Below are 112,985 nucleotides of genomic sequence, written 5' to 3'. Positions count from 1 at the left end.
AAACAAGGACCGGGACAAGCACGAGGCCAGGCACAGGCACAGGCACAGAGCCAGAGCCAGGGACGGGGGCGGGGTGCGGACTGGGCGACGCCCGGCGGGCTCATCTCAGGACGCACACTGCCCGGGCTGCTCCTGGCCACCGGACAGCTTCTGCCCGTCACCGACATCCACCGCCTCGCCCAGACCTCCGGCCTCACCCGCCTGGTCATGGACGCCGACGGCTGCGTCCTCGACGTCGGACGCACCGCCCGCCGCGCCACCCGACGACAACGCCGCGCCATCCTCACCCGCTACACCCACTGCATGGTCGACCACTGCCCCATGCCCGCCCACCTCTGCCAGATCGACCACATCACCAACTGGTCCGACGGCGGCACCACCGACCTGGACAACCTCGGACCCACCTGCCAGTTCCACAACCGCGACCGCTACCGCAACCCCACCCACTACCAACTCCACCGCACCGGCAAAAACCGCTGGGGCTTCACCTACCTCGGTCCGCGGCCACAAGGGCGATGACCTTTCCCTCGGCTCCCCCGCCATGAGCACGACGGCCACCACGAAGGTCGCTGTGGCATGTCCGCTTCAGGGTGCCTCCGAAGCTGGGGGCGGACTGGGTGAGACAGAGCCGGGGGCCAAGCGGAACCGGGGGCGAAGCAAAGTGGACTGGGTGAAGCAGATCCACCTGGGCTCCAAGGAAGGGGGATCCAGACGCACTGCACGGCGTGAACCAGGCCGAATCGAAGGGGCCATGGGCAGCCCTCCGGGCCACTGGCCTCCGGACCGAAGGGTCGACAGGCCTCCGGGCCGAAGGGTCGACAGGCCTCCGGGCCGAAGGGTCGACAGGCCTCCGGGCCGAAGGGGCCAAGGGGCCAAGGGGCCAAGGGGCCAAGGGCAGGCTCGCCGGGCCGGAGGGGCGACAGGCAGACTGGCGGACCACCCGGGCCAGCGGTTGGCGGGTTCTGCGGGCCACCCGGGCCGGCGGCTGGCGGGTTCAGCGGTCAGCGGGGCCAGCGGGTCGCCGGGCCTCTGGGTCGTCCGGGGCTGCGGTCGGCGGTCAGTGGGGCGGCGAGAGTGTCGCGTCCACGGGCCCTCGGCCGTCAGGAGGGGACACGTTCGACGAGGAGCTCCCGAAGGCTCTGGATCTCCTGACGGAGGGCCGCCACCTCACTCAGCACGTCCTGCTCGTCGTGGTGTCCTTTACGGCTTTCTTCACGGCTCTCCTCCTCCATCGCGCTGACGACTACGGCGATGAAGAGGTTCAGCACCACGAACGTGCAGATGAGCACAAACACCACGAAGTACAGCCAGGCCGACGAATGCGTATCCATGAGGGGTCGTGCGATGTCGGACCAGGCGTCACCGGTCATCACCTGGAACAGCGAGAAGAGGGACTTCGACAGGTCGCCGAAGTACTCGGGCGAGGCGGTGCCGTAGAGCTTGGTGCCCATGACGGCGGCCACATAGAGCACGAGCCCGAGGAGGAGCACGATCGACGCCATCCCCGGTACGGCGTTGAGCAGCGCCGAGACGACCCGCCGCAGGGACGGTACGACGGAGATCAGCCGGAGCGTTCGCAACACGCGCAGAGCACGGAGCACCGACAGGCCGCTCGCCGTCGGCAGGAAGGAGATGGCGATGATGAGCGTGTCGAAAACGTTCCAGGGATCGAGCAGGAAGCGCAGCCGGTACACGTACGCCTTGGCCAGCAGCTCGACCACGAAGACGTACAGCGCACAGTGATCCACGATGTGCAGCAGGTCGCCGTAACGGGCGACGGCGGACGGTGAGGTCTCGATTCCCAGCGTCGCCGCGTTGATGAGGATGACCCCGATGATCGCCTGCTGGAACCGCCGTGACTCGATGACTAGGCGGACGCGCTCACGCACACATGCTCCTGGGGGATACGACACGAGATCGCCCGAGAGCATAACGGACACGGCCGGTACGAGTGATCGACATGCCCATATGTAGCCGACCGCCTTCGGCGCGCCTCCGCCGTACGGCGCGCCGGGGCGGGCGGGGCGTTCTGAGGAGAAGCCGCCGCCGAGCTGGTCCGGCTCTCTCACCTCGCACTATGGGCTTCCCCGGCACGACGCTCCGGCCGAGGAACTCCCCCGGCACGCCGACACGAGAGTAAGCCGACACGCCCCCTATGGGATGATCAGGTCAACGCGACCCTAAGGGCCGAGCAAGCCGACACACCCCCTTAGGCGGCGATCCGGCCGACGCGGCCCCCCAAATGGGGAGATCAGGCCGACGCACCAGCTCACGGCGATCAGTCAACGCAGCGCCTGAAGGCGATCAGGCCGGCACGAACCCTTCAGGCCGGCGCGAACCCTTGAGGCGATCAGCTCGGCGGCGGAAGAGCGGTCAGGTCAACGGGAGTAATGCTCGACGACGAGCTGCTCGTCTACCGGAACCGCTATCTGCTCGCGGACGGGCTGGGAGACGAGGGCGAAGCGCAGCTCCTGGTGGTCGACCGCCAGGTATGCGGGGATCCGGTCGTCGGCGTACACGCCCTCGGAGGCCGCCACGAAGGGCTGCATCCCGCGCGATCGGGCGCGTACGCCGATCACCTGGCCGGGTTTGACCAGGTAGCTCGGAATGTCGACCTTACGGCCGTCCACGGTGATGTGCCCGTGGCTGACGTACTGCCGAGCGGCGTAGATGGACGGGGCGAGTCCCGCCCGCAGGACGAGCGACGCCAGCCGGGTCTCGAGGATGACGACCAGTTCCTCGCCGGACCGCCCGGGGCGGCGCAGCGCGAGATCCCAGTAGCGGCGGAGCTGCTTCTCGGACACGTCGTAGTACCAGCGCAGCTTCTGCTTCTCCAGGAGCCGAATGCCGTAGTCGCCCACGTTGCGACGGCTCGTCTTACGCCCATGCTCACCCGGCGGGTACGGCCGGGCCTCGAAGTACCGGACCGCCTTGCGGGTCAGCGGGACGCCCGCCCGGCGGGAAAGCCGCACCTTGGGACCTGTGTAGCGCACGTTCACCTTCCTGTGGTTAGGTAAGCCTAATTAAGGCAAGCCTAACCTTATCAAGGAGGGTCATGCACCCCGTGGAAGCTCCCCCGATCGCGGAGCGGATCCGCACGCTTGCGGCCGTGGCCGTCCCCACGCATGTGTCCGTCGCCGGCGCTCCCCTTTCCGGCGCGGCGCGCGGCGGAGTGGACGCGGCGGGCCGCCCGGTGCTGCTCGTCAAGCCCGGCGAGGACCTGTACGGCATCGCCGACGAGGTCGTGGTGACCGTCGACCTGGTGGCGATCCGCGACACGGGCGGGAGGGACCGGCCACGCGGGCTGCTGAAGGTCCAGGGATGGGCGCAGCCCGTGCCGGACGGGGAGGTGCGGGCCGCGGCGGTGGCGATCGCGGATCGGTGCCCCGATGACGATCTCCTCGCCGCCGTCGACGCGGCGGAGCAGCGCGTTCCTCCCACGCCCGCGGGCGCTCCCGAACCGCCCGCGGCACCGCCGGCTCCCGGGCCGCCGATCGCCGGACCGGCCCCGCGCCTGCTCCGCGTGGATGTGGCCCAGGTCGTCTACCTGACCGGTCAGGAGTCGGGGGTGCTCGACGCGGAGAACTACCTCGACGCGTCCCCGGACCCGTTCCTCGACCCGGCCGAGCGGATCCTCCGCCATGTCAACGAGTGGCACCGCGAGCAGCTCGCCCTCACGATCGCGCACCTGCTCGGGGAGCCGGTGAGCGCCGACGTATGGCTGTGGGAGCTGGACCGCTACGGCGCGACGGTGTGGTCGGCCCCCGATCGGCTGATCCGGCTGCCCTGGCCCTCCCCGGCGGCGAGCGCCGCCGAGATGGAGCACGCGCTGAGCTGCGTCATGTGCCCTCGCCAGGGGTGAGCCGGGGGTGTGCCAGGGGTGAACGTCCCGGGTGGCGAGCGGCATGCCCCCGCCGAGATACCGCACCGTCAGTACGCCCCCGTCGGGGAGCGCTCCCGGGGTCAGGACGCGCGGGTGTCGTCGATCGCCGCGGGTGACAGGACGTGGTCGATGACCATGAGGGCGCAGCCGGTGATGCCGGCGCCGGGGCCGAGGCGGCTGCGTTCGATGCGCAGGCTGCGGGTGGCGAGCTGGGTGGACCTCTGGTAGACGATCTCGCGAACGCCCGACACCAGGGGCTGGAACATCTCGGCGACGTCGCCGCCCAGCACGACCACGGCGGGGTTGAGCAGGTTCACCGCCGTGGCGATCACCTCACCGAGCCTGCGACCCGCCTGCCGTACGACGGCCATGGTCTCGGCGTCGCCCGCGCGGACCAGCGCGGTCACGTCGGCGAGCGAGGACACGTCGCGGCCCTTCTCGCTCAGGTCGCGCAGGATCGCGGTGCCGCTGGCCACCGAGTCGACGCAGTCGACGTTGCCGCAGCGGCAGAGCACTCCCCCGCCGTCCCTGACCGGGATGTGGCCGATCTCGCCCGCCGCGCCGAGCGCGCCGCGGAGGATGCCACCGCCGGAGATCACCCCGGCGCCGATGCGCGTGGAGACCTTGACGAAGAGCAGGTCGTCGATCTCGGAGGCGTACGCCATGCGATGCTCGCCCATGGCGATGACGTTCACGTCGTTGTCGACCAGGACCGGTACGGGGAACCTGCTCTCGATGATGGGCGGGATCATCACCCCGGTCCAGCTCGCCATGACGCGGGCGCTCTCCGTGCGCCCGGCGGCGAACTCGACGGTGGCGGGGACGCCCAGGCCGATGCCGACGATGTCGGTCCTGCCGTCGAGCAGCTTCTCCCAGGTGTCCATGACGAGGGGGAGGACCACGTCGGGCCCCTCCTCGACGTCGATCTCGACGTCTGTGCGCGCCAGCGCCTCGCCCGCCAGGTCGCATACGGCGATCTGGGTGCGCTGGGCGCCGAGCGACGCGACCGGGACCACGCCTCCGGCGGCGTTGAAGCGCAGCCGGACGGGTGGCCTGCCCCCCGTGGAGGGCCCTTCGGCGTCCTCGACGATCAGGCCGCGTTGCAACAGCTCGGCGACCCGGTGCGCCACCGCGGGACGGGACAGCCCGGTCACGCGGCCGATCTCGGCACGGGTCACCGCCTCCCCGCTCCGGACGAGCTGGAGGACTTCACCGGTAGTAGCAAGTCGTGACATCGTGCAAAAGTGAAGCACATATAGGCACCCAAGCACAACGACTTATTCATCTGGAGTTACAAAACTCGGTTGATGTAGTGCCTAACTTCCGGCTACTGTCCCACTTGTCCCCTTTAGCCCCCGCAGGAGCAGCAGCCGCAAGATGTCTGTGTCCCCCCGCAATTCCCTGTCGGCACCGGAGATCGTCGCGCCCGACGGCGGTCTCGCCCCATCGACCCCATCCGGCCCGCTCGGCGGCGCCACGACGACCGCTTCCGAGCCCGCCTCCGAGGCTGCCTCAGAGACCGCCCGTACGGCCTCCGGGACGTTCTCGGCCGTCGACGAGAGCGGCACCGGCGCGACGCCCCGGCACGCGGCCGACCTGATCGTGTTCGGCGGCACCGGCGACCTGTCCATGCGGAAGCTCATCCCCGCCCTCTACCACTGCGACCGCGACGGCCGGCTGGCCGACGAGACGCGGATCATCGCCATGTCGCGCGGCGGCCTCACCGACGCCGACTTCCGGGGCAAGGTCGACGCCGAGGCGCGCCCGGTCCCGGAGGGGGAGGACGACGAGGGCTGGCAGCGGTTCCTCCGCAGGCTGCACCACGTGTCCGTCGACGTTGGCGGCTCCGACCGCAGCGGGTGGGGCGCGCTGTCCCGGCTGCTGGCCGGCTACGAGGACCGCGACCGCGTCTTCTACCTGGCCAGCCCCCCCATGACGTTCGGGCCGTTCTGCCGGGAGGCGCACGAGGCCGGGCTGGTCACGCCGCGCTCCCGGGTCGTGCTGGAGAAGCCGCTCGGCCGTGACCTGGCCAGCGCCCAGGCGATCAATGACGAGGTCGGCGCCATCTTCGACGAGCGGCAGATCTTCCGGATCGACCACTACCTCGGCAAGGAGACGGTGCAGAACCTGCTCGTGCTCCGGTTCGCCAACGCCTTCCTGGAGCCGGTCTGGAACTCGCTCTGGATCGACCACGTCCAGATCACCGTCGCCGAGACCGTGGGAACGCCCGGCCGTCGCGGTTACTACGACCACGCGGGCGCGCTGCGCGACATGGTGCAGAACCACCTGCTCCAGCTCCTCTGCCTGGTCGCCATGGAGCCCCCGTCGCGCAACGACCGCGAGTCGATACGGGACGAGAAGGTGAAGGTGCTGCAGTCGCTGCGCCCGATCGTCGGCTCCGAGGTGGACCGCTTCACCGTGCGCGGGCAGTACGCGGCGGGCGACGACGTCCCCAGTTACCTGGACGAGCCCGCGAGCACCCCGCCGACCGAGATCTCGCGCCGGGTCGAGACGTACGCGGCGATCCGGGCCGAGGTGAAGAACTGGCGCTGGGCCGGCGTGCCGTTCTACCTGCGCACGGGCAAGCGGATGCCGAGCCGGCGGTCGGAGATCGTGGTCCAGTTCAAGGACGTCCCGCACGCGATCTTCCCGGGGGCGACGCCGAACCGGCTGGTCCTGCGGCTCCAGCCGAGCGAGGGGATCCACCTCCTGCTCATGGCCAAGGAGCCGGGCGCGGGTGAGGTCGCGCTGCGGCCGGTGCCGCTCAGCCTGAGCTTCGCCGAGACGTTCCAGAGCCGGGTGCCCGACGCGTACGAGCGGCTGCTCATGGACGTGCTGGCGGGCAACCCGACCCTGTTCATGCGGCGCGACGAGGTCGAGGCCGCCTGGCGCTGGATCGACCCGATCATCGAAACCTGGGAGGGCTCCGCGGCCCTGCCCGAGCCCTACCCCGCCGGGACGGCCGGCCCGGCGGGCGCCCGTGAACTGCTGGCCCGCAGCGGCCGGACCTGGCACGAGGAGGACTTGTGAACGCGCACGCGATCGACCCCGTCGTCTCGGCGGTCACCGACAGGATCCGGGAACGCAGCCGTGAGGGGCGCACGGCCTATCTGGAGCGGGTCGCGGCCGCGGGGCGGGAGCTGCGCGACCGCGGCCCGGCGCGCGGCCGGCTCGCCTGCGCCAACCTCGCGCACGGCTTCGCCGCCTCCGCGCCGGACGACAAGGCGGACCTGCGCGGTACGGCGAAGCCGGGCGTGGCCATCGTCACGTCGTACAACGACATGCTGTCGGCGCACCAGCCGTACGAGACGTACCCGCCGGAGCTGAAGCGAGCGGTCCGGGCGGCGGGCGGCGTGGCCCAGGTGGCGGGCGGCGTGCCCGCCATGTGCGACGGCATCACGCAGGGCCGGGCCGGCATGGAGTTGTCGCTCTACAGCCGGGACGTGATCGCCATGGCGACCGCGATCGCGCTGTCGCACGACATGTTCGACGCGTCGCTGCTGCTCGGCGTCTGCGACAAGATCGTGCCGGGGCTGCTCATCGGTGCGCTGCACTTCGGGCATCTGCCCGCGATCTTCGTGCCGGCCGGGCCGATGAGCTCGGGCCTGCCCAACAAGATCAAGGCGCGGAGCCGGCAGCAGTTCGCCGAAGGCAAGATCGACCGGCTGGAGATGCTCGACGCCGAGGCGAAGTCGTACCACTCGCCGGGCACCTGCACCTTCTACGGAACGGCGAACTCCAACCAGCTCCTCATCGAGGTGATGGGCCTCCACCTGCCCGGCGCGACGTTCGTCAACCCGCACACCGAGCTGCGGCACGCGCTGACCGAGGCGGCGGCGCGGCGCGCCGTGGAGATCAGCGCGCACGGCGACGAGTACACCCCGCTGGGCGAGGTGGTCGACGAGAAGGCGATCGTCAACGCGTGCGTCGCGCTGCTGGCGTCCGGCGGCTCGACCAACCACACGCTGCACCTGGTCGCCATGGCGGCCGCCGCCGGGATTACCCTCACCTGGGACGATCTGGCCGACCTGTCCAAGGTCGTGCCGCTGCTGACCCGGATGTACCCCAACGGCCAGGCGGACGTGAACCACTTCCAGGCCGCGGGCGGCATGGCCGTGTTCATCGGCGAGCTGCTCGACGCCGGCCTGCTCCACGGCGACGTGCTCACGGTCGCGGGGCGGGGCCTCGACCTGTACCGCTCGGCGCCCTCGCTCAAGGACGGGTCCCTGGCCTGGGAGGAGCGTACGGCCGGCAGCGGCGACCTGGAGGTGCTGCGCCCGGTCGCCGAGCCGTTCTCGCCCGACGGCGGCATCCACATCCTGGACGGCGACCTCGGCCGCGCGGTGTCCAAGGTGTCGGCGGTCAAGCCGGAGCACCTGGTCATCGAGGCGCCGGCCCGGGTGTTCGACGACCAGCTCGACCTGCTGCGCGCGTTCGAGGCGGGCGAGCTCGACGGCCAGGACTTCGTGGCGGTCGTCCGCTACCAGGGGCCGAGCGCCAACGGGATGCCGGAGCTGCACAAGCTCACGCCTCCGCTCGCGGTCCTGCTGGACCGGGGGCAGAAGGTGGCAATCGTTACCGATGGCCGCATGTCGGGCGCCTCCGGGAAGGTGCCGGCGGCGATCCACCTGTCCCCCGAGGCGGCCCACGGCGGGCCGATCGCCCTGGTCCGGGACGGCGACGTGATCCGGCTGGACTCCGCGGCGGGGACGCTGACCGTCCTGGCCGACCTGTCCGGCCGCGCTCCCGAGGGCGCGCCGCTCTCCGACGCCCAGTGGGCCGGGACCGGCCGGGAGCTGTTCCAGACGTTCCGCCGTACGGTCGGACCGGCGGAGCGGGGCGCGAGCGTGTTCGGCACGGCCCGCAGCATCATGGGAGTCGGGTCCGGACGTGCCGTCGACGCGGGGAGCCGCTGATGACGGCCCCGGCGACGCCGTGGCTGGTCGCCGACGTCGGCGGCACGAACGCGCGCTTCGGCCTGGTGACCCGGCCGGGGGGCGAGCTTGAGAGCGTCGCCGTCCTGCGCGTCGCGGAGCACCCGAGCCTGCCGGATGCCGTAGCCGCCTATCTCGATCGGCATGGGGGCGGAGTGCGGCCGGAGGCGGCGTGCCTGGCGATCGCCGGGCCGGTGCAGGACGACCGGTACGCGCTGACCAACGCGGACTGGGCGGGGTCGGTGTCCGCGCTGGGCATCCCGTACGTGGAGCTGCTCAACGACTTCGAGGCCCTGGCGATCTCGCTGCCGCACCTGGGCGCGGACGACCTGACGTCCCTCGGCGGGCCCGAGCCGACGGACGGGACGGTGCGCAAGGTGCGCGCGGTGCTGGGGCCGGGGACCGGGCTCGGGGTGGCCGGGCTGGTCCCCGCCGAGTCCGGATGGATCGCCGTGCCCGGGGAGGGCGGCCACACCGCCGTTCCGGCCATCACCGACCTGGAGATCGACATCGTGCGGGCGCTGCGCGCGGACGGCGTGCCGTACGTGGACTCCGAGCACCTGCTGTCCGGCACCGGGCTGCCCCGGCTCCATCGCGGGCTGTCGATGGTGCGCGGCGTCGCGCCGGAGGCGGTGACCGCGTCCGAGATCGTCGCGTCGGACGACCCGCTCGCGGTGGAGACCGTGGAGGTCTTCCTCGCGCTGCTCGGCGGCTTCGCCGGGAACGTGGCCCTGACCCTGGGCGCGCGCGGCGGCGTCTACCTGGGTGGCGGGGTGCTGCCGCGCATCGTCGAACGGGCCAGGGCGAGCACGTTCCGGGCGCGGTTCGAGATGACCGTGCCCGCGCTGTCCGGCTACATCTCCGGGATCGCCACGTCGCTGATCGTGGCGGAGCAGCCCGCTCTGGTCGGTGCCGCCGCCTGGCTCGCCCAGAGGGCAAGTAATGTTGAGCTGGTATGACCGAGTATCGGCGCGAATGTTACCTTCGCGCTTGGAGGAATCTATGAGTCTGCTCGATCTTGCGCCCGTCGTGCCGGTCGTCGTCGTGGACGACGCCGCGGCCGCGGTACCGCTGGCCCGCGCGCTCGTCGCGGGTGGGCTTCCGGTCATCGAGGTCACCCTGCGCACGGACGCCGCGCTCGACGCGATCCGGCGGATCGCGGACGAGGTGCCGGACGCGGTGGTCGGCGCGGGCACGGTGCGCTCGGCGGGCGACATCGCGGCGGCGGTCGCGGCCGGCTCGCGCTTCCTCGTCTCTCCCGGCACCACCCCGTCGCTCCTGGACGCCCTGGTCGACGGCGGCGTGCCGTTCCTGCCCGGCGTGGCCACCGCGTCGGAGGCCATGGCGGTCCGCGAGCGCGGCATCACGGAGATGAAGTTCTTCCCGGCCGAGGTCGCGGGCGGCGTCCCCTACCTCAAGGCGCTGTCCGGCCCACTCGCCGACGTGCGCTTCTGCCCCACCGGCGGGATCAAGCCGGCGACCGCGCCCGCCTACCTCGCGCTGCCGAACGTCGGGTGCGTCGGCGGCACCTGGCTCACCCCGGCCGACGCGCTGGCGGCCGGGGACTACGGCCATATCGAGAAGCTCGCTCTCGAGGCGTCCGCGCTGCGCTGACCGAGCGGCCCCAGAACCTCGTCAGCAGAGCCATCCTCCCTCGGCGAAGCTGACGGCCATGTTCGTGACCGAAACCCGGTGAACACGTTCATGGAAACCCGGGCTCGTGACCTCCTCACCCGTTGGTCACGAGCCCACTCTTCTGCCCGCCCTCCCCTGCCCGCTCCAGGAGCGCGGCGAGGGTGATCGGGTCCTCGTGGGTGCCGGCGGCGGTGCAGGCGTGCGCCCCGGCGAGGGCGCCGAGCCGTACGCACTCCTCCAGGGGGAGGCCGCGCAGGCGGCCGTAGAGCACGCCGGAGACGAACGCGTCGCCCGCGCCGTTGCTGTCGGCCGCGGGCCCGGGCAGCGGCTGCGCCGGGAAGTGCCGGACGCCGTCCCACTCCGCCGCGAGGACGTGGCAGCCGTCGGCGCCGTCCGTGCAGACGACGAGTGAGGCCCGCCCCCGGCTCATGATGGCCCGCATGACCGCGTCCCTGCGGTCGCCGAGCGCCGCCGCCGACATGAAGACCACGTCCGAGGCGTACGCGAAGTCCTCGTGGTGGGGGTTCGTCCCGTCCCAGTCGTGCAGGTCGGTGGAGGTGGTCACGCCGTCCGGGATGTCGGGGAAGACGTGCCGGCAGGAGCCGACGATGGAGACGTGGACGTGCCGGGCCGCGCGTACGGCGGGCAAATAGAGGTCGCGGGGCAGCCGCTCCCCCGGCGTCGCACGCGGGTCGTGCAGCGAGAGGCGGCGGCCGTCCGGCGTGACCAGCAGGACGCTGCGGATCGTGCCCGCGCGGGACGGCGCCCAGGCGAGGTCGACGCCGCGGGCGGTGAGGTGGTCGCGGACCAGCCGGCCCTGCGGGTCCGCGCCGATCAGGTCCACCAGCGTCACCCGCAGCCCGAGCGCCCGGCATCCGAGGGCGACGCCGGAGCCCGTGTTGCCGATCCGGTCGAGCACCGGCGGCACGTGGTAGGTGTCCCGGTACGGCAGGGGCAGCTCGGGCACGTAGACGGTGGTGTCCACGCCGGTGCCGCCGAGCACGACCACGTCGTGCCGGATCGTTGTCACATGACCTCCGGGGTACGCCGCGCCGTGGCGCGGGTCAGCGGTTGACCAGGGGGCCCGAGCTGGTGGAGCCGCGCACGACGAGCTCGGGCCGGAAGACGAGCTCCAGGTGCTTGGCGGGCGTGCCGCCGATCTCCTCGAGCAGGGTCTCGACGGCGGCGGAGGCCATCGCGCCGATCGGCTTGCGCACCGTGGTGAGGGGCGGGTCGGTGAACGCCATCAGCGGCGAGTCGTCGAACCCGACCACCGAGACGTCCGCCGGCACGGTCAGGCCACGCTCGCGCGCGGCGCGGATCGCGCCGAGGGCCATCAGGTCGCTCGCGCAGACGATGCCGGTGCAGCCGCGCTCGATCAGCGCGGACGCGGCGGCCTGCCCGCCCTCGACGGAGAACAGCGAGTGCTGGATCAGGTCGTCCACGTCGCCGAGCCCGAGAAGCTGCGCCATCGCCTGGCGGAACCCCTCGATCTTGCGGATCACCGGGACGAAGCGCCGCTGGCCGAGCGCGAGCCCGATGCGCTCGTGCCCGAGATCGACCAGGTGCCGGACGGCCAGGCGGGCGGCGAGCCGGTCGTCCGGCGAGATGAACGGGGCGTCGATGCCCTCGTTGTAGCCGTCCACGAGCACGATCGGCAGGCCGCGGTCGGTGAGCCGGCTGTACCGGTCCATCCGGGCGGTGGTGTCGGCGTGCAGCCCGGAGACGAACACGATGCCCGAGACGCCCCGGTCGAGCAGCATCTCGGTGAACTCGTCCTCGGGGGCGCCGCCGGGCTCCTGCGTGCACAGGATCGGGGTGTACCCGTGCTGGGTCAGGGCCTTCTCCACCGCCTGCGCGAACGCGGGGAAGATCGGGTTGCCCAACTCGGGGACCACCAGGCCGATCAGACCGTTGCTGCGCTGGCGCAGCCGCTGCGGGCGCTCGTACCCCACCAGGTCGAGCGCGGTGAGCACGGCCTGCCGGGTCGCCGAGGCGACCCCCGCCTTGCCGTTGAGCACCCGGCTCACCGTCGCTTCGCTGACACCTGCCTGAGCCGCGATGTCGGCGAGCCGCGCGTTGGTCATGGGCACAACTTTAGACATTTTCGAGGGTCCACCACGTGGTGGAGTCGGGGGCCAGCAGGACGCGTTCGCCGGAGTTCACGGGGTCGGCGCTCGCGAGGAGCGGCCCGGCCGCGCCGCGGGGACGCTCCACCTCGACCCACTCCGCGGTCATGTTCATCAGACAGGCGAAGCCGCCGCGGGTGAAGGCGAGGGTGCCGACCGGGGAGTCCAGCCAGGAGATCGCGCCGTCGCCGAGCGCCGGGTGCTCCCGCCGGATCCGCAGCGCGGACCGGTACAGGCTGAGCGTGGACGCCGTGTCCCGGAGCTGGGCCTCGACGCTCAGGCCGCGCCAGTCCGGGGGCACCGGCAGCCAGCTCTCGTAGATGCCGGGAGGGGCGAAGCCGAAGGGCGGCTCGTCGGTGGCCGTCCACGGCATGGGCACGCGGCAGCCGTCCCGGCCGCTGTCGGGGTCGCGCAGCCGCTGCGGGTCCTGGAGGTACTCCTCGGGCAGGTCGAGCACCTCGGGCAGGCCGAGCTCCTCGCCCTGGTAGAGGTAGGCCGAACCGGGCAGCGCGAGCATGAGCAGGGTGGCCGCCCGCGCCCGGCGCAGCCCGATCTCGCCCCCGCCGTACCGGGTGACGTGCCGCTTCACGTCGTGGTTGGACAGCACCCAGGTGGAGGGCGCGCCGACGAGCGTCACGGTCTCCAGCGAGACCGCGATCACCTCGCGGAACGCGGCCGCGTCCCACGGCGTGGTCAGGAAGTGGAAGTTGAACGCCTGGTGCAGCTCGTCCGGCCGGACGTAGTTGGCCAGCCGCTCCGGCGAGGGCGCCCACGCCTCGGCGACGCCGATCCGCTCCCCTTCGTAGGAGTCGAGGATCCGGCGCCAGGCGCGGTGGATCTCGTGGACGCCGTCCTGGTCGAAGAACGGGACGATGTCCGTGCCGATCAGCCGCACCTGGTCGCTGTGGCCGACGTCGGGCAGGCCGTCGGCCTTGACCATGCCGTGGGCGACGTCGACGCGGAAGCCGTCCACGCCGAGGTCGAGCCAGAAGCGGAGGATGTCGGCGAACTCGGCGTGGACCTCGGGGTGCTCCCAGTTCAGGTCGGGCTGCTCGGGGGCGAACAGGTGGAGGTACCACTGCCCGTCGGGCAGCCGGGTCCAGGCCGGGCCGCCGAAGATGGACTCCCAGTCGTTGGGCGGCAGCTCGCCGCGCGGGCCGCGTCCCTCGCGGAAAATGTAGCGCTCACGCTCGGGGCTGCCCGGTCCCGCGGCCAGCGCCTCCTGGAACCAGGCGTGCCGGTCGGAGGTGTGGTTCGGCACCACGTCCACGATCACCTTCAGACCGTGGCGGTGCGCGTCGTCGAGCAGGGCCTTGGCGTCAGCGAGCGAGCCGAAGATCGGGTCCACGTCGCGGTAGTCGGCCACGTCGTACCCGAAGTCGGCCATCGGCGAGGTGAAGAACGGCGTGAGCCAGATGGCGTCCACACCCAGCTCCGCCAGGTAGCGCAGCCGGCTGCGCACGCCGAGCAGGTCGCCGACGCCGTCGCCGTTGCCGTCCGCGAAACTGCGGACATACACCTGGTAGATCACGGCGTCGCGCCACCAGCGGGTGGCGGTGTCCGCCACGGCGGCGTCCTCGACGAGCTCGGTCATTGGGTTCCCCCGATCTTGCGAATCATGCGATCACGACTTGGTGGCACCCGCGGTGAGGCCGGTTACGAGATGCCGTTGAACGAGTAGGAAGACGGCCGCCGCGGGGATCGCGATCAGCACGGCCGAGGCGGTGAGCAGACCCCAGTCGGACCAGTGCTGCCCGACGAACTGCTGGAGGCCCACGCCGAGGGTGCGCTTCTCCTCCTGGGACATGAACACCGTGGCGTAGGCGACCTCGCCCCAGGCGGTCATGAAGGAGTAGAACGCGGTCACCGCCAGGCTCGGGCGGGCCAGCGGGAGCACTACCCGCCAAAACGTGCCAAACGGCGTCAAACCGTCCACCATTCCCGCCTGGTCGATTTCCCGCGGGATGGTGTCGAAGTAGCTCTTCATCATCCACGCGCAGAACGGCACGGCCACGGTGAGGTAGGCGATGACCAGGCCGGGGATCTGGTTGAGCAGCCCGAGCCCGGCCATGAGGTTGTACAGCGGCACGATCAGGATGGCCACGGGGAACATCTGGGTGACCAGAAGCAGCCACATAACGCCGCGGTGGCCGGGGAAGCGGAACCGGCTGATCGCGTATCCGGTGGTGGAGGCGACGAACACGCCGAGCACGGTGGTGAGCGCGGCGGCCAGCACCGAGTTGAGCAGCCAGGTCGGGAACTCGGTCTCGCCCAGCACCCGGGCGTAGTTGTCCAGGGACGGCCGGTTGAAGATCTCCAGCTCGGACGACAGCCAGCCGTCGCGGGGCTTGAGCGAGGTCAGCACCAGCCAGACCACGGGGAAGAGCGAGATCAGCGACGCCGTGATCAGCGCGCCGTGCAAAAGGATCGACGCCAGGGGGCCGCGTCCGCCGCGGGAGCGTGCCTTCGGGGTCGCCGTGACGGTGCTCACCAGACCTCCCCCTGCCGGCGCAGCGCGCGGCGGTAGACCGTGGCCAGGACGACGAGCAGGGCGAGGATGAGCACGCCCCAGGTGGCCGAGCCGGAGTAGTCGCGCACCCCGGTGAAGGCCTCGCGGAAGGCGTAGGTCACCAGGATCTCGCTGGAGTGGCCCGGCCCGCCCTTGGTGATGAGGTAGATGATCGGGAACATGTTGAACGTCCAGATCGTGCCGAGCAGCACGACGGTGCTGGACACCGAGCGCAGCCCGGGGACGGTGATGTGGCGGAAGCGCTGCCAGGGGGTGGCGCCGTCCACTTCGGCCGCCTCGTACAGCTCGGCCGGGATGGACTGCAGGCCGCCCAGCAGGGCGACCATCATGAACGGCACGCCGAGCCAGACGTTGACCGCGATGACCGCGATCTTGGCGGTGAAGGGGTCGTCGAGCCAGCCGACGGCGCCGAGGCCGGCCGCCTTGAGCATCGCGTTGATGACGCCGAAGTCGCTGTTGAACAGGTAGCGCCAGATGAAGGCGGAGACGAAGCCGGGGATGGCCCAGGGCAGGATCAGCAGCACGCGGTAGACGGAGCGGCCGCGGACCTTGCGGTGCAGCATCATCGCCAGGGCGAGGCCGATGCCGTAGTGGAGGCCGACGCAGACGGCGGTCCACACCACGGTCCAGCCGAGCCGCTCCCAGAACAGCCCGCTGGACAGGATGGACAGGTAGTTGTCCAGGCCGACGAACTTGTAGGTGGCCGGGATGACGTTGACGCCGATGGTGCGGCCGACGTTGGCCTCGGTGGCGTCGGTCAGGGACAGGTACACGCCGCGGGCCAGCGGCCAGCCGACCAGCACGCCGACGACGACGATCACCGGGGTGGTCATCGCCCAGGCATACCAGTGCCGGGTCAGGGCCAGGCGGATCCGGCCCGGCTCGGCCCCGCGCCGGGCGGGGGCGCGTCCCGCGCCCTCCGCCCGGTCCGGGCCCCCGGCCGTCTCAGGGACGGGTCCGGTCGAGGCGGCCACAGGTCAGCTCCAGTCCTTCATGATGCCGTGGTACTGCTCGTCGACCTGCTTGAGCATGTCCTCCGGCTTGGTGCCGGCGAGCAGCGCCTGGTAGCCCTCGAGGAGCGGCTGGAAGAGCTGGCCGCCCTCCGGGATCCAGGGACGGCCGACCGCGGTGTCGAGGATCGGCTTGAAGACCGCCACGTCGGGATTGGCCTGCACCTTCGGGTCCTGGAAGCTCGACGCCCGGGTGGGCAGCAGGCCGAGATCGCCGGAGACGGTGGCGAGGGAGGAGGCCGAGCTCATGAAGCGCACGAACTCGTACGACGCGTCGATGTTCTTGGAGCCGGCGTAGATCGCCAGGTTCCAGCCGCCGGTCGGCGCGCCCGCCTTGACCGATCCGGCCGGGACCGGCGCGATGCCGAGGTTGGTCTTGTCCTTGAACTCCTTGCCCTGGTAGACCTCCGACAGCGCCCACGGACCGTTGTAGATCATCGCGGCCTTGCCGTCCTTCAGCGCGGTCATCGCGTTCGCATAGCTGTCCTGAAGCGCGGGCTTGGCCGCCGCCCCCGAGGCGACCAGGTCGGTGACGTCCGCCATCGCCTTCGCGTTCTCCGGAGAGTTGACGACGATCTTCTTGTTCGGCACGTCGAGCAGGTCGCCGCCCTCGCCGTAGATGAACGGCAGCAGGAAATAGGAGTCCACGTTCAGCGCCAGGCCGTTCGCCCCGGTCTTGGCCTTGACGTCGAGGGCGACCTTCTTCAGCTCCTCGAGCGTCTTGGGCGCCTCCTCGTACCCCGCCTCCTTGAGGATCCGCTTGTTGTACAGCAACGCCAGGGTGTCGGTGACCTGCGGGACCGCGTACGTCTTGTCGTTGTACTTGGTGCTGCTCAGCGGGCCGGCCAGGTAGTCGCTCTCGTTGTCCACCGCGCGCGTGCCGTCCAGCGGCTGCAGGTAACCGAGGGACGCGAACTGCGAGGTCCACGCGACCTCGGAACGGATCACGTCAGGAGCCCCGGTGCCCGACTGCGCCGCGGTCTGGAACTGACCCTGCGCCTGGTCCGACGGGACGTTGACGTACTTGACCTTGATCTTCGGGTACGCGGCCTCGAACTCCTTGATGAGCTTCTGGAAGGTCGGGCCCTCACTGTCCGGGCGGGTGGTGTCCCACCAGGTGATCTCTCCACTGATCTGCGCGGGGTCGGCGACGGCGGACGTGGCGGGCGCCGCGTCGCCGGAGTCGCTGCTCCCGCAGGCGGACACCGCGAGAGCGAGGGCCGCGGCAGCCGCCGCGGCCGAGATGACTCGCCGCATGTTGTGCACTCCTCATGGCTCAGGGGGGAACGGCGTCACGGTGGGGAAGCCGGCACGCCGGGTGTACGCCGGAACGTAACAGCGATGTGAACGGACATGAAACCCGTTGCAGAAAGTTTCTGCAAATTCGTTACATATGCCGCTTGACCGGTGGAGTAGCGCCGATCATCCGACCTTTCGCCCCGGCGCTGTGTCTATTTGCGCTCGCTTCGCTCGCGCGGGCTCGGGGCGCCTTCAGTCGATGTCTTCCCTCGTCGCTCGGAGTCGCTCGCTCCTCGCTCCCCACTCGCTCCTCAGTCCAGACACCGCCGCGCCCCTCGCGGAGTCGCTCACGCCTCGCATACGAAGCAGTCGAACCGGAAAGCGGCACAAAGGGGACATGTGTGGCGGGAGGGAGGGGTGATACGAGCGGCGACCGAGGAAAGGTGCGCGACCGTTTCCCCGCCCCCGGGCCGCCGGAAACGACAGTTCGGCCTTTCTCTAAGTAACCGAAATCTGTCGATTCTCGGCATATACCTGGCTATTTACCGCTAATGCGGGAACAATCCGATACCAGTGGGTAACGAGGAGGTGCCGTTTTTCTCACGGACATGTATGGACACGCGTGGCCAGACACGATGTACTACCTCATCAATCACACCGATATCCGGGGTCAGGGCACCGGTGCCCGAGGAGAAGCGAGTCTCCACATGAGCGAGCGCGGCGAGCGATTCGACAAGTGTTGCCCGTGCGGATGCGTCAACGGGCGGCCGGCCGGGGTGCCGTCATGAGTGCGGTGATCCTCGACAATGTGACGAAGGTTTATCCCGGCGGTTTCCTCGCCGTCGACCGGATGAACCTGCGGGCGGAGGAAGGCGAGCTACTCGTGCTCCTCGGCCCCTCCGGGTGCGGCAAGTCCACGCTGCTGCGAATGGTCGCGGGTTTGGAGGAGATCACATCCGGCGACCTGTGGCTGGGCGGGAAGCTCGCCAACCACCTCGCGCCCCGGGACCGCGACGTGGCGATGGTCTTCCAGAACGGCGCCCTCTATCCCCACCGGACCGTCCGGGGCAACATCTCCTTCCCGCTGGAGATCGCCAAGGCCGACCCCGGCATGGCCCGGGAGCGGGTGGTCGAGCTCTCCCGCGCCCTCCACATCGACGAGACCCTCGACCGGCGGCCGGCCACGCTCTCCGGCGGCCAGCGCCAGCGGGTCGCGATGGGGCGCGCGATCGTCCGCCAGCCGTCCCTGTTCCTCATGGACGAGCCGCTGTCCAACCTGGACGCGGGCATGCGCACCGAGCTGCGCATGGAGATCTCGTCGCTGGTGCGCGCGCTCGGGGTCACCACCGTGTACGTCACGCACGACCAGGTCGAGGCGCTCACCCTGGCCGACCGGATCGCCATCATGAACCGGGGCGTGCTGCAGGACATCGGCACGCCGGCGCAGGTCTACAACGACCCGGCCACCGCGTTCACCGCCGCGTTCCTCAGCTCGCAGCAGCTCAACCTGCTCGCCGCGACGGTGCGCACCCCGCAGAACCAGTTCGTCCTGCTCGACTTCGGCCCGCACCAGATCACGATGCCATGGAGCGATCCACGCGCCTACGCGGTGTCCCAGCACACCGGCTCGCAGATCATCGTGGGCATCCGCCCGGACACCCTGACACCGGTCCCCGAGAAGACCGAGGGGCCCAGCTTCTTCGGCCGGGTCCGGACCCTGGAGTACCACGGCCACGAGTGGCTCGCGTACCTGGAGGCCGGGATCCCCTCGGTCACCGTGCCCGAGCCGCCCGACCCGCGGCACAACGCGTACGCGAACGGCGGAGGCGGCGGCCGCGCCCGGTCCATGGTGCGCCGCCTCTGGGGCGCCGGGGACGGCGAAGCCGACCACACGCCCACGCCGTCGATCGGCGGCACCCACCGCAGGGCGGACCTGATCGTACGGCTCGGCGGGCGGCCCGTCTGGCGGGCGGGCGAGCACGGCCGGGTGGCGGTGGACGTGTCCCGGCTCATGCTGTTCACCCAGGCCGGGAGCCGGATCGACCCGCCCCGGCGGTGACGCCCCGGGCCGGGTTCCCCCGGCCCGGCCGGCGCCCCCTTCGCTCTGTCCCTCGCGTCCCTTCGCTCTGTCCCTCGGGTCCTACGCCCTGACCCCGGCCCGGACGACGACCTCGACCAGCTCCATCAGCCGGGTCATCCGATCGAGCTCGACCCGGTGGAAGGCGGGCCCCTGAATCCTCGCCACCACCAGGTGCAGGATGTTCTCGCCCGGCAGGGGCGGCAGCGGCACGCTGAGCACGTGCAGCGGGCCGTCCAGGGTGACCGCCGACGACCGGATCGCGGTCAGCTCCGTCCCCCGGTCCGCCCACGCCTCCGGCCAGGACAATGTCTCCGGCGCCTGCCAGCTCCCGTGGACGAGGGCGCCGTCCGCGGCGCTCACCGCCACCGCCCAGTCGGCGCTGACCAGGTCGGGCACGGCGTCCACCAGCGTCGGCAGCGCCCGGCCCGGGTCGGCCGCGACATGGCCGAGCAGGTCGTAGTCCGGATTGGCCCCGGGCACCTCGCGGGTCCGCCAGGCGGCCTCGACCCTGGTGCCGGGGACGACGCTCACGCGCTCGCGCAGTTCCTCCGCGCTGAGCACCCCGCTCCAGGACACGGTGAAATCGTCGATCGCCCGCCCCGAGTCCCGTTCGAGCACCGTGACCTGAAGAATGTCCGCACCCATGACGCCGAAGGCCCGCGCCACCTGGCCCAGCACCCCCGGCCGGTCCGGCAGTGAAACGCGTAGCCGCAGCAGCATCCCGTTCCCTCTCTTCCGGCGCAACACTTTCTTAAACTGTGCCGGAAAGAGGTTTCGGGCGTGTTTTCGGCAGATGTCGAACATGCTGCCGACGCCCGGCTCCCGGACCGGCACCCGGAGCGGCGCGTACCGACCGGCCCGCGGGCCGGTGACACGGTCCCGCTCACAGACCGCATCTCGGTCCGGCCTTCCGGGCCGGACCGCACTGTCGGCCGGGCGTCCGCCGGGCTCCGCGGGGCGGAGTCAGGTGTTCTCCGTCAGCCACTCCGCGAGGACGGCCGCCTGGCTGTGCCCGATGTCGCGCGTCGCGGTGAGCAGGGTCAGCTCTCCCTCGCCGGCGAGGTCCCGCAGATGCTCCGCCGCCCCCCTGTGCTCGGGATCGCCCAGCTCGGCGAGATAGCGCCGCCGGAACTCCGGGAAGCGGCTCGGCTCGTGGCCGTACCACCGGCGCAGCCCGGTGGACGGCGCGACGTCCCGCAGCCACTCGTCGACGTGCGCGTCCTCCTTGCGCATCCCACGCGGCCATATGCGGTCGACCAGCACCCGTACGCCGTCCGACGGCGAGGCGTCCTCGTAGACGCGCCGGCAGTCGACCGATGGCCGCGCACTCCTCCGCGCGGCGGACGATGCGCGATGTCCGGTCCGATGTCCGATCCGATGTCCGGTCCGGTGGTTCGTCATGGTGGCGCCCCCTGGCAAGCCGAGTTCGCGCGCTCAGGTTTGTCCATTTTATCGACCTAAAGTCGGTTTTCAGTGAAATGGCGGCACGGGTACGGCGATGCCGCGGTACGGGACTCCCCCGACGGGAACCCGACCGCAAGACTTGCCGCAAGTTTCAGGGATTCCGCCACCGATCTTGCACGGTCTTGCCTCGCAGTCCAGGCGGGCGCCGGACTCCCCGGACCCCCGCCGCCGGAGCGGACGAAGGCGCCGCGCGGGCGCCTGGGGAGCTCTTGCCCTGGATGTGACACTTTGACCAGGTTTAGTCAGATCTTTCCGGTGTCACGAATCCGCCTGGAATCACGGTCAGTACCCTCAAAAAATGTCCCTCCCCTGGCTGCGCGAGCTGTCCATACACGCTCGCCTGACACTGCTCACGACCGTCGTGGCGCTGCTCGTGCTGATCCCACTCGGGATCGGCGCCGACATCGCGATACGGCGTGCCGTCAGCGCGCACCTGTGGGAGGACGCCCGGCAGATGGCTTCCAAGGTCGCCGCCGACGTGCGCGAAGGCGGGCTGGAGGACCCCATCCGCACGTCCAGCGGATCGGAGCTGATCCAGGTCGTCACGCCATCCGGGCAGATCCTCGCGTCCACCCCATCCGCGCGCGGCCTGCCCTCGCTCACCCGGACGTGGCCGCGCGCCGACGACCGGTTCGTCGAGTTCAGCACCTGCGGCCTCCCGCAGGGGAGGTGCGGAAACGGGGTCGAGCTGCGGACCGGGGCGCAGCCGAACGCCCCGGTCGTCGTCGCCGTCCGCCGCCAGCCGCTGCTCATCGCGACCCGGCTGCTCGACCTCCTCATCGCCGGCGTGGTCGCGCTGCTCACCGCGGTCATCGCCTGGGTGTCGTGGAGGGTGGCCGGGCGGGCGCTGCGCCCGGTCGAGGCCATCCGCACCCAGCTCGCCCACATCAGCGGCAGCGACCTGAGCGCGCGGGTGCTCGAACCCCCGGGCAAGGACGAGATCGCCCGGCTCGCCCGCACCGTCAACGACGCGCTGGAGCGGCTGGAGCGGTCGGTCACCCAGCAACGGCAGTTCGCCGCGGACGCCTCGCACGAGCTGCGCACCCCGATCACCGGCATCTGCGCGCAGCTCGAAAGCGCGATGCCGCACCCGGAGGATCACCCCGAGGCCATGCGGGCGGCGCTGCGCGACACCAAGCGCCTTGAGGCGATCATGAGCGACCTGCTGTTCCTCGCCCGCATCGGCACCACCGACCGCTCCATCCGGGAGAAGGTGGACCTGGGCACGCTGGTCGCGCACGAGGTCGACCGCCGCAGCTCGGGACCGGTCGCGATCGACGCGCGGATCACGCCGGGGGTGATCGTCAACGGCGTGAGCACCCACCTGTCCCGAGTGCTGGTCAATCTGCTGAACAACGCGGAGCGGCACGCCAAGAGCCTGATCACGGTGGATGTCCGCCGCGAGGGCGACGACGCCGTGCTCGCCGTCGGCAACGACGGCGAGCCGATCGCGGCGGAGGATCGCGAGCGCATCTTCGAGCGGTTCACCCGGATCGACTCGGCCCGCGGCCGGGGCCAGGGCGGCACCGGGCTCGGCCTGGCCATCGCCCGCGAGGTGATCCAGGCCCACCACGGGACGATCCGGGCGGAGGACACCGACAGCGGCGCGCTGTTCGTGGTCCGGCTGCCGGCGACCTCCGGGCCGGAGCCGCACTCCGAGCCGGAATCCGAGCCGGACTCGGACCTGCCCTCCGCCCCCGGCTCCCGCTCCTGACGCGCGAAGCACGAACCCGAAACACGAACCCGAAGCACGGCAAGTACGGAAAGTTAAGTCAGGCGCCCCTGCGCGTTCAGCTCGGGCACCCCCTGCGTGACATCCCTCTGACTAGGTTCTGGGATCACCCCCGGGGCCTCGGGGGCGTCGTCGCAGGTAGAAGGAGTGCCCCGTGCGAGTCCTGGCCGTTGTCCCCGCCCGTGGCGGTTCGGTGGGCGTACCGCTGAAGAACCTGGAGAGGGTGGGCGGCGTCCCGCTGGTGTCGCGGGCCGTCGGCGCGTGCCTGCGGGCCGCCCTCGTCGACGAGGTCGTGGTCAGCACCGACCATGAGGGGATCTCGGCGGCCGCGCGCGAGGCGGGGGCCCACCTCGTCGAGCGCCCGGCGGAGCTGAGCGGAGCCACCGCGTCCAGCGAATCGGCGGTGCTGCACGCGCTCGACGCGCTGCCCGAGGACCCGGAGGTGGTCCTCCTCGTGCAGTGCACCAGCGCGTTCATCGACCCGGACGACCTGGACGCCGCCATCGGCCGCGTCCTCGACGGCGAGGCCGACGTGGTCTTCTCCGGCATGGAGACCTACGAGTTCGTGTGGACCGGCGCGGGCGTGGGCGTCAACCACGACCCGGCCGTCCGGCCGCGGCGGCAGGACCGCGAGCCGCACTTCCGCGAGACCGGCGCCTTCTACGTCATGCGTACGGCGGGGCTGCGCGAGCACGGGCACCGCTTCTTCGGCCGGGTGGCCGTCCAGCCCGTCCCGGCCCGGCACGCCGTGGAGGTCGACTCCCCCGAGGACCTGGAGATCGTGCGGGCGCTCGCGCCGTTCGTGGACGAGCCGCTGCCGATCGACGTGGACGCCGTGGTCACCGACTTCGACGGCGTGCACACCGACGACCGCGCGTACGTCGACTCCGAGGGCCGCGAGATGGTCCTGGTCAGCAGGTCCGACGGGATGGGGGTGGCGCTGCTCAAGCGCTCCGGCGTCCGGCTGCTCGTGCTCTCGACCGAACGCAACCCCGTGGTGGCGGCCCGCGCCCGCAAGCTCGGCGTCCCGGTGCTGCAGGGGCTCAACGCCAAGCAGACCGCGCTGCGCGACTGGCTGGCGATCGAAGGCCTGGACCCCGCCCGCGTCGCGTACGTCGGCAACGACGTCAACGACCTCGGCTGCATGGCGCTGGTCGGCTGGCCGGTCGCGGTCCCCGACGCCCACCCCCGGGTCCGGGCGGCCGCCCGGGTCGTGCTCAGCCGCACCGGCGGGGCGGGAGCCGTACGGGAGCTGTGCGACCGGGTGCTCGCGGCGCGGCCCGCGGGCCCGGACGCCGCCGAGCGGATGCCGCGCCGGCTGCCCCGGCCGGAGCTGCGGGTCAAGGGCGAGCCGGTGCGGATCGGCGGAGAGCTGGTCGGCCCCGGCCTGCCGGTGTACATGATCGGCGAGATCGGCATCAACCACAACGGCGACATCGACATCGCGCGCAAGCTGATCGACGTCGCGGTCGAGGCGGGCTGCCAGGCGGTCAAGTTCCAGAAGCGGACCCCGGAGATCTGCGTGCCGCCCGAGCAGCGCGGCCAGATCAGGCAGACGCCCTGGGGGGCGATGACCTACCTCGACTACAAGATCCGGACCGAGTTCGGCCGGGACGAGTACACCGAGATCGCCCGGTACTGCGCCGCGCGCGGCATCGACTGGTTCGCCTCGCCCTGGGACGTCCCCTCCGTGGAGTTCCTGGAGGAGATGGACGTCGTCACGCACAAGGTGGCGTCCGCCAGCGTGACCGACCACGAACTGCTCCGCGCCCTCGCCGCCACCGGGAAGCCGATCATCCTCTCGACCGGTATGTCCACGATCGAGGAGATCGACCAGGCGGTGGAGATCCTCGGCACCTCGGGCCTGGTGATGATGCACGCGACCTCCACGTACCCGCTGCCGCCGGAGGAGGCCAACCTGCGCACGATCGTCACGCTCCGTGAGCGGTACGGCGTGCCGGTCGGCTACTCGGGCCACGAGCGCGGCCTGCAGATCTCCCTGGCGGCGGTCACCCTGGGCGCGGTGGCCGTCGAGCGGCACATCACCCTGGACCGCACGATGTGGGGCTCCGACCACGCCGCCTCGCTGGAGCCGAGCGGGCTGGAGCACCTGGTCCGGGACATCCGCATCATCGAGTCCGCGTTGGGAGACGGCGTCAAGCGCGTCTTCCCGGGCGAGGAGGCGCCGCGCGCCCGCCTGCGCCGGGTCGCCGCCCAGTGACGGAACCGACCGCCGGCGGGCCGGCGAGGAAGGCGGCCGGGTGCCCGAGCTCTCGGTGATCGTCGCGGTCCGTGACGGCGAGCCGTACCTGGCGGACGCGCTGACGTCGTTGACCCGCGGCCCCCTCCCGGACATGGAGGTGGTCGTGGTCGACGACGGCTCGGCGGACGCGACGGCGGCGGTGGCCGAGGACTTCCGCGCCGACCTGCCGGGGTTCCGGCTGCTGCGGCACGCCGCGCCGGCCGGGGTGGCCGCGGCGAGGAACGCCGGGCTCGCCGCCGCCTCCGGGCGCTACGTCACGTTCCTGGACGGGGACGACTGGGTGGCGCCCGGCTACCTGGCCGAGCTGACCGCCGCGATAGACGCGCTCGGGTGCGACTTCGTGCGGGTGGACCACGTCCAGGTCGAGGGCCGCAGGCGGGAGCTGCTCCGCGCGCCGGCGCGCAGGCGGGGCACCGTGCTCGACCCGCGCGAGGCCATCCTGCCGTTCGACGCCAGGACCATGGTCGACTACGCCTACGCCTGGGCCGGGATCTACCGGCGCGACCTCGGATCGCTGCTCGCCTTCCCGGAGGGCCTGCGCACGGCGGAGGACCGGCCGTGGATCTGGCGGCTGCACCGGAGGGCGCGCTCGTTCGCCGTGGTGTCCCTGGCGGGCGTCTTCTACCGGCGCGGGGTGCCCGGGTCGCTGACCGCGATCGGGGACGAGCGGCAGCTCGACTTCTTCACCGCGTACGAGACGATCCTGGACGAGGTCGAGCCCGAGTTCCTGCGCAAGGCGGCGCGCAACCTCACCGGGCTGCTCGCACACCACGTGGAGCTGATCGACCGGTTCACGCCGGAGCTGCGGACGGCGTTCGAGGAGCGGGCCGCCGTAATCCTGCGGCGCGTGCCCGAGGAGGCCCTCGCGGGCATGGATCCGGAGCGCCGCGCCCTCGTCGCGTTGCTCGCGCGCGGTCCGTCCGACGGGGACGGGGACGCGGACGCGCGGATCGACTGATCTGGGGAGAGACATGGCACGGACCACGCTGCTCTGCGCCTCGACGCCGCTCGGGGCGATGACCCTCGCGGCGGCCTGCGACGAGGGCCGTCTCGGCCCGGGCCGGCGGATCCTGCTGGTGTCGAACGACGCGGCGATCCCCGAGATCACCCCGGCGCCGGACGAGTCGCCGGAGTTCGGGCGGATCCGCGACCGGTTCGACGAGGTGGTGTCGTGGAACGCGGTCATCGCCCCGTTGCACCCCTCCGAGTGGAAGGCGCGCTCGGTGGAGACGCCGATGTTGGGCCGCCTCCTGGCGGCACGCCTGGGCGACCCGGACGAGCTGGTCGTCGAGTCGATCGCGGTGCCGCCCGCCCGCACCCTGGCCGGGCTGCTGCGGGACGTCCCGATCACGGTCTACTCGGACGGCCTGATGAGTTACGGGCCCACCCGCTTCCCCCTGCCCGGGGAGATCGCCGGGCGGATCACCCGCCTGCTCCACCTCGACCTCGTCCCCGGCCTCGTTCCCCTGCTCCTGTCCGAGCACGGCGTGCCGCCGGAGATCGTGTCCGATTCCGCGTTCCACGGCGTGGTCGAGCGGGCGGCCGGCGACCGGTCCGGGGTGCCCGGAGACGGGCCGCGCCGGGAGGCCGTCCTCCTCGGGCAGCACCTCTCCGCCCTCGGGATCCTGAGCGCCGCCGAGGAGGCCGAGCTGCACGCGGCCATGCTGCGCGGCCTCGCCGCGCGCGGGCACCGCGCGGTGGTGTTCCAGCCGCACCCGGCCGCGGGGCGGCGGCACGCCCGCGAGCTGCGTCCGGTGGCCGAGGAGCTGGGCGTCGAGCTGCTGGTCGCGGACGGCTCGGCCCCGGCGGAGGTCTGCTTCGCCGTTCACCGCCCGCGCCTGGTCGTCGGCTGCTTCTCCACGGCTCTGGTGACCGCGCGGCGCCTCTTCGGCATCCCGGCCGCGACCGTGGGCGCCGATCTGGTGCTCGAACGGCTCTCGCCGTACGAGAACGCCGACCGGATCCCGGCGACCGTCGTGGACGCGTCCCTGCCCCGGCTCCGCCCGGACGGCTCGCTGGAGGAGCCGCCGCCGGTGGATCTGGGCGCCCTGGTCGGCGCGGTCGGGTACTGCATGCGCGCCGCGGCGTACCCGGGCCTGCGCGAGGCCGCCGCCGCGTACGTCGAGGCGAACGGGCCGGCGCGCTATTTCACCCGCCGCCGGCTGTCGTCGCTGGGCCTGCTGCCCGCCCCCACGCCGCCGGCCGAGACACCGCCGGACGCCCCGGGCGAGGACCAGGGAGCGGGCCAGGGAGCGGGCCAGGGAGAGGCCCGGGGTGAGGGCCCGGTAGAGGGCCGGACCTCCCGGCTGCGCCGTCTCTTCTCCCGCTGAGCCCCGCTGAGCCCCGGGACACCCCGGGGCGGGAGCGCCTTGCTCGGAGGTCAGAGCGCCTTCAGGTACCGGCGGACGCGGCGCCTGGCGCGGTAGCCGTACCGCAGAACCCGGGGCGGCACCTCCAGCCGGAGCCGGGCGCGGCGGCGGGCCGCGGCGTGCTCCGGCCCGTCGAGCAGGGAGCGGGCGGGGGCGAGGCCCCCCTCACCGGCGGCCGCGGCCAGCTCGCGGATGCGGTCGAGCCAGTCGCTCTCGGCGTCGTCGTGGAAGTAGTTGGCGCGGCACCACTCCCCGTCCGGGACGCGGAACTCGCCCTTGGCGAGGTCGTCGAGCGTGCCGAGGCACCCGCTTCCCTCGAAGACCAGGTTGATCATCTCCGCGCTCACCCCGAAGTCGGACAGGATGAGCAGCGGCACGCCGGCGGCGATCGCCTCCAGGGCCGCGGTCGAGCTGACCGTGACGAACCCGGCGGCGCGGGAGAGGTGCTCGTGCATCGGCCCGGTGGCGAACCGGAGCGCGTCGACCCGGACCCGGCCCTCCCCGGCCATCGCGAGCCAGAGACGCTCGTAGTGGTGCCGCTCGTTGTGCGTCTGGCGTTCGGAGTCGCGTCCCCTGAGCTTGACCACGACATCCAGGTCGGGACGCGCCTCGGCCAGCGCGGCGAGGGCGAGCAGCACGGTCTCGCGCTCCTCGCGCCGCCGCGGCACCTTCGCCTGGGTCGCGAAGATCACCCGGTCGCGCTCCGCCGGCACGGGGCCGCCGAGGTCCAGGTACGGCAGGCGGGCCAGGGCCACCCCGCCCCCGGCGGCCGACCCGCCGCCTCCGAGCGCCGCCCCGATGGCGGCGAACTCCCGCACCTCCCGGCCGCTGTGCACGACGAACAGCTCGCACCCGCTCCGGTACAGCCAGGCCTTCTCGGTGGCGGGCACCGAGATGCCGGGCAGTCCGGACACGAACGCGGGGCGCGGCCGCAGGTCGTCGAGGATTTCGGCGGCGAGGACGTCCACGACGGGGCCGGTGCAGGCCAGCAGCACGACGTCGGGCCGGAAGCGCTCGGCCGCGCGGCGCAGCCGCCGGGCGGCGAGCACGGGCGGGAGGCCGCCCCCGCCCTCCCCCGATCCGCCCGCGCGACCGATCCGCGTCCCGCTCACCGCCGCCTGGATCTGGCTCTCGGACGGCGCGATCGGGGAGCGCACGACCAGCAGCTCGGTCGCCCAGTCGGAGGGCATGGCGTCGAGGAGGCCGGCGGCCCACTTCAGGTACGAGTCGGAGTCGGCCACGGCGAGCACGCGGATCAAGGAGCTACCTTTCCAGGGGCGGGGGAATGTCCCGGCAGGCCGCCGCGGGCGGGGCTCTCCCCCTCGGTGGCGGGGGCCGGTACGTCGGTGAAGATCTGCAGGTGGGCGCGCAGCGAGGGCCCGGCGGCCGCCGTCCACCACTCGTCGGGCACCTCGACGGCTTCGACGGAGACGCCGCGCCCGGACAGCAGGACGCGCAGCGAGGTCACCGCGGTGGAGGGCAGGCTGACCACGCGCTGCCCGGGGCGCAGGTCGCGCAGCGTCAACTCGACCGGCGGCCCGGAGTCGTGGACGGTGAGACCGTCGATCCTGGCGACCCGGGCGAGGTCCGCGGGATCCTCGCGCCGATGCGGGTAGTAGGCGACCGGCTCGCCGAGTTCGCGCAGCCAGCGCAGGTAGCGGTCGCGGTGGATGAGCCCGTTGCGCACCAGGGACGTGCCGAGCACGACGGTGCGCTCCGCGGGCGCGGGGCCGGCGGGCCGGGACCGCAGCCATCCGAAGTCGTGCCGGACCAGCTCGGCGCCCAGATCGCGGACGGCTTCCGCCAGCGGCGCGGGAACGGGCAGCGCGGTGAACACGGTGAGCCTGCGGCCACGCAGCCGCATCCCGGCGGCGGCGCCGAGGACCGCGCGGGCGATCCCCGCCGCGCCCTCGCGGGTGGCCCGGGCGCGCAGCAGCGGGCGGCGGGCGGTGAGCAGTTCGAGGAGGCGGATCGTGGCGAGACCGTCGTCCACGAGCACGACCCGGTGGAGGCGGGTGGTGAGCACGCGCGCCTGGACCCGCCCGGAGAACGCGTCACCGACGGCCCAGACGCGGCCGGGACGCGGCATGCCCGTGGAGGGTTCGGCGAGCCGCAGCCCCTCGGGGAGCCCGATCCGGCGCAGCTCACGCCCGGTGAGCCGCAGGGCGCGCTGGCCGGCTCTGGGCACGACGAGCGTCTCCGGGGCGAGCAGCCCGGCGTGGTGCGCCTCGGCGACGCACAACAACTGCAGCGGGGATTCCACCCACGCGACGGCCGGCCCCTGCTCGACGGCGTGGCGCCGACCCGCGTTGCCCACGTCCGGTGAAGACCCGTTCACGACGCGACGAGGCTACGCGCGGCAGGCGGCGCCCCTCCGACGCGTTCGCGAACGCCGGGTGAACAGGCGCCGACTCCGGGTGGGGGGTGGCCGTCGACCGGGTCCTGCTTCCGCTCGCCGAAAGCTGGTCGGGCAGCATGGAAACATGAACACCATCACCCTCAACAACGGCGTCACCATGCCGCAGCTCGGCTTCGGTGTGTGGCAGGTGGCCGACGACGAGGCGGAGAGCGCGGTGTCCACCGCCCTCTCCGCCGGATATCGCAGCATCGACACGGCGAAGCTTTACCACAACGAGGCGGGCGTCGGCCGGGCCGTACGCGAGTCGGGGATCCCGCGTGACGAGCTGTTCATCACGACCAAGCTGTGGAACGACGAGCAGGGCTACGACCAGGCCCTGCGCGCCTTCGACGCCAGCATGGAGCGGCTCGGCCTGGACGTGCTCGACCTCTATCTGATCCACTGGCCGGCCCCCGCCCAGAACAAGTACGTCGAGACGTGGAAGGCCCTGGAGAAGCTCTACGCCGACGGCCGGGTGCGGGCGATCGGCGTCTCGAACTTCACCGTCCAGACGCTGGACCGGCTGCTCGACAAGGCGGACGTGGTGCCGGCGGTCAACCAGATCGAGCTGCACCCGCAGTTCGCGCAGGACGCGCTGCGCGCCTACGACGCCGCGCACGGCATCGCGACCGAGGCGTGGAGCCCGCTCGGCCAGGGCAAGGGCCTGCTCGACGAGCCGGCGCTGCGGCGGATCGCGGCCAAGCACGAGCGCACCCCGGCCCAGGTGGTGCTGCGCTGGCACATCCAGCTCGGGAACATCGTCATCCCGAAGTCGGTCACGCCCGAGCGGATCCGCCAGAACATCGACGTCTTCGGCTTCGAGCTGGATCCCGCCGACATGACCGAGATCGCCTCCATGGACGCGGACCGCCGCCTCGGGCCGGACCCGGCGACCTTCGGCTGATCTGGGCGGGCGATCCCCGCTCGCGAGATATATACGGATTCGTCACGGCCTGCGCACTACTGGGCACAGGCCGTACGTTTCCGCTGGTAGTGGGCAGGTAATGATCTGACCCATGCCGTTCCCCAGAAAGCCCCGCCGGTGGTGTCCCTGGCTCGCCGTGGCGCTCCTCATGTGTACGGCGTTCTCCGGGGCCGCCGCCCAGCCGCAGCGCGCGTCCGCGCGTCCACCGAACGTCGTGCTCATCCTGACCGACGACCTGGACTCGACCGACCTGCAGCGGTTCCCCAACATCTGGAACCTGCTCGTCCAGCAGGGCGCGGTCTTCTCCCGGTTCTTCGCGACCAACCCGTGGTGCTGCCCGTCGCGGTCGTCGATCCTGCGGTCGCAGTACATGCACAGCCACCAGGTGGAGAGCAACCGCCCGCCGACCGGCGGTTTCCCGAAGTTCCGGACGCTGGAGGAGTCCACGATCGGCACGTGGATGCGGTCGGCGGGCTACCGCACCGGACTCCTCGGGAAGTACCTCAACCAGTACCCGCTCGGCGCGTCGCGGCACTACATCCCGCCCGGATGGGACCGCTGGGCCGTCCCCGTCACCCGGCTCTACCAGGAGTACGGCTACGCGCTCAACGACGACGGCTCGGTCACCCAGCACGGCTACACGCCCGAGGACTACCTGGAGGACGTGCTGAGCCACAAGGCCGACGAGTTCGTCTCCTCGTCGGTCGACCAGCCGTTCTTCCTCTATCTCGCCCCGGTGGCGCCGCACCAGCCGGCCAACTACGCGCCGCGGCACGCGGACGCCTTCCAGGACGAGGTGGCGCCGCGGACGCCGTCCTTCGACGAGCAGGACATGTCGGCGGAGCCGCTCTGGCTGCGCGAGAAACCCCCGCTGACCCCGAAGGCGGTGCGGCGGATCGACGAACTGCACCGCGACCGGTTGCGCGCGATGCTCGGCGTGGACGACATGGTGGGCTCGCTCGTCTCGACACTGGAGCAGTCGGGGCAGTTGGCCAACACGTACATCTTCTTCACCTCCGACAACGGCTTCCATCTGGGGCAGCACCGGCTGCGCCCGGGCAAGACCACGCCCTTCGAGGAGGACATCCGGATCCCGATGGTCGTGCGCGGCCCCGGCATCACGCCCGGCTCGACGATCGACCGGCTCTGCTCGACGGTGGACCTCGCGCCGACCTTCGCCGAGCTGGGCGGGGCGACGCCGCCGTCGTTCGCCGAGGGGCGCTCGCTGGTCCCGATCCTGCGCGGGGAGGACGTGCCGTGGCGCGACGCCGTCCTCGTGGAGTTCTTCCAGCCGCCGTACGCGCCGTACGCGGCGCCGACCTACAGCGTGCTGCGCACCGAGAGGTACAGCTACGTCGAGTACGGCACCGGCGAGCGGCAGCTCTACGACCTGGCCACCGATCCGTACGAGCTGCGGAACGTCGCCGCCACGGCGGACCCGCACCAGGTGGACACGTTCTCGGCCCGGCTCGCGCTGCTGCGGAACTGTTCCGGGGCCACCTGCCGGATCGCCGACGCGGAGAGCCGCGCCCTGCTGCGGGCGGTCCCCCGCTGACACCGCCGCCCACACCGCCGCCCACACCGCAGCCCACACCGCCGTGGCCGAGCGACCACCGGCCACGGCGCCCCGCGCGGAGGCCGGGTCACGCTGCGTGAGCATTTTGGGCCCTATGAGATGGGAGCGCTCCCAAAGGGCTGATTAGGCGCTTTGTTCCGTAAGATCCCGTTCTATCGATCAAATCGGCCCTGGTGTAACGGTTATGTTTCGGCGTATTGACGCCGACATCACCCATGGAGCAACCTTCGTGGGAGCGCTCCCAACATCTACCTATCTCGGACCGGCAGTCGGGGACGGCCCGGGATGCACCTCCCATGACTTCGGGATACCACCTGAGAGGGGTCCGGAATGATGCACACCTCCCGTCGCGGCAGGCTGCTCGCGCTCGCCGCTGTGGCGACACTCGCCCTGGGCGTCACGGCGGCCTGCGGCACCGGCGACGACGAGAAGCCGGCCGGCGACGGCGGCTCCGCCGCGGCGGCGGAGCCGGTCACCGTCAAGGTGCAGACCTTCGGCGGTGGCAAGAACTTCGGCTACAAGGAGGCGATCGACAAGTGGAACGCCTCCCACACGGACATCATCATCAAGGAGGAGCACCTCACCGACCAGTTCGAGCAGGTCTACTGGCCGCAGATGATCCAGTGGCTGCAGTCCGGCACCGGCGCCGGTGACGTGGTCGGCATCGACGAGGGCGGCATGGGCCTCGCCAAGGCGCACCCCGAGTGGTGGGCCGACCTCGGCGAGTACGGCCTCAAGGACCGCCAGGCCAACTTCGCCTCCTGGAAGTGGGACGGCGGCACGACCTCCGACGGCAAGCTGTTCGGCCTCGGCACCGACATCGGCGGCATGAGCCTGTGCTACCGCCGCGACCTCTTCGAGAAGGCGGGTCTGCCGGCCGACCGGGACGCGGTCAGCAAGCTCTGGCCCACGTGGGACGACTTCGTCAAGGTCGGCAAGGAGTTCCAGGCCAAGGTCAAGGACACCAAGTTCGTCGACGGCACCAACACGCTCTACAACGTCGTGCTGGTGCAGGAGGGCGCCAAGAACGGCAACGTCACCTACTTCGACAAGGACAACAACCTGATCGTCGACAAGAACCCGGCGGTCAAGGCGGCCTACGACTTCGCCGCCAAGATCAGCCAGGACGGCCTCACCGCCAAGCTGCGCAACTTCACCGACGAGTGGAAGACGGGCATGAAGAAGTCGCAGTTCGCGACGCTCGGCTGCCCGGCCTGGATGCTCGGCGTGGTCAGCGGCGACGACGCGGCCGGCCCCGACTTCAAGGGCAAGTGGGACGTCGCGGCGGTCCCGGGCGACGGCGGCAACTGGGGCGGCTCCTGGCTCGCGGTGCCCAAGCAGAGCAAGCACCCGAAGGAGGCCGCGGCCGTCCTCGACTACCTGACCGGTCAGGAGGGCGAGGTCAGCGTCTTCAACTACGCCGGCAACATGCCGAGCAACACCCTCGCCCAGCAGGACCCGGCGGTCCAGAGCGCCAGCAATGAGTACTTCAACAACGCTCCGGTCGGCGACATCTTCGCGAAGTCGGCCTCCTCGCTCCAGCCCATCTTCCTCGGCATCAAGCACGCCCAGGTCAAGAACGCGATCGAGTCGGTCGTCTCGGCGATCGACGACGGCTCCGTGCCGTACGCGCAGGGCTGGCAGAAGCTCGTCGACGACGCCGTGAAGGCGGCCGGCTGATCCCCGCTCGCCGAACCAGCACCGGCCCGCCGCAGCGGCACCCCGCCGGCGGGCCGGTCGCCTGCTTCCGCTGAAAGGTGACCCATGAGCGTTAACGTCGACGCGGGACGCGCCAGCCAGGCGCCGATCCCGCCCCCGAGGAGCAGCCCGCGGCGCTCCTCCGGCCTGGGCTTCCTGTCCTGGCTGGACCTGAAGGCCGCGCCGTACCTGCTCATCTCGCCGTACTTCCTCCTCTTCCTGGTCTTCGGGATCTTCCCGCTCGGCTTCACCCTGTGGTACTCGCTCTTCAAGTACGACCTCACGGGGACCGAGGAGTGGACGGGGCTCGGCAACTACACCGCGCTCCTGTCCGACGGCGCCTTCTGGAACGCCGTCGTCAACACGGTCGGCATGTTCCTCATCGCGACCGTGCCGCAGATCCTGCTGGCACTGCTGCTCGCGAACGCCCTGAACAAGCGGATCAGGGGCCGGCTGCTGGTCCGGATGGGCGTCCTGCTGCCCCTCGTCACCTCGGTCGTCGCGGTGGCCGTCGTCTTCACCCAGCTCTACGGCCGCGACTGGGGTCTGATCAACTGGATCCTGGGGCTGTTCGGCGCGGACCCGATCGACTGGAAGGCCCAGCGGATCCCCTCGTGGATCGCCATCTCCACCATGATCGACTGGCGGTGGACCGGCTACAACTCGATCATCTTCCTGGCCGGGATGCAGACCATCCCCAAGGACCTCTACGAGGCGGCGTCCATCGACGGGGCCTCCCGCCGGCGCCAGTTCTGGCAGATCACCGTGCCGATGCTGCGCCCGACCATGATCTTCGTGGTGCTCAACTCGACCATCGGCGGTCTCACCCTCTTCTCCGAGCCGACCACGTTCTTCGGCGGCAACGTCCACGGCGGCACCAACAGCCAGTTCCAGACCGTCTCGATGTTCATCGTCGAGCAGGGCTTCCGCGAGTTCGACTACGGGTACGCGTCCGGCGCCGCGTGGCTGCTCTTCCTGATGATCCTCATCGGATCGCTCGTCAACTTCCTGCTCGTCCGCCGGATCGGGGGCAACAAGTGACCACGCTCACCGTGGGAGACCGGCGTCGTGCCCCGACGGGGCGCAAGCGGTCCGACATGTGGTCGGCCACGCCGTGGACCAAGATCGTGCTGGTCGTCACCATCGTGATCTCGGCCTTCCCGATCTACTGGATGATCGTCATCGCCTCGCGTACCAACAAGGAGGCGACCGACATCCCGCCGCCGTTCCTGCCCGGCGGGAACCTCGGGGAGAACATCCGGCGCGTGCTCGCCAACGAGGACGCGCACTACCTGACCGGCCTCACCAACTCGCTGATCATCGCGGCCACGGTCACGGTGTCGGTGGTGCTGATCTCGACCTTCGCCGGCTTCGCCTTCGCGCGGCTGCGCTTCAGGGGCGGCAAGCTGCTCCTGCTGCTCGTCCTCATCACCATGATGGTGCCGCTGCAGCAGATGGGCATCGTGCCCCTCTACCGGGTCATGGTCAACCTCGAATGGATCGGCACGCTCAAGGCGGTGATCCTCCCGTACCTGCTGAACGGCTTCGGCGTCTTCCTGATGACGCAGTACACCGAGCAGGCCGTGCCGGGAGAGCTGGTGGAGGCCGCCCGCGTGGACGGCGCCTCGACGCTGCGGATCTGGTGGAACGTCATCCTGCCCGCCGTACGGCCCGGCATGGCGGTGCTCGGCATCAACACGTTCATGCTGACCTGGAACGACTTCATGTGGCCGCTCATCGCGCTGACCCCGGACAACCCGACGGTCCAGGTCGCGATCAACTCACTCAACGCGAAGTTCGGCACCGACTACGTGCTGGTCTTCAGCGGGACGGCCATGTCCATCCTCCCGCTCATTCTCGTATTCGTCCTCTTCGGCCGACAGATCATCGGTGGACTCATGGAAGGTGCGGTCAAAGCGTGACCACGCAGGAGACTCGGGCCGAGACCCGCAGCCCCGGACTGATGTTCCCCACCGGGTTCGTCTGGGGCGCGGCGACCTCGGCGTACCAGATCGAGGGCGCGGTCGCCGCGGACGGGCGGGGCACGTCCGTCTGGGACACCTTCGTCAACCAGCCGGGCCGCGTCGTGGGCGGCGAGAACGCCGGCGTCGCGATCGACCACTACAACCGCTACCGCGAGGACGTGCGGCTGATGGCCGGCCTCGGCCTCACCGCGTACCGGTTCTCGGTGTCCTGGCCGCGCATCCAGCCGGACGGGGCCGGGGCGGTCAACGCCAAGGGGCTCGACTTCTACAAGCGGCTCGTGGACGAGCTGCTCGCCCACGGCGTGGACCCCTGGCTGACGCTCTACCACTGGGACCTCCCCCAGGCCCTGGAGGACGCGGGCGGCTGGCCCGAGCGGGACACGGCGTCGCGCTTCGCCGACTTCGCGGCCCTGGTCCACGACGCGCTCGGCGACCGGGTCACGAACTGGAGCACGGTCAACGAGCCGTGGTGCGCCGCCTTCCTGGGCTACGCCTCGGGCGAGCACGCGCCGGGACGGCGCGAGCCGGCCGCGGCGATCCGCGCCGCCCACCACCTGAACCTCGCCCACGGCCTGTCCACACAGGCGATGCGGGCGCAGCGGGCCGACTCCCTGATCGGCGGGTGCGTGAACCTGTACGCGATCTCGCCGGCCACCGGCAGCGAGGCCGACCGGGACGCCGCCCGGCGCATCGACGGACTGCAGAACCGCTTCTTCCTGGACGCGCTGCTCAAGGGCGCGTACCCGGAGGACGTGCTGGAGGACCTGCGCGCGGTCACCGACACGGATTTCATCCAGGACGGCGACCTCGCCCTGATCGGCGCGCCGCTCGACACGCTGCTGGTCAACTACTACAGCCGGTTCACCGTGTCGGGGGCGCCCGGCGGGGCCCGGTCGGCCGCGGCGGCGCCGACGGACTCCGGGTCGCCGTGGGTGGGCAGCGAGCACGTCGGCTTCGTCAACGGCGGGCGCCCGGTGACGGCCATGGGCTGGGAGATCGACGACTCGGGCCTGTACGAGATCCTGACCCGGCTGGCGCGGGACTACCCGTCCGTGCCCCTGGTCATCTCCGAGAACGGCGCGGCGTTCGACGACGTGCTGACCGCGGACGGCCGTGTCCATGACCAGGAGCGACTCGCCTACATCGACGCCCATCTGCGGACCTGTCATGCTGCCATCGAGGCGGGCGTCCCGCTGCGGGGCTACTTCGCGTGGTCGCTGATGGACAACTTCGAGTGGGCCTGGGGCTATGGGAAGCGTTTCGGCCTCGTGTACGTCGACTATCCGACCCAGCGGCGCGTCCTGAAGGACAGCGCCCTGTGGTACGCGGAGGCGGCGCGACACGGTGGGTTGCCGGGCGCAGCAGAATAGGCCCGAGAAAAGTCAGGAGGGGGCAACGATGAACGGGGACCGCCGACCGGGGGCACGCCCGACTCTGGAGGCAGTCGCCGCCCGCGCGGGCGTCGGACGCGGAACGGTGTCACGGGTGATCAACGGCTCGCCGAAGGTGAGTGAGAGGGCCCGCGACGCCGTGCTGACGGCGATCAAGGATCTGGGCTACGTGCCCAACCGCGCGGCGCGCACTCTGGTGACCAACCGCACCGACACCATCGCGCTGGTGGTCTCCGAGTCCGAGCAGCGGGTCTTCGACGAGCCGTTCTTCGCGGGCATCATCCGCGGGATCGGCTCGGCCCTCTCCGAGACGGGCCTCCAGCTCATCCTGACGATGGCGCAGAACCGGGCCGAGCACGACCGGCTGGCGGACTACCTCACCGGCCAGCACGTGGACGGCGTCCTGCTCACCTCCGTGCACGGCGCCGACACGCTGCCCGAGCGGCTGGAGGCGCTGGGCGTGCCGACGGTGATGGGTGGCCGGCCGGTCGGGCCCACGCCGTACAGCTACGTGGACATGGACAACCGGGCGGGCGCCCGGCAGGCCGCCAAGTACCTGCTCGGCAAGGGCCGCGCCAGGATCGCCACGATCGCCGGCCCGCAGGACATGGGCGTGGGCGTCGACCGTCTCGCCGGTTATCGCGACGCGCTGCTCGCGACCGGCACCGGCGAGCGGGTGGCGTACGGCGACTTCTCCGAGGCGAGCGGCGAGGCGGCGATGCGGGAGCTCCTCGACCGCCACCCGGACCTCGACGCGGTCTTCGCCGCGTCGGACTCGATGGCGGTCGGGGCGCTGCACGTGCTGAAGGAGCGCGGCCTCAGCGTGCCCGGTGACGTGGCGCTGATCGGGTTCGAGGACTCTCGGTTCGCGCTGCACACGGAGCCGCCGCTGACCAGCGTCCACCAGCCGACCGAGGCGATGGGCCGCCAGATGGTGCAGCTCCTGGTCGCGCGGATCAACGGCGACGCGCTGGAGCAGCCCGTGGTCATCCTCGACACCCACCTGGTCATCCGCGCGTCGGCGTAGCCGCCGGGCCGTACAGCCCGCACGGCCATCCGGCCGTCATCCCATGCGTAGCCCCCGGGGCGCCGTGCCGGAAGCGGCGCCCGGGGGCGTTCCCGGGGCCGCCCGGGGCGCCGGGGCGTCACGGGTCCACGAGCCCAGCACCATCAGCGTCTTGGTGCCGGTGACGTTGCCGGCCCGGCGCAGGCGGTCGATCACGTGCTGGAGATGCCCGAGGTCGCGCACCCGGACGTGGACCAGCGCGTCGGGATCGCCGGCGATCGTGTACACCTCCTGGACCTCGGGGACGTCGATCGCGGTCCGGACGATCTCGCTGACCGGCGTCGTGCCGGGGTAGCTGAGCTCGGTGAACGCCTCGATGCCCCAGCCAAGCTTGGCGTAGTCGATCTGCACCGTGAAGCCGGTGATCACGCCGATGTCGCGCAGCCGGTCCACCCGCCGCTTGACGGCGGCCACCGACAGGCCGATCTCCGCCGCCATCTCCGAGAAGGTCCGGCGCCCGTCCTCGCGCAGCAGCCGCAGGATGCGGTGGTCGATGTCGTCGATTTCGGACATGGGAGAACTCCTCGGCTCGGCGAAACGAACCTTAGCGAAACGCGACTTTCCTGCAAACCTTTTGCGTCTTTTCGGCTTCTACTCGCCGGATACTTGCGCCCGCCCGGAACGCGTTGCTGTGCTTGGGCTCCCCCGAACGAAGCCAGGAGGTTCGCGTGCGCCCCACTTCCGCAGCCGGTCCGACCGAGGTGTCACTTGAGGACAGGTACACGGCAGCGGACGGCCGGGTGCTGATGTCGGGCATCCAGGCCCTGGTCCGCCTGACGCTGGAGCAGCGCCGGCTGGACCGGGAGCGCGGCCTCAACACGGGCGTCTTCGTCTCCGGCTACCAGGGATCGCCGCTGGGCGGGGTGGACCTGGAGATGGGCCGAGCCGCCCGCTTCCTCGAACCGGCGGGCGTCGTGTTCCGGCCCGGGCTCAACGAGGAGCTCGCGGCCACGGCGGTGGCCGGGACGCAGCTCCTCGCGCAGGTGCCGGGCCGCCGGTACGACGGCGTGACCGGCTTCTGGTACGGCAAGAACCCCGGCCTGGACCGGGCCGCCGACGCCATCCGGCACGGCACGCTGGCGGGCACCGCCGCGCTCGGCGGCGCCGTCGCGTGGATCGGCGACGACCCGGGCTGCAAGTCCTCGACCGTGCCCAGCTCGTGCGAGCCGATGTGCCAGAGCCTGTCGATGCCGCTGCTCGCGCCGGGCTCGGTCGCCGAGATCATCGAGTTCGGCCTGCACGCGGTCGCCGTGTCCCGCCTCAGCGGGCTGTGGACCGGCCTGAAGATCATCGCGGACGTCGCCGACGCGTCCGCCACCGTCGATCTCGGCCCGCTCCGGCAGGGCGTGCCGGCGCCGGACCACGCCGACCGCGGCGCCTCGCCCCTGCTGGTCGGCCCCGCCGCCCTGGACGCCGAGCACGACATGCTGACCCGCAGGCTGGAGCTGGCCCGCCGCTACGCCCGCGAGCACGGCCTCAACCGGGTGACCTTCGACGCGCCGCGCGCCACGCTGGGCGTGCTCGCCTCCGGCACGACGTACGCGGTGGTGCGGCGGGCGCTGGCCGACCTCGGCCTGGACGAGGACGCGATGGGAGACCTGGGCCTGCGGCTGATCCGGCTCGCGATGCCGTTCCCGCTGGCCCACGACCACCTCGCCGCCATGACCGCCGGCCTGGACAAGGTGCTGGTCGTGGAGGACAAGGTGCCGTTCCTGGAAGGGGAGCTGAAGGAGGCGCTCTACGGCGGCGTGCGCGTCCCCGACGTGGTGGGCCGCGAGTTGCTCACCGCCCGCGGCACCCTCGGCGCCGAGGACGTGGCCCGGGCGCTCGCCGCCTGCGTCGGCACGGACCGGCTGCCCCGTGCGGCGGCCGTCCGGCTCCAGTCCCTGGCTCCCCGCAAGGCGTCCCGCCGTACGCTGCCGCTGGTGGCCGCGCGCACGCCGTACTTCTGCTCGGGGTGCCCGCACAACTCCTCGACCCGCACCTCCGACGACACGCTGGTCGGAGTCGGCATCGGCTGCCACGCCATGATCGCCCTGGACGGGAACGGGCGCGGCACCCGGATCGGCATCACCCAGATGGGCGGTGAGGGCGCCCAGTGGATCGGCCTGGCCCCCTTCACCGAGGACCGGCACTTCGTGCAGAACCTGGGCGACGGCACCTTCCACCACTCCGGCTCCCTGGCGATCCGCGCCGCCGTCGCCGCCGGGGTGACGATGACCTACAAGCTGCTCTACAACGACGCCGTCGCCATGACCGGCGGCCAGCGCGCGGAGGGCCGGCTCGACGTCCCGGCGCTGACGCGGTCGCTGGCCGTCGAAGGGGTCCGCCGGATCGTCATCACCACGCCGGAGCCGGAGAGCTACCGGGGGGTGCGGGTGGCGCCGATCGCGACCGTCCGGCATCGGGACGACCTGGCCGAGGTCGAGCGGGAGCTGGCCGCCGTCGAGGGCGTGACCGTGCTGATCCACGACGACCGGTGCGCCGCCGAGGAGCGCCGGCTGCGCAAGCGGGGCAAGCTGCCCACCCCGGCCGCGAAAGTCGTGGTCAACGAGCGGGTCTGCGAGGGCTGCGGCGACTGCGGCGACGTCTCGACCTGTCTGTCCGTCCTGCCCGTCGAGACCGAGTACGGCCGCAAGACCCGGATCCACCAGCCGTCCTGCAACTCCGACCTGAGCTGCCTCAAGGGCGACTGCCCCTCGTTCCTCCTGGTCGAGCCGCGCCACTCGGAGAAGCCGCGCACGGCCACGCCGAAGCCCGTGCCGCGGCCGCCGGTGGAGGTGACGGAGCCGGCCCGCCGCCTGGGCGGCGCGTCGGCGCTGATCAGGATGCCGGGCATCGGCGGTACGGGCGTCGTCACGGTCTCGCAGATCCTGCAGATGGCGGCCCACATGGACGGGCTGCACGCGGCCGGGCTCGAGCAGACCGGGCTGGCGCAGAAGGGCGGCCCCGTCGTCAGCGACCTGCGCGTCTCGACCGAACCGGTCCCCGGATCGCTTCGCGCGACGCCCGGCACCGCCGACGTGCTGATCGGCTTCGACCTGCTCGGCGCCGCCGCCGACGGCAACCTCGCCGTCGCGTCGCCCGACCGCACGGTCGCCGTGGTCAGCACGGCGCTGGTGCCGACCGCCGCGATGGTCACCGGGCGCGTCGCGGTGCCCGGCTCCCCCGCCGACGCGCTCACCCGGGTCGAGTCGGCCACCCGCGGCGCGGACAACCTCTATCTCGACGCCCACGGGCTGGCCGAGGCGCTGTTCGGCGACCACATGCCGGCCAACATGCTCCTCGTCGGCGCGGCGTACCAGCACGGCTGCCTCCCGGTCTCGGCCGAGTCGATCGAGCGGGCCATCCGGCTCAACGGGGCGGCCGTCGAGCAGAACCTCGCGGCCTTCCGCTGGGGCCGGGCCGCCGTGGTGGACCGCGACGCCGTCCTCGCCGCCGCGTCCCCGGCGCGGGCGACGGCCCCGGAAGCGGGATCAGCCGCGGGATCGGAGACCGCGCCCGAGTCCCTGGAGCGGGCCCTCGCCACGCGGGTCACGGACCTGACCGGCTACCAGAACGCCGCCTACGCGCGCACGTACGCCGAGGACGTGCGCCGCGTGGCCGCCCTGGCCGCCGAGCGGGCGGGTGAGGAGGCCGGGGCGCGGATCGGCCTCGCCTACGCCCGGTCCCTGCACAAGCTCATGGCGTACAAGGACGAGTACGAGGTCGCCCGGCTGCACCTGGACCCGGCGGAGAAGGCCAGGCGGGAGGAGGAGTTCGGCGCGGACGCGGTCGTCTCCGTGCTGCTGCACCCGCCGCTCCTGCGCGCGCTGGGCATGAAGCGCAAGATCAGGCTGCGCCGCTCCGCGGGCGCGCTGTTCCAGGGGCTGCGCGCCGCCCGGGTCCTGCGCGGCACCGCGCTCGACGTCTTCGGCTACGCCGGGGTGCGCCGGGTCGAGCGGGAGCTGGTCGGCGAGTATCGCGCCCTGGTCCGCGACGCCCTCGCCCGGCTCACCCCCGGGACGGCCGACGCCGTCGCGGAGATCGCGGCCCTGCCGGAGGCGATCCGCGGGTACGAGGACATCAAGCTCGCCCGGGTCGCCGAGTACCGCGAGCGGGCCGCGGCCGCCCTGGCGCGGCTGACCGCTCCCGAGCCCGCCCCCGAACCCGCCTGACCCTCGCACACCTGGAACCCCCGGGACGTCAGGTCTCGGGGGAGGCCAGGAGCCGCTCGGCTTCCTCGTCGGTCATCCCGTCCAGCTCGGCGATCAGCAGGTCCTCCACGGCGGACGCCAGCTCGGCCACCGTCCGGGCCTCGAAGACGGTCCGCACCGGCACCTCCACCCCCGTCGTCCGGCGCAGCCGGGCCGCGACCCGGGTGGCGAACAGGGAGTGGCCGCCGAGGGCGAAGAAATCGTCGAAGGCGCCCACGCCGGGGACGCCGAGCAGCTCCTCCCAGATGCCGGCCACCAGCTTCTCGGCGTCCGTGCGCGGCGGGACGTCCGCGGGCGCGAAGGCGCGCTCCGGTTCCGGGAGCGCGGCCCGGTCGATCTTGCCGCGTGCGGTGAGGGGCAGCGCGTCCAGGGTCACCCAGGCGGTCGGGACGAGATGGCGCGGCAGCGCCCGCGCGACGTGCGCCCGCAGCTCCTCGTGCCCGGCGGTGCCGGTCACGTACGCCACGAGCCGCTCCGCGCGGACGGTGACGAACGCCTGACCGACCTCGGGATGGGCGAGCAGCCGGGCCTCGACCTCGCCGGGTTCGATCCGGAAGCCGCGCACCTTGAGCTGGTCGTCGATCCGGCCCAGGAACTCCAGCCTGCCGTCCGGCCGCCACCGGGCCCGGTCCCCGGTGCGGTAGCGGCGCGCTCCCGGCGGGCCGCCGGGGTCGGGCACGAAGGCGGCGGCGGTGCGCGCGGGACGGCCCAGGTAGCCCCGGGCGACCCCCGCCCCGCCGATGACCAGCTCCCCCACCGCCCCCTTCGGGAGCGGCGCGCCCCGGCCGTCGAGGAGGTGGACCGCGGTGGCACCCACCGGCCGTCCTATCGGGGGGCGTGCGGCCGGGCCGCCGTCGTCGCGGGCCAGCTCGGTCGCGGTGGCGATGACGGCGGCCTCGGTCGGGCCGTACGTGTTGACGAGCCGGACCCCGGCTCCGAACCGGTCGTGCCAGCGGGCCACGGCCGCGCCGGACGCCTGCTCGCCGCCCAGGATCACCAGGCGCAGGGACGACGGCCAGGCGATCTGGTCGATCTCCTCGACCAGGTGGTGCCAGTAGGCGGTGGGCAGGTCGAGCACGGTGACCCGGCGGCCCGCGGGAGACGCCAGCAGGTCGGGGAGTGTGGCCGCGCCCTCGGGCAACAGGACCAGAGCGGCCCCGGCGGCGAGCGCCGGGAACACCTCCTCCAGATGCGTGTCGAAGCTCAGCGACGCGAACTGGACCACGTGGTCGCCCGGCGTGAGCCCGTACTCCTCGCGCATCCAGCGCACGCGGGCGGCGATGGCGGCGTGCTCGACCGCGACCCCCTTCGGGCGGCCGGTCGAGCCGGAGGTGGTGATGACGTACGCCAGGTCCGCGGGCCGGGCGGGCGGCGCGACCGGGGAGCCGGTCCCGACGGCGCTCCCGACGGCCCCGGGGCCGGTCGCGGGGTCGATCGCGGTGAACCCGTCCGGCAGCTCCCGCCGGGTGATCACGTGGGTCACCCCGCAGTCGGCGAGGGAGAAGGCGAGCCGTTCGTCCGGGTCGTCCGGGTCGAGCGGCAGGTAGGCCGCGCCGGCCCGCCAGACGGCGAGCAGGGCCGTGATCGCCTCGACGGAGCGGGGCAGGCACACGCCCACGACGTCCCCGGGCCGGACGCCGCCCGCGCCGAGGGCCGCGGCCAGCGCCTCCGCCCGCGCGTGCAGCTCCCGGTGGCTCAGCACCGTGTCGCCGCAGATCACCGCCGCGGCGTCGGGCGTGCTCCGGGCCGCCTCGGAGAGCATCTCGGGCACGAGCGGTCCGCCCGGGTCCGCGCCGTCGCCGGCGAGCGCGCGGATGTCCGCCCGGTCGGCCTCCGTCCAGAGGCGCAGCTCCGAGATCCGCCGGAACGGCTCCGCCGCGACGGAGCCGAGCAGGAGCAGGAAGCGGTCGGCGAGCCGCCGGACGGTCTCCCGCCCGGCCTCTCCGGCCCCGGCCCGGGAGACGTCGTAGCAGAAGGAGACGGCGAGCTCGGGGCCGTCCCGCCACGCCTCGACGAGCAGGTCGACCTTGGCCTGGCGGAAGCCGTCCGGGAACAGGCTCACGGCCAGGTCGCCGAACGGCCCGGCCGGGCCGGTGTCCTGGTTGTGCAGGATCAGCATGGTGGGCATCAGCGCGTCGGGCGGATGGCCGATCCGCTCGAAGGGTACGGACGGCCGGCTCATCGCGCTCAGCGCCTCGGTCCGGGTGCGGGCGAGCAGGTCGGTGAACGCCGGATCGCCGTCGAGGTCGCCGCGCAGCACCACCGTCTGGGCGAGGTAGCCGACCAGGGGTTCCAGTTCAACGCGCTCGCGACCCGCGACGGCCGTGCCGACCAGGAGGTCGGTCTGCCCGGTGTGGCGGTGCAGCAGGACCTGGTAGGCCGCCATGAGCACGGCGAACAGGGTGGTCCGGTGCTCGCGCGCGAGCCGTTCGAGGCCGCGTGTCGCCTCCTCCCCGAGCCGGACGACGTGGAACGCGCCGCTTCCGGCGGTGCCGGTCCGCTCCGTCTCACCGGCGCCGACCGTGGGAAAGGGCGGCTCCGGCGGCGGCGGGTCGGCGAGCCGCTCCTGCCAGTACGGCACGGCGCGTTCGGCCCGGCGGCGCTGCCAGCGCGCGTAGTCCGTGGGCTGGACCGGCAACGGCCGCAGCCGGGGCTCGCGGCCGCCCAGCCGGGCGGTGTAGCACTCCGCCAGGTCGTCGAGGAGCACGTTCAGGGACCAGCCGTCGCCGATGATGTGGTGCATCGTGACGCACAGGACGTGATCGTCCGGAGCGATCCGGATCACGGCGACGCGCAGCGGCACGCCGTCGGCGAGGTCGAACGGCGCGTTGACGCGCGCGGCCACCAGGCGCTCGGCCGCCTCCCGGTCCGCCGCGTCCGGCCAGCGGACCGGCTCATCGGTTCCGGGCGCGGGGACGGCGGTCCCGGGAGGCGCGGCGACCGCCCAGGGCACCCCGTCCACCTCGGCGAAGCGCGTGCGCAGGCTCTCGTGCCGGGCGACGACGCGCGCGAACGCGTCCTCCAGGGCGGCGCGGTCGAGCGGCCCGCGCAGCCGCCGGACGAGGTACATGGTGTAGGAGGCGTCGTCCGGATAGAGGCGCTGGAGGAACCAGAGCCGCTCCTGCGCCGGGGACAGCGGGGCCCGCACCGGGGAGGCCGGGGGCCTCATGCGTCCGGCGCCAGTTCGTCGAAGAGGGCGGCCAGCTCGTCGGCGTCGAGGCCGTCCAGCTCGTCGCGGAGCGCGGCCACCTCCACGAGGTCGAGGTCGTCGTCGTCGAGGCGGTTCATCTCCACGGCCAGCTCCGCGACCGTCGGGTGCTCGAACAGCACCGCGATCGGCACCACGACGGTGAACCTGGCCTGGATCCGCGCGTTGATCCGGGTGGCGGTCAGCGAGTGCCCGCCCAGCTCGAAGAAGTCGTCGTCCACGCCGATCGGTTCCTCGACGCCGAGCACCTCGCCCCACATCGCCACCAGCTCCTCCTCCAGCGCGGACGCCGGAGGCCGGTACGGAGCCGTCCGGGCACGGGTCCATTCGGGCGGCGGCAGCGCCTTCCGGTCGAGCTTGCCGTTGGGGGTGAGCGGGAGGGCGTCCAGCACCACGTGGTGCGCGGGCACCATGTAGTCCGGCAGGCTCCGGCGCAGCCGCTCGCGCAGCGCCGCCCACGCTTCGGCGTCGTCCCCCTCGGCCCGCTCGGTGGCCCGCGCGGCCGGGTCCCGCGGTCCCGGGACGAGGTACGCGACCAGGCGGGGCAGGCCGTCCGGTCCGTCGCAGACGCCGGCCGCGGCGTCCGCGACCCCGGGCGCGGCGCGCAGGGCGGTCTCGATCTCGCCCAGCTCGATCCGGAAGCCGCGCACCTTGACCTGCTGGTCGGCCCGGCCGAGGTAGTGCAGCCGCCCGTCCCGGACCGCGACCAGGTCGCCCGTGGCGTACATGCGGGCGCCGGGCATACCGGAGAAGGGGTCGGGCAGGAAGCGCGACGCCGTCAGGGCGGGCATCCCGCGATATCCGACGGCCACCCCGGCGCCGCCGATGTGCAGCTCGCCGGCCTCGCCCGGCGGCACCGGCCGCCCGTCCGGGCCGAGGACGCGTACGGTCGTCCGGCCGATCGGCTCTCCCAGGTCGACCGGCGCGGGCGACGGCGCGACCCGCCCGGCGGTGGACCACACTGTCGTCTCGGTCGGGCCGTACACGTTCCACAGCCGCGCGCCACCGTCGAGGAGCGCGTCGGCGAGGTCGCGCGGCAGGGCCTCCCCGCCGCAGAGCCGGGTCCTGATCCCCTCGGGTACGCCTCCGGATTCGAGCAGGATCCGCCAGCTCGCCGGGGTCGCCTGCATCACCGTGACCGCCTCGGCGACGGCGCGGGCCCGCAGCGCGCGGCCGTCGGCGGTCTCGTGCGCGGAGGCCACGACCACCCGGGCGCCGCAGACCAGGGGCAGCAGCAGTTCCAGGACCGAGATGTCGAAGGACAGTGTGGTGACCGCGAGCCAGGCGTCCCCGGGCGTCAGCTCCAGCAGGGAGGCGAAGGACTCCAGCAGGTTCGCGACCGCGCGGTGCGGGACGACGACCCCCTTGGGCCGTCCCGTGGAGCCCGAGGTGTACATCAGGTAGGCCGGGGACGACGACGCGACGGAGGGCGCGTCCGGGATCGTGTCCGCGGCCGGGCCGGTCGCCGGGTCCAGGGGTGTGCCGTCCGGCGTGAGCCGGACGACGTCCCGGACGCCGTCGAGCAGGCGGGCGTCCACGGACGGCTGGGTCAGCACCAGCGCGACGCCCGCGTCCTCGCGCATGAGCCTGAGCCGCTCCTCCGGGAAGGCCGGGTCGAGCGGCACGTAGGCGCCGCCGGCCGCCCATACGGCCAGCATGGCCACGATCATCGCGGGCGTCCGGTCGAGGCACAGCCCGACGGGGGTCTCGGGCCCCGCGCCCCGCCGCCGCAGTTCGTCCGCGAGCCGGCCGATCCGGTCGTCCAGCTCGCGGAAGGTCAGCTCGCCTCCGGCGCCGCTCACCGCGACGCCGTCGGGGCTGAGGTCACGCCATCGCCGGATCAGCCCGAGGGCTGTCACGCCGCCGGTCACCCCGTCGTTCACCTTTGTCCGCCTTCCAGCCTCGAACTCATCGAACTTCAAAAATCACGACAATTCGGACAGGCGGCGGTCCGGGTCCGCCCCGGCCCGCCGTATGACGTCGGCGAAAGCGTCGGCGAAGCGCCGCGCGGTCGCGGGCGTGAAGAGGTCGCCGCTGTAGTCGAGGACCCCGCCGAGGCCCTCCGGGCCGCGCCACACGTCCATGGAGATCTCGGCCTTCGTGTGGGCGGTCGGCGGCGCCGGATAGTGCTCCGCGTCGAGATCACCGATCGACGTCCTGATCAGGTCGCCCTTGGGCAGGTTGTGCAGGTTGAACATGGCCTGGCACAGCGGCGGCCGGCTGATGTCGCGCGGCACCCGCAGCGCGGCGAGCACGACCTCGAACGGCGTGTCCGCGTGCCGCATCGCCGACAGCGTGACCTCGCGGACGCGCAGGAGCAGCTCGCGGAAGGTCGGGTCTCCGGACAGGTCGGCGCGCAGCGCCAGCGTGTTGCCGAAATAGCCGATCAGGGGGGCCAGCTCGCTCGCGGACCGCCCGGCCACCGGCACGCCCACGCAGAAGTCGTGCTGGCCCGCCGCCCCGCCCAGCATGACCTGGTACGCGGCGAGCAGGGCCATGAAGGACGTACAGCGCAGCTGCCTGGCCAGCCGCTCCAGCGGGACGACGTCCTCCGGGGGCAGCAGCAGGTTTTCCCGGCCGCCGTTCCCCGTCCAGCGGGGCGGTCGGGGGTGGTCGGCGGGCAGGCCGAGCGCGGGCGCGCCGGTCAGCCGCCCGGTCCAGTACGCCAGGTGGGCGGTGTGGTCGCGTTCCCGCTCCCGGGCGGCGTGCCGCGGGTACTGCGTGGGCAGCTCCGCCAGCTCGGGTTCGCGTCCCTCCCGCCGCGCCGCGTAGCACTCGGCCAGCTCGCGCATGAGCACGTCCAGCGACCAGCCGTCCACGACGATGTGGTGCAGGACGATGCACAGCAGCGTGTCGTCCTCCCCCAGCCGGATCAGCCCGGCCCGCAGCGGTGGACCGTTCTCCAGGTCGAACGGCCGGTTGACGAAGGCGGCCAGCGCCCGCTCCACGCCCTCCACGCCCTCCGTTTCCGCGTGCTCCGTGTCCGCGTGCTCCAAGGCCGCGTGCTCCGGATCGGGTACGGCCGGGACGCCGCGGATCGCGATCCGTTCGACCGGGACCGGCGACGGCGGCAACACGATCTGCGCGGGCGTGTCGGCCACCATCCGGAAGCGGGTCCGCAGCACCTCGTGGCGTTCGGCGATCCGGGTGAAGGCCGCCCCGAGCGCGTCCGGGTCCAGCGGGCCGCGCAGCCGTACGCACCAGGGGGTGTGGTAGCCGGTGTCCCCCGGCGCGAACCGGCTGAGGAACCACAGGCGTTCCTGGCCGGGCGACAGCGGCCAGGCCCGCCCGGCGGTCTCCGCGTCCGAGGGGCGGCCGAGGGAGCGGAGCAACGCCTCGCGGCGGTCCGGCGGCAGGTCCGCGAGCCGCCTGCGCAGCGTCTCGCGGCGGTCCGGCACGGTCACCGGTCCCGGCCCCTGACGCCCGACGGCCGCATGTCGGTCCACACGGTGTCGATGTGGTCCAGGCACTCCTCGCGGGTGCCCTCGAAGCCGGTCGCCGTCCAGCCCGTCGGCGGCTCGTGGTCGCTCCACCAGACGGAGTACTGCTCCTCGTCGTTGACGACCACGCGCATCCGGGAGTCCGTCATGTCACCTCTCCGTGTTATCGATCCAGTCGTCGCCGGCCCGGGTCCAGCCGGCGGGCCGCGGTACGGGGGCGAGGCCGCAGACCTCGGCCACCCGGTCGACCGGCACCTCCTCGGCGACCGCCCGGACCAGCAGGGCCTCCAGGCCGAGCAGCATCCGCTCGGCCGCCTCGCCGGGCAGGAAGGCCGTGTCGACCAGGACGAAGAACTCGCACGTCGCCGACGCGGGGCCGGTCGCGAAGAAGGCGTGCGCCTTGACCCTGGGATAGCCGCCGTCGAAGAACGTCCTGGTCCGCTCCCTGAGCGCGGTCAGCTCCCCGGGGTCGTCGCGGTCGACCGGCGGCAGGTCCGGCCAGCGGCCGTCCGGCCGGACATCGTTGAAGAACGCGTCCAGGTCGAGGTCCGCGCCGCGTTCCCGCGCGGCCTCGGCCCGTACGGCGTCGACCGCCGACAGGTCGTAGTGGCCGTTCCGGTACGCGGCCATCGCCTGCCCGTGCCCCCGGCGTACGGCGTCGGCGAAGGTGCCGCCGGCCAGGTCGAGGACGAAGAGCCCGTCGAGCGCGGCGGGGCCGGCCATGTCGCGGACACGCGGGTCGTGCCGGTTGGAGACGATCAGCTGGAGCGCCGCCGTCCGGTGTCCCGTCACGGCGGCCAGCAGCGCGGCGCTCGCCACGGTCAGCACGCTGGCGGTGGTGGCGGAGCAGCGGGCCGCGAGCGTCTCGGCGGCGACCGCCGCCGCGAGAGAGCGCATGCCGAACCGGACGAACCGCGGCTTCTCCGGCTCCCTCTCGGGGAGGTCGAACATCGTGCGCGGCGCGCGCGCCAGGCCGGCCCGCCAGTGCCGCACCGCCCGCGCGGACCGCGCGGCCGCCTCGTCCCCGCTCTCGTACGCGGCCTGGTCGAGGGGCTGCCGGGCCGGCGCGGGCAGGTCGTCGCCGGCGAGGAGCCGCGGCCATTCGGTGGCGATCAGGTTGAGCGACCAGCCGTCGACCGCCAGATGGGACAGCGCGAGCGCGACCGCGCGCGGCCGTCCCCCGGTGACCACGACGGCGCACCGTACGGGCAGCTCCCCGGCGTAGTCGAACGCGGTCGCGGCCAGGTCGGCGGCGAGGGTCTTCGCCGCCGACATCGGCCGGGAGCCGGTCTCGTACACGCCGACGGTGAGCCGTCCGGCGCGGGCCACCCGCTGGACGACGCCCTCCGCCGTCTCCACGTAGGCCGTGCGCAGGGTCTCGTGCCGCTCGATCAGGCGGCGTACGGCGCGCAGGACGGCGGGCAGGTCCACGGCCCCGGCGACGGGCAGCGTCCAGGACAGGTTGAAGTACGGGTCGCCGTCGTCCAGCCATCGGGTGGAGCCCCAGATCATCCGCTGGCCCCAGGTCAGCGGCGCCGCACCTCCCCGGGCGCCGGTGAACTCGACCGTCTCCGGGGTGAGCGGGGTCATCGGTCCCCGGCCCGGCCGCCGGGCGCGCCCTCGTCGGCCAAGGCCAGCCGGTCCGCCAGGTGGCCGGCGAGACCGTCGAGGGTGTCGAGGAAGGGGCCGTCGAGATCGACGTCGCACCCGAACTCGACCTCGATCGCGTCGATCAGCCGCAGATAGACGAGCGAGGTGACCCCGAGGGCGGGCAGGCTCCGGTCCGAGACGAGGACGTCGGCGGCGGCGAGCTCGCCGCCGCTGGCCCGGGACACCAGCTCGGCCAGGCGTTCTCTCAGCATCCCTCCTCCTTCAGGTGGGCGATCTCCTCGGCGACGCCGTTGATCGTCGGGGCGTCGAAGAACACGTCGAAGGACAGCTCGACGTCCAGCCGCTCGCGGACCTTCGCGATGATCTGGGTGATCGACAGGGAGTGCCCGCCGAGGTCGAACAGGTCCTCGTCCGGGCCGACGTCGCGGCCGAGCACCTCGCCCCAGATCTCGCCCACCTCCCGGGCGTACGGCAGGGCCTCCCCAGCGGGCGACGCGGCCCCGGGGTCCGGCGTGGTCCCGGCGGGCGAGGTGTCCGCAGGCTCCCCCGCGGGCGCCCGCACCGGCTCGGGGACGGGTTCGGGCACGGGCAGATCGGCGATTTCGGCGTCGGGCCGGGCCGCGATCGCGTCGAGCAGCGCCAGCAGGTGGCCGGTCACGCTCTCGCAGTGCGCCCGCCCGAGGACCTCCGGGTTGTACTGGAACCGGGCGGCGACGCCGTCCGGCCCGTCCACCATCTGGAGGTGCAACGTGCCCCGGACCGCCTGGTTGAACATCATCCGGTCCACCGAGACGCGCAGGCCGGGGAACGCGGGGTCGTCCCCGTCGCGCCTGCGGTAGCTGACCGAGACCGGGGTGAGCGCGGTGCGCGGGCTCACCCCGCCGACCGCCCGGGCCAGCGGGACCCGCCGGAACCGGTATACGGCGCGCAGCTCGTCCCGCACCGCGCGGGCCAGATCCGCGAACGTGCCGTCGAAGGCGTCCGCGGCCGGGCCGGCGGATGGGACGGTCACCGGCAGCTCGTTGACGAACAGTCCGATGTGGTCGCGCGTCCGCTCGGTCCGGGTGGACAGGTCCACGGCCACGGCCGCCCCGTCGTTCCCGTACGCGCGGAGCAGGGTGTGCAGCGCGGCCAGCACCAGCTCGAACCGGGTGACGCCGATCCGCTCCGCGGCGGCGGCGACGTCCGGCGCGATGGAGAAGTCGACGGCCGCTCCCGCCGCCGCCCGGACCGAGGGCTCGACGAGCCCGGGCAGCGCCAGTCCCGGCCGGTCCCGCCAGCGGCTCCGCCAGAACTCGGCGGCCGCGTCGAGCCGCTCGGCGACCTGCGCGTTCTCCTCCGCCACGGCGTCGCCGTACGCGGTGGGGAGCGGGCGGCCGGCGTAGGCGGCGGCGAGGTCCCGGACCAGGATGTCCTTGGACATGCCGTCGAAGACGGCGTGGTGGGCGACGAACACGAGGACGTGCCGCTCCGGGGCGAGGCGCAGGAGCGTGAACCGGGCGAGCGGCCCGGTGCCCAGGTCCGGCGCGAGGGCCGTCTCGCGCTCGATCAGGCCGGCCGGGTCGCGCCCCGACGCGTCCTCCAACCGGGCCAGGGGCGGCACGGCGGCCGGTACCCTCACCAGCACGCCGTCCCGCTCGACCAGGGCGATCGCGAGCGCGGGATGCGCCTCGACGACCGCGTCGCACGCGGCCAGGAGCCGGTCGGTGTCGAGGGGGCCGTCGAACCAGACGGCGACCGGCATGTGATAGACCCGGCCGCCCGCTCCCATCCGCTCCGTGATCCACATGCCGTGCTGCGCGAGGGAGGCCTGTTCTCCCCCGCCGACGAGCGTCACTGACATCTCAGTCGCCTTCCGTGTGGAGCCTGGAGTCGCCGAGCAGCGCGGGCAACTCCCTCTTGATCACCTTTCCGGACCGGTTCCGGGGCAGGTCGTCGACGACGATCACCCGCTCGGGCAGCTCGTGCCCGGCCACCCGGCCCCTGAGGAACTCGCGTACCTCGGCCGCCGGCATCCCCTCGGACCTGGGCACGATCGCGGCGGCGAGCACCGTCCCGAGCACCGGGTGCGGCACACCGAAGACCGCCGCCTCCGCGACCCCCGGATGCTCGTACAGCGCCGCCTCGACCTGGAGCGTGGAGACCTTGAACGCTCCGGTCTTGACCACGTCGCTCTCCCGGTCGACCAGGTGGAGGTAGCCGTCCGCGTCGAGGCGGCCGAGGTCGCCCATCCGCACCCAGCCGTTCCGGAACGCCTGGGCGCCGGCGGCGTCGTCGCCGTAGTAGGAGCGGGGGGCGGTGGGCGACCGCATCCAGATCTCGCCGACCTCGCCGGGCGGCAGCGGGTTTCCCGCTTCGTCGGTGACGCGCAGCGCGCCGCCGAACGCGGGCCGTCCGAGTGCGGTGGGCCGCTCCCGGTCGTAGATCATGATGGTCTGGGCCGGGGCGGCCTCGGTGGACGTGTAGTAGTTCGTCAGCGTCGCGTTGGGGAACGCCGCCGCCAGCCGCTCCGCGAGCGCGGGCGGCAGCGCGGCGGCGGCGGAGCCGAGCAGCAGCACGCCCGACATGTCGTGCCGTTCGTGCAGCCCCGCGTTGAGCAGCTCGATCGCCATGGACGGCACCATGAACACGGTGCCCGGCCGGTACGTCTCGATCAGCCGGGCGAACCGGCCCGGCGTGAACCTCGCGGGGGTGAGCACGGCGGGCCGCGCGTCCAGGGCGTTCAGCAGCATGGTCTGCCCGGCGTTGGTCCCGATCGGGAAGGCGTGCAGCAGGTGCCGCGAGTGCGCGAACCTGCGCCGGTTCGGCCGGGTGACGCATCCGTACGCCAGATTGGCGTGGGAGGCGCCGACCCCCTTGGGCCGGCCGGTGGTGCCCGACGTGTAGAGGATCTGGGCCAGGTCGCCGGGCCGGACCCGCGCCCCGGCGCTCGCCGCTTCCGAACCGGCTTCCGAACCGGCTTCCGCACTGGTCTCCAGGTCGGCGGGGGCGGCCGTCCAGCGACCGCCGGGCGGCGCGCCGAGGTCGCGGCCGTGCAGCACGGCCGCGGCGCCGCAGTGCTCCAACATGTAGCGCGTCTCGGCGGGCGCGAGCCGGTCGGACAGCGGCACGGCCACCGCCCCGGCCTTCAGCACGCCGCAGAACGCCACGGCGTAGTCGATCCAGTCACGGCTGCCGAAGAGGAGCCCGACCCGGTCTCCGGGTGCGACGCCGCGCCGGGTCAGCCCGTACGCCACGAGGGTGGAGCGCCGCTCCCACTCGGCGAACGTCATCGTCCCGTGGCCGTCGACGATCATCGCCACGCCGTCCGGCTCCTGCTCGGCGCGAACGCGCAGCAGGTCGGGAACGGTGTACGCGGTCGCGCCCGTCATGCGGGCACCTCCTCGGCGTCGGGCGCGGAACCGGGCGCCGGGTCGGTCGCTGAGTCAGGCGCGGATCCGGAGCCGGGGCCGGAGCCGGACGCCGGGGCGGTCCCGCGCCGGGCCCGCTTCCCCAGCTCCTGGAAGCCGACCAGGTCGTCCGGCAGGGCGTCGGGGACCTCCGCGTCGAACCGCCGCAGCACCCGGGTCCGCAGGGCGACCAGCGCGATCGCGGCGATCGCCAGGCCGAAGCAGGCGTACATGAAGCCGATCCCCCGCCCCTCGCCGGTGCCGAGCAGCAGGCCGGCGGTGCCCGCGAGCGGCCCGTCCGGGGCGAGCAGCGGCTCGAACACCGCGGCGCCGTACGGCGCGACGAGGCCGAACCCGATCGGCAGCGTGGACCAGGCGACCAGGGTGTTGAGCGCGATGACCCGGCCGTGGAAGCGCTGCGGCACCTTGACCTGGATGATCGTGGCGTAGACGCCGTTCAGCAGGGTCAGCGAGAGCGACATCCCGAACGCGCCGGCCGCGATCGTCACCAGGTTCGCGCGCAGCCCCGTCAGCAGGCAGAACACCGCGAGCGCGAGCGTCGCCAGGAGCACGCCGTGCAGGCGGCGGCGCCGGGGGCCGCCCCACACGGTCATCGCCAGCCCGCCGAGGAAGACGCCGAGGCCCCCGGCGAACGACACCCGGCCCACGTCGGCCAGCGACGCGAACGACAGCACCAGCGGCGAGATCATCAGGAACAGCGGGGACAGGAAGACGTTCAGCACCGCGAAGTAGACGAGCATCGCGCGGAACCCCCGGTTGCCCCAGGAGTGCCGGATGCCGCCCGCCATCTCGGCCAGCACGCTCTCCCGCCGCCGCCACGCCATCGCCGCCGGGAACCGGACGAAGAGGATGGTCAGCGTGGCCAGCGCGTAGCTGGCGACGTCGATCGCGAGGATGCCCCCCAGCCCGATCGCCGACATCAGGCCGACCGCGATCAGCGGCACGACCAGTTGCGCCGTTCCGGTGACCATCTGGACGACGCCGTTGGCGTGCCCGAGGAACCGTTTCGGCACGAGCTGCGGGATGGCCGAGCCGTACGCGAGGCGCTGGAAGGTGAGCGCGACGGAGAGGCCGGCCAGCAGGGGATAGATGTGCCAGACCTGGAGGTTGCCGGTCCAGAGCAGGATCCCCAGCACCAGTTGGGTGCCGCCCGCCCCCGCGTCTCCGGCGAGCATGACCTTCCTGCGGTCGTACCGGTCCACGATGGCCCCGGCGAGCGGCGCGGCGAGCATTCCGGGTACCAGGCCGAGTACGGCGAAGAGCGCGAACCGGGCGAGCGAACCGGTGGTGAGGTAGATCCAGATGGGGATGGCGAACTCGGTCAGCGCCGAGCCGGTGATCGAGACGAGCTGTCCCACCGCGACCACGAGGAACCGCCGCATGCCGGGCGGCGGGCCGTGCCGCGACGCCGGCCCCCCGGCGGCCGGCCCGGCCGCATCGGCCGGTCCGGCCGGAGCCGCCGGACTCTCCGGATCACCCAGATCGGCAGGAGCCGCCGGTTCGCGGGACACGCCCTCAAGCCACCACGTCCGGTCGTCGTCGCCGTCCGGTGACCGCTCCAGCGGGGCGGTCCGGCCCGCGGCGACGGCCTCATGGGTGCCGGTGACGATCTCGGCCAGTTCGGCGGCGCGGTACCGCATGAAGAAGTGCCCGGCCTCGTCGATCACCGCGCACGCGGCCGTGCCGGTGAGCCGGTGCCACTCGCGGTAGCGCTCCTGGTAGAACTCGGCCGCCGGGTCCCGCTCCCCCACCACGGAGATGATCGGCGCGCGCAGCCGCCCGCCCTCCTCCTCGAAGAGCCGGGTGAAGTACCGCTCGGCCTCGCGGGTGCCCTGACGGCGGTTCTCCACGATCAGCCGGATCTGGTCGCGGCCGAGATCCTCGACGTCGAGCCCGGCCGCGGTGAGGGCGTTGACCCGGCCCTGGTCACTGGTCAGCCGGTCCATCAGCGTGCCGAGCCAGCCGAGACCGCGGCCTGGCCGGGCGAAGGGGAAGATGCCGCCCAGGTAGACGGCCTCCACCGGGCGTCCGGCCGCCTCCAGCCGCCGGGCGATCTCGGCGACGAGCATGACGCCGAGCCCGCAGTGCCCGTAGAGGACGAGCGGCCCCGGGGCGCGGTCCGTGATCTCGACGATCTCGGCCACGCAGTCGCGGACGACCTCGTCGAACGGCCGGGCCTCCTCGCCCAGCTCGTGGCCGGGCACCGCGACGGAGTACAGCGCCCAACCGGCGGGCAGGGCGTCGGCGAGCGGCTGGTAGACCACCGCGCTGCCCCCGCCGTACGGCACGCAGACCAGCGTGGACGTGGCCTTCCGCGCCGGGGTGAGCCGGTGCAGCAGCGCGCGCGGCCCGGAGTCCTCGGATTCGAGGAGCAGCGCCAGCGCGCGGACCGTCCGGTGCTTGAACAGGTCGAGGACCGTGACCGCCCGCCCCGGGTACGCGCGGCGCAGCCGGGCGACGACCCGCATGGCCAGCAGGGAGTGGCCGCCGAGCGTGAAGAAGTCGTCGAGCGCGCCCACCCGCTCCAGATCGAGCACCTCGGCCCAGACCCCCGCGACGGCCTCCTCGGCGGGGGTGGCCGGGGCGGCGTACGCGGCGGCCGGGACCTCCGCGCCGATCGCGGGAAGCCGGGCGCGGTCGACCTTGCCGTGCGATTTGAGCGGCAGCTCGTCCAGCCACGCGTACGCGGCCGGGATCATGTACGCGGGCAGCCGGTCGGCCAGCCACGCGGGCAGCTCGGTCGCGCCCGGCCGGGCGGCGACCGCGCCGGGGTGGCCGACGAGGTAGGCGACGAGCCTCTCGCCGCGCGGCTCGACGACCGCCTGGGCCACGTCCGGGTGCTCCGCGAGCACCGACTCCACCTCGCCCAGCTCGACCCGGTAGCCGCGGATCTTCACCTGGAGGTCGCGGCGGCCGAGGAACTCCAGCTCTCCGGAGGGCAGCCACCTGCCGAGGTCGCCGGTGCGGTACATCCGTGCGCCGGGCGGGCCGTACGGATCGGGGACGAAACGGTCGGCGGTGAGTCCCGGCCGGCCGAGGTAGCCGCGGGCCAGCCGCTCCCCGCCCAGGTGGATCTCGCCGGGGACGCCGATCGGGACCGGGCGCAGCCGCTCGTCGAGCACGTAGGCGCGCGCCCCGGGAAGCGGCGACCCGATCGGCAGGCCGGCCGCGCCGCCGCGTCCGGGCGCGGGGACGCCCTCGCCTTCCGCGGCGACCTCGTGGGTGGTCACGCCGACCGTCGCCTCGGTGGGGCCGTAGTGGTTGACCACCCGGCACCTGCCCAGGGCGGCCAGCTCGGCCGCCCAGCCGCGCGGCGCGGCCTCCCCGCCGAGAAGCAGCAGCGTGCGCGGCAGCAGCTCGGCGGGGTCGGCGTCGGCGAGCAGGGCGGCCAGATGCGACGGAGTGATCTTGAGATAGTCGATCGGGGCCCGGCGGAACGCGTCGGCCAGCTCGGGCCCGGCCGTACGGGACGGGACGAGGTGCAGCGTCCCGCCGGTCATCAGGCACAGGTAGAACACCGTCACGCCGAAGTCGAAGGCGAGCGACTGCAGCAGGGCGAACGACGAACCCGGCTCGACGCGGAGCCGTTCCCGGACGCCCGCGAGGTAGACGAGGACCTCGTGGTGCTGGACCGCGACCCCCTTGGGCCGGCCGGTGGTCCCGGACGTGTAGATCACGTACGCCAGGTCGCCGGGAGCGCCCCGGACGGCGGCGGCCTCGTCGCTCGCGTCGCCGGCGTCGTCCGCGACCCCGTCGGGGGTGAGGAGGACGGAGGTCACGTCGGCGGGCAGCCGGTCCGGCGGGTCGCCGCCGGTCACCACGATCCGGGCGCCGGCGTCGGCCAGCACGTACGCGAGCCGGTCGGCCGGGTGCTCGGGGTCGAGCGGCAGATAGGCCGCGCCCGACTTGAGCACGCCGAGGACCGCGACCGCGAGGCCGGCGGACTGCTCCAGGCAGATGCCGATCCGGTCGTCCGGCCCCGCGCCGAGCCGTCGCAGGCGGCGCGCGAGCCGCTCGGCCCGCCGGTCCAGCTCCGCGTACGTGAGGGAGACGTCGCCGGAGACGACTGCCGTGGCGGAGGGGGTACGCGCGGCCTGCGCCGCGATCACCTCGTGCAGCAGCGCGCCGTCCGGGGCGCCCGGCTCGGGGAGCACCGGCGCGGCGGCGCCGAAGGCCAGCACCTGGCGGAGCTCCTCCGGCGGGACCATCTCCAGTTCGGACGTCCGCGCGCCGGGGGCGGAGACGATCGACCGGAGCAGCCGCTCGAAGCAGGCGGCCGTCCTCCGGATGGTCTCGGGGGTGAACAGCTCGGTCCGGTACGTGATGGTGCCGTGCAGCCCGTCCCCGGTCTCCATCAGGTAGAGGGCGAGGTCGAACCGGCTCACGGACATCTCGATCGGGTAGGCCGACATGGCCAGGCCCTGGGTCCGCAGCGGCGCGGAGCGGTAGTTCTGCAGGGCGAACAGCACCTGGAACACCGGCGACCTGCTGACGTCGCGCTCGACGCCGAGCTCGCCCACGAGCCGGTCGAAGGGCAGGTCCTGGTGCGCGTACGCGTCGAGCGCGGTCTCGCGGACGCGGGCGAGCAGCTCAATGAAGGTGGGGTCGCCGGACAGGTCCGCCCGCATCGGCAGCGAGTTGACGAAGAGCCCGACCACGCGTTCCAGCTCGGGCAGCTCACGCCCCGACACGGGTGATCCGACGGCGAAGTCGCGCTGGCCGGAGAGGCGGGAGAGCAGCACCTGGAAGGCCGCGAGCAGCGTCATGTACGGCGTCGCGCCGTGCGCGCGGCCCAGCTCGGCGAGCGCGTCGCAGAGCTCGCGGTCCAGTTCCAGGCCGTGCGCGGCGCCGTCCCAGCCCTGTTCGGGTGGGCGCGGCAGGTCGGTGGGCAGTTCCAGGGGCGGCAGCCCGGCCAGCCGGTCCCGCCAGTAGCGGATGTCGTCGTCGTGGGAGCGTCCCCGCTCCCACCCGGCGTAGTCGCCGTACTGGAGCGGCGGGGGCGCCAGTCCGGCGTCCGTCCCGGTCCGGTACGCCTCGTGCAGGGCGAGAAGCTCTTCCACCACGATGTCGCAGGACCAGCCGTCCGTGACGGCGTGGTGCGTGGTGAGCAGCAGCACGTGTTCCGCCGGGCCGAGCCGGACGAGGAGGGCGCGCAGCAGCGGGCCGGCCTCCAGGTCGAAGGGCCGCTCCATCTGCTCGCGCACGGCGCCGGCGTCCTCCGACAGCCGTAGTTCGACCATCGGTTCCGCGTCGACGACGACCTCGGGCGTGCCGTCGTCCGTGGTGACGAATCTCGTCCGCAGGCTCTCGTGGCGGCGGGCGACCTCGATGAGCGCCCGGTCGAGGGCGTCCTCGTCGATCTCGCCCGCCAGCCGTACGGCGAAGGCGACGGTGTACGCGGTGGTGCCGGGGGCGTACTGCTCCAGGAACCAGAGGCGTTCCTGGGCGTGGGAGAGCGGCGGGCGGGTTCCGGCCGGGCGCGGCGGCACCGTCACGGCGGCGGCCTTCGCGGCGTTCAGCCGCTGCGCGAGCAGCGCCCGCTTCGCCGGCGAGAGGGCGCTCCGCGTCATGGCGCCGCCGCCTCGGCGGGTTTCAGCGTTCTTGGCATGGCTTTCCCCTTGCGACCGGATCCGTCGGCGGGCCGCGAGGACGCCGCGAAACGGGCGGCGGTGAACCGGGCCCGGGTGGCGTTCGCGCGTGGTGGTGCTGGAGTCGTCATGGCGAGCCGGATCGTGGTGCCGCACCGGCGGGGGCCATGGTGATGCCGCCGGCGCCGGGCCGATCGGTGGGGGCGGGGAGGCCGCCGCCGCTCGCGTTCGGTCCCGGGCTGCCGGCAATTGAGTGGGAACACATTCGAGTGGGAACGCTCCCACGTCCATGGAGGCTAGAGATTACGGCTTTGGTTCGTCAAGAGTTATGGAGGTTTCACGCCATTCTCAGCGATTTAATGCGCCAAATTCAGATATTTCCGCATTTCAGCGGGCTGATTGTGCGGATTCAGTGCGATCCGATCCTCCGGCCGGGATTGACAGCGACCTGACGCGAATCTACGCTCCGGTGGGAGCGCTCCCAAAGGGTCTGACGGCCTGTGCCCGGTCGAGCGCGCCTTCGATCGCCGACGCCCCCAGGAGCGCATCACCCGTGATCGTCACCGCTGCATCTCCTCAGATCCTGCGGCCACCCCCCTCCGATCAGGACCTGCGGTCGCTGCTGCTCATCCGGCATTTCGAGCTGGCGTTGCTCCGGCTGTTCGAGCAGGGCGCCGTCAGCGGCACCACGCACACCTGCCTCGGGCAGGAGTACGTCCCCGTCGCCCTGGCCCCGCTGCTCCTCGACGAGGACTTCGTGTTCAGCAACCACCGGGGCCACGGGCACTTCCTCGCCCGCCACGCCGAGCCGTACGGGCTGCTCGCGGAGATCATGGGGCGCGAGGGCGCGTTGTGCGGCGGAGTCGGCGGCAGCCAGCACGTCTACCACCGGCGGTTCCTGTCCACCGGCGTCCAGGGCGAGAGCCTGCCCGTGGCGACCGGCGTGGCGCTGAAGCTCGCCGGCTCCGGAGCGCTCGCCTGCGCGTACGTCGGCGACGGCACGTGGGGCGAGGGCGCCGTGTACGAGGCGCTGAACATGGCCGCGCTGTGGCGGCTCCCGCTCCTCGTGGTGGTCGAGCACAACGGCATCGCGCAGTCGACGCCGACGTCCGCGCAGCTCGCCGGGACGATCGGCGCGCGAGCCGCCGCGTTCGGCGTCCGCCACCACCGGATCACGTCCACCGACGTCGAGGAGATCCGGGCCGAGCTCGCCCCGCTCGTCGCCGCCGTGCGCTCCGAGCCGGCGCCGCTGGTCGCCGAGTTCGTCACGCACCGGATCGGCCCGCACAGCAAGGGGGACGACACGCGCTCCCCGGCGGAGATCGAGCGGGCGCGCCGGTCCGACTGGCACGCCCGCTACGCCGCGGCCGACCCGGAGCGGTTCGCCCGGATCGACCAGGAGCAGCGGGCGTTCGTCGACCGGCTCGTCGCCGAGGTCGCCGCGCGCCCGCTCGCGACACCCGCGGCTCCGCCGGCGCTCGCGGAGGAGCCGGACCGGATCGCCGCCGCCGGCGCGACGGGACGGCGGCCGTGACCCGGGTCTCCGAGCACCTCAACCAGGCGCTGCACGACCTCATGGAGTCGGACCCCGCCGTGCACCTGCTCGGCGAGGACGTCTGCGACCCGTACGGCGGCGCGTTCAAGATCACACGAGGGCTGTCCGGCCGGTTCGGCTCCCGGGTGAGGTCCACGCCGCTGAGCGAGGGGAGCATCGTCGGCGTCGGCGCGGGGCTGGCCCTCGCCGGGGACAAGGCCGTCGTCGAGATCATGTTCTCCGACTTCGTGACGCTGGCGTTCGACCAGATCGCGAACTTCGCCGCCAAGTCCACCGCCATGTACGGCAGGGCGGTGCCCGTGCCGCTCATCGTGCGCTGCCCGACCGGCGGCAACCGCGGATACGGCCCGACGCACAGCCAGAGCCTCCAGAAGCACTTCATCGGGGTGCCCGGCCTCTCGCTGTTCGAGATGACGCCGTTCCACGACGCGGGCGAGCTGTTCGCCCGGATGTTCGCGTTGGGCCGCCCGTGCCTGTTCTTCGAGGACAAGGTGCTCTACACCCGGCACATGCACCGGCTGGACGACCTGTTCCGGTTCGAGCTGACCGGGGACACCGCGCGGATCGTCGTCGACGGCGCGGCGGAGCCGGACTGCACGCTCGTCACGCACGGCGGGCTGGTCCACCGGACGCTCGACGCCATGCGGACGCTCCTCGTGGAGGACGAGGTGGTCTGCGAGCTGCTGGTGCCCGCCCAGCTCTATCCGGTTCCGCGCCTGCCGGGCCTGGAGGACGCCCGGAACGTCTGTGTGATCGACGACGGCGGCGAGGGCGGCAGCTGGAGCGCCGAGGTCGCGCGGGTGCTCTATCCGCGCCTGTGGGGCGGGCTGCGCGGCCCGATCACCCTGGTCAACTCGGCGGACGCGGTGATCCCCGCCGCTCCCCACCTCGAACACGACGTCCTGGTCCAGGCCGGCCGCATCCGCGCCGCCGTACGCGAGGCGGTGTCATGAGCGAGTTCCGGGTGCCCAAGCTCAACAACAACGACTCGGCGTACGTGCTGCTGGAGTGGCTGGCCGGGGACGGCGCCGCCGTACGGGCCGGGGACCCGCTGGCGACGGTCGAGACGTCCAAGGCGGTCGAGGAGCTGGCCGCCGAGGAGGCGGGCGTGCTGCGGCGGCTGGTCCCGGCGGGAGCCGAGTGCGTCCCCGGGCAGGCCATCGCCCGGCTGCTCGCCCCCGGCGCCGAAGCCGCCGGTGCCGAACCGGCCGGTGCCGAACCGGCCGGTGCCGAACCGGCCGGCGTCGAACCGAGCGGCATCGAACCGGCTGGGGCCGGGCCGGTCTCCGGCACGACCCTGGACGACGCGGTGCCAGGCAATACGGTGCCGGACAATACGGTGCCCGGCGACATCGTCATCACCGCTCCCGCCCGGAAGCTGATCGACGAACTGGGCGTCTCCGCCGGCCAGATCCGCGCGCTGGGCAAGAAGGTCGTCAGGCGCGCGGATCTGGAGCACCTCGCGGGAGAGCTGATCTCCCTGTCCCGGGCGCAGCTCAGGACGGCGGAGGTCGTCGAGCGGTCCCGGCGCGAGATCCCCTCGGCCTTCACGCTGATGAACGTCGACGTGACCGACGCGCTGCCGCTCACCCGCGATCTCACCCGGCGGCTCCGGGTCCTCGTCGGGCTGCCGGAGCTGGTCGTCAAGGCCGTCGGCGGGCTGCTCGACGCCTTCCCGCTCTTCTTCGCCACTCCGGCGGACGGCCTGCGCGCCCGGCGCGCGCCCGCCGCCGACGTGGGCGTGACGGTCGACGTGGGCCGGGGCCTGTTCGTCCCGGTGGTCCGGGACGCGGGCGGCCGCTCCCTCGCCGAGATCGCCCGCGACCTCACCGGCTTTCGCCGTACCGCGTTGGAGGGCACCTTCCGGGAGAGTGATCTCGGCGGTGGCGCGATCACGCTCACCCTGCACACGCACGACGGCGTCGCCGTGGCGACCCCCATCGTCTTTCCCGGCCAGACGTGCGCGCTGGCGCTCACCGCGCCCCGCTCCGAGGTGGTCCAGGACGGCGCCGGCTTCGCCGTACGGAAGATCTGCGGACTGGGGCTTTCCTACGACCATCGCTTCATCAACGGACGCGAAGCCGCGGAATTCCTCGCCGCGATCCGGATCACGCTCGAAACCCCCGGACATTTCACGACATGAGGATTGGACGAGCCCGATGAATTCACCGGCGAGATTTCCCTCGGACTTCGTCTGGGGCGCCGCCACCGCCGCGTACCAGATCGAGGGGGCCACCCGCGAGGACGGCCGCGGCGTGTCCGTCTGGGACACCTTCAGCGCGACGCCGGGCAACGTGCGCGACGGCGACACCGGGGAGACGGCGGCCGACCACTACCACCGCTACGCCGAGGACCTCGACCTCATGGCCGGGCTGGGCCTGCAGAGCTACCGGTTCTCCGTCGCGTGGCCGCGGATCCAGCCGACCGGCTCCGGGGCGCCCAACCAGAAGGGCCTGGACTTCTACCGCCGGCTGGTCGAGGGCCTGGTGGAGCGGGGCATCCGGCCGATGGCCACGTTGTTCCACTGGGACCTGCCGCAGGAGCTCCAGGACCGGGGCGGCTGGGAGAACCGGGACACGGCCGAGCGCTTCGCCGACTACGCCGAGATCGTGTTCGACGCCCTGCCCGTCAGGGACTGGCTGACCGTCAACGAGCCGAAGACCGTCGTGGACTGCGGCTACCGGAACGGCATCCACGCCCCGGGCGTGCGGGACGACGCGCGGGCCTTCGTGGCGCTGCACCACCTGCTGCTCGGCCACGGGCTCGCCACCCGGCGGCTGCACGCCGGGCACCCGGGGCGGCGCATCGGCCCGGCGCTCAACCTGCACCCCAGCTATCCGGCGGACGAGAGCCCCGAGGCGCTCGCGGCGGCGCGGCACCAGGACGGCCTGGAGAACCGCCTCTACCTCGACCCGATCCTCAAGGGGCGCTACCCGGAGGACACCCTGGCCTGGATCGCGGAGCGGAGCCCGATGGCCGAGCACATCCGGGAGGGCGACCTCGCCGTGATCAGCGAGCCGATCGACCTGCTCGGCGTGCAGTACTACACGCCGATCTTCGTCGACGGCGCGGGCGAGCGGGTGATCACCAACCCGAGAGCGCAGGCCGAGTGGCTGGAGATCTACCCCGAGGGCCTCCACGACGTCCTGGTCCGGCTGAGGCGGGACTACGACGGCGTGCCGCTCGTGATCACGGAGAACGGCCTGGCCACCGTGGACGCCCCGGACGCCGACGGGCGGGTGCGCGACGACGAGCGGATCGCCTACCTGCACGGCCACCTGCGCGCGATGCACCGCGCGATGGCGGAGGGCGCCCGGGTGGAGGCGTACCACGTGTGGTCGCTGCTGGACAACTACGAGTGGGCCGAGGGATACAGCCAGCGGTTCGGCATCGTGCACGTCGACTACGCGACCCAGCGCCGCACGCCGAAGGACAGCGCCCTCTGGTACCGCGACGTCATCGAGTCGGGCGAGATCCGCTGACGGACGGCGCGTCCGCGCGGGCCGTCCGCGCGGTTTTACCTCGCTTACGCTGATATGACCGTTCCTCCGGCGAAAGGACATCCCCCGTGGCCCAGTACGAAATCATCGGTGGCGGCTACCACGCCGAGGTCAGCCCCCGGGGCGCCGCCCTGCGGGTGCTCCGGCACGGCGGCCGCGACCTGGTGACGAGCTGGCCGGAGGACGGGCCCATCCCCTTCTACAGCGGCACGATCCTCGCCCCGTGGCCCAACCGGGTGGCGGGCGCGGCGTACGAGTTCGAGGGCGCGCGCCACGAGCTGCCCGTCAACGAGCCCGACCGCGGGAACGCCCTGCACGGGCTCGTCGCCGACGTCGCCTGGACGGTCGCCGAGCTGCTGCGGGCCGAGGACGACCACGGCTTCGTCCGGCTGACCCACACCGTCGAGCCGACGCCCGGCTACCCGTTCCGCCTGGCCCTCCAGGTGCGCCACGCGGTGTCCGCGCGCGGGCTGGTCACCACCCTCACCGCCCAGAACGTCGGCGACACCGCCGCGCCGTACGGCTGCGGCCCGCACCCCTGGCTGCTCGCCGGCCCGGACGTCGAGGAATACGAGCTCGATCTGCCCGCCGGTCAGGTGCTGCTGACGGACGACCTGCTCCACCCGCGCGAGCTGGCGGACGTCTCCGCCACGCCGTTCGACTTCCGGCGGCCCCGCCCGGTCGAGGCCACCGCGATCGACCACGCGTTCACCGGCCTGACCGCGGGCCGGGTCCGGCTGCGCGGGCCCGAGGGCGGGGTCGAGGTCTCCTGGGACCCGGCGGCGATGCCCTGGGTGCAGGTCTGCACGGGCACCGGGCTCGGCCACCGGGGCGTGGCCGTGGAGCCGATGACCTGCCCGCCGGACGCCTTCAACTCGGGGACCGACCTCGTCGTGCTCAAGCCGGGGGACACGCACGAGGCGGCCTGGACGATATCCGCCTTCTGATCCCCTTCGGAAAAACACCCATGGACAGCAGGACGAAGCGGAGGCTCTCCCCCGCTCAGCTCCGCACCCTGGTGCTCCACGCGCTGGGGGTGGGCGTCGTGTCCGCGCGGGAATTGCCCGACGGCTACGCCAACGCCGTGTGGCGGCTCGGGCTGGACGACGGGCGCGACGTGGTGCTCAAGGTCGGACCTCCCCCGGACCTGGAGCTGCTGAGGTACGAGCGGGACCTGCTGCGGACCGAGGCCATGGTCTACCACCTGGCCTCGGCCGCGGGCCTGCCCCTCCCCGCCCTGCTGCACGCGCGGTACGACGACCCCATGGTCGGCGGCGACTACCTGATCCTCACGGCGCTGGACGGCGTGCCCTGGAACCGCGCCTCGCTCTCTCCCGAGGAGGAGAGCGGCCTGCGGTTCGAGCTCGGCCGCCACCTCGCCCGCCTGCACACGATCCTGGGCGACGGCGTCTACGGCTACCCGTACGCGGGGCTGACGGGGCGGAGCTGGCGGGAGGCGTTCCTCGCCATGGTGGGGGCGATCCTCGACGACGCGGTGCGCTACGCGACGCCGCTGCCCGCCTCGATCCTGGAGATCGCCGGCCTGGTCCACGCCAACGCGGACGCGCTGGACCGGGTGACCCGGCCCGTTCTCGTCCACTTCGACGTCTGGCCGGGCAACGTCTTCCTCACCGGCCCGGAAGACGTCGGCGGCGGGACGCCGCGGATCCAGGCGCTGATCGATCACGAACGGGCGTTCTGGGGCGATCCGCTCGCCGATTTCGTCACGCCCACGCTGTTCGGGGACCTGCGGGACGACGACCCGATGCTGGCGGGCTACCGGGAGGCGGGCGGGATCGTGCCCGCGGATCCGGAGGCGCCGATCCGCGACGCCCTCTACCGGGCCTACCTGTATCTGATCATGCTCGTGGAGGACGGCCCCCGGCAATATCCGGAGGAGTCCTACGCGCCCGTCCGGGCGCGTACAGCGGAGTGTCTCGCGCGCTCCCTCGACGTCCTGCGCGGCCGGTGACCCGGGTTCGGCGCGGCCGTTCCCGACGTGATCTCATTCCGTGGACAGGACGGTGAGATTCACCGACCGTGTGTCATAGCCTGGTATACCGTGAGCGCAAACAATCTCGATTCATGGCGTGACCTGCCTGCGGCCCAGCAGCCGGAGTGGCCCGACCGCGCCGAACTCGACAAGGTCGTGGCCGAGCTTCAGGGCCTTCCGCCCCTGGTGTTCGCCGGGGAGTGCGACGATCTCAAGGCGCGTCTGGCCGCCGTGGCCCGCGGCGAGGCCTTCGTCCTGCAGGGCGGAGACTGCGCGGAGACCTTCTCCGGCGCCACCGCCGACAACGTCCGCAACAAGCTCAAGACGTTGCTCCAGATGGCGATCGTGCTCACCTACGCCGCGAAGGTCCCGGTCGTCAAGATCGGCCGGCTGGCGGGCCAGTTCGCCAAGCCGCGCTCCAAGAACACCGAGATCCGCGACGGTGTGGAGCTGCCCGCCTACCGCGGCGACATGGTGAACGGCTTCGAGTTCACCGCCGAGGCCCGCACGCCGGACCCGGACCGGCTGCTGCGCGCCTACCACTCCTCGGCCGTCACGCTGAACCTGGCCCGCGCGTTCGCCAAGGGCGGCTACGCCGACCTGCGGCAGGTCCACGCGTGGAACCAGGACTTCGTGGCCGCGTCCCCGGCCGGGCAGCGGTACGAGCAGCTCGCCCGCGAGATCGACCAGGCCCTCGCGTTCATGCGGGCCTGCGGCCCCTACCCGGCCGAGTTCCACACGGTGGACTTCTACTCCTCGCACGAGGCGCTCATCCTCGACTACGACCGCGCGCTCACCCGCATCGACTCCCGGACCGGCCTGCCGTACGACGTGTCGGCGCACATGGTGTGGATCGGCGAGCGCACCCGGCAGCTCGACGGCGCGCACGTGGAGTTCTTCAGCAGGATCCAGAACCCGATCGGGGTGAAGCTCGGGCCGACGACCTCGCCCGAGGAGGCGCTCACGCTGGTCGAGAAGCTCAACCCGGACAACGAGCCGGGACGGCTCACCTTCATCAGCCGGATGGGCGCGGGCAAGGTCCGCGAGGCGCTGCCGACGCTGGTGGAGAAGGTCACGGCCGGTGGCGCCTCGGTGGCGTGGATCTGCGACCCGATGCACGGCAACACCTTCGAGGCCCCGAGCGGCCACAAGACCCGCCACCTGGACGACGTGCTCGACGAGGTGGCCGGGTTCTTCGAGGTGCACCGGGCGCTGGGCACCCACCCGGGCGGCATCCACATCGAGTTCACGGGCGACGACGTGACCGAGTGCGTGGGCGGCGGCCACCCGATCGTGGAAGAGGACCTGGCGCTGCGCTACGAGACCGCCTGCGACCCGCGCCTCAACCGCGGCCAGTCGCTGGATCTGGCCTTCCGCGTCGCGGAGCTCTACCGCTCGCAGCACTGAGCGGCGCGCTTCGGCGGCGCCGTACGACACCGAACCGCCGGTTCCGAGCACCGCTCGTGAACCGGCGGCCCTCGCCGGGCCGTCGGGATCTTCGCCGACGGGTCGGGACGGCCCGGCCGCCCGCGGACACGCGGGCCGGGCCGGGCCTTACTTCTTCTGCTCCATATCCGCCGCGATCTCGGCGCGGATGGCGTCCATGTCGAGCGCCCGGAGCTGCTTGATCAGGTCCTCGAGCGCCGGAGCGGGCAGCGCCCCGGGCTGGGCGAAGACCACGATGCCGTCCCGGATCGCCATGATCGTGGGGATCGCCGTGATGTCGAACCCTTCCGACAGAGCGGGCTGGGCCTCCGTGTCGATCTTGCCGAACGTGATGTCGGCGTTCTGCTCCGAGGCCTTCTCGAAGATCGGCGCGAACGTGCGGCACGGGCCGCACCACGACGCCCAGAAGTCCAGCAGGACGATGCCCTTGTCGGCGATCTCGTTGAAGTTCTTCTCGGTTACCTCGATGGTCGCCACGGCGACTCCTCTCGTCTGCGTTTTCGACCGCATAACCACGTGCCCACCGCCCAGCATTCCATCCGGCCGCCCCCGGCGCGCACGACGGCCGATCGCCTCACCTTTCCGGAACCGGAACCTCACTCACCGCGAACGTCCCTTACACCGGTGAATGCGGGTATGTCTCTCCTATGCCCCCAAGCCTTCTCGACGTCGGCTGGACCACGTGCGCGCGCGACGACTGTCCCGGCGCCGCGCATCCGCCGTACGGACGCTGCCTGGCGCACCTGGACCCCGGCGAGCTGGAGTCCACGCTCCGGTCCCTCTCCCCCGGGCAGGCCGTCGATCTACGCGGCACGGCGGTGAGCGCCGAACTGCTCGACCTCGTGCTGGACGCGGCCTGCCGCCGCCTCGGCCGGGCCCGGTTCGACCTGGCCCGCTTCACCGGTCCCGCGCGGTTCGCCGGGGTGGAGTTCCTGGGCGACGCGACGTTCGACCGGGCCCGGTTCGACGGCCTGGCCTCGTTCTTCGGCGCCCGGTTCACCGGCAACGCCTCCTTCGGCGCGGCGGTGTTCGCCCGCGAGCTGACCATGCACGGCTCGCGCGTCCACGGCCACGCCTCGTTCGACCGGTCCAGCGTGGGCAGCGACGCGCTCTTCGGCGACGCCTGCCTGTCGTCGGCGTCCTTCGACCAGGCCGAGTTCCGCGGGTTCACCTCGTTCGACGGCACCGGGTTCCACGGCGAGGCCCGGTTTCGCGGCGCGCGGTTCCGCCGGGCCGTCTCCCTGTCCCGGGCCCGGTTCGACGGCGCCGCCGTGTTCGAGGGCGCCCGGTTCGCGGCCGAGGCGTACCTGTCCCCCGGGTCCGTCGCCGGGCGGCTCGCCCTCGCGGGGGCGCGGGCCGACGGCAAGCTGGAGATCGACGCGTCCGGCTGCCTGGTCGACCTCAGCAACGTCCGGACCGAGGGGCGGCTCACGCTCCGGCTCGCCGACGCCGACGTGGACCTGAGCGGCCTCGTCTCCCGCGGCCAGGCGAGCCTCGTCCGCCGCTCCGGCCGGGTGCGGGTGCTGTCCCTGGAACGGCTCGACGTCGACCGGCTGTCCCTGTCGGGCGTGGACCTGAGCGGATGCCACCTCGCCGGGGTGCCCGACCCGGGACGGCTGCGGCTTTCCGGCTGCGTGTTCGCCACCACCCCGCGCGGCGTCCAGCTCCGGCTGAGCTGGCCGCCCGTCCGGTGGTGGAGCAAACGCCAGGTCCTCGCCGACGAGCACGCCTGGCGCTTCGGCCCGGCCCGGCCGGCGGTCGATCCCGGCCGTCTGAAACATCTGTACACGGGCCTTCGGGTGGACGACGAACGCACCGCGACCGACTTCGCGTTCGGCGCGATGGAGATGCGCCGGATGTCCGCCGCCGGTCCCGCCGCCCGGGCCGTCCTCGGCGTCTACTGGCTGCTGTGCGGGTACGGCCTGCGGACCGGCCGCGCGCTCGCCTGGCTGGTCCTCGTCGCCGCGGTCGCCGCCGGAAGCCTGCTGTGGTCGTCCTCGGCTCCCCAGCACGTGGCGCGCCGCCCGCCGTGGACGGGGAGCGGCGTTCCCGCGCAGGCGCCGCCGCCCGCCGCGCGCGCCGTCGTGCCCCGCCCGCGTGCCGGGGCGACCGCCACCCGTGGCGCCGTGTCCGGCGCCCATGCCGCGGCTCGCTCCGGCGTCGCCGTACGCGCCGATCTGGCCGCCCGGGTGGCGCCCGGGCCGGGCGAGTCCCACGACCCTCCCCGGTCGCAGCCCTGACCTCCGGTCCGCCGCACCCGCCGACGGCGGTGCAACGCCCGCCCCGAAATCGGCACCGGCCCCACCGGGTGCCATGGTGTTCCCGTGGCCTCGATCGTTTCCGTCCCCGAGGCCGTTCGTGCGCCGTGGCGACCGCGCACGCTCTCTCCGGCTCGCGTGATCGCGCACGTCGGGGGCACTCCGGGCATTCGGGAATACTGAAGGGTATATGCACAAAGATCTCCTGCGGCTCGCCCGCGCGGAACCGGCCGTGCGGCGCCATCTGGCCCTCTGCCTCGCCGCCGCCGTCCTCGCCGGTCTGCTCGTGCTCGCGCAGGCCGAGCTGCTCTCGGGCGTGCTGTCCGGAAGGTTCGCCCTGGCGGCCCTCCTCCCCCTGGTCGGGGTCGTGGTCGTGCGCGGCGCGCTCGGCTGGCTCCAGGGCGTGTCGGCCGGCCGAACGGCCACCGGCGTCAAGTCGGTCCTGCGCGCCCGGCTGATGCGGCGGTTCCAGGAGTCCGGACCGGCGGGACCACGCTCGGGCGAGCTGGTCACGCTCGTCGGCCGCGGCCTCGACGCGCTCGACCCCTACCTGAGCGGGTATCTGCCCGCGGCGGCGGTCGCGTCCGTCGTGCCCATCGCCGTGCTGGCCCGGCTCTTCGTCGCCGACCTCGCCAGCGCGCTGATCGTCCTGGTCACGCTTCCGCTCATCCCGGTCTTCGGCGCTCTTGTGGGGTGGACGACCAAGACCGTGACCGAACGGCAGTGGCGGGCGCTGTCCCGGCTCGGCGGGCACTTCCTGGACGTGGTGCGCGGCCTGCCGACGCTCCGGGCCTTCGGGCGGGCGCGCCACCAGTCCACGGTGATCCGCGAGGTCGCCGCCGCGCACCGGGCGGCCACGATGCGCACGCTGCGGGTGGCGTTCCTGTCGTCCCTGGTGCTGGAGCTCGTCGCCTCACTCTCGCTCGCCCTCGTGGCCGTTCCCGTCGGGCTCCGGCTGCTGTCGGGCTCCCTCCACCTCGACACGGCCCTGCTCGTCCTCCTGCTCGCTCCGGAGGCGTACCTGCCGCTGCGGGCGATGGGGACGAAGTTCCACGCGTCGGTCGAGGGCGTGGCGGCCGCGGACGAGGCGTTCGCCCTGCTCACCCCGGCCTCCGGGGATCGGGCCGGCCGGGCCGGGGGGACGCGGGACACCCAGCCTCGGGAGGCCCGGCGTGCGGGCGCGCGGCCCCCGGAGATCCGCTTTGAGCACGTGACCGTCCGCTATCCCGGCCGGGAGGAGCCCGCGCTCGACGACGTGTCCCTCGTCGTCGCGCCCGGCGAGCGGGTCGCGCTCGTCGGAGAGAGCGGCGGCGGGAAGAGCACGCTGCTCCACCTGCTCCTCGGGTTCATCACGCCGTCCGAGGGCCGGGTGCTGGTCGACGGCGTCGATCTCGCCACCCTGGACCTGGACGAGTGGCGCCGCAGACTGGCCTTCGTGCCGCAGCGGCCGCACCTGTTCGCCATGTCGGTCGCGGACAACATCGGGCTGGGCGGCGCCGCCTCCCCCGAACTGATCCGCGCCGCGGCGGCCTCCGCGCAGGCCGCCGGGTTCGTCGAGGCGATGCCGCAGGGCTACGAGACGGTGCTCGGCGAGCGCGGTGTGAACCTGTCGGCGGGGCAGCGCCAGCGGGTCGCGCTGGCCCGGGCCTTCTGCCGGCCGTCAGCGGAGGTTCTGCTGCTCGACGAGCCCACCGCCCGCCTGGACGGCCGCAGCGAGGCCGCCGTGGTGGAGGCCACCCGCACCCTGGCCGAGGGCCGTACGGCGATCGTGGTGGCGCACCGCCCCGCGATGATCGGCCTCGCCGACCGGGTCGTCCGCATCGGGGCGGGCCGGATCGTCCACGACCGCCACTCCGACGCCCTCACGGCGGAAAGGGGCGACGCCCGATGACCGCCACGACCGACAGCACCGCCACGACCGACAGCACCGGCACGGTGAGTGGCCGCGCCGGCGGGAGCGTCCGGGGAACCCGGATGATCAGAACGCTTCTCGGCCCGGGGATGGCCCGCAGGCTGGTCGTCGCCGCGCTCGCCGGTTCGGCCGCCGACCTCGCGGGGGTCGCGCTGATCGCGTCGGCGGCGTGGCTGATCACCCGGGCCGCCGAGCAGCCGCCACTGGCCGCGCTCTCGGTCGCGATCGTCGGGGTGCGCGCGTTCGCGACCGGCAAGGGCGTGCTGCGCTACGCGGAGCGCCTCACCGGGCACGACGTCGCGCTGCGGGCGCAGGCGGCCACGCGCGAGCGGCTGTACGACTCGCTGATCCCCGCCGGACCGCTCCGCCAGCGCGGCGCCGACCTGCTCAGCCGCATGGTGGACGACACCGAAGCGGTGCAGGACCTGCTGGTCCGCTGCCTGCTGCCCGCGATCGCCGCGCTGCTCACCGGGATCGCGGCCGTCGTCATCGGCGCGTTCCTGCTGCCTGTGGCCGCGCTCGTGCTCGCCCTCGGACTGCTGGTCGCGGGCGTGCTCCTCCCCGCGGGCACGGCCGCCGCCGCCCGCCGCTGGTCGGCCAGGATCGCCCCGGCGCGAGCCGAGCTGGCGGCCCGGGTGGCCGACCTGGTCCACGGCGCGGCCGACCTCGCCGCGTACGGGGCGAAGGAGCGGGCCCTCTCGGACGGCATGGCGGCGGACGCCCGTCTCGCCGCGCTGGAGCGGGGGCAGACCAGGATCAACGCGACCGCCCTCGGGCTCGGCGTCCTGGTCCAGGGATCGACCGTGGCGGCGATCGCGCTGATCGCCCAGGCCGCCGGGCTCGGCCAGGTGGCGACCGCCGTTCTCGCCCTGACCGCGCTGGTCTCCTTCGAGCCGGTGCTGCCGCTGGCCGCGGCCGGGGAACGCTTCGCGGGGGTGTCCGCCGCGCTGCACAGGCTGGCGGAAGTCCGGGAAACCCCGGTGACGGTGACCGAACCGGACGCGCCCGCGCCACCGCCGGAGGCACCGCTGACCGTGGAGGTGGCGGACCTCGTCATCCGCCACGGCGACCGCGCCCCGGCGCTCGACGGGGTCAGCCTGACCCTCACCCCGGGCCGGAGGGTGGCGGTCGTCGGGCCGAGCGGAGCCGGGAAGAGCACCCTGCTGTCCGCGCTGATGCGCACCGTGGACATCGGCTCGGGAGACATCAGGATCAACGGGGTGGACATCCGTTCCTACGCCACGGACGACGTCCGCGCGGTGATGACGGGGCTGACCCAGGATCCGTACGTGTTCCAGGCGTCCTTCCGTGACAACCTGCGCCTCGCCGGGCCGGAGGCGTCCGACGGCGAGCTGGCCGAGTCCGTACGGCGGGCACGACTGGACGCGTGGGCGGAGCGCACCGGCTGGGACACGGTGCTAGGGGAGGACGGCCGGACCGTGTCGGGCGGCCAGCTCCAGCGTCTGGCGCTCGCGCGGGCCCTGCTCTTCGATCCGTCGGTGCTGCTGCTCGACGAGCCGGCGGAGGCGCTGGACGAGGAGACGGCCGACGCGCTGACCGCCGACCTGCTCGACGCGACGCGCGGCCGGACGACCCTGCTCGTCACCCACCGGCTGCGCGGGCTGGAGCAGGTCGACGAGATCGTGGTCCTGGAGGACGGCCGGGTGACCCAGCGCGGCACGCACGCCGAGCTGGTGTCGGCACCCGGTTACTACCGGGATCTGTGGGAGTCCGAGACCCTGATCGCGGCATCCCGCGCCTCCGGCGCCTGACATCGGGATCAAAGATCGTGGTGATCGGGGCTGCTGGGAAGGCTGTGCTCCTGCCGGCGGCGCTGGGGGATCTGCTGGGCGCCCGCGCCTCGGAGGTGGGCACGGACGGGTTCGAGGAGGTGCTCACTCACAGTTCGTCGTGGTGAAGACGCGAGCGAGCTGGTGGTCGATCATGGCTACGGCGTCTTCAGCGGACCGCTGCCTCAGCAGAACGCTCGACTGCACCCCCTCGGCGCCTGCCACCAGGAACACGGCCTCGGCCGCGGCGTTGATGTCCTGGGGCACCTGGTCGAGCTCCTGCCCTCGCGCGATCAGGTCGGCGACGAGGTTCTCCAGCGCACGCGGCGCGTCGTGGGCGACCTTGGCCAGGGCGGGGTCGGTCAGGAAGCGAACGAAGTAAGCGGCGTACACCAGGTGCCGGTTACGCCGTTCTTCATCCAGCGGTAGCAGCTCGAGCAGCACTCCCCGCACGATCGCGTGCATGCCGGGGGCGTCGCCGAGCATCGCGAGGCGTTCGCGGGCCCGTTGCTCGGCGTCGTCGTTGAGGATCTCCAGCGCGCCGAGTAGCAACTGCTCGCGGGTGCCGAAGTAGTACTGCAGCAGCCGGGCGGAAACCCCGGCCTCCGCAGCGACCTGCCTCAAGGTGACGTCTTCAAGGCCACCGCGGGTGGCCAGGCGCCAGACGGCTTCGGCGATCTGGCGGCGGCGCTGATCATGGTCCACCTGTCTCGGCATGCCATCCGTCCCTTGCGACTCGTTTGTGGTGCGATCGTACCAAGACGATGTTATGGTGCGATCGAACCACAAACAGTGGAGGGCGTGTTCACGCCTGCCGTCACAGCCCTTCGGGGCGATAGGAGACCAACCCCACATGAAGCACGTCACCGTGCTGATCATTGGCATGTTGCTCCTGGTCCTGGGAGCACAGGGCGCCATCCGACTGCTGGCCGACCACGACAACGCCGGGCTGCTCGCCTGGTTGCCCGGCGGATTCGCGACGTGGCTCGCGAGCTATGCGGTGGCCGCCGTCATCGGAGCACTGCTGGCCGGCTGGGGCAGCAAGAAGGCCAAGCAGAGCGGTCGCGGACAATGACCGGCCACACACGAGCGGCCGCCGGGCTCCTCGCCGCGCTGGCGAGCGTTGCGATACCCGTGGCGGGCGCTCCCCCTGCTCAGGCCGGCGAGCTCACCAGCCCCGTCGCCGTGACGGCGTCGGGCAAGGTACGGGGCACGGATCAGGATGGGATCCACCGCTTCCGCGGCATCCCGTACGCTGCCCCGCCCGTCGGGGAGCGGCGCTGGCTGCCACCCCAGCCGCCGAGCTCCTGGACCGGCACCCGCGACGCGACGAAGACAGGACCGGCGTGCCTGCAGCCGCAGGCGCCTGACATGCCGAAGGGCACCCCGCAGAGCGAAGACTGCCTGACCCTCGAGGTGACCACGCCCGCCCGGCCCGGCAAGAAACGGCCGGTCATGGTCTGGGTGCCCGGCGGCGGTTTCATCACCGGCGCCGGCTCGATCTACGACCCGGCCCGGCTGGTCAGGGCCGGAGACATCGTGGTCGTGACGGTCAACTACCGGCTCGGCGTGTTCGGCTTCTTCGCCCACCCCGAGCTCGGCGAGGCCAGCAACTTCGGCCTACAGGACCAGGTGGCGGCGCTGCGCTGGGTGCGCGCCAACATCGCCGCGTTCGGCGGCGATCCCGGCAAGGTCACCCTCGCTGGAGCCTCGGCCGGGGCGATGAGCACCTGCACCCTCATGACTTCACCGGCCGCCCGGAACCTGTTCCACCGGGCGATCGTCCAGAGCGGATCGTGCCGCACCGCCCACCCGGCCGGAGCGATGGGCGAGGGCATGCCCGCGATCTCCTCCTGGCACCCGATCGACACGATCCAGGGCGCCGGCCAGGCTCTGGCCGGGCAGCTGGCCTGCGCCGACGTGGCCTGCCTGCGCCGCAAGAGCGCCGGTGAGCTGCTGCCGTACACCGCCCGGTTCCCGCTGCTCGCCTTCGGCACCAGCCTCGTCCCGCAAGAGCCGGCCAAGGTCTTCGCCGCAGGCAGGCAGGCGGCCGTACCGCTGCTGCAGGGCAACGCCCGAGACGAGCACGTCGAGTTCACCCTGGCCCTCTACCCGCAAGGCATCACCACCCGCCAGTACCCGGGCCTGCTCAGGACCGCCTTCGCATCAGCCGCGCCACAGGTCGCGCGACGCTACCCCGTACGGCGCTTCCCCTCTCCCACCGCGGCGGCCAGCCGCGTGTTCAGCGACAGCGGCTGGATCTGCCCCTCCTGGAAGTCGGGCCGCGAGCACGCGAGAAAGGCGTCCACCTACGCCTACGTCTTCGCCGACCCGTCGGCACCCACGCCCAGCGGCGAACCCCTGCCCGCCCATGTCCGGCCCGCAACCGCACACGGAGCCGAGACCTTCTACCTGTTCGACTTCCCCGACGCCCCAGAGCTGAGTGCGAAGCAGCGACGCCTGGCCGACCGGATCGTCGGATACTGGACCACGTTCGTCCGAACCGGCAATCCCAACAGGGCGGGCAGTACGAGGTGGCCTGCTCTGGGTGCCGCCGACCGCGCGCTCGAGCTCGCTCCGGAAGCGGTACGACCGATCAACATGAAGAACGCTCACCACTGCGGCCTCTGGTTCTGACGGCTGGATGACGACGAGAATCCTCAGGCCTCGACGAGTACGCCGCCGGCCTCGGCCACTGCGTGCGACTCGGCGAAGAGACTCCGCCCGCATCACCGCCGAAACCGACCCCGTCCAGCGCCGCCGTCACCGCTGACTCCCCACACCACCCGGTAGACCACCGGGTCACAAGCCGCCCAGGCGGCGGACACGGGGGTGACAACGAAAACCGCCCAGGCGGCCGCCGGACCTCGGAGGTCGGCGTGGAGCCCGGGCGGGGACGATGGGCGGGGGAGGTCAGTTCGTGCCGCTGTTCTCGGTGAGCGTGACGGTGGCGGTGGAGGGCTTGCCGTTCCGGGTGTAGGTCAGAGTGATCTCGTCACCCGGCTGGTGGCGGCGGATGACGCCGACCAGCGTCTCCGCGTCACCGACGAGCATGTCGTCGATCTTGGTGATCAGGTCGGCCTCCTTGAGGCCCGCCTTGTCGGCGGGGCTGGCCTTGGTGATCGACGCGATCACCGCGCCGGCCGCCTCGCCGGTCGAGTCCGCGACGCTCACGCCGAGCCAGGCGTGCGTCGCCTTGCCCGACTTGATGAGCTGCTCGGACACCAGCTTGGCCGTGTTGATCGGGATGGCGAAGCCGACGCCGATGTTGCCGGAGCTGGAGCCCGAGGTGGCGATGGCGGTGTTGATGCCGATCACCTGACCGGCCGCGTTGACCAGCGCGCCACCGGAGTTGCCCGGGTTGATCGCCGCGTCGGTCTGGACCATGCCGCCGATGGTCACCTGCTGGGTCGGCTGCTGCTGCTGCTCCTGCCCCCAGGGGAACTGCGGCTGCTGCTCCTGGCCGCCCTCCGTCAGCGTGCGGTCGAGCGCGCTCACGATGCCGGAGGTCACCGAGCCCTCCAGGCCGAGCGGGCTGCCGATCGCGAGAACCGAATCGCCCACCTGGAGCTTGTCGCTGTCGCCGAGGCTCGCGGGGGTCAGGCCGGAGACGTCCTGCGCCTGGATCACCGCGAGGTCCGTGGTCGGATCGGTTCCCTTGATCGTGGCCGAGGCGGTCTTCCCGTCGCTGAACTTGACGGTGACGATCGCGCCCTGCCCGGCGTCGGCGACCACGTGGTTGTTGGTGAGGATCAGACCGTCGCCGGAGAGGATGACACCCGACCCCTCGCCTCCGCCGGTCCGCGTCCTGACCTTGATCGACACCACCGACGGCTGGATGGCCTTGGCCACCGCCGCGATGCTGTTCCCCGAGCTGTTCGACACGGGGAGGACCGGCGAGGAGACGACGGTCGTGGTTCCGCTGAAGCCGGTCGCGACGAAGGCCCCCGCGACCCCGCCGCCCAGGGCCACCGCGGCGAGGGCGAGCCCGGCGATCGCCTTCTGTCCGCCGGTCCATCCCTGCTTCACGGCCTGCTGGAACGGGGGCGCGGCGTACGCCGCCGTGTCACCCTGCTGGGATTGGCCGCCGTAGGTGCCGTACTGCCCGTGCTGGGGCGGGGTGCTGCCGAACTGGCTCCATCCGTGGCCCGTCGTGCTCTCGTTCTCGGGCGTCCGCTCCTCGGAGCTCATCGTCTTCCCCCTCGTGGCTGCCAGATCTTCCGGTTCTTCTCCGGTACGTCTCAACCATGCCAAACGACCTGTAAGGTCACGCTAAGCGATCAGCGACAGCCCGGAACTTTCCTGTCCTCATGCCTGTGAACAGCGGGTTCCGACGCTCGTCCGGCTTCTACGGTCCGACGCTTTCCTGCCCTTCCCAACCCGTGCCGATCCCCGGCTGTTCCCGCCAGGCCGTTCCCCCCTGGGTGTGAATCGGCACACCGCGCTACGCGTACGGATCGCGCAGGGGCACGGCCCGGCCGGCGAACTCCTCCCGGATGGCCAGCATCTTGGGCCCGGGGGCGTAAAAGCGTCCCTTGGTCTCGCCGTACGGGCTGAGCCAGTCGCGGGCGGCGAGCTCGCGCAGGTCGCGGGCCGCCTGTCCCTGACTGAGGGACTCGTCGGCCTGGTACATGCTCCGGCGCAGCCGGCGGGAGACGAAGACCTGGTAGAGCGCCGAGACGCAGCGGGGATGCAGCCCCTCCGCGTCCGCCCGCTCCTCCAGGAGTTGGACCCCTGGGTGACTCCTCCGCCCCCTGAGGGGAGCGGCTTCTCGCTAAGCCGCTCCCGCAGCCTCACGAAGGGCAAGCCCTGCCCTGAGAATATTGACAGCCGCGTTCACGTCGGCGTGCGCGGTATGCCCACACGCCATACAGGCGAACTCGGCTTGGGTGACGCGGTTCTCCTTCGCGCAGTGCCCGCAACGGGCACACGTGCGAGAAGTGTTGGCAGGGTTCACCGCGACCAGCTCGCGACCGGCGCTTTCAGCCTTGTGCGCGAGGACCGTCAGGAACACCCCCCAACCCGCGTCCAAGATCGAACGGTTCAGGCCGGACTTCTGTGCCACGTTCCGTCCAGGGGCTTCGATCGTGCCGACGGCCGAGCGGGTCATGTTCGCGATCCGCAGGTCCTCATGCACGATCACGCCGTAGTCACGGACCAGGGCGAGCGCGGCCTTGTGCGCGCCGTCCAAGCGCTGGCGGCGGACCTTGGCGTGCAGTGCGCCGACACGTGCGGCGGCCTTGCGGCGGCGCTTGGAGCCCCGCTTCTTACGGGCGAGAGCTTGCTGTGCCGCCGCGAGACGATCGGCGGACGCGTGCAGGTGGCGCGGGTTGGCCACATGCTCGCCGTCGCTGGTCGTGACGAGCGAGGCGACGCCCATGTCCAGGCCGACGACCGCACCGGCCGCAGGCAGGGTTTGCGCGGGCACGTCATCGCAGGACAGGACCACGTACCAGCGGGAGCCTTCCCGCTTGATACTGATCGTCTTCACCCTGCCGAGCACGGGGCGGTGCTGGTGGACGCGGACATGTCCGACCCCTTGAAGGCGGACGAACGTCGCGGTGGGATGTTCGGGTTGGGAGTCCCAACGGCAGCCGTCACCGTCCTTGGGCCACTCAACGGTGTCGAACCAGCCGCGTCCTTTGAAGCGGGGGAATCCCGGCTTCTGCCCGGCCTTGACGCGGCGGAAGAACGCGGCGAACGCCTTGTCCAGGCGGCGGAGGGTGGCCTGCTGGGAGGAGAACGACCACCGGCCCTGGCCGGCGGGGTCATCAGCGCGGATGTGCTTCAGCTCCCCGGACTGGTCGCCGTAGCGGACAGTCACCCCGGCCTTGCGGTAGGCGGTACGGCGGTGCTCCAACGCCGCGTTGTACAACACCCGGTGATCTTCCAGGCACTGCGTGAGCGTGGCGGCCTGCTTGCCGGTGGGGCGCAGCAAGAGCGTGTACGACCTGCGCACCCCACCTCCCACGCTCAGTAATGAGATAACCACGATATCGGCAGTCGCCGACAAAACCCGAAGGGAGGGAGCGCGGATTCCCCCGCTGGCTAAAGCAGGCCGTCCCCTCCGCGCAGATCTGATTGCGCGCGCCTGAAGCTGGCCGTCCCAGCGATGGAGCCGGGTCCCGCCGCATCTCCTCGACCTCGCCGAGGATCTTCTCGTCGACCGGTTCGAGGTCCGGCGTTCCGTACAGCATGGAGCCCATAACAACATGGGCGAATCATTCGATCAAGCGACCGAATGATTCACCCATGAATGTCGGCTTTGTGCGCGCCGATCAGAAGGCCGGGATCACGGCGCCCTTGTACTTGTCCTCGATGAACTGCTTCACCTCGGGGCTGGTCAGCAGCTTCGAGAGCGTGACGATCCGGGGGTCGCTCTCGTGCCCCTCGGCCACGACCAGGATGTTGGCGTACGGGTTGCCCTCGGCCTTCTCCAGGACCAGCGCGTCGCTGCTCGGGTTCAGGCTCGCCTCCAGGGCGTAGTTGCCGTTGATGACGGCGGCGTCCACGTCCTCCAGGGAGCGCGGGATCTGGGCGGCCTCAAGCGGCTGGAACTTGATCTGCTTGGGGTTGCCGGTGACGTCACGCTCGGTCGCGGCGGTGCCGACGCCGTCCTTGAGGGTGATCACGCCGTTGTCGGCGAGCAGCTTGAGCGCGCGGCCGAGGTTGGTCGCGTCGTTCGGCACGGCCACGGTCGCGCCCTGCCCGATCGAGGCCACGTCCTTGATCTTCTTGGAGTAGAGGCCGAGCGGCTCCAGGTGGACCGACGCGACGGACGTCAGCTTGGTGCCCTTGGAGGCGTTGAAGTCGTCGAGGTACGGCTTGTGCTGGAAGTAGTTCGCCCCGAGCTGGCCGTCCTGGAGCTGGAGGTTCGGCTGGACGTAGTCGCTGAACTCCACGATCTCCAGCTTGAGCCCGGCGGCGGGGGCCAGCTTGTCCGCGACGAACTTCATGATCTCCGCGTGCGGCACCGGGGTCACGCCGACCTTGAGCGGCTCACTCGCGGCGGCGGCGCCCGACGCGGTCGCGTCGGACGAGGACGGGGAGGACGACGAGCCGCAGGCCGCCAGGCCGAGCGACAGCCCGACGGCGAGCACGAGCCCGAACAACTTGCGCATGGTGTGACCACTCCTTGGTGGGTCGGTGGGTGCGGAAATCCGCCCGGCGTCTCCTGGGCCGCCCGATGCCGGGCCTCCCGGGAACGACGGGGACGGTGAAATCAGGTCGAAGGGGGATCAGGTCGAAAGGGGGAAGCGCGCGGGGTCAGCGGCGGGTCAGCCTGCGGCTGACGGCGTCGCCGAGGCTCTGGACGGCCTGCACGATGACCACCAGCACCACGACCGTGACGATCATGAGGCCGGTCTCGAAGCGCTGGTATCCGTACCGGATCGCGAGGTCACCCAGCCCGCCGCCGCCGATCACGCCCGCCATCGCCGAGTACGAGACCAGCGTGACGATCGTGACGGTCAGCGCGGCGACCAGGCCGGGCAACGCCTCGGGCAGCAGGACCTTGGCCACGATCGTGCCCCGGCTCGCGCCCATGGCCTGCGCGGCCTGGACGACGTCCCGGCCGACCCCGCGCAGGGCGGTCTCCACCAGCCGCGCGAAGAACGGCGCGGCGCCGATCGTGAGCGGCACCGCCGCCGCGCCGGCCCCGATGGTGGTGCCGATGATCAGCCTGGTGACGGGCATGACCGCGATCATCAGCACGATGAACGGCAGCGAGCGGCCGACGTTGACCACCGCCCCGAGGACCCGGTTGGCGACGGGGGCGGGGAACAGCCCGCCCCTGTCGGTCCCGACCAGGGCGACGCCGAGGGGCAGCCCGAACAGGACGGTGAACAGCGTGGACCAGGCGACTATCTGCGCGGTCTGCCCGGTGGCCTGCCACAGCAGGGGGCTCATGTCCGACCAGGTCATCGGGCCGCCACCTCCACCAGCAGGCCGCGGTCGCGCAGATAACCGAGCGCCGCCTCCGACTCCCCGCCCGTCAGGCGGACACGGAGCCGCCCGGCCGAGACACCGGCGACGTCCTCGAGGGCGCCGCCGAGGATGTTCACGTCCACGTCGAACTTCCGTACGACCTGGGAGACGACCGCCTCGTCGGCGCGGCCGGAGTACGCCCCGGTGAAGGTGATCGTCACGCTGCCGGGTTCGGCGGGCGGCAGCGGGAAGAGCTCCTCGGTGAGCCGGGACCCCGGCCGGGCCAGCAGGTCGGCGATCCGTCCCGCCTCCTCGATCCGGCCCGCGCTCATGATGGCGGCCGAGTCGCAGACGGCCCTGATGACGTCCATCTCGTGCGTGATCAGCAGGATGGTCAGCCCGAAGTCGCGGTTGAGCCGCTTGAGCAGGGCGAGGATCGACTGCGTGGTGCCGGGGTCGAGCGCCGAGGTGGCCTCGTCCGACAGGAGCACCGACGGACGGCCCGCGAGAGCGCGCGCGATGCCGACGCGTTGCTTCTGGCCGCCGGAGAGCTGCGCGGGGTACGCGCCCGCCTTCCCGGCCAGCCCGACCAGGTCGAGCAGCTCCTCCACGCGCCGCACCCGCTCGCCTCGCGGCACGCCCATGATCTCCAGCGGGAAGGCGACGTTCCCCGCGACGGTGCGCGAGGAGAGCAGCGCGAAGTGCTGGTGGATCATGCCGATGCCCTGCCGGGCCTGGCGCAACTCCCGATCGCCGAGCGCGGTCAGCTCCCGGCCGCCGACGGTGACGGATCCCCCGGTCGGGCGTTCCAGCAGGTTGACGCAGCGCAGGAGGGTGCTCTTGCCGGCTCCGCTCTGTCCGAGCACGCCGAAGATCTCACCCTCGCGGACGTGGAGATCCACGCCGTCGACGGCCACGACGGAGCCGTAGGCCTTGCGCAGGCCGGACACTTTGATCACGAGACTTCCCTTGGAACGACGACTTCGGCGGCGGAGTACGGGCACGGCCGGCGGGTTCCGGGCGGGAAGGGCAGGTGGCTGAAACGGCGCAGGACCAGGAAGTCCGTAGGGGAGGTCATGAACGGGCCTTCGGAGCGAGTGTCGATCAATGGAATGGGGCTCAGGCCGGGCGACAGCCGCACATCATCACGCCCCGCGTCCGCAGGGGCATGGCAGCGTCGCACATCACGTTCACGGTCACACCAACAGACGGCCTGGTCGGAGATATTCCGATAATTCCCGACAATCAATGTGGCTTACCTCACAGCCGCCCGGAACGCGTACGGCCCGCGCCTCGGAAAGAGGCACGGGCCGTACGCGACGGACGGTCCTGTGGGCGGTCGCGGGCAGGACCGGGGACCGAGCAGGGCCGCCGGAAAGGACGGCGGTCAGGCGACGGCCTTCTGCGCCACCGTGGCGGGCGTCAGCGCCAGGTCGAGCACCTCGCGCACGTCGCTGACCGCGTGGACGGTGAGGTCCGCCAGGACGTCGGCGGGGACGTCGTCCAGGTCGGGCTCGTTGCGCGCGGGGATGAGCACCGTGGTGATCCCCGCGCGGTGGGCGGCGAGCAGCTTCTGCTTCACCCCGCCGATCGGCAGCACCCGGCCGGTGAGGGAGACCTCGCCGGTCATCGCGACGTCGCCGCGCACCGGACGGCCGGACAGGAGCGAGGCCAGCGCGGTCGTCATCGTGACGCCCGCGGAGGGCCCGTCCTTGGGCACCGCGCCCGCCGGGACGTGGACGTGCACCGACCGCTCCTTCAACGACCCGACCGGCAGCTCCAGCTCGACGCCGCGCGAGCGCAGGTAGGAGAGCGCGATCTGGGCCGACTCCTTCATCACGTCGCCGAGCTGGCCGGTCAGCGTCACGCCGGTCGATCCGGTCTCGGGGTCGGCCAGGGACGCCTCGACGTACAGGACGTCACCGCCCGCGCCGGTGACCGCCAGGCCGGTCGCCACGCCGGGCACCGCCGTACGCTGGCGGGACTCGGGCAGGGTCGACTCGGGGACGTGCCGCGGGCGCCCCAGGTAGGGCACGAGGTCGTCGGCGGACGCCTCCACCGGGAGCTCGGCCTCGCCGAGCGCCACCCTCGCCGTGATCTTGCGCAGGACGCGGGCGATCGACCGTTCGAGCGAGCGCACGCCGGCCTCCCGTGTGTACTCACCGGCGAGCCTGCGCAGCGCGGCGTCGTGGATCGTCACGTCGTCCGGCGTCAGGCCGGCCTTCTCGAGCTGGCGGGGCAGCAGGTGGTCGCGGGCGATGGCGACCTTCTCGTCCTCGGTGTAGCCGTCGAGCGTGACGATCTCCATGCGGTCCAGCAGCGGGCCGGGGATCTGCTCCAGCACGTTGGCCGTCGCGAGGAAGAGCACGTCGCTGAGGTCGAGCTCGACCTCGAGGTAGTGGTCGCGGAACGTGTGGTTCTGCGCCGGGTCGAGCACCTCCAGCAGCGCCGCGGTCGGGTCACCCCGGTAGTCGGCGCCGACCTTGTCGATCTCGTCGAGCAGCACGACCGGGTTCATCGAACCGGCTTCGCGGATCGCGCGGACGATCCGGCCCGGCATCGCGCCGACGTAGGTGCGCCGGTGACCGCGGATCTCCGCCTCGTCGCGGACGCCCCCGAGCGCGACGCGGACGAACTTCCGGCCCATCGCCCGCGCGACCGACTCGCCGAGCGAGGTCTTGCCGACTCCGGGCGGCCCGGCCAGCGCGAGCACCGCGCCGCTGCGGCGGCCGCCGACCACGCCGAGGCCCTGGTCGGCCCGGCGCTTGCGCACCGCGAGGTACTCGACGATGCGGTCCTTCACGTCGTCGAGGCCGGTGTGGTCGGCGTCGAGCACCGCCCGCGCGCCCGCGATGTCGTACTCGTCGGTGGTGTGCGTGTTCCAGGGGATGTCGAGGACGGTGTCCAGCCAGGTGCGGATCCAGCCGGTCTCGGGCGACTGCTCGGAGGTCCGTTCGAGCTTGGCGACCTCCTTCAGCGCGGCCTCGCGGACCTTCTCCGGCAGCGCCGCCGCCTCGATCCTGGCGCGGTAGTCCTCCTCCTCGTCGGAGGGGTCGCCGTTGAGCTCGGCCAGCTCCTTGCGTACGGCCGCGAGCTGCTGGCGGAGCAGGAACTCACGCTGCTGCTTCTCCATGCCCTCCTGGACGTCTTTGCGGATGGTCTCCGCGACGTCCATCTCGGCGAGATGGTCGCGGGCCCAGCCGACGAGCTGCTCCAGGCGCTCGGCGGGGTCGGAGGTGTCCAGGAGGAGCAGCTTCTGCGGGGTGGTCAGCCAGGGCGCGTAGCCGGCGCTGTCGGCGAGCTCGGACGGGTCCTCGATCTGGTTGACCGCGTCCACGACCTGCCAGGCGCCGCGCTTCTGCAGGATCGTCGTGGTGAGCGCCTTGTACTCCTTGGCCAGCTCGTCGGCCCGCGAGCCGACCGGGACCGGCTCGAGCACGGTTGCCTCGACCCAGAGCGCCGCGCCGGGGCCGGTGGTGCCGGTGCCCACGCGCATCCGGCTCACGCCGCGCACGACGGCGGCGGGTTCGCCGCCCGGCAGCCGGCCGACCTGCTCGACCACCGCGCTGACCCCGACGGCGCCGTACCTGCCGTCCACCCGCGGCACCAGGAGCACCTTGCTCTCGCCGGTCCCGGCGCGAGCGGCGTCGATGGCCGCGCGGACCTCGGCGTCCGACAGGTCGAGGGGGACCACCATGCCGGGCAGGACGACCTCGTCGTCCAGGGGAAGGACGGGAAGGATCTGTGTCATCTGGACGCTCCCAAGGGTTGAGTTATGTCGACTCAACTAACGCGAGTCCGGCCATGTTCCCTTGATTGCGCGAGTTCGCTGTGAGCGATCGTAATTCTGTAATTCGCCTGCGATTTCGTGGCTTTCGGGGCGTTATGTATGGCTTGTCCCGTGCCCCGGTCACCCGGATCCCCCGGACAGGGGCCGGTCGGCGGGCGTTCCGGGCACCGCCGGGCGCGGCGTCGAGATCGGTGGGAGCCGCACCACCCGCGGGCCTCGCCGCCGAGCGTGGACGAGGGGAACCGGGTGGTGCGCGAAATGTCAGTGCTCTCCCCTATCTTCGCGATCAGCTGACCGAAAGGAGCCGTCGTGTACCGGCAGGGAGACATCCTGATCGTTCCTGTGGCCGAGGAATCCGTGCCCGCGCGGGCCCGGGCGTTGCCGCCGCAGCCGCGTGATTCGCGTGGTCGTCTCGTCCTCGCCCTCGGCGAGGCGACGGGGCACGCCCACGCGATCCCGGGCCCCGGCACCCTGCTGCTCGATCCCAGCCCGCAGAACCCCGGATTTCTGCATCTGCCCTCCGGCGGACGGCTCGTTCACGAGGAACACGACGCGATCTCCCTGCCGAAGGGGTGGTACCAGGTGATCAGGCAGCGGGAGTACGTCCCCGGCGCGTTCCGGGTGGTGGCCGACTGATGACGACCGATCTCAACGTCGATTTCACCGTCGCCTGGCGTGAGGCGGCGCTCGCCACCGGGCCCGCGGACCGTACTGTCGCGGAGGCCGGTGTGCGTCGCGCCTACCGCGATGCCGGGCTGCCCGAGCCGGAGCACGTTCTCTGGTTCGAGTCCCCGGCGGCCGGGGCGGTGGCCGCGGCCGCGCTGTCCGGCGGTCCCAAGACCCGGGCGACCCTGGTCGCCGCCGGTCTGGGCGAGATCGCCGACCGGGTGCTCGCCCGCGTCGGCGCGGCTCCCGCCGGACGCAACGTCCGCGACGCCGTACGCACCGGGCCGTGGGAACGCGCCCGTCGCGCCCTGCACGAGGTGCTCGGGCCGGCGGGCTGGTCGGGCGCGTGGGCGGCGAGCGGCGGCGAGCTGTGGCCGCAGGTGAACCGCCTGGTGGTCGAGATCCGGCAGGCCATCGCCGGAGATCGCGACACGGACGGCAACCCGTTCGCGGAGATCGCGGCGGCCGGGGCACCGGCGGGCGGCGAGACGGCGGCCCGGACCGCCGGGACCGCGACGAGCGGCGGCGAGGCGGCGGCCGGGAGTGAGCCGGCCCGGCTGGACCGCGCCGCGGGCGAACTGCTGCGCGGGGCGACGCTCGACGCCGTCCTCGGCCAGCATGACGCCGCGTGGCTGTGCGCCTTCGCCCCCGACCCGGGCGTGCTCCGCGAGATCCTCTCCGGAGTGGCGGAGACGGAGCGGTCCGCGCTCGGCGGGCTCTACGACGTGGCGCGGTCGGCCGGCTGGTGGTGGCCCTTCGAGCGGGTCGCGCTGCTGTGTGAGCGGCCGCTGGAGCTGCACCTCGACGACCTCGGCCGGCTGCACCGGGCGGAGGGCCCCGCGATGCTCTTCGCGGACGGCTTCGCCCTGAACGCCTGGCACGGGATGCCGGTCCCCGCCGGATTCGGCGCGACGATGGCCGCCCTCGACCCCGCCCGGATCCGCGCCGAGAACAACGCCGAGCTGCGCCGGGTCATGCTGGAACACTACGGCTACGACCGCTATCTCACCGGCTCGGGCGCGTCTCCCGTCCACGCGGACGAGACCGGCGTTCTCTGGCGGATCTCCCTGCCGGGTGACGAGGACGTGACCATGGTCGAGGTCGTCAACTCCACCCCCGAGCCGGACGGCACCCGCCGCACCTACTTCCTGCGCGTGCCCCCGTGGATCGTGCGGGCGCGACAGGGCGTGGCCTGGACGTTCGGCGTCACGGAGGAGGAGTACCGGCCCGAGCGCGAGACCTGATCCCCGCTCCGGCCACGTGTGCGCCTCGCCTCCCGGGGCGCACGCGTCCGCCCTGCCGATCAGGGCAGGGCGGGCCATCCGGCGGGGATCCGTTCGAGGACCCCGTCGGCGAACACGTCGTACAGGCCGAGCGGCTCCAGATGGACGTAACCGATGTGGCAGTCACAGGTGGCGGCGGGACACGCCCGGGGCCGCAGCGCCCGCTCGAACGACCCGTCGTAGAGGTTGCCGATCACCTCGGGGATGAAATGGCAGCGCCGGACCGTGCCGTCCCCGCTCACCGAGACCACGCTCTCCCCGGTACGGCAGGCGAGCCCGGCGCTCGGGTGGGCGAACCTGCTGTATCCGAAGAGCGGGTCGATCGCGGCCCACTGCGCCGCCTCGTCGTCCGTGTAGCGGCGGCCCTCCTCGGCGTTCACCCACAGGTAGGCGCCGGCGGGCAGGTCGGCGCGCAGCCGGCGAGCGGCGTCCAGGTGATCCGGATGGCCGACGATGCCCACGCTGTGCCGTACGCCGAGCCGGGACAGCTCCCGGCACTTGGCGAGGAACCGGTCGTGGGCGACCTGGCTGGGGTGGTAGGTGACCCACAGCGCGAGCCGGGTGAGATCCGCGTCGGCGAGCCAGCCGGTGCGGCAGCTCAGATTGGTCTGCACGGCCACCCTGCGCACGTGCGGAAGGCGGCTCAACTCCACCATGGCCGCCCGGTACCAGGAGCGGGCCAGGGCCTCGCCCCACGGCGTGAAGAGCACCGAGACCGGGTGGTCGCGCCCGGCCACCCAGGCGGTGAAGCGCTCCAGCGCCGCCCGGTCCGCGCGCAGGCGCTCCGGGTCGTCCCTCCGTTTGGCGAAGGGGCAGTACGCGCAGTCGTAGTCACAGCTCGCGAGCGGCCCCCGGTAGAGGATCGACAGATGCCCGTCCCCGGCGTCCCGCCGCCCCCGACCCTCCGCCGGGCGGAGAGGCTCACGGTGGGATTCGCAGCGGGCCGGGGCCGGGGACACGATGGGGAGCGTCCTGTCGTTCATCGCTCCTCGTAGCCGTCCATCAGCGTCCCGACTCGGCGGGAGAACAGCGCCGGGCCGACCGCGTCCGAGTGGGCCAGCCCCTCGGCGGTGAGCCGCACCGCCTGGTCGCCGACCTCCAGCCACCCGCGTCCCGTGAACCGCGACAGTTCGGCGCCGAAGTCCGCCAGCACGTCGGTCCCGAAGCGGTTCTCGTAGTCGGCCCGGGACAGCCCCTCCGTCTGGAGCAGCGACTGGATCAGATGGCGGCGGCGGCGCTCCTCGTCGTCGAGCCGGAAGCCGACGTTCGCCACCGCGAACTCCTCACGCGGCAGGCGGACGTACTCGTCGATGATCGCCCGGACGTGGCGGGCGCCCACCGCGTACTCGTACGAGTAGTGCAGGTCGCGGGTGTAGGAGCGGGCGCCGCAGCCGAGGCCGACCATGCCGTCGGTCTGGCAGCAGTACTCGGTGCCGCCGCCGCGGCCGGGCAGCCGGAACATCCGCATGGAAACCTGCTCGTATCCGGCGGCCAGCAGGTGGTCGCGGCCGACACGGTACAGCTCCAGACGCTGGTCGTCCCAGGCCCGGCCCTGCCTGCCCAGACCGGTCAGCGGCCGGACGTACAGCGGGTAGAGGTACAGCTCCTCCGGCCGCCAGGCGAGGGCGGCGTCGAGGGAGTGCCGCCAGGACGCCGGGGTCTGGCCGTCGATCCCGTAGATCAGGTCGACGTTCAGCGTCTCGAACCCCTGGGCGCGGATCGCGCCGAGCGCCGTCTCGACCTCGGCCCGCCGCTGGGGCCGGACGGCCGAACGGGCCTCGGCGTCGATGAAGCTCTGCACGCCGATCGACACCCGGGTCGTGCCGCGCCCGGCGAGTACGGCCAGCCGGTCGGGGGTCGCGGTCGCGGGCGAGGTCTCCACCGACAGCGGGATCGTCCGCAGATCGACTCCCATGATCTTCTCGGTCAGGTCGAACAGCCGGGTCAGCTCGCCCGCGCTGAGATAGGTCGGCGTGCCGCCGCCGATCGCGGCCGTCACGAACCGGGGCTCCGCACCAAGGGCGTCGCGGACGGCGTCCGCCTGCCGTTCGAGGGCGTCCAGGTAGGCCGTGGTCAGCTCCTCGGGGGCGCCGGTCCGGGTGAACAGGTTGCAGAACCCGCAGCGCATCTCGCAGAAGGGGATGTGCAGGTAGAGGAAGAGCGCGTCGGTGCGCTCCCCCGCCCACACCTCGCGGAGCAGGGGGCGCGGGTCGAGCTCCCGATAGGCCGTCTTGTGCGGGTAGGCGTACACGTATCCCTGGTAGGGCCGGTCGCCGTCCGCGTCGCGGTAGAGGCCGTCGCCGTCGGCCCACATCGCCTCGTGGCGCGCCGGCACATCGTGCACCCGCTCCGGCGGTGCCCCGCCGACACCGATCTCGACGGCGCCGGTCCGCTCCACGTCACTCCCCGCCCGCACGGCCGTGCCCCCTGTGTCGCTCGTGTTCCATGTCCTGCTCAACCGTCCTCACTGCCCCGCGCCCGCCGCCGGCGTCCGGACCTCCGGCCTCGGGGGTGACGTCACGCGCCATCGCCCGGCTCCCGCTCCCCGGCCGGCGTCGCGTGCGGGGCGCGGTCCAGGACGAACTCGGCGTACGGGACCGTCCACACCACCTCGTGACCGATCCGGTGGCCGGTGTGGCCGTCCTCGCCGTACGCCGTTCCGTGGTCGGAGCAGACGATCGCGAGACACGGGCGACGCCGCGTCATCAGCGCGAACAGCCGTCCGATGTGCCGGTCCACGTACTCCAGGGCGGCGGCGTGGCTCTCTCTCGTGTCGCCGTGGTCCCGGGTCGCTCCGGGCAGGTGGAACCAGTTCGGCTGGTGCAGCGCGGACACGTTGAGCAGCAGGAACACCGGCCGCTCGACGTCGCGCAGCGCCCGCTCGGCGCATTCGATCTGCCGCTCCAGGGAGTGTTCGGAGGTCACGCCGAACTCGCGCTCCCAGTGGCTCTCCGCGAACAGGCCGGGAAGGGCCGAGCCGAGCGGCGTCAGCTTGTTGAAGAAGCCCACTCCCCCGACGCAGACCGTGTGGTAACCCGCCGCGGCCAGCCCCGCCGGAAGGTCGGGCGCGTCGAAAACCCAGGTCCCCTGGGCGGTCGTCTCGCTGCCGGGGAAGACGGCGGCGAACAGCCGGGGATGCGGCCCCGGCTCCGCCGGTGTGGGCAGGAACCCGGCGAGCATCGCGGCGTGCGCGGCATAGGTGAAGCTGCCGGGACTGTGGCGCCGCTCCCAGCGCCCTCCGGGCAGCACGCGGGCGAGGGTGGGCAGCCGCCCCTCCTCGGCCAGCTCGGCGGCCACGTCGTAACGCAACGTGTCGAGGGTCACCAGCAGGATGTCGTGGCTGCCCACGACGGCGTTCATGTCACGCATGCCGTCTCCTGTGCGCCGCCGGCCTCGGGACGCCACCCGTCGAGCACGGCCGCGACCTGCGCGGCGTACGTGTCGAGGCCGGCCACCGGGGTCCCGGTGAGGCCGGGCAGGCCGGGCAGCAGATCGCCGAAGGCGTTGACCTCGGCGATCGCCACCGAGCGCAGATCCGCCCCCACCATGACGTCCACGCCGACCGCGAGGCTGCGCGGGAAGCAGGCGGCGGCCCGCGCGCACGCGTCCAGGACGCGCTCCCAGGCCACCGGCCCCAGCCGCGCCCGCACGCCGTCGAGATCGCCCCGGGCGCCGCCCAGGTGGAGGTTCGTCATGGGGCCGCGCCCGAGGCGTACCACCACATGCGTGGGCGTCCCGGCCACGCAGACCACGCGCAGGTCGAACGCCCGTCCGGAGAGCGACGCCTTGGGGAACCAGCGCTCGACGTGCAGCCCCTCGGGAGCCAGCGCGCCGACGATGGTCGCAACGTCGTCCTCGCTCTCGTACGTCCGGACTCGCAGCGAGTTGTGCAGCGCCTGCCCCGGGCCCAGATCCGCCGAGGTCACCGCCTTGACCCGGGCGCCATGAACCTGGAAGGCGATCACGCCGGAGGCCGACGAGCCGTGGGCGGGCTTGACGAACACACGCGTCCAGCGCCGTCGCGCCATCTCCTCCCGCAGCTCGTCGTACGAGGTGACCGGGCCGGCCAGGGCGTCCGGGACCGGGACCTCCGCGGCACGCAGCCGCCGATGGCTCAGCCGCTTGTCGAACATCACCGCGATCTCGCCGGGGTCGCCGAGCAGGCAGGCCGACGGCACCGTCGCGGTCAGGGCCCGCACCCTGGACAGACCGGCGACGAAGGTGCGGTACCACCGGGCGCCGCCGGTGACCCGGCTCGGGTCGCCGGGACCGCGCAGCAGGGCGTCGGTCCGGGCGTCCTCGCCGGGAGAGTCGATCCGGACCAGCGTGCCGGGCGCGAGCGCCTCGAATCCGCGGACACCGAGACCCTGAGCACCGGCTTCAACGGAGGCTTCGCCGACGGCGTGGCCGGGCGCGAGAAGGCCGGCGAGGACGTCGCTCCAGGAGATCACGACCGGCTCGGGCAGGCCGCGGCGCAGCACGGCGTCGCGGAACATCGTCACCCTGCGGTCTCCCGGGGTGCCGACCACGGCGAATCGCACGTCGCCCTGCTCGTCACTCATCCGCGCGGCGCTCCGCGCGCCGGTCGGGCACGCGTCGCACGCTCACTCGCTCACCGCCACGTAGCGCCAGACGCGGCCGTCACCGTCGTCGTCGCCCTGCTCCTGCTCGGAGAGGTCGATCTTGACGCCGGGCAGCGCCTCGTGGATCCGCTTCATCATCCCGCCGCTGAGGAAGTGGTGGTGGAGGTCGAGCCGGCGCAGGTGGGTCAGCGGCTGGCCGGTGAGCAGCGCCTCGGCGCCGGCGTCGGTGAGCACGCCCATGGACAGGCTGAGCGTCTCCAACTGGGCGACGACGGGCGCGGACGCGACCGCCGCCGCAATCTCGTCCTGGATCTCGCTGTCCTGCAGGCCGAGATGGCGCAAGGAGGGCAGCCGGACGCCGGACAGGATGCCCTCCAGGTCACCCATCCTGGCGTCGCCGCCGTAGTTTTCCACGCCGAGCCACAGCTCCAGGCGCTCGAGCGCGGGGAGGTCGCAGCCACCCACGCCGCGGACGACCGCGCCGGGCAGGCCCCCGGTCTCCAGCCGGAGCGACTTCAACGCCTCGTGCCGGATCGGGCGCAGCCCCAGGCCGGTGCCGCCGCGGACGTCCAGCCGTTCAAGCAGCGGGAACGCCTCCAGCAGCGGCGTCACATCGGACTGCTGGATCCATGAGATCTCGCACTCCTCGGACTCCATCGCCCCGACGAACAGCGAGCGCAGCGCGGGGAAGCGGGCGGCGTTGTCGACCAGAAGGCGGATGATCTCCTGCGACGAGTCCTCGTACGCGTCCTCCCAGGCGCCGATCACGACGGCGGTCACCCTGGTCGTGTCCACCCGCTTCATGAACCAGGCGAACACCTCCGCGAAGGTGTGCTCGGCGTCGTACGTGTCCGCCGACAACCACCAGACCACCGAATCGGGAGCCGGCAGCTCGCCGTCCGCATCGTCCAGGTCGACCACCTGGACCGGAAGACCCGCGTAGCCGCCGCGGTAGTCGTGGGCGGCTCGCTGATACTCGTCGTCGACCATGCCGAACTCCTCGCCGGGGGAAAGCTGCGGGCACTGTCCTACCAGAGGCGTCCGACAGTTCCCGCATCGGCGACCTGGACCGCGACCTCGCCGGCCCCCGCGATCACGACGCGCCCGCCCGTTCCGGTCACGCCCGCACGCTCCTGGTCGTGAGTTCCGCGTAGATCTCCTCGAACCGGGCGAGGGACAGCCGGTGGTCGTGGGACGCGGCCAGGGCGAGACCGGCCCGTCCCATGGCGGCGCGGAGCCCCGAGTCGGTGAGGATCGCCGTCAGTTGCCGGGCCATGGCCCGCACGTCGCCCGGCGGGTAGAGGTGGCCGTTGCCGTCCACGAGATGCGGCAGCGCCATCGCGTCCGCGGCGACGACGGGAAGGCCGCTCGCCATCGCCTCCAGGGTGGCGATGCTCTGCAGCTCCGCGATCCCCGGCATGGCGAAGACGTCGGCCGCCGCGTAGGCCAGCGGCAGGTCGGCGTCCGGGACGAACCCGAGGAAGCGCACCCGCTCGCGGGCTCCGATCCGGGACGCGAGCCGCTCCAGCGCGGCCCTGCGCCCGCCGGTCCCGGCCAGCACGACCTGCGCCTCCACGTGGTTCAGCACCTGCGGAAGGGCGAGGATCAGGTCGTCCAGGCGTTTCTCCTCGTCCAGGCGGCCGACGAAGAGGACGGTCGGCAGGTCGGGCAGCCCGAACCGCTCCCGCGCCCGGATCCGGTCCCACGGCCGGGGCCGGAACCGGTCCAGGTCGATGCCGCAGGAGACGGCCTCCACCACGCCGGTGAACCCCTTGGCCGCGAGCAGCTCGGCGGCGATCTTGGTCGGTGTGGTGACATGGTCGGCCCTGGAGAACACCCGGGCGACGTCCCGCCAGGCCATCCGGTCGGCGACGTCCCGCAGCCGGGCGGGAACGCGCGCGAATGGAAAGAGGTTGTCCGGCATGAAGTGGTTGGTCGCGACCACCGGCCGCCCGGCGCGCCGGGCGGCCCCGACGGCGGCCCGCCCCACGACGAAGTGCCCCTGGACGTGCACGACGTCGGGGCGCAACCCCTGGATCAGCCGCGACATCGTACGGCCGAGCCCGGCGGGGACGCCGACCCGCATCGTCGGGTGAACCAGGAGGGGGGCCGACCGCAGCCGGTGGACGGTCACGTCCCCCGCGGTCTCGATGCGCGGCGGCCCCTGCTCGGAGGCGCAGACCACGTGGACGTCGTTGCCCCTCTCGGCCAGCCCGGCCGCGAGCCGGTGGGTGAAGTACGCGGCGCCGTTCACGTCGGGCGGGTAGGTGTCCGTCGCGATCAGCACGCGGCGTCCCATCGGAGCCGGGGACGCCGGGCCGGCGTCCGGCGTGTCCGGCGAGTTCACGGTGGGCATGGCGGTCATGGCGTTCTCCGGCGGGGTGCGGTGGTCAGGTTGCTCCGGCCGCCCGGGCCCATCGGCTGCATCACGGTCAGCGGTCCCCCGGTCGGCGTGACGACGCCCGGCGCGCCGACGGTGGGGCCGGCGCCGGGCCCAGCGCGAGAGACGAGGCGCCCATTGCCGCGAGCGCGATCATGGGCTGCTCCTCTCGCTTGTATGACGACACGGGGACATGGCCGGAAGACCTCGAACGGGCGGCCGGACAGGGAACGCGGGACCAAACCCGAGCGTGGTGCGCACCGCCGGCCCCGATCATCGGGGTCATCCTGAAACGGAGGTGGTTTCGCCGATGGCGGGGCTGACGGCCCGTTCATGCCCGCCCCCTGCCATAGAGGGGGTCTTCGGACGCATGATGGGCGATGTGGAATCCGATCAGATCCGGCTCCGGTCCGCCACCGGGCGGTGGGTCATCCTGGCGACCGTTCTGGGGTCCGGGATGGCGATGCTCGACAGCACGGTGGTCAACGTGGCGCTTCCCGCGATCGGCCGGGACCTCGACGCGGGCATGTCGGGCCTCCAGTGGACGGTGAACGCCTACACGCTCACTCTCGCCGCGCTGATCCTGCTCGGCGGCTCGCTCGGCGACCGGTTCGGCAGGCGCAAGATCTTTCTCATCGGGATCGTCTGGTTCGCGGTGGCCTCGGCCCTCTGCGGCGTCGCCTCCAACGTCCCCGTGCTCGTGATCGCCCGGGCGGCGCAGGGCGTCGGCGGGGCGCTGCTCACCCCCGGCTCGCTGGCGATCATCCAGGCGTGCTTCGCCAGGGACGACCGGCCCCGCGCGATCGGCGCGTGGTCGGGGTTGGGCGGCGTCGCCGCGGCCGTGGGGCCGCTGCTCGGCGGCTGGCTGGTGGAGGCGGTCGGCTGGCACTGGGTCTTCTGGATCAACCTCCCGATCGCGGCCGTCGCCGTGCTGGTGACCCTGCGGCACGTGCCGGAGAGCAGGGACACCCGCTCCTCCGGGCGCTTCGACGTTCTGGGATCGGCGCTCGCGGCGCTGGCCCTCGCAGGCATCACGTACGGCCTGATCGAGCCGGGCGCGGGGAGGGTCGCGCTGGCCGTCGGCGTCGTGCTCGCCGTCTGCTTCGCCGTCCTGGAGGTCCGCCGCTCGCCGCAGGCCCTTGTGCCGGTGCAGATCTTCGCCTCGCGGGTCTTCACCTCGATCAACGTCGTGACGATGATCATGTACGCGGCGATGGGCGTGGTCTTCTTCCTGCTCGTGGTCCAGTTGCAGGTGTCGGCCGGGTTCTCGCCGATCGCCGCGGGGTCGGCGATGCTGCCGGTCACCGTCCTGATGTTGCTGCTTTCGGCCCCCGCGGGCGATCTGGCCAAGCGGATCGGCCCCCGCGCGCCCATGACGGCGGGCATCCTGATGTGCGCCGCGGGGCTGCTGCTGATGAGCCGCATCGGGCCGGGCGCGACGTACCTCGCGGACGTCTTCCCGGCGGCCGTGCTGTACGGCCTGGGCCTGTCGGCGGCGGTCGCACCGCTGACCGCGACGGTGCTGGCGTCGGCGAGGGAGCGGTACGCGGGCCTGGCCAGCGGCATCAACAACGCGGTGGCCCGCACCGGCAGTCTGCTCGCGGTCGCCGCGATCCCGCCGCTGGTCGGCCTGACCGGCAGCGCCTACGACTCGCCGGTGGAGTTCACCTCGGGGTTCCGCGTCGCGATGCTCGTCAGCGCGGCCATGCTGGCCGTCTCGGCTCTGATCGCGTTCGTCACGATCAGGTCGAACGTGCTGGCCGCGGCTCCCGGGCCCGCGGGGCGTACGCACTGCGGCATGGCGGCGCCGCCGCTGGAGGAGCGGGACCAGGAAGCCGGGTGAACGCCGGCGTCCAGCGAGGACACCGTCCCGCGCCTCGACCGCGCCACGCGTCCCTCGGGTGACGCGGCCGCCGGTCAGAGATACGGCCGCAGGAACTCGTTCGCCGCGCCGCAGCCGAGGTAGTTCCGCACAGTGTGGAAGTCGAGCCAGTCGATGTTGCAGCTCACGTCGCGCTCGACGCCGTCGAAGTGATCGCGCAGGCCGGGCGGGATCGCCGCGATGTCGTCCTTGTCGGCAATGTTGATCCAGCGGCCGACGCCCGGCGGCCGGGCTCCCCGCCCCTGGAGCGGCACGGGCAGCAGCCGTTCGAAGACGACGTTCCGCATCGCGAGCGGGCTGCCCAGCGTGACGAGCAGGTCGGCGGACAGGTCGGGGTGGGCCCAGAACGCCTCGTACGCCACCACGCTGCCGAGCGAGTGCGCGACCACGACCTGGGGCTGCCTGCGCCGGATGACGTCGGCGACGGTGTCCCGTGCCTTGACCCTGGGGTCGCCGCCGCCGAGGTAGGCCGCCACCTCCGGGCAGAAGTCCTCGGCGAACCGCACCGCCTGGTCGCCCAGCCTGCCGAGCAGCCATTCGGCGAGCCGGTGGGCGATCCCGGTGAGGGTCTCGCCCGCCTGGCTGCGCACCCGGCCGTCGAGCTGCCCGGCCCAGTCGGAGAACACCAGCTTCGCGTCCGCCGCCATCGTCCTGACCGGGGCCGGCGCCGTCCGGCGCAGGTGGTGCGCGTAGTAGGCGATCTCCGAGAAGTACTCGGCGCCGCCGTACGGGGATCCGCCGGTGATCCCCTTGTCCAGATAGCCGTTCCACTTCAGCCGCATGGTCTCGGCCGCCCGGCCCGGTGACTCCCCGGACTCCTGGTAGTAGTGGTACTTGCCGATGCCGTGGACGCCCACCATCGTCGTCATGCCCGTGCCCCTGTCTCCGCTGCCTCGGCCCCCGCGCGTGCGCGCGTCCGTCTCGCCCGCCCCAGCCATCCCGCACGCGGCCGCGGGCCGGGTCGCCGAGGCGTACCCCGCCTGGTTCACTGGGGATAAATCAGTTGATCCGGCCACGGGCGGGATCGCTACGCTGAACCGCCCCCGAGGCCGACCCGTCACCATCCCGAGGCCGTCCCGTCACCGCACCGGTACGGCGCGGCCCTCACAACCCGAAACACCCGCCCCGGGAACGCCCGGGAGATCCGTGAAAGAGGAGACCATGCCAGGCCCGTTGCACGTCCGCGGTTCGACCGTGATCCCGGAGGCGGAGCTCGGCTGGCGTTTCTCGCGCTCGTCGGGCCCCGGCGGCCAGGGCGTCAACACCACCGACAGCCGGGTCGAGCTGAGCTTCGACGTGGCCGCCACGACCGCGCTCGGCCCCGCGCTGAAGGCCCGGGCGCTCGAACGGCTCGGCGCCCGCCTCCACGACGGAGTGCTCACGGTGACGGCGTCCGAGCACCGCTCGCAGCTCCGCAACCGGGAGGCCGCCGAAACACGGCTGGCGCACCTGATCGCCGAGGCGATCGCCCCGCCGCCCCGGCGGCGCCGTCCGACCAAGCCCTCCCGCGGGTCCGTCGAGCGGCGGCTGACCGCCAAAAAGCACCGTTCCGACCTCAAACGCCTGCGGCGCGGTACCGAGTGAACGCGTAGGCTGAGCGAATGGAACTCCCCCCGAGCGTGCGGGCCGTGCTTCTCGAATCCGACGGTGAGGAGGACCGGCTCATCCTGTTCCGGCGCACCGTGCCCGGCCGCGACCTCTACTGGTCGGTCCCCGGCGGCCACGTCGAGCCGGAGGACGCGACCCTGGAGGACACGCTCAGGCGCGAGATGCTGGAGGAGCTCGGCGCGACCGTCGAGGCGATCACCCCGCTCACCACACTGAGCTGCGTCCAGGAGAACGGCGTCAAGACGCAGCACGTGTACGGCTGCCGCCTCGTCACGATGGACGTGGCGCTGCGCTGCGGGCCCGAGTTCGAGGATCCCGCGCGCGGCCACTACGAGGTCGTACGGCTGCCGCTGCGGCCGGAGGAGATCAGCGCGATCAACCTGATCCCCGAGGAGCTCAGGACCTACCTGGGCGAGTACATCGCCCACCTGCCCCAGCTGATCGGCTGACGGGGTCCTTCGCCGGCCCCGGTTCCAGGTGGACGCGGTTCACGCGGCGGGGACGTCAGACCAGGTCGATCAGGTCGGCGATCGAGGCGGCCACGTGTGACGGGCGGAAGGGGTACCGGTCGATCTGGTCCTTCTGCATGACGCCGGTCAGCACGAGGATCGTGTGCAGGCCGGCCTCCATGCCGCAGACGATGTCGGTGTCCATCCGGTCGCCGATCATGGCGGTGCTCTCACTGTGCGCGTCGATCCGGTTGAGCGCGCTGCGCATCATCATCGGGTTCGGCTTGCCGACGAAGTACGGTTCGACCCCGGTGGCCTTGGTGATCAGGGCGGCCACCGCCCCGCACGCCGGGAGCGACCCCTCGTTCGACGGGCCCACCGGGTCGGGGTTGGTGGCGATGAACCGGGCGCCGTTCTCGATCAGCCGGATCGCCCGCGTTATCGACGTGAAGCTGTAGGTCCTGGTCTCGCCGAGCACGACGTAGTCGGGGTCGAGGTCGGTCAGCACGTATCCCGCCTGGTGCAGCGCGGTGGTCAGCCCGGCCTCCCCGATGACGTACGCGGAGCCTTCGGGGCGCTGGCTCGACAGGAACGCCGCGGTCGCGAGCGCCGATGTCCAGATGGACTCCGGCGGAATGTCCAGGCCCGCGGCGCGCAGCCGTACGGAAAGGTCACGTGGGGTGTAGATGGAGTTGTTGGTGAGAACGAGGAAACGGCGTCCGGTCGCGCGCAGTTTCGCGATGAACTCGTCGGCGCCCGGGACCGGGTGCCCCTCGTGAACCAGCACGCCGTCCATGTCCGACAACCAGCATTCGATCGCTTTACGCTCGCTCATGTCTCCAGGATGTCAGGGAGCGCGGCGAGCCCGCGAGACGCGGAAGGCGCGGAGGGCACGGGGGTGGCCGCGCCAGAGGATCACGATCAGGAAAACCGCAGGCCGTAAGGGTTGCGGACGATTCCCACATCTGGGATAACGTGTGCCATCCCGAAAAACCATTCGAGGAGTGTTCACCCTGGTGCCCGATTCCGCATACCGAGGCGTCGCATCGCCCCGGGCACCGGTCAACCGGCGCATCAGGCCGAATCCCCACGCGTGGCCGGGCCCGAGCCGGCCGACAGAACCAAGGAGTGCCTCGTGCTTCCACGATCAATCACGCGGCGCCGTATAGCGGTGATGGGCGCGCTCGCCGTTGCCGCGGGGCTCAGCCTCTCGGCGTGCGGCGGCGACGACTCCGCCGGGACCGACACGGCGGCCCCGGCGCCCAGCGCCGAGAGCACGCTGGCCAAGCTTGTGCCGGAGAACATCGCGGCGGACGGCAAGATCCTTATCGGTAGCGACGCTTCCTACCCGCCCAACGAGTCCGTCGACCCCGCCAACCAGAAGATCGTCGGCTGGGAGGTCGAGCTGGGTGAGGCGATCGCCGGCAAGCTCGGGCTCAAGGCCGATTTCCAGAACGCCGGCTTCGACACGATCATCCCGGGCATCCAGTCCGGCAAGTACGAGCTCGGCATCTCGTCCTTCACCGACAACCCTGAGCGGGAGAAGGTCGTCGACTTTGTGACGTACTACAACGCCGGTGTCTCGTGGGCCACGCTCAAGGGCAACCCCCAGGGCGTCGACCCCGACAACGCGTGCGGCAAGAAGATCGGCGTCCAGCAGGGCACGGTCGAGGTCGACGACATCCAGGCGCGCAGTGAGAAGTGCGTCAAGGACGGCAAGCCCGCGATCGAGCAGGTCGTGCGCAAGGGCCAGACCGAGGTCAACGCCGACCTGGTCTCGGGCAAGATCGACGGCATGCTGGCCGACTCGCCGATCGTGGGTTACGCGATCAAGCAGACCGGCGACAAGCTGGAGATCATCGGCCAGATGTACGACGCGGCCCCGTACGGCTTCGCCTTCGCGAAGACCTCGGGCACGTTCAAGGACGCCGTGATGGGCGCGCTCAAGGAGCTGATGGCGGACGGCACCTACACCAAGATTCTGGAGAAGTGGGGCGTCCAGGACGGTGCCATCACCACCCCCGTGATCAACGGCGCCGGCGGCTGATCCATGTCCGCCGGTCAAACGGAAACACGCACCGGGGCGATCAAGGCCGTCCCGGTGCGCCACCCCGGCCGCTGGGTGGCGGCCGTGGCGGTCGCGGTGCTCGCCGCGATGCTGGTCAACAACCTCGTCACCAACGAGGCGTACAACTGGGCCGAGCAGCTCAAGTACCTGTTCGCGCCCGCGGTGCTCGAAGCCACGTTCAACACCATCTGGCTGACCGTCGCCGCCATGGTGGGCGGCGTCATCCTTGGCATCCTGCTCGCGCTGATGCGGCTGTCCGCCAACCCGCTGCTGCGCGGCGCGGCCTGGCTGTACATCTGGGTCTTCCGCGGCACCCCGTTGTTCACCCAGTTGCTGATCTGGGGCAACATCGGCGCGCTCTTCCCCACACTCGGCCTCGGCATCCCGTTCGGCCCGCAGTTCGTCACCGCACAGACCAACGCGCTCTACAGCGCGGCCGCGGCGGCGGCGCTCGGGCTGGTCTTCAACGAGGCGGCCTACATGGCCGAGATCGTGCGCGGCGGCATCCAGTCGGTGGACGCGGGCCAGCAGGAGGCGGCCAGCGCGCTCGGCCTGACCCGGGTGCAGACACTCCGCCGGATCATCCTGCCCCAGGCGATGCGGGTGATCGCGCCGCCCACCGGCAACGAGGCGATCTCCATGCTGAAGAACACCTCCCTGGTGGTGGCGGTGCCCTTCGTGGAGCTGACCTTCACGGTGCAGAACATCTACTCGCACACCTACCAGATCATCCCGATGCTGGTCATGGCGTGCATCTGGTACCTGTTCCTGTCGTCGCTCATGATGATCGGCCAGCACTACCTTGAGCGGCACTACGGCAAGGGGTACGCGCGATGACCGGACTCACGAACATGGCGTCCGGGGACGTCGCGGCCGAGGGCCTGATGGTGAAGGCCGAGCAGGTCTGCAAGAACTTCGGCCACGTGCAGGTCCTCAAGGGCATCGACCTTGAGGTGCAGCAGGGCGAGGTGATGTGCGTCGTCGGGCCTTCCGGCTCCGGCAAGTCGACGTTCCTGCGGTGCATCAACCACCTGGAGAAGGTCGACGCGGGACGGCTGTGGGTGGACGGCCACCTCGTCGGCTACCGGCAGCGCGGCGACAAGCTGTACGAGCTGCGGGAGAAGGAGGTCGCCGCCCAGCGCAGGGACATCGGCATGGTGTTCCAGCGGTTCAACCTCTTCCCGCACATGACGGCGCTCCAGAACGTCATGGAGGCGCCGATGCTGGTCAAGGGCGAGTCCAAGGACGCGGCCAAGGCCCGGGCCGAGCAGCTGATGGAGCGGGTCGGCCTGTCCGACCGGATGGGCAACTACCCGTCGCAGCTCTCCGGCGGCCAGCAGCAGCGGGTCGCCATCGCGCGGGCGCTGGCGATGCAGCCGAAGCTCATGCTGTTCGACGAGCCCACCTCGGCGCTGGACCCCGAGCTCGTCGGCGAGGTCCTGGACGTCATGCGCGACCTGGCCCGCGAGGGCATGACGATGGTCGTCGTGACCCACGAGATGGGGTTCGCCCGCGAGGTCGGCGACTCGCTCGTCTTCATGGACGGCGGCGTGGTCGTCGAGCAGGGCGTCCCGCGTGAGGTGCTGGCCAACCCCCAGCACGCCCGCACGCAGGCGTTCCTGTCCAAGGTCCTCTGAGTCACGGCGTACCGCACGGCGGTCGAGGGGAGCGCTCCCGGAGCGCTCCCCTCGACCGCTTTCCGGCTCCGGACAGGCGGCCGGAGGGCGGGCAGCGGGGAGACCCTCCCGACCAGTCGTCACCCGCGGAGCCCGGCCGGAAATAAACGGACAGCCACTCCGGTTGTTCGGAGAATGACCACGGACATCATCCGCGGCGTCCCGCGCGGGACGGCCGACATCCCCTTGTCGATCCTCGAACTCGCGACCGTCGGCGAAGGGCACACGCCCGCCGACGCGCTCCGCTCCGCGACCGAGCTGGCGAGAAACGCCGAAGAGTGGGGTTATCACCGCATCTGGGTCGCCGAGCACCACGGGATGCCCGGCGTGGCCAGCTCCTCCCCGGCCGTGCTGATCGCCCATCTGGCGGCGGCGACCCGCGCGATCAGGATCGGCTCCGGCGGCGTCATGCTGCCCAACCACGCCCCGCTGGTCGTCGCCGAGCAGTTCGGCACGCTGCACGCCCTGCATCCCGGACGGATCGACCTCGGCCTCGGCCGCGCCCCGGGCACTGACATGGCCACCGCGAACGCGCTGCGCCGCTCCGCCGACATCGACCCCGACGAATTTCCCCAGCAGGTCGCGGAGCTGACCGCCTTCCTCGACGGCGCCTTCCCCGGCGATCACCCGTACGCCAAGATCCAGGCGATCCCGCGCTCCGCCGACCGGCCGCCGATCTGGCTGCTCGGCTCCAGCGGGTTCAGCGCGCGGCTGGCCGGGCTGCTCGGGCTGCCCTTCGCCTTCGCCCACCACTTCAGCGCCGCGAACACCGAGCCCGCCCTCGACCTGTACCGGTCCTCGTTCCGGCCCTCCGAGGCCCTCTCCGAGCCGTACGCGCTGATCGGGGTGTCCGCCGTGGCGGCGGACACCGAGGCGGAGGCGCTCCGGCAGGCCATGCCGGGCGCGCTCTCGTGGCTGCGGATGCGCCGGGGGGCGCCCGGCCTGTTCCCGTCCCCCGAGACCGCCGAAGCGTACGCGTACACGCCCATGGAGATGGATTTCATCCGCGACCGGCTGTCCAACGTGGTCTACGGAGACGCCGACGGGGTCCGGGCCGGCCTGGAGGAGCTGCGCAAGCGCACCGGCGCCGACGAGCTGATGATCACGACGATGGTCCACGGCGCCGAGGCGCGGCTCCGCTCCTACCGGCTCATCGCCGAGGCGTACGGCATGACCTCCTGACGCGGTGACCGGGTGAAGATCAGGATCGGCCGGGTGCGAGGGCGTCGAGCGCCTCCTCCGCCCGGCGCATCGACGCGGCGGGATCGGCGTCCGGGTTGCCGATCCCGGGGTCGAAGTTGAGATCGTGGAAGACCTCCGTCACCCCCTTCTCCCCCAGGGCCGCGACGTCGGCACGGATCTTCTCGTACGACCCGGTGAGCGGGGCGGAGTCGTCCGCCTGCGCGCGGGTGACGCCCCGGCAGACGAACCGCAGCGTCGCGGGGTCGCGCCCCGCCTCGCGCGCCGCGTCCTTCACGATCGCGATCTGCTCCCCGATCGTGGCGAGGTCGGCGCGGCTGGGGCTGATCCACCCGTCGGCGATCCGCCCGGCCCGGCGCAGCGCGACGGGGGCCGTACCGCCCAGCAGGATCGGCGGCGCGCCGACCGGCTTCGGATCCTGGTGGACCGGCGGCAGCTCGTAGAACTCGCCCCGGTGCTCCACCACGTCGTCGGTCCAGAGGCGGCGGAGCAGCCCGACGTATTCCTCCGCCCGCCTCCCCCGGCGCTCCATCGGCACGCCGGACGCCCGGAACTCCTCCGGAAGCCACCCGAGGCCGAGCCCGACGTCGAGCCGCCCGCCGGAGACGTCCTGCAGGGTCGCGAGCTGCTTGGCCATCAGGGCGGGCGAGACGAACGGCAGGTTCAGCACCGCGACGCCGAGGCGGATCCGGTCGGTGACGCCCGCCAGATAGGACAGGGCGACGACCGGATCGCGCACGCTGCGGTACACCGGCCCCATGGGATGCCCGACCGGATAGAGCAGCCGCTGGAAGGTCCACACTTCGTGGTAGCCCAGCTCCTCGGCGCGGCGCGCGATCCGCTTCATGTTCTCCGGCGTGGCCCACGAGCCGGAGACCGGTACGGCAAAGCCAATCCTCATACCGGCACCCTAGGCTGGGCTCATGATCGAATCATCGGGGGGACCGGCCGGCGCGGCTCCGCCGGACGCCGCGCCCTCCGTCGCCGCTCCCCCCGGCGGGCCGGACGCCGACCTGGTCGCCGGGCTCGTACGGCTCGCGCCCCGCGGGGGCCCGGTCACCGTGCTCAAGCAGAGCACCGGCTCCCCTCGGATGGACTCCGGAGCGGGCGTCGTGGTGGTCCGGGTGGGCGACGTGGTGGTGAAGGCCCACCCTGAGGGGACGCCGGAGGCCGACCTGCGGGTCCGGCTCGACCTGGCGGGCCGGCTGCCCGGCCTGATGCTCGCCCCTCTCGGCGTCGAGCGGCTGGGGGCGCGGATCGTCACGATCTGGCCGGCGGGTGAGCCGTTGACACCCGCCCATCTGGAGGACGGCGACGACCGCGCGCCATGGGCGGAGGGCGCGCGGCTGCTGGCCCGGCTGCACGCCCGTCCCCTGCCGCCGGGGCTGCCCGCGGCGGGCGGCCCGGCGCGGCTCGCACGTGCCGTCGCCGCGCTCGACGGGCATCGCGACGTCCCGCCGGCGATCCGCGCCGCGTACTGGACGCTGCCGTGGAGCGGCGCGGAGCACCGGCCGGTACCGCCCGGCCTGGCAGCGGGGGCCGAGCTGCGGGCCACGCTGGTCCACGGAGACTGGCACCTCGGCCAGCTCGTCCGGATCGGCGCGGCCTGGACTCTGATCGACCCGGACGACCTGGGCCACGGCGACCCGGCCTGGGATCTCGCCCGGCCGGCCGCCTGGTTCGCCGCCGGTCTGCTCGCCACCACGGCCTGGGACCGGTTCCTCGGCGCGTACCTGGCCGCGGGCGGCGGCGCGGTCAGCCGGGACGACCCGTGGAGGGAACTCGACCTGCCGGCCCGGGCGTTGACCGTCCAACTGGCCGCCACGGCGGTCGCGACGGCGAGACGAGCCGGGCGGCCGCTCGACGACTCGACGCGGGCGCTGGTGTCCTCCTGCGCGAGGATCCTCGCGACCGCGCGCGTCTGAGCCGGGGCGCCACCAAGCAGTACCCAGCCTCACCGGCAGCACCGCACCACCAGAGCAGACGGCGCTACCCAGCCGTTACGCGATCAAGGAGATCAACTGATGCAGTGCCCCAAGTGCCGCGGGAACATGCGGACGTTCGACCGCAACGGGATCCACATCGAGCAGTGCGACAACTGCCGGGGCATCTTCCTCGACTACGGTGAACTGGAGACGCTGACCCGGCTGGAGAGCCAGTGGGCGCAGCAGCAGTACGCGCCGCCGCCCGCGCACGGCGCGCCCGCCTGGGGCGCTCCGCACCACGGCCACCACCATCACCACCACGAGCGGAGCTGGGTGGGCATGCTGTTCTCGAGCTGACCTCGTCCGGACGGCCCGGCCCTCCCCTCGGCCGGGCCGTCAGACCGGAAGCCGACGACCCCGGGCTTCCGTCAGACGGGAGATCAGGCCGGGAAGTCGTCCGGGGAGACGTCGCTCGTCGACGCGTTGCCGCCGATCATCTTCTGGAGGGTCAGCGTCCAGGTGCTCCAGCGGATCTGGGTCGCCGTGTAGGTGGTCGTGAACGGCAGCGAGTCGTCGAACCTCTGGAAGACGCAGTTGTGGGTGAACCCCCGGGTGGCACGGTCGTAGTCGCTGCCGCTGGTGTAGTAGACGCGGTACTTGCCGTCCCTGATGTTCGTCACCTTGGCCGTCGACCTCTTGCGCACGTACACGCTGACGGCCTTCCGCTTGCCGAGGACGAGCGTGACGACGCTGTCGCCGGAGGTGCCGTTCTTCACGGTGAGGGAGCCCCTCCCGCCCCGGATGGCGGACGCCAGGATCGTGCCGTTGCCCAGCCTGCGGTTCTGCTCCTTCGGCGGGGTGAACTTGATCAGCCCGCCCTTGTAGTCGCCACCTCCGGCGAGGTCGGCCCCGGCCTCCTTCAGCCCGCCGAACTCGCTGGACTTGCCGAGCCGGCCGAGCACGCTCGACGCGGTGCACAGCGACCGGTCGCCCACGGCCTGGCCCAGCTCGTCGAGCTTGCCGTTCATGGCGCGCAACGCCGCGAGATAGTCGGTGTGCTCGGTGTCGATCTCGGCGGGCGGGTGCAGCGGCCCGAGCCGCTCCGCCGCCGAATCCACCGCGCTCTGCGCGCGCCGTACCCGCTGGCTGAGTGACTTGAAGGTGCGGGCCTTGGCGATGTCCCGCAGCGCGGCCCCGACCGGCACGCCGACGGCGTCCAGCTCGACCTGGTACGCGTCCGGGGTGAGCGCGGTGTCGGCCGGCGACTCCGCCCCCTTCCCCGATCCGGACGCGGCGGCGGGGCCACCGGAATCGGAGCCGGAATTGGAGGAGGTCCCGGCGCCACCGGAGGTGCAGGCCGCCAGGGTCAACGTCAGGCTCGCGGTGAGTGCGAGCGCGGAGAGTCGCGGGGAGATCACTCGTACAACTTTCTCGGCAGCCGTCAGGATGTGTCAACCTGGAACATTCCGGGCCAGGGCCCGGGTCAGCGGCCGTCCACCTCCAGCAGGCCCCGCTCCCAGATCCGTCCTTAGTGGTCGCCGTCGTAAATCCCTAGGGGGTTGACCTTCAGCTGCTGACGTGCAGTGTGTGATCAGGGCTGGATATTCGTCACGTAGAGGTTGCAGACCGGGTCGAGGGCGTCTTGCGGGCTGCCGGTGAACCAGACGTGGTCCTCATAGCCGTCCTCGCTCGCCAGATAGATGGCAAGTCCCGACCGGTGGGCCGAACCGCCGTAGCGCAGCCGCATCAGCATCAGCCGTTCGAGAAGGTCATGAACCAAGAGCCGTACGCCTCGGCCAAGCGGGTGTTCTGGATCGTCGACAACGGCTCCTCCCACCGCGGCCAGGCTGCCGCCGACCGGCTGGCCACGCGCTATCCCAACGCGGTCATGGTGCACACGCCCGTGCATGGTTCGTGGATCAACCAGATCGAGATCTTCTTCTCCATCGTGCAGCGGAAAGTCGTCTCACCCAACAACTTCACCAGCCTTGACCAGGTCGAAGCCCGGCTCATCGCCTTCGAGCGTCGCTACAACGCGACCGCCCGGCCCTTCAGGCGGACCAATCACCCTGTCTGGCTCCTTCGACACGAGGTCAGAGAGCGTTGCCTAGCCGTTGGCGTGTGCTTGTGGTGGCCGACGTTGTCGTCACGGTTGTCGTCAAGCACAGCACCGTTATCTCGACCCTCAAGAGGTGGCACGCGGGGACCCGGGCCAGAGATCTCCCCTCCTTCACTCACCATCAGCCGACCGGCCTCGGGCAGTCAGGAGTCTGCAGGGAGCAGTTCGATACGGACCCGCAGGAGGGTTCCGTCTTCGGTTCTACCGGCGTAGACCGATAAGAATGTGCCCCAAAATGCCCCGAGCGGCCCTGAGGTAGGGGGACAGAACCCAAGACCAGCTACGCTGACGCACCGTGATCTCCGCGCACCAGAGGCAACTGCGCGACCGGTTCTTATCAGCACCTGTCATGCTGACGCCGGATCCGTGGCGGCCGCTCTTTGGGACCTACGGCAACGGCCCTGGCTCTCGACCGTCTCACGTGCCGATCGGCGGACTCCTCGGGGTCGGCTTTGCGCTCGACCCGGTGACGGGTGAGGATCTGCTGATGATCGTCTCCCACCAAGGCCGGGGCGTCTTCGACACCTCAACGGGGGTGAGGATTGCCCGCGATCCCAACCCAGATGCCAGCATGCCGACCGGCCCCGACCTCTCTTGCCCGGGACTGGGGCCGCTGGCTGGCACTCATATCCGTATCGCAGGCCTGTTCGGTGGCGGACTGCACACTACTACCGATGATGGTTGGACCACCGAGATCGTGAGTCCCGACTGGCCTTATCACCGTGTCCTTCTGTCCGCAGACGGTGGCCTGTGCGATGGCCCCCCTGGCGAACGGTGGTGGCACATCTTCCACGCCGATTACTCAGAGCTCCGAGCCGCCGGCTTCTCCCCCTCCGGACGGACATTGGCCGTCGCAACCAGCAGTGACATCACGCTCTGGACCAGGGATCTCTCGCCTGCCATCGTCCGACCGTGAAGCGGCAACAGGCCGACGACGAAGGGTCAAGCCTGTGGCGCCGGGATCCAGTGGTGTTTATTCAGGGCGCCGATCGTGCGCCACGCATACGGCTGCCACCTGACCGCCTCTTATGTAGCCCCTGGTTCGGCATAAAGGCCTCCGGCGCTCCGGCAACGCCTGTTGAGGTGACAAGCCGATCACCTCATGCCCGGTGAGCACGAGGGGTTTGCCGAATCGTTGCGGTGGTGCTGGATCGGCGGGGCAAGATCAAAGGGCAATTACACTGGCCCGCTAATTCGGGAGGGGCACCGCCCCTGCCCGAGAGGCTCCCAGCTAGGGCTGTCGACGCCGGAGCCAGCGAAAGCAATTCCGGAACGATCTTGCGGTATCTAGGATGGCCCAGTGAAACTCGTAGAGCTGGAAATCGAGCGGCACGATTGGGCCGCGCTGCAGTGCGGCTGCGGGCAGTCCGCCGCGCACGTCGCATCGGACCTCCTGCGGCTGGCCAAGGCCAACACCTCGGGCGAGTGCACCACCGACATAATCGACAACGGTCACGTGTTTCTTCCGGATGTTCTCTTCGCCCCGTCCGTACCCACGGTCTCCGTCGCTTTGGCGGCGTTGGCCGATGACGTCCCCCTCCATGCCAGGGAGCAGTACACCGGACTTCTGCTCTGCCTCGTCGGGGACAACGGGCAGTCGTTCGAGGCCGTGCGCGCAGGCAGAGACTTGGTCGCCGAATGCATACAGGCCGCCAAGAGCGGGATCTGGCTGCTTTATGCCGAAATTTTCGCCGGGCGCTCTGTCACGGTGGCCAGTTATGCCTACGAAACACTCACTCTCATTGAAGATGACACCGATCGGCTCGCCCGCGTTCAGGCTGCGGCCGGAGAGCTGCTGGCGTGGAATCTCCGATGAGGCGGACTGATCCCCGCCCGACAGCTGTGAACGAACATCCTGCTCGGTCACATCCGATGAGCAACCACACCCGCCCCCTCCCCCTCGGCGGCCAGAGCGACGAAAGCACCGGCTATCTCCCGCGCCACCGCTGTGCCGGGTGCTAACGCGGACTCCAGGGGCCGTCAACGAGGGAGGCCGATGCTCTCCTACGGACGTTTTTGTCATTGGAGATCAAAAGACCCCGGGCCATGACCGGCTCGGGGCGTTCTTGCTGCGCAGAGAATGTGGTCAGGGGCAGGTCGAACTGCCGGCCTTCCGCTTTTCAGATGGAAGTTCACCCCAGCCGACCTCGAGGACCTGATGGCCCGGATCGAGCGACACGAACAGAAAGAGCTCGACTCCCAGCAGCACGATCACTGCGAGCAACAGCCTGCCGTGCTCGACGTCGCCGCGTAACCCCCGAGGAATTTACGGACACGACCACTCGACCGGGCCGGCCGCTTCGCCCCGCTCCCTTCCGCCCCGCTCCCTCGATCCCCCTGCGCCCCCGAAAGAACTTCGTCTTCGTCGTTGACGAAGTTTTACACCTCCCCTAATGTTGTCTCTATCGGAGACGATGTTCGACGCGCAAGCGGGACTCCGCGCCGAGCGTGGTAGTAATGGGACCCCCAGAGGAGGCCAGACAGACAAGTTGGTGCACCATGACCGAGCACTTCCTCGGCGTTCTCGGCATCGGCGAGGCGCTGGGAGTGAGCCGGCACGCGGTGCACAAGTGGCGCTCCCGCTATCCGAGCGGTTCGAGTCACCCGTTTCCCGAGCCCGACGTCGAGGTCGACGGAGCTCCCGGCTGGCGGGCTGATCGACTGGAAGAGATCGTGCGGTGGCGCGACGGCCTGCCGGGCCGCGGCGCGGGCGGCGGCCGCCCCTCCGCCGCGCGTCAGGAGTATCTCAAGGCGGCGTCCGCACGCGGCTTCACCCGGGACGAGGCGATCCGCGCGCTTGCCACGTTCACCGACGAGTTTCCGGAGATGACCGAGCCGGAGATCTGCGCCTGGCTCATCGAGAGCTGGCGTAGCTAGCACTTTCCGGCGACACACCCCATGCACGGAAGGCGATGCCGCATGCCCGAAATCGGCGGAAACACCGCACCGGGATTCGAAGGAGTGCGTGACGCGTTCGCGGCCAATCTGGCCGGAGACCAGGAAGTGGGCGCGGCGGTCGCCGTCTACCTGCACGGCACAAAGGTCGTCGACCTGTGGGGAGGAGTCGCCGACCCCGAAACCGGCCACCCCTGGGAGCGCGACACCCTGCAGGTCGTGTTCTCCACCACCAAGGGCGTCACCGCCGCCTGCGCGCACCTGCTGGCCCAGCGGGGCGAGCTGGACCTCGACGCGCCAGTCGCCGAGTACTGGCCGGAGTTCGCCGCGAACGGGAAGGAGCACGTCCCGGTCCGCTGGCTGCTCACCCACCAGGCCGGACTGCCCGCGCTCGACCACCCGATCACCCCGGCGGAGGCGATCGCCTGGCATCCCATGGTGACCGCGCTGGCCGCCCAGCGCCCCTTCTGGGAGCCGGGCACGGACCACGGCTACCACGCGCACACGTACGGCTGGCTGGTCGGGGAGGTCGTCCGCCGGGTGACCGGCCGCAGTATCGGCACATTCCTCGCCGCCGAGATCGCCACGCCGCTCGGCCTGGACCTGTGGATCGGGCTGCCGAAAACCGAGCACCATCGCGTCAGCCGGATCGTCGCCGACCCGATCGACCTGGACGCACTCTCCCGGATCGACCTGGACGCCCTTCCCGAACCCGCACGCGAGGTGATGCGGGCCTACGCCGATCCCACGTCGCTGACCAGACGCTCGATGGGCGTCGTCACGCCGCCGCTCAACCACGACGACCCCGGCGAGCAGTCCGCCGAGATGCCGGCGACCAACGGCATCTGCACGGCCCGCGCGCTGGCCGGCTTCTACGCCGCGCTCATCGGCGAGGTCAACGGGCATCGCGTTCTCACGCCCGAGACCCTGGCCGCGGCGACCGCGGAACAGGTCAGTGGAATCGACCGCGTCCTGCGGGTGCCCGTCCGGATCGGCACCGGCTTCGGTCTGCCGACCCCCGACGCGTTCTGGTACAGCCCGACCGCCTTCGGGTTTCCCGGCTACGGCGGGTCGCTCGGCTTCGCCGACCCGGCGAACGGCCTCGCCTTCGGCTATGTCATGAACCGCATCCAGGAAGGCGTGCCGGACCGGAGGGCCGCCACCCTCCTCGAGGCGGTCCACCGCGCGCTCAAGGCCTGGTGAACGGCTTCGGCGGGCCGCCCCCACGGAGGTCCGCCCCTGTGGACGTTCGCCTCGCCGCCGCTCGGCGTGCCCGGCTTGAGGTGGAAAGTGGCGAACGTCACTGAAGCGACATTCAGCTACCCCTCTGGCTGAGGTAGCCGGCGGACGGGTAAGGTAACGCTGGCCTAAATAAGGGTCGCCTTACTCGATCTCGCAGGAGCGGCACAGTGTTCGCGAGCTACCTCATCGGCCTCAGAGAGGGCCTGGAAGCCACCCTCGTGGTCTCCATCCTCGTCGCCTTCCTCGTGAAGAGCGACCGCCGCGACCGTCTCCCGCTCGTGTGGGCGGGCGTTGCCGGCGCCGTCCTCCTCTCGGTCGGGTTCGGCGCGCTCCTCACGTTCACCGCTGCGCACCTGAACCAGACGCAGCAGGAGCTGTTCGACGCCATCACCTCGCTCGCCGCGACCGTGTTCGTGACGTTCATGATCTTCTGGATGCGCACGGCGGCGCGGCGGATGTCCGGCGAGCTGCGCGAGAAGCTCGGCCACGCGCTGGAGCTGGGCGCCACCGCGGTCGTCGTCATGGCGTTCCTCGCGGTGGCCAGGGAGGGGCTGGAGACGGCCCTCCTGTGGTTCGCCGCCGCGCAGGGCGCCTCGGCCACCGCGAGCCCGCTGGTCGGCATCTCCCTCGGGCTGCTCACCTCCGTGGCGCTGGGCTGGGGCCTCTACAAGAGCGCACTGCGGATCAACCTCACCACGTTCTTCACCTGGACCGGCCTGCTGCTGATCCTGGTCGCCGCGGGCATCTTCAAGTACGGCGTGCACGACCTCCAGGAGGCGGGCATCGTCCCCGGCCTGAGCACCTACGCCTTCGACATCAGCGGCGTGCTCGACCCGGGCGCCTGGTACTCCGCGCTGCTGAGCGGCATGTTCAACATCACGGCCCAGCCCACCGTGGTGGAGACCCTGGCGTGGGTGGCCTACGCCATTCCGGTCCTCATCCTCTTCCTGCGGCCGTCGGGCCGTCCGAAGGCGACGCGTGGCCCTGCCGCACCGGCTGGTGACGCGCCGACCGTGCCCGCCTCCTGAGCGCGGGCTCCCCGCCTCCCCGACGTCCCCCTCAAGCTTTCCCAGAACTGG

93 protein-coding genes are annotated in these 112,985 nt (G+C 72.2%); 49 read left to right on the top strand and 44 right to left on the bottom strand.

Annotated features, from left to right (window positions below):
• Positions 1 to 519: HNH endonuclease signature motif containing protein (locus AWQ71_RS41580; RefSeq protein WP_157570328.1), on the top strand; the 519-nt coding region annotated here is incomplete at its 5' end.
• A gap of 581 nt (positions 520 to 1,100) precedes the next feature.
• Here the strand turns inward: AWQ71_RS41580 and AWQ71_RS13620 are convergent.
• Positions 1,101 to 1,889, bottom strand: a complete 789-nt coding sequence (locus tag AWQ71_RS13620; protein WP_084258847.1) for an ion transporter — start codon at positions 1,887 to 1,889, stop codon at positions 1,101 to 1,103.
• Positions 1,890 to 2,378: 489 nt separating this feature from the next.
• Positions 2,379 to 2,993, bottom strand: a complete 615-nt coding sequence (gene rpsD / locus AWQ71_RS13615) for a 30S ribosomal protein S4 (protein WP_067132405.1) — start codon at positions 2,991 to 2,993, stop codon at positions 2,379 to 2,381.
• Positions 2,994 to 3,055: 62 nt separating this feature from the next.
• Here rpsD and AWQ71_RS13610 point away from each other — a divergent pair, with 62 nt between their 5' ends.
• Positions 3,056 to 3,862, top strand: a complete 807-nt coding sequence (locus AWQ71_RS13610) for a DUF2470 domain-containing protein (RefSeq protein ID WP_067132307.1) — start codon at positions 3,056 to 3,058, stop codon at positions 3,860 to 3,862.
• A gap of 101 nt (positions 3,863 to 3,963) precedes the next feature.
• Here the strand turns inward: AWQ71_RS13610 and AWQ71_RS13605 are convergent, their stop codons facing one another.
• Entirely contained in the window at positions 3,964 to 5,118 is a 1,155-nt protein-coding gene (locus AWQ71_RS13605) for an ROK family transcriptional regulator (protein WP_067132305.1), read from the bottom strand.
• A gap of 142 nt (positions 5,119 to 5,260) precedes the next feature.
• Between AWQ71_RS13605 and zwf the strand changes: the two genes are divergently transcribed.
• The 4 genes from zwf to eda are packed head-to-tail and all read left to right on the top strand — an operon-like array spanning position 5,261 to position 10,431.
• Positions 5,261 to 6,913: a glucose-6-phosphate dehydrogenase gene (gene zwf / locus AWQ71_RS13600; protein WP_245658262.1), complete on the top strand. Its 1,653-nt coding sequence runs from the start codon at positions 5,261 to 5,263 to the stop codon at positions 6,911 to 6,913.
• Positions 6,910 to 8,799, top strand: a complete 1,890-nt coding sequence (gene edd / locus AWQ71_RS13595) for a phosphogluconate dehydratase (protein WP_084258846.1) — start codon at positions 6,910 to 6,912, stop codon at positions 8,797 to 8,799. Before zwf ends, edd begins: the two co-directional genes overlap by 4 nt.
• Positions 8,799 to 9,776 (top strand): glucokinase, encoded by a 978-nt coding sequence (locus AWQ71_RS13590; protein ID WP_157570327.1) that lies wholly within the window; start codon positions 8,799 to 8,801, stop codon positions 9,774 to 9,776. Before edd ends, AWQ71_RS13590 begins: the two co-directional genes overlap by 1 nt.
• A 43-nt stretch (positions 9,777 to 9,819) precedes the next feature.
• Complete coding sequence (gene eda / locus AWQ71_RS13585; protein WP_084258845.1) at positions 9,820 to 10,431, top strand: bifunctional 4-hydroxy-2-oxoglutarate aldolase/2-dehydro-3-deoxy-phosphogluconate aldolase; 612 nt, start codon at positions 9,820 to 9,822, stop codon at positions 10,429 to 10,431.
• A gap of 115 nt (positions 10,432 to 10,546) precedes the next feature.
• Here the strand turns inward: eda and AWQ71_RS13580 are convergent, their stop codons facing one another.
• The 6 genes from AWQ71_RS13580 to AWQ71_RS13555 are packed head-to-tail and all read right to left on the bottom strand — an operon-like array spanning position 10,547 to position 17,378.
• Positions 10,547 to 11,482 carry a carbohydrate kinase family protein gene (locus AWQ71_RS13580; protein ID WP_084258844.1) on the bottom strand — a complete coding sequence of 312 codons (936 nt, stop codon included), beginning with the start codon at positions 11,480 to 11,482 and terminating at the stop codon, positions 10,547 to 10,549.
• Between the two features lie 34 nt (positions 11,483 to 11,516).
• Positions 11,517 to 12,539: a LacI family DNA-binding transcriptional regulator gene (locus tag AWQ71_RS13575; RefSeq protein WP_067132296.1), complete on the bottom strand. Its 1,023-nt coding sequence runs from the start codon at positions 12,537 to 12,539 to the stop codon at positions 11,517 to 11,519.
• 10 nt (positions 12,540 to 12,549) lie between these two features.
• Entirely contained in the window at positions 12,550 to 14,175 is a 1,626-nt protein-coding gene (locus tag AWQ71_RS13570) for a glycoside hydrolase family 13 protein (RefSeq protein ID WP_067132293.1), read from the bottom strand.
• A 30-nt stretch (positions 14,176 to 14,205) separates the two neighbouring features.
• Positions 14,206 to 15,072: a sugar ABC transporter permease gene (locus AWQ71_RS13565; protein WP_067132291.1), complete on the bottom strand. Its 867-nt coding sequence runs from the start codon at positions 15,070 to 15,072 to the stop codon at positions 14,206 to 14,208.
• On the bottom strand, positions 15,069 to 16,085 hold the full coding sequence (locus AWQ71_RS13560) for a carbohydrate ABC transporter permease (RefSeq protein ID WP_067132288.1): 1,017 nt from the start codon (positions 16,083 to 16,085) through the stop codon (positions 15,069 to 15,071). The genes AWQ71_RS13565 and AWQ71_RS13560 overlap by 4 nt, the downstream gene beginning before the upstream one ends.
• A gap of 3 nt (positions 16,086 to 16,088) precedes the next feature.
• Positions 16,089 to 17,378 carry an extracellular solute-binding protein gene (locus AWQ71_RS13555; RefSeq protein ID WP_067132388.1) on the bottom strand — a complete coding sequence of 430 codons (1,290 nt, stop codon included), beginning with the start codon at positions 17,376 to 17,378 and terminating at the stop codon, positions 16,089 to 16,091.
• A 766-nt stretch (positions 17,379 to 18,144) separates the two neighbouring features.
• Here AWQ71_RS13555 and AWQ71_RS13550 point away from each other — a divergent pair.
• Positions 18,145 to 19,419: an ABC transporter ATP-binding protein gene (locus tag AWQ71_RS13550; protein ID WP_067132284.1), complete on the top strand. Its 1,275-nt coding sequence runs from the start codon at positions 18,145 to 18,147 to the stop codon at positions 19,417 to 19,419.
• 81 nt (positions 19,420 to 19,500) lie between these two features.
• Here the strand turns inward: AWQ71_RS13550 and AWQ71_RS13545 are convergent, their stop codons facing one another.
• Together AWQ71_RS13545 and AWQ71_RS13540 are read right to left on the bottom strand one after the other, a co-directional pair.
• Entirely contained in the window at positions 19,501 to 20,187 is a 687-nt protein-coding gene (locus AWQ71_RS13545; RefSeq protein ID WP_245658261.1) for an ACT domain-containing protein, read from the bottom strand.
• A gap of 216 nt (positions 20,188 to 20,403) precedes the next feature.
• Positions 20,404 to 20,841, bottom strand: coding sequence for a DUF488 domain-containing protein (locus tag AWQ71_RS13540; protein ID WP_084258843.1), 438 nt, complete (start codon positions 20,839 to 20,841; stop codon positions 20,404 to 20,406).
• A 361-nt stretch (positions 20,842 to 21,202) separates the two neighbouring features.
• On the opposite strand from AWQ71_RS13540, the gene AWQ71_RS13535 reads away from it, so the two are divergent.
• The 4 genes from AWQ71_RS13535 to AWQ71_RS13520 all read left to right on the top strand — a co-directional run bounded on the left by AWQ71_RS13535 (position 21,203) and on the right by AWQ71_RS13520 (position 27,229).
• The gene (locus AWQ71_RS13535) at positions 21,203 to 22,618 is read left to right on the top strand and encodes an ATP-binding protein (protein WP_084258842.1); all 1,416 of its coding nucleotides are present in this window, start codon (positions 21,203 to 21,205) and stop codon (positions 22,616 to 22,618) included.
• A 172-nt stretch (positions 22,619 to 22,790) separates the two neighbouring features.
• Positions 22,791 to 24,857, top strand: coding sequence for an N-acetylneuraminate synthase family protein (locus tag AWQ71_RS40125; RefSeq protein WP_084258841.1), 2,067 nt, complete (start codon positions 22,791 to 22,793; stop codon positions 24,855 to 24,857).
• A gap of 40 nt (positions 24,858 to 24,897) precedes the next feature.
• Entirely contained in the window at positions 24,898 to 25,857 is a 960-nt protein-coding gene (locus AWQ71_RS13525; protein WP_067132280.1) for a glycosyltransferase family 2 protein, read from the top strand.
• 13 nt (positions 25,858 to 25,870) lie between these two features.
• On the top strand, positions 25,871 to 27,229 hold the full coding sequence (locus tag AWQ71_RS13520) for a polysialyltransferase family glycosyltransferase (protein WP_157570326.1): 1,359 nt from the start codon (positions 25,871 to 25,873) through the stop codon (positions 27,227 to 27,229).
• Positions 27,230 to 27,279: 50 nt separating this feature from the next.
• On the opposite strand, the gene AWQ71_RS13515 is transcribed toward AWQ71_RS13520, so the two are convergent.
• The gene (locus AWQ71_RS13515; RefSeq protein ID WP_245658270.1) at positions 27,280 to 28,518 is read right to left on the bottom strand and encodes a DUF6716 putative glycosyltransferase; all 1,239 of its coding nucleotides are present in this window, start codon (positions 28,516 to 28,518) and stop codon (positions 27,280 to 27,282) included.
• 5 nt (positions 28,519 to 28,523) lie between these two features.
• Positions 28,524 to 29,606, bottom strand: coding sequence for a hypothetical protein (locus AWQ71_RS13510; RefSeq protein ID WP_245658260.1), 1,083 nt, complete (start codon positions 29,604 to 29,606; stop codon positions 28,524 to 28,526).
• Positions 29,607 to 29,751: 145 nt separating this feature from the next.
• Between AWQ71_RS13510 and AWQ71_RS13505 the strand changes: the two genes are divergently transcribed.
• The 7 genes from AWQ71_RS13505 (at position 29,752) to AWQ71_RS13475 (ending at position 38,268) form a co-directional block, all read left to right on the top strand.
• Entirely contained in the window at positions 29,752 to 30,570 is an 819-nt protein-coding gene (locus AWQ71_RS13505) for an aldo/keto reductase (protein ID WP_067132276.1), read from the top strand.
• A 112-nt stretch (positions 30,571 to 30,682) separates the two neighbouring features.
• Positions 30,683 to 32,146 (top strand): sulfatase family protein, encoded by a 1,464-nt coding sequence (locus AWQ71_RS13500; RefSeq protein WP_084258840.1) that lies wholly within the window; start codon positions 30,683 to 30,685, stop codon positions 32,144 to 32,146.
• A gap of 351 nt (positions 32,147 to 32,497) precedes the next feature.
• Complete coding sequence (locus AWQ71_RS13495; protein ID WP_067132273.1) at positions 32,498 to 33,847, top strand: ABC transporter substrate-binding protein; 1,350 nt, start codon at positions 32,498 to 32,500, stop codon at positions 33,845 to 33,847.
• Between the two features lie 84 nt (positions 33,848 to 33,931).
• Positions 33,932 to 34,906 carry a carbohydrate ABC transporter permease gene (locus tag AWQ71_RS13490; protein ID WP_067132272.1) on the top strand — a complete coding sequence of 325 codons (975 nt, stop codon included), beginning with the start codon at positions 33,932 to 33,934 and terminating at the stop codon, positions 34,904 to 34,906.
• A gap of 56 nt (positions 34,907 to 34,962) precedes the next feature.
• Positions 34,963 to 35,787 carry a carbohydrate ABC transporter permease gene (locus AWQ71_RS13485; protein ID WP_084258858.1) on the top strand — a complete coding sequence of 275 codons (825 nt, stop codon included), beginning with the start codon at positions 34,963 to 34,965 and terminating at the stop codon, positions 35,785 to 35,787.
• Positions 35,784 to 37,220: a GH1 family beta-glucosidase gene (locus tag AWQ71_RS13480; protein ID WP_245658259.1), complete on the top strand. Its 1,437-nt coding sequence runs from the start codon at positions 35,784 to 35,786 to the stop codon at positions 37,218 to 37,220. The genes AWQ71_RS13485 and AWQ71_RS13480 overlap by 4 nt, the downstream gene beginning before the upstream one ends.
• A gap of 28 nt (positions 37,221 to 37,248) precedes the next feature.
• On the top strand, positions 37,249 to 38,268 hold the full coding sequence (locus AWQ71_RS13475) for a LacI family DNA-binding transcriptional regulator (RefSeq protein ID WP_067132267.1): 1,020 nt from the start codon (positions 37,249 to 37,251) through the stop codon (positions 38,266 to 38,268).
• Positions 38,269 to 38,304: 36 nt separating this feature from the next.
• Here the strand turns inward: AWQ71_RS13475 and AWQ71_RS13470 are convergent, their stop codons facing one another.
• The gene (locus AWQ71_RS13470) at positions 38,305 to 38,820 is read right to left on the bottom strand and encodes an Lrp/AsnC family transcriptional regulator (RefSeq protein WP_067132264.1); all 516 of its coding nucleotides are present in this window, start codon (positions 38,818 to 38,820) and stop codon (positions 38,305 to 38,307) included.
• 155 nt (positions 38,821 to 38,975) lie between these two features.
• On the opposite strand from AWQ71_RS13470, the gene AWQ71_RS13465 reads away from it, so the two are divergent.
• On the top strand, positions 38,976 to 42,464 hold the full coding sequence (locus AWQ71_RS13465) for an indolepyruvate ferredoxin oxidoreductase family protein (protein WP_084258839.1): 3,489 nt from the start codon (positions 38,976 to 38,978) through the stop codon (positions 42,462 to 42,464).
• Positions 42,465 to 42,492: 28 nt separating this feature from the next.
• Here AWQ71_RS13465 and AWQ71_RS13460 read toward each other — a convergent pair whose 3' ends face one another.
• From AWQ71_RS13460 to AWQ71_RS13425, 9 genes are read right to left on the bottom strand one after another with little or no spacing between them, the layout of a single operon-like run.
• Entirely contained in the window at positions 42,493 to 45,672 is a 3,180-nt protein-coding gene (locus tag AWQ71_RS13460) for a non-ribosomal peptide synthetase (RefSeq protein ID WP_067132261.1), read from the bottom strand.
• Positions 45,669 to 47,594, bottom strand: a complete 1,926-nt coding sequence (locus AWQ71_RS40120) for a non-ribosomal peptide synthetase (protein ID WP_169806560.1) — start codon at positions 47,592 to 47,594, stop codon at positions 45,669 to 45,671. The genes AWQ71_RS13460 and AWQ71_RS40120 overlap by 4 nt, the downstream gene beginning before the upstream one ends.
• A 42-nt stretch (positions 47,595 to 47,636) precedes the next feature.
• Positions 47,637 to 49,115, bottom strand: coding sequence for a condensation domain-containing protein (locus tag AWQ71_RS40115; RefSeq protein ID WP_169806559.1), 1,479 nt, complete (start codon positions 49,113 to 49,115; stop codon positions 47,637 to 47,639).
• Entirely contained in the window at positions 49,112 to 49,300 is a 189-nt protein-coding gene (locus AWQ71_RS13450; protein ID WP_067132258.1) for an MbtH family protein, read from the bottom strand. The genes AWQ71_RS40115 and AWQ71_RS13450 overlap by 4 nt, the downstream gene beginning before the upstream one ends.
• Before the next feature lies 1 nt (position 49,301).
• The gene (locus AWQ71_RS13445) at positions 49,302 to 50,741 is read right to left on the bottom strand and encodes a condensation domain-containing protein (RefSeq protein WP_067132254.1); all 1,440 of its coding nucleotides are present in this window, start codon (positions 50,739 to 50,741) and stop codon (positions 49,302 to 49,304) included.
• Positions 50,738 to 51,013: a phosphopantetheine-binding protein gene (locus AWQ71_RS13440; RefSeq protein WP_067132251.1), complete on the bottom strand. Its 276-nt coding sequence runs from the start codon at positions 51,011 to 51,013 to the stop codon at positions 50,738 to 50,740. Before AWQ71_RS13440 ends, AWQ71_RS13445 begins: the two co-directional genes overlap by 4 nt.
• Positions 51,007 to 52,605 carry a condensation domain-containing protein gene (locus AWQ71_RS13435; protein WP_067132248.1) on the bottom strand — a complete coding sequence of 533 codons (1,599 nt, stop codon included), beginning with the start codon at positions 52,603 to 52,605 and terminating at the stop codon, positions 51,007 to 51,009. The genes AWQ71_RS13440 and AWQ71_RS13435 overlap by 7 nt, the downstream gene beginning before the upstream one ends.
• A 1-nt stretch (position 52,606) precedes the next feature.
• Entirely contained in the window at positions 52,607 to 54,133 is a 1,527-nt protein-coding gene (locus tag AWQ71_RS13430; RefSeq protein ID WP_067132245.1) for a class I adenylate-forming enzyme family protein, read from the bottom strand.
• Positions 54,130 to 59,742, bottom strand: a complete 5,613-nt coding sequence (locus AWQ71_RS13425) for a non-ribosomal peptide synthetase/MFS transporter (RefSeq protein ID WP_084258836.1) — start codon at positions 59,740 to 59,742, stop codon at positions 54,130 to 54,132. The genes AWQ71_RS13430 and AWQ71_RS13425 overlap by 4 nt, the downstream gene beginning before the upstream one ends.
• A gap of 36 nt (positions 59,743 to 59,778) precedes the next feature.
• On the opposite strand from AWQ71_RS13425, the gene AWQ71_RS41575 reads away from it, so the two are divergent.
• From AWQ71_RS41575 to AWQ71_RS13390, 8 genes are all read left to right on the top strand, one after another.
• Positions 59,779 to 59,934, top strand: coding sequence for a hypothetical protein (locus AWQ71_RS41575; protein WP_157570325.1), 156 nt, complete (start codon positions 59,779 to 59,781; stop codon positions 59,932 to 59,934).
• Positions 59,935 to 60,313: 379 nt separating this feature from the next.
• Positions 60,314 to 61,294, top strand: coding sequence for a thiamine pyrophosphate-dependent dehydrogenase E1 component subunit alpha (locus tag AWQ71_RS13420; RefSeq protein ID WP_245658258.1), 981 nt, complete (start codon positions 60,314 to 60,316; stop codon positions 61,292 to 61,294).
• A complete protein-coding gene (locus AWQ71_RS13415) occupies positions 61,291 to 62,268 on the top strand; it encodes an alpha-ketoacid dehydrogenase subunit beta (protein WP_084258834.1) in 978 nt (325 codons plus the stop codon). The genes AWQ71_RS13420 and AWQ71_RS13415 overlap by 4 nt, the downstream gene beginning before the upstream one ends.
• Positions 62,265 to 63,458, top strand: coding sequence for a 2-oxo acid dehydrogenase subunit E2 (locus tag AWQ71_RS13410; protein ID WP_067132242.1), 1,194 nt, complete (start codon positions 62,265 to 62,267; stop codon positions 63,456 to 63,458). The genes AWQ71_RS13415 and AWQ71_RS13410 overlap by 4 nt, the downstream gene beginning before the upstream one ends.
• Positions 63,459 to 63,474: 16 nt before the next feature.
• Positions 63,475 to 64,797 carry a GH1 family beta-glucosidase gene (locus AWQ71_RS13405; protein WP_067132239.1) on the top strand — a complete coding sequence of 441 codons (1,323 nt, stop codon included), beginning with the start codon at positions 63,475 to 63,477 and terminating at the stop codon, positions 64,795 to 64,797.
• A gap of 86 nt (positions 64,798 to 64,883) precedes the next feature.
• Complete coding sequence (locus tag AWQ71_RS13400; RefSeq protein WP_067132236.1) at positions 64,884 to 65,762, top strand: aldose 1-epimerase family protein; 879 nt, start codon at positions 64,884 to 64,886, stop codon at positions 65,760 to 65,762.
• A 20-nt stretch (positions 65,763 to 65,782) separates the two neighbouring features.
• Positions 65,783 to 66,787, top strand: coding sequence for a phosphotransferase family protein (locus tag AWQ71_RS13395; RefSeq protein ID WP_067132234.1), 1,005 nt, complete (start codon positions 65,783 to 65,785; stop codon positions 66,785 to 66,787).
• A gap of 90 nt (positions 66,788 to 66,877) precedes the next feature.
• Positions 66,878 to 68,215: a class II 3-deoxy-7-phosphoheptulonate synthase gene (locus tag AWQ71_RS13390; RefSeq protein ID WP_174550702.1), complete on the top strand. Its 1,338-nt coding sequence runs from the start codon at positions 66,878 to 66,880 to the stop codon at positions 68,213 to 68,215.
• Positions 68,216 to 68,362: 147 nt separating this feature from the next.
• On the opposite strand, the gene trxA is transcribed toward AWQ71_RS13390, so the two are convergent.
• The gene (gene trxA / locus AWQ71_RS13385) at positions 68,363 to 68,731 is read right to left on the bottom strand and encodes a thioredoxin (RefSeq protein ID WP_067132231.1); all 369 of its coding nucleotides are present in this window, start codon (positions 68,729 to 68,731) and stop codon (positions 68,363 to 68,365) included.
• Positions 68,732 to 68,901: 170 nt separating this feature from the next.
• Here trxA and AWQ71_RS13380 point away from each other — a divergent pair, with 170 nt between their 5' ends.
• The 3 genes from AWQ71_RS13380 to cydC all read left to right on the top strand — a co-directional run bounded on the left by AWQ71_RS13380 (position 68,902) and on the right by cydC (position 74,196).
• Positions 68,902 to 70,494, top strand: coding sequence for a pentapeptide repeat-containing protein (locus AWQ71_RS13380; protein WP_067132228.1), 1,593 nt, complete (start codon positions 68,902 to 68,904; stop codon positions 70,492 to 70,494).
• A gap of 208 nt (positions 70,495 to 70,702) precedes the next feature.
• On the top strand, positions 70,703 to 72,403 hold the full coding sequence (cydD, locus tag AWQ71_RS13375) for a thiol reductant ABC exporter subunit CydD (RefSeq protein WP_067132226.1): 1,701 nt from the start codon (positions 70,703 to 70,705) through the stop codon (positions 72,401 to 72,403).
• Entirely contained in the window at positions 72,400 to 74,196 is a 1,797-nt protein-coding gene (gene cydC, locus AWQ71_RS13370; RefSeq protein WP_245658257.1) for a thiol reductant ABC exporter subunit CydC, read from the top strand. Before cydD ends, cydC begins: the two co-directional genes overlap by 4 nt.
• Positions 74,197 to 74,319: 123 nt before the next feature.
• Here cydC and AWQ71_RS13365 read toward each other — a convergent pair whose 3' ends face one another.
• On the bottom strand, positions 74,320 to 74,931 hold the full coding sequence (locus AWQ71_RS13365; protein ID WP_067132224.1) for a TetR/AcrR family transcriptional regulator: 612 nt from the start codon (positions 74,929 to 74,931) through the stop codon (positions 74,320 to 74,322).
• Positions 74,932 to 75,067: 136 nt separating this feature from the next.
• Between AWQ71_RS13365 and AWQ71_RS13360 the strand changes: the two genes are divergently transcribed.
• Together AWQ71_RS13360 and AWQ71_RS13355 are read left to right on the top strand one after the other, a co-directional pair.
• Positions 75,068 to 75,289 carry a hypothetical protein gene (locus AWQ71_RS13360; RefSeq protein ID WP_067132221.1) on the top strand — a complete coding sequence of 74 codons (222 nt, stop codon included), beginning with the start codon at positions 75,068 to 75,070 and terminating at the stop codon, positions 75,287 to 75,289.
• Positions 75,286 to 76,851 (top strand): carboxylesterase/lipase family protein, encoded by a 1,566-nt coding sequence (locus AWQ71_RS13355; protein WP_084258833.1) that lies wholly within the window; start codon positions 75,286 to 75,288, stop codon positions 76,849 to 76,851. Before AWQ71_RS13360 ends, AWQ71_RS13355 begins: the two co-directional genes overlap by 4 nt.
• Positions 76,852 to 77,127: 276 nt before the next feature.
• On the opposite strand, the gene AWQ71_RS13350 is transcribed toward AWQ71_RS13355, so the two are convergent.
• The 7 genes from AWQ71_RS13350 to lon all read right to left on the bottom strand — a co-directional run bounded on the left by AWQ71_RS13350 (position 77,128) and on the right by lon (position 85,891).
• Complete coding sequence (locus AWQ71_RS13350) at positions 77,128 to 78,405, bottom strand: S1C family serine protease (RefSeq protein ID WP_067132218.1); 1,278 nt, start codon at positions 78,403 to 78,405, stop codon at positions 77,128 to 77,130.
• Between the two features lie 253 nt (positions 78,406 to 78,658).
• Positions 78,659 to 78,847, bottom strand: a complete 189-nt coding sequence (locus AWQ71_RS40110) for a hypothetical protein (protein WP_067132216.1) — start codon at positions 78,845 to 78,847, stop codon at positions 78,659 to 78,661.
• A gap of 141 nt (positions 78,848 to 78,988) precedes the next feature.
• On the bottom strand, positions 78,989 to 80,227 hold the full coding sequence (locus AWQ71_RS13340; RefSeq protein ID WP_245658256.1) for an RNA-guided endonuclease InsQ/TnpB family protein: 1,239 nt from the start codon (positions 80,225 to 80,227) through the stop codon (positions 78,989 to 78,991).
• Between the two features lie 265 nt (positions 80,228 to 80,492).
• Positions 80,493 to 81,335, bottom strand: a complete 843-nt coding sequence (locus AWQ71_RS13335) for a MetQ/NlpA family ABC transporter substrate-binding protein (protein ID WP_067132209.1) — start codon at positions 81,333 to 81,335, stop codon at positions 80,493 to 80,495.
• 145 nt (positions 81,336 to 81,480) lie between these two features.
• On the bottom strand, positions 81,481 to 82,137 hold the full coding sequence (locus tag AWQ71_RS13330; protein ID WP_067132206.1) for a methionine ABC transporter permease: 657 nt from the start codon (positions 82,135 to 82,137) through the stop codon (positions 81,481 to 81,483).
• Positions 82,134 to 83,099: a methionine ABC transporter ATP-binding protein gene (locus tag AWQ71_RS13325; protein ID WP_067132203.1), complete on the bottom strand. Its 966-nt coding sequence runs from the start codon at positions 83,097 to 83,099 to the stop codon at positions 82,134 to 82,136. Before AWQ71_RS13325 ends, AWQ71_RS13330 begins: the two co-directional genes overlap by 4 nt.
• Positions 83,100 to 83,527: 428 nt before the next feature.
• The gene (gene lon / locus AWQ71_RS13320; protein WP_067132200.1) at positions 83,528 to 85,891 is read right to left on the bottom strand and encodes an endopeptidase La; all 2,364 of its coding nucleotides are present in this window, start codon (positions 85,889 to 85,891) and stop codon (positions 83,528 to 83,530) included.
• A gap of 348 nt (positions 85,892 to 86,239) precedes the next feature.
• Between lon and AWQ71_RS13315 the strand changes: the two genes are divergently transcribed.
• Positions 86,240 to 86,566, top strand: a complete 327-nt coding sequence (locus tag AWQ71_RS13315) for a DUF8820 family protein (protein ID WP_067132196.1) — start codon at positions 86,240 to 86,242, stop codon at positions 86,564 to 86,566.
• Positions 86,566 to 87,840, top strand: a complete 1,275-nt coding sequence (locus AWQ71_RS13310) for a DUF6745 domain-containing protein (protein ID WP_067132193.1) — start codon at positions 86,566 to 86,568, stop codon at positions 87,838 to 87,840. Before AWQ71_RS13315 ends, AWQ71_RS13310 begins: the two co-directional genes overlap by 1 nt.
• A 59-nt stretch (positions 87,841 to 87,899) precedes the next feature.
• Here the strand turns inward: AWQ71_RS13310 and AWQ71_RS13305 are convergent, their stop codons facing one another.
• From AWQ71_RS13305 to AWQ71_RS13280, 6 genes are all read right to left on the bottom strand, one after another.
• Positions 87,900 to 88,862 (bottom strand): STM4011 family radical SAM protein, encoded by a 963-nt coding sequence (locus tag AWQ71_RS13305; RefSeq protein ID WP_169806558.1) that lies wholly within the window; start codon positions 88,860 to 88,862, stop codon positions 87,900 to 87,902.
• Positions 88,859 to 90,193, bottom strand: coding sequence for an STM4012 family radical SAM protein (locus tag AWQ71_RS13300; protein WP_067132355.1), 1,335 nt, complete (start codon positions 90,191 to 90,193; stop codon positions 88,859 to 88,861). Before AWQ71_RS13300 ends, AWQ71_RS13305 begins: the two co-directional genes overlap by 4 nt.
• A gap of 203 nt (positions 90,194 to 90,396) precedes the next feature.
• Entirely contained in the window at positions 90,397 to 91,248 is an 852-nt protein-coding gene (locus AWQ71_RS13295) for an STM4013/SEN3800 family hydrolase (RefSeq protein ID WP_067132190.1), read from the bottom strand.
• Positions 91,236 to 92,441, bottom strand: a complete 1,206-nt coding sequence (locus AWQ71_RS13290) for an STM4014 family protein (RefSeq protein ID WP_245658255.1) — start codon at positions 92,439 to 92,441, stop codon at positions 91,236 to 91,238. Before AWQ71_RS13290 ends, AWQ71_RS13295 begins: the two co-directional genes overlap by 13 nt.
• A 42-nt stretch (positions 92,442 to 92,483) precedes the next feature.
• Entirely contained in the window at positions 92,484 to 93,452 is a 969-nt protein-coding gene (locus tag AWQ71_RS13285; RefSeq protein ID WP_067132187.1) for an STM4015 family protein, read from the bottom strand.
• Positions 93,453 to 93,579: 127 nt separating this feature from the next.
• Positions 93,580 to 94,827, bottom strand: a complete 1,248-nt coding sequence (locus AWQ71_RS13280) for a glycosyltransferase (protein ID WP_439650369.1) — start codon at positions 94,825 to 94,827, stop codon at positions 93,580 to 93,582.
• Positions 94,828 to 95,215: 388 nt separating this feature from the next.
• On the opposite strand from AWQ71_RS13280, the gene AWQ71_RS13275 reads away from it, so the two are divergent.
• Entirely contained in the window at positions 95,216 to 96,685 is a 1,470-nt protein-coding gene (locus AWQ71_RS13275; protein ID WP_067132352.1) for an MFS transporter, read from the top strand.
• Positions 96,686 to 96,759: 74 nt separating this feature from the next.
• Here AWQ71_RS13275 and AWQ71_RS13270 read toward each other — a convergent pair whose 3' ends face one another.
• Entirely contained in the window at positions 96,760 to 97,593 is an 834-nt protein-coding gene (locus tag AWQ71_RS13270) for a hypothetical protein (protein WP_067132184.1), read from the bottom strand.
• A gap of 292 nt (positions 97,594 to 97,885) precedes the next feature.
• Between AWQ71_RS13270 and arfB the strand changes: the two genes are divergently transcribed.
• Together arfB and AWQ71_RS13260 are read left to right on the top strand one after the other, a co-directional pair.
• Positions 97,886 to 98,308 carry an alternative ribosome rescue aminoacyl-tRNA hydrolase ArfB gene (gene arfB, locus AWQ71_RS13265; RefSeq protein ID WP_067132182.1) on the top strand — a complete coding sequence of 141 codons (423 nt, stop codon included), beginning with the start codon at positions 97,886 to 97,888 and terminating at the stop codon, positions 98,306 to 98,308.
• 17 nt (positions 98,309 to 98,325) lie between these two features.
• Positions 98,326 to 98,781, top strand: a complete 456-nt coding sequence (locus AWQ71_RS13260; protein ID WP_067132179.1) for an NUDIX hydrolase — start codon at positions 98,326 to 98,328, stop codon at positions 98,779 to 98,781.
• A gap of 55 nt (positions 98,782 to 98,836) precedes the next feature.
• Here AWQ71_RS13260 and AWQ71_RS13255 read toward each other — a convergent pair whose 3' ends face one another.
• Positions 98,837 to 99,616 (bottom strand): HAD-IIA family hydrolase, encoded by a 780-nt coding sequence (locus AWQ71_RS13255; RefSeq protein ID WP_067132176.1) that lies wholly within the window; start codon positions 99,614 to 99,616, stop codon positions 98,837 to 98,839.
• A 300-nt stretch (positions 99,617 to 99,916) separates the two neighbouring features.
• Here AWQ71_RS13255 and AWQ71_RS13250 point away from each other — a divergent pair, with 300 nt between their 5' ends.
• The 4 genes from AWQ71_RS13250 (at position 99,917) to AWQ71_RS13235 (ending at position 103,707) form a co-directional block, all read left to right on the top strand.
• Complete coding sequence (locus AWQ71_RS13250; protein WP_245658254.1) at positions 99,917 to 100,828, top strand: ABC transporter substrate-binding protein; 912 nt, start codon at positions 99,917 to 99,919, stop codon at positions 100,826 to 100,828.
• Between the two features lie 3 nt (positions 100,829 to 100,831).
• Positions 100,832 to 101,686, top strand: coding sequence for an amino acid ABC transporter permease (locus AWQ71_RS13245; RefSeq protein WP_067132170.1), 855 nt, complete (start codon positions 100,832 to 100,834; stop codon positions 101,684 to 101,686).
• Positions 101,683 to 102,486, top strand: coding sequence for an amino acid ABC transporter ATP-binding protein (locus AWQ71_RS13240; protein WP_067132167.1), 804 nt, complete (start codon positions 101,683 to 101,685; stop codon positions 102,484 to 102,486). Before AWQ71_RS13245 ends, AWQ71_RS13240 begins: the two co-directional genes overlap by 4 nt.
• A 174-nt stretch (positions 102,487 to 102,660) precedes the next feature.
• On the top strand, positions 102,661 to 103,707 hold the full coding sequence (locus AWQ71_RS13235) for an LLM class flavin-dependent oxidoreductase (RefSeq protein WP_067132164.1): 1,047 nt from the start codon (positions 102,661 to 102,663) through the stop codon (positions 103,705 to 103,707).
• 19 nt (positions 103,708 to 103,726) lie between these two features.
• On the opposite strand, the gene AWQ71_RS13230 is transcribed toward AWQ71_RS13235, so the two are convergent.
• On the bottom strand, positions 103,727 to 104,626 hold the full coding sequence (locus AWQ71_RS13230; protein ID WP_067132161.1) for a TIGR03619 family F420-dependent LLM class oxidoreductase: 900 nt from the start codon (positions 104,624 to 104,626) through the stop codon (positions 103,727 to 103,729).
• Positions 104,627 to 104,648: 22 nt separating this feature from the next.
• On the opposite strand from AWQ71_RS13230, the gene AWQ71_RS13225 reads away from it, so the two are divergent.
• A complete protein-coding gene (locus AWQ71_RS13225; RefSeq protein ID WP_084258832.1) occupies positions 104,649 to 105,650 on the top strand; it encodes a phosphotransferase in 1,002 nt (333 codons plus the stop codon).
• A gap of 99 nt (positions 105,651 to 105,749) precedes the next feature.
• Positions 105,750 to 106,007, top strand: coding sequence for a TFIIB-type zinc ribbon-containing protein (locus AWQ71_RS13220; RefSeq protein WP_067132159.1), 258 nt, complete (start codon positions 105,750 to 105,752; stop codon positions 106,005 to 106,007).
• Positions 106,008 to 106,090: 83 nt separating this feature from the next.
• Here the strand turns inward: AWQ71_RS13220 and AWQ71_RS13215 are convergent, their stop codons facing one another.
• The gene (locus tag AWQ71_RS13215; RefSeq protein WP_067132156.1) at positions 106,091 to 107,068 is read right to left on the bottom strand and encodes a hypothetical protein; all 978 of its coding nucleotides are present in this window, start codon (positions 107,066 to 107,068) and stop codon (positions 106,091 to 106,093) included.
• 173 nt (positions 107,069 to 107,241) lie between these two features.
• Entirely contained in the window at positions 107,242 to 107,430 is a 189-nt protein-coding gene (locus AWQ71_RS42635; RefSeq protein ID WP_169806554.1) for a hypothetical protein, read from the bottom strand.
• Between AWQ71_RS42635 and AWQ71_RS44630 the strand changes: the two genes are divergently transcribed.
• The 3 genes from AWQ71_RS44630 to AWQ71_RS13205 all read left to right on the top strand — a co-directional run bounded on the left by AWQ71_RS44630 (position 107,422) and on the right by AWQ71_RS13205 (position 109,585).
• Positions 107,422 to 107,982, top strand: coding sequence for a transposase (locus tag AWQ71_RS44630; RefSeq protein WP_218001767.1), 561 nt, complete (start codon positions 107,422 to 107,424; stop codon positions 107,980 to 107,982). The genes AWQ71_RS42635 and AWQ71_RS44630 overlap by 9 nt on opposite strands.
• An 82-nt stretch (positions 107,983 to 108,064) precedes the next feature.
• Positions 108,065 to 108,685 (top strand): hypothetical protein, encoded by a 621-nt coding sequence (locus AWQ71_RS40100; protein ID WP_084258831.1) that lies wholly within the window; start codon positions 108,065 to 108,067, stop codon positions 108,683 to 108,685.
• A 384-nt stretch (positions 108,686 to 109,069) separates the two neighbouring features.
• Entirely contained in the window at positions 109,070 to 109,585 is a 516-nt protein-coding gene (locus AWQ71_RS13205; RefSeq protein ID WP_067132149.1) for a hypothetical protein, read from the top strand.
• Positions 109,586 to 109,855: 270 nt separating this feature from the next.
• Here the strand turns inward: AWQ71_RS13205 and AWQ71_RS44365 are convergent, their stop codons facing one another.
• Entirely contained in the window at positions 109,856 to 109,984 is a 129-nt protein-coding gene (locus AWQ71_RS44365; protein WP_281196181.1) for a hypothetical protein, read from the bottom strand.
• Positions 109,985 to 110,268: 284 nt separating this feature from the next.
• On the opposite strand from AWQ71_RS44365, the gene AWQ71_RS13200 reads away from it, so the two are divergent.
• From AWQ71_RS13200 to efeU, 3 genes are all read left to right on the top strand, one after another.
• On the top strand, positions 110,269 to 110,646 hold the full coding sequence (locus tag AWQ71_RS13200; protein WP_067132146.1) for a hypothetical protein: 378 nt from the start codon (positions 110,269 to 110,271) through the stop codon (positions 110,644 to 110,646).
• A 42-nt stretch (positions 110,647 to 110,688) separates the two neighbouring features.
• The gene (locus tag AWQ71_RS13195; RefSeq protein WP_067132144.1) at positions 110,689 to 111,867 is read left to right on the top strand and encodes a serine hydrolase domain-containing protein; all 1,179 of its coding nucleotides are present in this window, start codon (positions 110,689 to 110,691) and stop codon (positions 111,865 to 111,867) included.
• Between the two features lie 206 nt (positions 111,868 to 112,073).
• The gene (gene efeU / locus AWQ71_RS13190) at positions 112,074 to 112,934 is read left to right on the top strand and encodes an iron uptake transporter permease EfeU (RefSeq protein ID WP_067132142.1); all 861 of its coding nucleotides are present in this window, start codon (positions 112,074 to 112,076) and stop codon (positions 112,932 to 112,934) included.
• Positions 112,935 to 112,985: the final 51 nt, after the last annotated feature.

The sequence above is a fragment of the Microtetraspora malaysiensis genome (assembly GCF_001528665.1).
GTDB classification, from domain to species: Bacteria; Actinomycetota; Actinomycetes; order Streptosporangiales; family Streptosporangiaceae; genus Microtetraspora_A; species Microtetraspora_A malaysiensis.
This window is presented reverse-complemented; position numbering and strand designations above follow the sequence as displayed.

What these genes read in the sequence shown, in the direction of transcription:
- lon (WP_067132200.1), bottom strand. Translation starts at nt 85,891, where the DNA reads ATGACACAGATCCTTCCCGTCCTTCCCCTGGACGACGAGGTCGTCCTG.
- AWQ71_RS13275 (WP_067132352.1), top strand. Translation starts at nt 95,216, where the DNA reads ATGGGCGATGTGGAATCCGATCAGATCCGGCTCCGGTCCGCCACCGGG.
- AWQ71_RS13295 (WP_067132190.1), bottom strand. Translation starts at nt 91,248, where the DNA reads ATGCGTGACATGAACGCCGTCGTGGGCAGCCACGACATCCTGCTGGTG.
- eda (WP_084258845.1), top strand. Translation starts at nt 9,820, where the DNA reads ATGAGTCTGCTCGATCTTGCGCCCGTCGTGCCGGTCGTCGTCGTGGAC.
- AWQ71_RS13495 (WP_067132273.1), top strand. Translation starts at nt 32,498, where the DNA reads ATGATGCACACCTCCCGTCGCGGCAGGCTGCTCGCGCTCGCCGCTGTG.
- AWQ71_RS13425 (WP_084258836.1), bottom strand. Translation starts at nt 59,742, where the DNA reads ATGACGCGGAGCGCCCTCTCGCCGGCGAAGCGGGCGCTGCTCGCGCAG.
- AWQ71_RS13440 (WP_067132251.1), bottom strand. Translation starts at nt 51,013, where the DNA reads ATGCTGAGAGAACGCCTGGCCGAGCTGGTGTCCCGGGCCAGCGGCGGC.
- AWQ71_RS13195 (WP_067132144.1), top strand. Translation starts at nt 110,689, where the DNA reads ATGCCCGAAATCGGCGGAAACACCGCACCGGGATTCGAAGGAGTGCGT.
- AWQ71_RS13610 (WP_067132307.1), top strand. Translation starts at nt 3,056, where the DNA reads ATGCACCCCGTGGAAGCTCCCCCGATCGCGGAGCGGATCCGCACGCTT.
- AWQ71_RS13550 (WP_067132284.1), top strand. Translation starts at nt 18,145, where the DNA reads ATGAGTGCGGTGATCCTCGACAATGTGACGAAGGTTTATCCCGGCGGT.
- AWQ71_RS13350 (WP_067132218.1), bottom strand. Translation starts at nt 78,405, where the DNA reads ATGAGCTCCGAGGAGCGGACGCCCGAGAACGAGAGCACGACGGGCCAC.
- AWQ71_RS44630 (WP_218001767.1), top strand. Translation starts at nt 107,422, where the DNA reads ATGAACCAAGAGCCGTACGCCTCGGCCAAGCGGGTGTTCTGGATCGTC.
- AWQ71_RS13520 (WP_157570326.1), top strand. Translation starts at nt 25,871, where the DNA reads ATGGCACGGACCACGCTGCTCTGCGCCTCGACGCCGCTCGGGGCGATG.
- AWQ71_RS13500 (WP_084258840.1), top strand. Translation starts at nt 30,683, where the DNA reads ATGCCGTTCCCCAGAAAGCCCCGCCGGTGGTGTCCCTGGCTCGCCGTG.
- AWQ71_RS13505 (WP_067132276.1), top strand. Translation starts at nt 29,752, where the DNA reads ATGAACACCATCACCCTCAACAACGGCGTCACCATGCCGCAGCTCGGC.
- AWQ71_RS13365 (WP_067132224.1), bottom strand. Translation starts at nt 74,931, where the DNA reads ATGCCGAGACAGGTGGACCATGATCAGCGCCGCCGCCAGATCGCCGAA.
- AWQ71_RS13230 (WP_067132161.1), bottom strand. Translation starts at nt 104,626, where the DNA reads ATGAGGATTGGCTTTGCCGTACCGGTCTCCGGCTCGTGGGCCACGCCG.
- AWQ71_RS13450 (WP_067132258.1), bottom strand. Translation starts at nt 49,300, where the DNA reads ATGACGGACTCCCGGATGCGCGTGGTCGTCAACGACGAGGAGCAGTAC.
- AWQ71_RS13300 (WP_067132355.1), bottom strand. Translation starts at nt 90,193, where the DNA reads ATGTGGGCCGACGGCGACGGCCTCTACCGCGACGCGGACGGCGACCGG.
- AWQ71_RS13470 (WP_067132264.1), bottom strand. Translation starts at nt 38,820, where the DNA reads ATGTCCGAAATCGACGACATCGACCACCGCATCCTGCGGCTGCTGCGC.
- AWQ71_RS13310 (WP_067132193.1), top strand. Translation starts at nt 86,566, where the DNA reads ATGACGACCGATCTCAACGTCGATTTCACCGTCGCCTGGCGTGAGGCG.
- AWQ71_RS13255 (WP_067132176.1), bottom strand. Translation starts at nt 99,616, where the DNA reads ATGAGCGAGCGTAAAGCGATCGAATGCTGGTTGTCGGACATGGACGGC.
- AWQ71_RS13395 (WP_067132234.1), top strand. Translation starts at nt 65,783, where the DNA reads ATGGACAGCAGGACGAAGCGGAGGCTCTCCCCCGCTCAGCTCCGCACC.
- arfB (WP_067132182.1), top strand. Translation starts at nt 97,886, where the DNA reads ATGCCAGGCCCGTTGCACGTCCGCGGTTCGACCGTGATCCCGGAGGCG.
- AWQ71_RS13540 (WP_084258843.1), bottom strand. Translation starts at nt 20,841, where the DNA reads ATGACGAACCACCGGACCGGACATCGGATCGGACATCGGACCGGACAT.
- cydD (WP_067132226.1), top strand. Translation starts at nt 70,703, where the DNA reads ATGCACAAAGATCTCCTGCGGCTCGCCCGCGCGGAACCGGCCGTGCGG.
- AWQ71_RS13290 (WP_245658255.1), bottom strand. Translation starts at nt 92,441, where the DNA reads ATGAGTGACGAGCAGGGCGACGTGCGATTCGCCGTGGTCGGCACCCCG.
- AWQ71_RS13575 (WP_067132296.1), bottom strand. Translation starts at nt 12,539, where the DNA reads ATGACCAACGCGCGGCTCGCCGACATCGCGGCTCAGGCAGGTGTCAGC.
- AWQ71_RS13490 (WP_067132272.1), top strand. Translation starts at nt 33,932, where the DNA reads ATGAGCGTTAACGTCGACGCGGGACGCGCCAGCCAGGCGCCGATCCCG.
- AWQ71_RS13260 (WP_067132179.1), top strand. Translation starts at nt 98,326, where the DNA reads ATGGAACTCCCCCCGAGCGTGCGGGCCGTGCTTCTCGAATCCGACGGT.
- AWQ71_RS13330 (WP_067132206.1), bottom strand. Translation starts at nt 82,137, where the DNA reads ATGACCTGGTCGGACATGAGCCCCCTGCTGTGGCAGGCCACCGGGCAG.
- AWQ71_RS13445 (WP_067132254.1), bottom strand. Translation starts at nt 50,741, where the DNA reads ATGACCCCGCTCACCCCGGAGACGGTCGAGTTCACCGGCGCCCGGGGA.
- AWQ71_RS13305 (WP_169806558.1), bottom strand. Translation starts at nt 88,862, where the DNA reads ATGAACGACAGGACGCTCCCCATCGTGTCCCCGGCCCCGGCCCGCTGC.
- AWQ71_RS13235 (WP_067132164.1), top strand. Translation starts at nt 102,661, where the DNA reads ATGACCACGGACATCATCCGCGGCGTCCCGCGCGGGACGGCCGACATC.
- AWQ71_RS13280 (WP_439650369.1), bottom strand. Translation starts at nt 94,827, where the DNA reads ATGACCGCCATGCCCACCGTGAACTCGCCGGACACGCCGGACGCCGGC.
- AWQ71_RS13335 (WP_067132209.1), bottom strand. Translation starts at nt 81,335, where the DNA reads ATGCGCAAGTTGTTCGGGCTCGTGCTCGCCGTCGGGCTGTCGCTCGGC.
- AWQ71_RS13570 (WP_067132293.1), bottom strand. Translation starts at nt 14,175, where the DNA reads ATGACCGAGCTCGTCGAGGACGCCGCCGTGGCGGACACCGCCACCCGC.
- AWQ71_RS40110 (WP_067132216.1), bottom strand. Translation starts at nt 78,847, where the DNA reads ATGTACCAGGCCGACGAGTCCCTCAGTCAGGGACAGGCGGCCCGCGAC.
- AWQ71_RS13410 (WP_067132242.1), top strand. Translation starts at nt 62,265, where the DNA reads ATGAGCGAGTTCCGGGTGCCCAAGCTCAACAACAACGACTCGGCGTAC.
- AWQ71_RS13380 (WP_067132228.1), top strand. Translation starts at nt 68,902, where the DNA reads ATGCCCCCAAGCCTTCTCGACGTCGGCTGGACCACGTGCGCGCGCGAC.
- AWQ71_RS13460 (WP_067132261.1), bottom strand. Translation starts at nt 45,672, where the DNA reads ATGAGGCCCCCGGCCTCCCCGGTGCGGGCCCCGCTGTCCCCGGCGCAG.
- AWQ71_RS41575 (WP_157570325.1), top strand. Translation starts at nt 59,779, where the DNA reads ATGGCTTTCCCCTTGCGACCGGATCCGTCGGCGGGCCGCGAGGACGCC.
- AWQ71_RS13360 (WP_067132221.1), top strand. Translation starts at nt 75,068, where the DNA reads ATGAAGCACGTCACCGTGCTGATCATTGGCATGTTGCTCCTGGTCCTG.
- AWQ71_RS13405 (WP_067132239.1), top strand. Translation starts at nt 63,475, where the DNA reads ATGAATTCACCGGCGAGATTTCCCTCGGACTTCGTCTGGGGCGCCGCC.
- AWQ71_RS13245 (WP_067132170.1), top strand. Translation starts at nt 100,832, where the DNA reads ATGTCCGCCGGTCAAACGGAAACACGCACCGGGGCGATCAAGGCCGTC.
- AWQ71_RS13590 (WP_157570327.1), top strand. Translation starts at nt 8,799, where the DNA reads ATGACGGCCCCGGCGACGCCGTGGCTGGTCGCCGACGTCGGCGGCACG.
- AWQ71_RS13475 (WP_067132267.1), top strand. Translation starts at nt 37,249, where the DNA reads ATGAACGGGGACCGCCGACCGGGGGCACGCCCGACTCTGGAGGCAGTC.
- AWQ71_RS13220 (WP_067132159.1), top strand. Translation starts at nt 105,750, where the DNA reads ATGCAGTGCCCCAAGTGCCGCGGGAACATGCGGACGTTCGACCGCAAC.
- AWQ71_RS13240 (WP_067132167.1), top strand. Translation starts at nt 101,683, where the DNA reads ATGACCGGACTCACGAACATGGCGTCCGGGGACGTCGCGGCCGAGGGC.
- AWQ71_RS13355 (WP_084258833.1), top strand. Translation starts at nt 75,286, where the DNA reads ATGACCGGCCACACACGAGCGGCCGCCGGGCTCCTCGCCGCGCTGGCG.
- AWQ71_RS13270 (WP_067132184.1), bottom strand. Translation starts at nt 97,593, where the DNA reads ATGACGACGATGGTGGGCGTCCACGGCATCGGCAAGTACCACTACTAC.
- AWQ71_RS13605 (WP_067132305.1), bottom strand. Translation starts at nt 5,118, where the DNA reads ATGTCACGACTTGCTACTACCGGTGAAGTCCTCCAGCTCGTCCGGAGC.
- AWQ71_RS13485 (WP_084258858.1), top strand. Translation starts at nt 34,963, where the DNA reads ATGTGGTCGGCCACGCCGTGGACCAAGATCGTGCTGGTCGTCACCATC.
- AWQ71_RS13435 (WP_067132248.1), bottom strand. Translation starts at nt 52,605, where the DNA reads ATGTCAGTGACGCTCGTCGGCGGGGGAGAACAGGCCTCCCTCGCGCAG.
- AWQ71_RS13430 (WP_067132245.1), bottom strand. Translation starts at nt 54,133, where the DNA reads ATGACGGGCGCGACCGCGTACACCGTTCCCGACCTGCTGCGCGTTCGC.
- AWQ71_RS13225 (WP_084258832.1), top strand. Translation starts at nt 104,649, where the DNA reads ATGATCGAATCATCGGGGGGACCGGCCGGCGCGGCTCCGCCGGACGCC.
- cydC (WP_245658257.1), top strand. Translation starts at nt 72,400, where the DNA reads ATGACCGCCACGACCGACAGCACCGCCACGACCGACAGCACCGGCACG.
- AWQ71_RS13535 (WP_084258842.1), top strand. Translation starts at nt 21,203, where the DNA reads ATGTCCCTCCCCTGGCTGCGCGAGCTGTCCATACACGCTCGCCTGACA.
- AWQ71_RS13555 (WP_067132388.1), bottom strand. Translation starts at nt 17,378, where the DNA reads ATGCGGCGAGTCATCTCGGCCGCGGCGGCTGCCGCGGCCCTCGCTCTC.
- zwf (WP_245658262.1), top strand. Translation starts at nt 5,261, where the DNA reads ATGTCTGTGTCCCCCCGCAATTCCCTGTCGGCACCGGAGATCGTCGCG.
- AWQ71_RS13285 (WP_067132187.1), bottom strand. Translation starts at nt 93,452, where the DNA reads ATGGTCGACGACGAGTATCAGCGAGCCGCCCACGACTACCGCGGCGGC.
- AWQ71_RS13200 (WP_067132146.1), top strand. Translation starts at nt 110,269, where the DNA reads ATGACCGAGCACTTCCTCGGCGTTCTCGGCATCGGCGAGGCGCTGGGA.